We start from the raw sequence: 113,344 nt of genomic DNA, 5'->3' as shown, positions 1-113,344 counted from the left end.
ATGCTCAGGACGGTAGCGTAAAAAACCAATAATACGCTCATCAATGTTGTTTTCATATGCCCATGCCACCCAATCATCCAAGTTAACATCAAGCTCAAAATGTGAAAATCGATTTGCCAAAGGTGCGGGCATGGAATAAGTAACACCTCGATCACCTTGGCGATTACCTGCAGCAAATATCACCCAACCCTCAGGCACAATATAATCACCTAAACGACGGTCAAGAATGAGTTGATAAGCCGCTGCTGATACGGTCGGTGGTGCTGAGGTAATTTCATCAAGAAACAAAATACCTTGCTCGCCATGACGCTTTGAATCGGGCAATAATGAAGGCACTGACCAGTCAACCAAATCTCCATTTTTAAACGGTATACCACGAAGGTCACTAGGCTCCATTTGTGATAAGCGAATATCAATGATGTTGACCCCATTCTTGGTCGCCACTTGAGAGATGATTTGAGACTTGCCAATTCCTGGTGCGCCCCATAACATAACAGGTGTATGATGACCGTGCATCACTGATATTAACTCTTCATTAAGGATTTTACTGACTTGTTCAGGACGCATGAATACTTGAAATTATTAAAACAGATCCTATTTTATAGTAACAAAAGATAAAATCACTTGATATGACTACCACTAATCCCACTTCAGAAACACTGTTTAATTTTCCTTGCGATTACCCTATTAAGATACTTGGCAAAGATTGTAAAGCACTTCAGCACACAATTTGCAGCATTGTTGAGCGCCACATTGATAAATTACACCCCAATCAAATAACAAAAAAGCACAGTTCTAAAGGTAGTTATGTATCTTTTACCATTCGTATTATTGCCAGTAGTAGAGCTCAATTAGATGCCATTAATCAAGATTTACAAGACTGCCACCTAGTGTCTTATGTTTTATAAATTCTTATGCGTATTATCAACTTAGGGCGTCAAGACTATTTAAACATCTGGGAACAGATGAAAATATTTACTAATGCTCGTGATAAAAATACCCAAGATGAGTTGTGGATTGTAGAGCACAGCCCTGTGTTTACGCAAGGTATTTCTAGTAAACCAGAGCATGTTTTATCAAGCAGTAATATTCCCATTATTCAAACCGATCGTGGCGGACAAATTACTTATCATGGCCCTGGTCAAGCGGTTATTTATTGCTTAATTGACCTTAAACGTCTTAACATTGGGGTTAAAAAAATGATTGAAGTCATTGAAAATTCAATCATTGATTTATTAAAAACTTACACCATTAAAGCACATCTAAAATCAGGCGCACCTGGTGTGTATGTTAATAACGCTAAAATTGCAGCGCTGGGCTTAAAGGTTAAACAATCAAGAACTTATCATGGTTTGAGTCTTAATGTGGATATGGATTTGTCTCCATTTATGCAAATTAATCCTTGTGGATATCAAGGCTTGAAAGTAACACAGCTTTGTGATTTAACGGATAATAGCGATACCTTAAATATCGTTGCTGAGAAGCTTAGCCAAATACTTATTAATCATGTTACAAGAAATAGACATTAAAAGCCTAAAAGGCAAATCCAAAGTGGCGCGCTTAAAAATTAAGCCCGATACTGACAGATTACCCATTAGAAAACCAAGTTGGATCCGCATTAAACACATTGCTGGCTCAAAAGTTGATGAATTAAAAAACACACTTCGATCACAAAGGTTATTTACAGTTTGTGAAGAAGCACAATGTCCAAATTTAAGCGAGTGTTTTAATCATGGTACTGCCACTTTTATGATTATGGGGCAAATTTGCACACGTCGTTGCCCATTTTGCGATGTGGCTCATGGCAAGCCAAAGGCGCTTGATGTAGATGAACCTAAACATTTGGCTGATACCATTAAAAAAATGCAACTTAAATATGTGGTAATCACGTCAGTAGATAGGGATGATTTACGTGATGGCGGCGCTCAACATTTTAAAATGTGCATTGATAATATCAGGCTAAGCACACCCAAAGTAAAGATTGAAATTTTAACACCAGATTTCAGAGGTAGGATTGATAAAGCACTTGAAGTCTTTAAATCTTGCTCGCCTGATGTCTTTAACCATAATCTAGAAACAGTGCCAAGCTTATATCCAAAAGTTCGACCTGGTGCAAATTACGAGTATTCATTAAGACTGCTTAAAGAATTTAAACAACAACACCCATTTGTCATTACCAAATCAGGATTAATGCTAGGGGTGAGTGAAAGTGAAAAACAAGTTATTGATGTATTAAAAGACTTACGCACGCACAATGTAGACATGCTTACCCTAGGTCAGTATTTACAGCCAAGTAAACATCATTTAGCTGTTGAGGCGTATATTCATCCGAATCAATTTGATAAATACAAAAAAATTGCACTTAAGCTAGGTTTTGTCCAAGTTACTAGTGGACCTATGGTACGCTCTTCTTACCATGCTGATTTACAAGTCAAGGGCGAGTTAATGAGTTAAAAAGTTAGTAGGAATGAAGATGGAAATATACACCGGATAGTAAGACACAATCGGTGTGGGAATATATACAGGCAAATAAACAATATGATTTATAGCGCCCTTCCCCGATGTCATTCTTTCCTTATTAATAATCTTTCTCTTTTGTGCAACAAAGGGCGCGAGTGTATTATCACCGTCTATAAATTGAGCAGTAGAGTACTTAACAAGCTCTGAAGGCCAAAAGGCGTTAGCAGACTTAAACAAAAACAATAATAGCGATAATGACTATTATTGTTTTAATGTTTCGAATCATAAATCACTCTTATCTTCTTTCTTCAATAGTCCGTTGGTGTCTATTTTTTCACCACTAGCCTCTTTAGTTTGGTCCTTTCTGCCCAGTACCATTTTTATCCACTCTTTAGGGTCTTTGCTTGTCTTTTCAGATTTTGATTTTTTAGCTTTGACTGGCTTTGCAACATTGTATTTTGCATCTGCATCTGCATCATCAGGAAGAAGTCCCATGTTAACTGCAATATTCCTGCAAGCAGCCTCACCAGCAGACAAAGTGCCTAATGGAATTACAATTAGAGTAAGTACGGTAGAAATCAGTACGCCAAATAACAACGAAATTGCCATGCCTTGAAAGATAGGGTCTGACAAAATAACACTAGAGCCCCCAACCAATGCAAATGCAGTAATCATAATAGGTCGTGTGCGTGAAGAGCATGAATTAATCACTGCATCAAAAAATGGCATGCCTTTGGCATATTCTTGAACCGTAAAGTCAACTAATAAAATAGAGTTTCGTACAATAATACCTGCCAATGCAATCCAGCCAATCATTGAAGTGGCTGTAAATTCTGCACCTAACAACCAATGACCTGGAACAATGCCTAATAGTGTTAATGGAATTGGCGCCATAATAACAGCTGGAATAATAAAATTACCAAACTGCCATACAACCAGCATATAAATCACTACCAATGCCACAGCAAATGCACTACCCATGTCACGGAAAGTCTCATAAGTAACCGTCCATTCTCCTGTCCATTCAAAACTTGGAACAGTTTGATCTTTTGGCGGTCCTAGATATTCACCTCGTAATTGCTTGCCATCAATCGTTTGATACTTAAGCAGCAAGTCATCCACACCCATCATTGCATAAATGGGCGCACTTAAGCGACCCTTAGGCTCGCCCAATACATATTCAACATCTGCTAAATCTTTGTGGAAAATTAAGTCATCTTGCTTTTTATAACTAAACGAGCCTAGCTCCGAAATTGGAATCATACCGCCATGTTGTGAAGGTACGGGCAATTGAGTTAAATAAGACAATTGAGAGCGTTTAGATAACGGTATTTGTAGACAAATACGTGAAGGCTCAAGTGCGTTTTTTAATCGAATTGTACCTACATTAAAACTACTCATAGCCATAGAAAGTGTTTCTTTAATGGTCATCACACTAACACCAAATCGAGAGGCTTTTGCTGTATCCACTTGAAAATCAATAACGGGATATTTGTCACGCATTAGATTATCAACATCTGTCATTGTGCCAGATTCTTTAAATAATTCTGTCAAGTCGTTTGCAAGTTTGCGGCGTGTTTCTTTATCTGGACCATACACTTCAGCAACTACAGGGCGCAACACTGGAGGACCTGGCGGCATTTCAACAACAGCGTAATTAGCACCTGCATCTTCCACAATTTGTTTAACCAGAGTTCTTGCCTCTAAAGCAATCTCATGACTAGAGCGATCACGCTCTGACTTTCCAATTAACTGAATTTGTAATTCACCTTCTGAAGGGGTTTGTCTTAAATAATAATGTCTTACCAATCCGTTAAAATCAAAAGGCTTGGCAGTGCCTGAATAAGATTGAATGGCAACCACTTCTGGCATGTTACGCAACACTTGTGCCATTTTATGCAAGGTTGAAGCGGTATTTGCTAGTGCTGTACCATCAGGCATATCTAATACCACGCCAAATTCAGACTTATTATCCAGTGGCAACATTTTCACAGGAACCGAAGTAGTATAGAACATTGACATTGATATAAAAAAAGCAACGACCAATCCAATTAAGAAACTCCAGCCATATATTTTTGTATTGAACAACTTAGAAATGGTTGAATGAAAAAAGGCAAACATAATCTTTGCTTTTTTTTCTTCTTTTTTGTGCATTTTGTGCAATACATTTAAAGGTGGCACAAACACCATAATAAAATAAGGCGTAAAAACGAATGCTGCAAATAATGAAAACATCATTGCAACCGATCCTAATACAGGAATCGGCGCCATGTATGGACCCATCATGCCACTAACTGCTGCCATGGGCATTAAAGCTGCCACCACAGTAAAAGTTGCTAAAATTGTTGGGTTACCCACTTCACGCACTGCGTCAATTGCAGTACCAATGGTGATTTTATTATCAATCAACCACCGCCTATAAATATTCTCGGTAACAACAATTGCATCATCCACTAAAATACCAATTGAGAAAATTAGGGCAAATAAACTCACCCTATCAATGGTCATACCCAGCATCCATGCAGAAAAAATGGTCATCAATAATACAACTGGAATAACCAGTGTGACAACAATAGCTGGACGAATGCCCAAAGCAAACCAAACAAGCACAGTTACCGCACCTGTGGCAATAAATAATTTTTTAATCAAAGCGTTTACTTTATTTTTTGCAGATTCTCCGTAATTTCTAGTGACGCTAACTTCTACATTATCAGGAATTAATCTGCCCTTTAATTCTTCAACTTTAGCGAGAATATTTTCAGCTACTTCTACACCATTAGTACCATATTTCTTTGCAATGGCAATGGTTACAGCTTGTTCACCAGTAGCTTTTTTGCCTGTTTTGTTTGCTTTTCCCGTGTAATAAGTAACCATGTGCTCAGCATCTTCTGGGGCATAATATACATCAGCCACATCACGTATATAAATTGGCTTACCATCGCTAACTATAATGACTAAGTTTTCAATATCTTCAACTTTACTAAAAAAATCACCTGAATAGACTTCCATCTTAAAGCCATTTAGCTCAATATTACCTGTATGCCCCCTGACGTTAGCATTCCCAACTGTGTTAGCAATTTGTTGAATGGAGATACCATGTCCAGCTAAACGACCTGGATAAGCATCAATATGGAAAATTTCCTTACGTCCGCCAACAATAAAACCGTTGTTAGTATCTTTAACCTTGGCGAGTTGTTGTAACAACTCCAAGCCCAATGAACGCAACTGCCCATCATCAAGTGATTTTGACCAAAGTGTTAAATTAATAATTGGCACGTCATCAATCTCTTTAGGCTTAATGAGTGGCTGCCTAACACCTGGCGGCATAAAATCAAGATTTGCTAACATTTTGTCACGCACTTTGATAATAGAGGCGTTCATTTCCTGACCCACATCAAACTCAACAGTAATAATGCCTTGGCTTTTATCACTAACAGAATAAACATGCTTAACGCCTAAAATATTTGACATTAAACGCTCTAAAGGCTTAACAATAATATTTGACACTTCCTCAGAAGAAGCGCCTGGATATTCAACAAATAAGTCAATAAGTGGCACAGAAATTTGAGGGTCTTCTTGTCTTGGGGTTGAAATTAAACCAATAATACCCGCACCCAACATAGCGAAGAATATGATAATAGATAATGGTGAAATAATGAAAGCCTTGGTAAGCTTCCCAGCAATACCTAACTCAAATTCTTTATAGGTCCCGTCAATCTTTTCAAACTCTTTGTACGCCTCATCAATTTTTGCCTGATCAACGTGATTTTTATTTGCCATAATTAAATTAAATACTCATGCCTGAAACCATTAAGATGTTCGGATTGGCAACAATTCTTTCGCCAATTTTCAAACCTGATAGAACGCTTTTCTTATCCTTGCCAACTTGTTCGCCTAAACGTATGAATCTTAACTCTGTTTTATTGGTTGATGAGTTAATAACAAACACACTTGGCAGTGAAGAACGCCACATAATAGCCACCTCAGGAATAATAGGTGTTAGTACGCCAGAATCTGTTTCAAAAATTTCTACCTCTGCATATGCGCCTGACAATACTGGCACATTAGCTGGCAAATCAAACTTAACTTTAACACTGTGTTTGGCATTATCTGCAATGGGATAAATTTGTGAAAGTTTGGCATCAACCACAATATTAGCAATGTCCAATTTAATGCGGTATGTTTTGTTAAGTTTAAGGCTTCTGACTAGTCTTGAAGGCACATTTACTTCGACTTGAAGATTTTTAATATTGGCAAATTTTATTAAAATTTGACCAGGTTGGACAACATCACCCTTATTAATACTTTTAGCCACAATCACACCATCAAATGGCGCACTAATATTGGCATCTTTTAAGCGTGATTCAACTTGCTTTAAATGCAATTCAGCTTGCTTGAGCTTATTCTTAGCCTGCTGATAGTTTGTGTATCTAGAGGTTCTATTGGCAAACTTATCAAAATCTGGATTACCTTGTCCTGATATCTTTAACATAGGATCAGTAAACATTGAAAACATACCTGGTACGCTACCAAACATGCCACCTGAGTTTGGCGATACGATTGATTGTGAATATTGAACACCTGCATTTCTAAGCGCCTCATTGGCTGAGGCAATTTCTGCATAAGCCGAATCCCTTTGTGCTTGAATGGATTCTTGCTCTAATGTGACTAAAATTGAACCCTTTTTAAACATATCACCCTCTTGACCGCCAATGCTTAACACGTCGCCAGAAACTTGAGCAAGTAAATTAACCTGAGAAGAAGAAATGACTGAGCCGCCCAAAAGTGCTCTTTTATCAAGTGACATGCCACTCACCACTTGGACGTTATAAATAGATTCAAAATTATTAACACTTTGATTTGTGCCTTTCAAAGGCGAGCCAAATGATGTAATTTGTGCCTGAGAAGACAGCGAAAACATTAATAAAATTGATGTGAATAATAAGACTGATAAGTCCATAGTTGACCTGTTTTTTAAAGTGAAAAAAATAAACTTTAGCGAGAATTTTATATGATTAAAATACACCATGTCTATTATTTTCTTTAAATACGGGCAACCCACTTTTATCCTATTGATATAAGTGCTTGTTTTTAAATAATTTTATTTACTTTCATGGATAAATTTCGATTGTATAAAAACCTCACAATGTTTACCTAATGACCATTGCTTTCACTGTTGGAGAACCATCAGGCATCGGACCTGATTTGGCTGTCATTTACGCTCAAAAAAAATTAAATAAAAATCTTTTGTTGTTTGCAGATCCAGATGTTTTATTAAATCGTGCAAAACAACTTAATTTAAACATAAAAATTGTTGAATCTGAGCAAGTCAGTTCAGCTTGTGAGCTGTCTGTCTATCCAATTAAAATTAACACCCCTGTAGAATGCGGCATTTTAAATAAAGACAATGCACAATATGTATTAAATACACTTGATTATGCAACTAAGTGCTGTCTTAACTCACAATGCGATGCTTTGGTTACTGGCCCAGTACATAAAGGTGTTATTAACCAAGCAGGAGTTAGTTTTACGGGGCATACTGAATATTTAGCCAACTTGTCTAATACTGATAAAACAGTCATGATGTTGGCAACAAATGATTTAAAGGTTGCGCTAGCAACCACGCATATGCCGCTTTCAGAAGTGCCTCAAAGTATTACCACGCAATCTTTGCAAAAAACCATTAGTATTATTCATCAATTCTTATTAAATGACGGTATTGACACGCCTAAGATTGTTGTATGTGGCTTAAATCCACATGCAGGCGAAGATGGCTATTTAGGCATGGAAGAGGTTGAAATTATCAACCCTTTAATCAAAAAACTAAACAACCAAGGGTACAATCTTGTTGGCAGTGTGCCTGCTGATACAGCCTTTACACCTGATGCGCTGACTGGTGTTGATTGTGTGCTTACCATGTATCACGACCAAGGCTTGCCAGTGTTAAAAACATTGGGATTTAAAAAAGCGGTTAATATTACATTGGGTTTGCCATTTATCCGAACCTCAGTCGATCATGGTAGTGCACTTAGTCTTGCAGGTACTGGAAATATTAGCCTTGGTAGCTTAAATACTGCACTGAATTATGCACAAATGCTAGTAGCCAATCGTAAAAAACGTCAACCTTCACAAGGCGCATCATTTTATGCATAAAGCTCGCAAGCGTTTTGGGCAAAATTTTCTTATTGATAATAGAATTATTGACCGTATTGTTGCCACCATTGCTCCAAAGTGTGATGATAGTTTACTAGAAATTGGCCCTGGGCAAGGCGCCATAACACTGCCCTTATTAGATTATGTTGACCAATTGAACGTCATTGAAATTGATCGAAATTTAATTTCAATGCTAGAATCACTGAAACATCCTAATTTAATCATTCATCAAGGCGATGTGCTTAAATTCGATTTAAATACCCTACCTACACCAATTAGGGTGGTTGGAAATTTGCCTTACAATATTTCTTCCCCTGTTCTTTTTCATTTGCTTGAAAATTTAGACAAAATAAAAGACATGACCTTCATGCTACAAAAAGAAGTTGTAGAAAGAATGGTAGCAAACAATGGTTCTAAAATATATGGACGTTTAAGTGTCATGATGCAAGCGTTTTTTGATGTTCAGATGATTTTTATCGTACCACCAGAATCATTTAGCCCTGCACCAAGAGTAGAGTCTGCTATTGTACATTTAAAACCCTTAACACAAGCTAAAACCAAAGACATTAAAGCACTTGAAAAAGTTGTAAAATTAGCATTTTCACAACGCAGAAAAACACTTAGGAATTGCTTAAAATCAATACTCACTCAAGAGCAAACTGCTATTGATTTATTTCAGCGCGCTGAAATGCTAACAATTGATAATTTTATTACCTTAACACAAGACCATGAAAAACAACATTGAAATAAAGGTCAAAGTGGCTTATTTAAAGCATCAATCGGATGTTTATGCGAGTCAATATGCCTATACTTATACCATTACAATCACCAACAAAGGCAATGCTGGCGTGCAACTTTTAACGCGTCATTGGCGCATTCAAGATGAAACTGGACATACTGAAGATGTTATTGGCGAAGGTGTAATTGGTCAACAGCCTCATTTGGTATCAGGAGAATCTTTTCAGTACACCTCAGGTGCCATTATCAAAACCCTAACTGGCTCCATGAAAGGCTCCTATGGTATGGTTGATGACTATGGCGAGCGTTTTAATGTACAAATTCCTGAATTTGTGCTTAGCAAGCCTTATACGCTACATTAATGTCGGATTATTTAATTGGTGATATTCAAGGTTGCTTTGACGCCTTGCAAGCCTTGTTAAAAACAATTAAATTCTCAAGCGACAAAGACCAGCTATTTTTTTTAGGTGATGTGGTTAATAGGGGGAAGAAATCTCTAGCCACATTGCGCTTTATTAAAGATTTAAAAGGCAATGCTTCAATAGTATTAGGCAACCATGATTTTCACTTACTGGCTTGTTCACTGGGTAGCAAAAAGCCTAATAAGAAAGACACGTTTATGGATATTATCAATGCCAATGATGCAGATTCACTACTGGGCTTTCTGCGCAACCAGCCTTTGATGATTAAGCATAAAAATGTTCTCATGATTCATGCTGGTGTGCCACCAAATTGGGATGCTGATAGACTTCTTCAACAATCTAAGCAAGTGCAAAAACATCTGCAAGGTACTAATATTTCACAGTTTTTAGACAATATGTATGACAATAAGCCTAATATTTGGTCTACAGGTTTGACCGAACTAGAACAATGTCGATACACTATTAATGCCCTAATGCGACTACGCTTTTGCAAAGCTAATGGCGAGTTAGAATTTAGTCATAAAATGAATTACACATATCCGCCAAAAGGCTTTCAAGCTTGGTTTATGCACAAAAATAGATTGTTAAAAAATACCGATATATTCTTTGGTCATTGGTCTAGTTTGTCAGGCGTTAATCAAACACACATTTATCCCATGGATCGCGGCTGTATTTGGCATGGACGATTAAGCGCTATCAGATTAAAAGACAAAAAAGTCTTTTCTGTCAGTTGTTAAATTTCCACTTGTCCTTCAAACACAAATTGTGCAGGACCTGATAAAAATACATGTCCACCCTGTGTGTATTCAATCAAAGCATCGCCACCATTCAAGTGAGCAACCACATTTTCTTTTAACAAGCCTTGTTCAACACCATAAACCACCGCTGCACAAGCGCCAGAGCCACAAGCCAAAGTTTCACCAGAGCCGCGCTCATAAACACGTAAGTTAATTTCATGAGTATTCAAAATTTGCATAAAGCCAATGTTGGCTTGATTTGGTAGCAATTTACTTTGTTGAACTTTGGGTGCAATGCTACTAACATCAACAGTATTAACATCCTCAACCAGCATGACACAATGAGGATTGCCAATTGAGACAACACCTAAATCAAACCCTTCAATTTGATAATGTACGCTTTGTTGTGGCACGAGGAGTGGGATATCAACTGGATTAAGACTAGGCTTCCCCATATCAACACGCGCTGCGTTGTCAGCATTCAGATGCAAACTAATAATACCAGAGCGAGTTTCGACAACAATTGGATTTTTATTACTTAAGCCTTTTTCACTAACAAAACGCGCAAAACAACGCGCGCCATTGCCACATTGTTCCACCTCTAAACCATCAGCATTATAGATAACATAACGAAAATCAACATCTTTTGTGCTGCTAGTTTCAACCACCAATAGTTGGTCAAAGCCAATGCCAAAATGTCGATTGGATAAATTTGCTATTTGTTCAGTATTAAAAATAATATCACCAGCAAGATTGTCAACCACCATAAAGTCGTTACCAAGTCCGTGCATTTTTATAAAATTAATCAACATATTTTATGTATTATCCACTCATAACTCTCAAGGTTAAGAATAATTGAATTCTGATAAAATACGGCTTAATTTTCACATCAAGGCAAATCAATGCAAACACCAACTAATATTACCCTAAACAAAGAAAAAACCTTATTAACCATCTCCTTTGACAAGATTGATTATCCACTTAGCGCTGAATATTTAAGGGTTTACTCACCTTCAGCTGAAGTGGTTGGTCATGGCAAGGGGCAAGAAACTTTGCAACTTAATAAAGAAAACGTAACCATCTTACGCATTCAGCCAACAGGTAATTATGCCGTTATTTTATTTTTTAGCGATGATCATGACAGTGGCATTTACTCTTGGTCGCATTTACACAAACTTGCTTTGAATCATGATAAGCTTTGGCATGAATATTTGCAAAAGCTCAAAGACGCGGGACATACCCATCCACAAGTATAAATCCTAATGGCGTTTATTTCCTCACTAGGATTTTTCTTAATTACCATTGGTATTTTAGTAACTATCCATGAGCTAGGTCATTTTTTAGTTGCCAAAAAACTCAACGTCAAGGTATTGCGTTTTTCTATTGGGTTTGGCAAGATTTTAAAATCATTCAAGTATGGTGAAACACAATACACATTGTGTGCACTTCCTTTAGGCGGCTTTGTTAAAATGCTTGATGAAAACGAAGCGCCAGTTGAGACGTCAGAAAAACACCGTGCTTTTAATCAGCAAAGCGTTTATAAGCGCATCATGATTGTTGCAGCCGGACCGCTTGCTAATTTTCTTTTAGCCATTGTCCTCTATACTGTTGTTTTTGTTATCGGTGTTAATGGCCTTAAGCCTGTTGTAGGTGTGCTTGAGAGTCCTAGCATTGCCCAGCAAGCAGGCATTCAAACAGGTGATCAACTATTAGGTATTAATGGTGTTTTAACACCAACCATTAGCGAATTTTCAATTAATTTTATTCAATCATTGGATGAAAACCCTCTTTATATTAACGTTATTTCCAGTACTTCAAATTTTAAAAAATTAGAACTTAACTTATCTGGTGATTTCTTATCTAACCCAGAACAAGGTATTGAGCACTACTTAGGGTTTAAATTTGCCATGCCTAAACTTGAGGCAATTATTAACCAAGTTGTGCCTAATTCACCCGCATCAATAGCGGACTTGCAAACAAATGATAAAATTCTAAGTGCAAATCATACTGATATCAATTCATGGAATGATTTTGTTAATGTCATTCAAAACAACCCAAACAAAGAAATTAATCTACAAGTTAAACGCAATGGTAATATTTTAAATACGATACTAACACCAAAAATTGAGAACGGTTTAGCTAAAGCAGGTGTTAGTGTCTTAGTGCCCACTGGTTATTTAGATAAATGGCTTGTGCTAGTTAAAAAAGATATGTTTGATGCCTTTATAGCAGCCAATGATAAAGTCTATCAACTCATCCTACTTAACCTAAAAATGATTAAAAAGATGATTATGGGTGACACATCACTTGATCAAATTAGTGGCCCTATTAGCATTGCTAACTATGCTGGCAAAAGCGCCCAAGTGGGTTTTGTTCCATTTTTATCTTTTTTAGCACTCATTAGCATTGGCTTAGGTTTGCTTAATTTATTGCCTATTCCACTATTGGACGGCGGGCATTTATTTTTCTATTTAATAGAGCTTATTAAAGGTTCGGCTGTTAGCCAATCATTTCAACAAATTTTAACGAAATTTGGCTTGTTTGTTATTATCTCACTAACGGTTGTTGCTCTGTATAATGATTTGTCGCGTTTATTATAATTTATGAAAAAAATATGAAAAAAATTATCACCTTATTTGTCTTATCAGCAAACGTTTTAGCTTGTTCAGTTACATTGGCAGCACCTATTAAAAATATTGAAATTCTAGGTCTTAATGTTATTTCTAGAGGTACGGTTTTAAGCTATCTTCCAGTTGAAGCAGGTGATGATTACAACAATCAAGTGTCAGGACAAATTATTCGCGCCCTATATAAAACTAATTTTTTTAAAGACATTGAAGTTTCTCAAGAGGCTCAAATTTTAAAAATTAAGTTAACAGAAAACCCGTACATTAAATATATTGATGTGACTAATTATTCAAACAAAGTAATTGAAGAAAAGTCATTAAATCAAATTTTGAAAACCATGGGGCTTTCTCAAGGCAAAATTTTCAATAAAAGACAACTTGATAAATTAATTGCCCAACTAAAAGCTGTCTATGCATCAAAAGGTTATTATAGCATTAATATCGCCAAAACTATTAAGATTGACACACAAAATAGAGTAGGTATTGAGCTTAATATTAGCGAAGGCAAGGTGGCAAAAATTAGTTCAATGAAAATTACTGGCAATCATGTTTTTGATGAAAGCGAGTTGTTAACTTTATTTGAAATTGGGCAAGCCGACTTTTTTATTATCAATTATTTCACTGAAAAAGATCATCACTCTAAAGTGGCATTAGATGCTGGTATTGAATCTATGAAGTCGTTCTATATTAACGCCGGTTATCTTGATTTTAAAGTTAATAAAGTCAAAACAGATTTATCAGAAAATAAACAAAGTATTAGTATTAACATTCAGATTAGCGAAGGCGCTGAATACAAAATTGGCACCATTCAATTTACGGGTGACTTGCTTAGTCATTCCATTGAAGATCTTAGAAAATTATTGAGTTTTAAAAAAGGTGACGTGTTTGAACGTAAAAAAATGATGCAGGGTTTGCAGTCCATTAATGACGTATTCGCTAATCAGGGTTATGCTTTTTCTGATGTCAAAGTTGCAACATTAGAAAACGCAAATGCACATACGATTGATTTAAATATTGACATAACGCCCAATAAAAAAGTTTACATTAACCGCATCACTATTGTTGGCAACACTCGCACTCAGGATGAGGTTATTCGTCGTGAAATTGACATTCATGAGAATGGCTTATACTCTAATACTGAACTTAATAAATCTATCGAAAAAATCAAACGCTTGGGCTTTTTCTCCGATGTAAAAATGCAAGTTTCAAAACTTGAAGGCTTTAAAGATAAAATTAACTTGCATTTTAGTGTTGAAGAAACCCAAACTGGTACTTTTTCAATTGGCTTGTCACACTCTAATAGCACAGGTGCATCACTTAACCTAGGCGTACAAGAAAGAAATTTCTTAGGTACGGGTAATACACTAAATCTTTCTTTATCTGATTCTAAAGCAGCAAGAAATATTAGTTTTTATTTTTCTGACCCGTATTTCACTCAAAATGGGCACAGCATTAGTTACGGCGTATTTTCAAAAAAATTAGACGCATCTGAACTAGAACTAGATGAATATAAGATTGATGAAAATGGCTTTAGTTTAGGTTATAGCGCACCCATAACAAAAGAAACAAGAATTGGCGCTGACTTAAGGGCTTCAAAACGTGATATTACTTGTGGAACAACCTTTTCTGATAAAGATCACTATCCAACACAATGTGCTAGTGAAGATAAAACTGAACTAAAATTAGGCTTGAATTGGAGTAATAATACACTAAATGACTTTAATTTTCCAACCAAGGGGCAAAAAAATAGTTTAAATTTTAGTCTGGCCTTGCCCGTGGCAGATTTTCGTTATTACAAGTTAGATGCCTCTCATAAAAGTTATTACCCATTGAAAAATGATTTAACTCTCTCCTTGAAGGGTAGTCTAGGTCTTGCTCAAGGTTATGATAATAAAGAACTGCCTTTCTTTAAACGCTATTATGGTGGTGGATCCACGTCAGTACGTGGGTTTAACTTTAACTCCTTAGGTGTAAAATATGTAGGTAGTGACAAAGCCAAAGGTGGAGAGCTTTCTTTCCTAACTAGCGTTTCAGTCATCTCGCCAATCAAATTTATGGATGATAGTAAAAATATGCGCATTAGCGCCTTTGTTGATTTAGGGTCTATTAGTGAAAAAGCTTCTGGATTTGACATAGATGAACTACGCCTTTCAATAGGTGTTGCATTTTCTTGGCTAACACCTATTGGACCATTAGGCTTTTATGCTGCCCAACCTTTAATTGAAAAATCAGGCGACAAAACCAAAACATTTGACTTTACATTAGGCACTAGTTTCTAAATCAAACGTAGATATAATCACCTTTTGGCTTAATCTGAATAATGCACACGTTGGGAGAAATTGCTAAAGCCATTAACGCCAAACTTGTGGGTGATGCTAATATTGAGATTACAGGCATTGCCACGAGCTTGTCCGCTAATCAGGAACAACTAACCTACATCAACGATAACAAATACAAACAAACATTAATAAACTCCAAGGCTGGCGCTGTTATTCTTAATAACGATTTGCTAAAAAACTGCCCTACTAATGCTTTAGTAGTTGATGATGCCTACTTAGCATTTGCAAAAGCCACACACTTATTTAAAAAACAAGTTGTGCCTTATCAAGGTATTCATCCAAACGTTAAAACCAATCATACAAAAATAGCGCCGAACTGTGTTATTGGTAAAAATGTTGTTATTGGCAATCACTGTACCATTGCTTCAAATGTTGTTATTGAAGATAATGTTACTATTGGTAATGACGCTTTGATTCAGCCAAATGTGAGTATTTTGCAAGGTTGTTCAATTGGCAACAATGTTGTTATATCCCCTGGCGTGGTGATTGGTTCAGAAGGATTTGGCAATGCTCAGGATCAACAAAAACGCTGGCATAGCATTGCACACCTTGGTTATGTTGTTATTGGCAATAATGTGAGCATTGGCGCAAACACAACCATTGACCGAGGCACGATTGAAGATACTCAAATTCACAACGGTGTTCAAATTGACAACTTAGTACATATTGCACACAACGTTATTATTGGACAAGACTCTGCCATTGCTGCTACAGTAACTATTGGCGGTAGTTGCACACTGGGAAAAAGATGCATGGTAGGTGGTGGTGCAACCATTGCCAGCCACATTAGTTTGACAGACGACATTATTGTAACAGGTGCCAGCACTGTTGATAAAAACCTATCTGAGCAAGGGCATTACACAGGCTTCACTTCTATTAGCAAGCATCAAAAATGGAAGAAAATACAAGTATGGCTGTTAAATCTTGATAAAATCGCTCATTATTTAAACATTAAACTTAAAAAATTAAAGGAAAAATAACATGGAAATGAACATTCAAGACGTCAAAAACTACCTGCCCCATCGTTATCCTTTTTTGCTCATTGATAGAGTGTTAGAGTTGGAAGTTGGCAAGTCAATTGTGGCATTAAAAAATGTGACCTTTAATGAGCCTCAATTTACTGGACACTTCCCTGATCAGCCAATCATGCCTGGCGTTATGATTGTTGAAGCGTTAGCCCAAGCAACAGGAATTTTGGCTTTTAAATCTGAAGTAGGCAGGCCAATTGATAGACAAATATATATGCTTGTTGGTATTGATAAAGTCAGATTTAAACGTATGGTTGAACCCGGAGACCAATTGCGTTTAGAGGTAGAAGTTATGACCGTTAAACGTGGTATTTGGAAGTTTAAATGCAAAGCAACTGTGGATAATCAAATTGTTACGAGCGCTGAACTAATGTGCACTCAAAAAGCAGCAGATTAATTAAAAAAAATTAAGGAGCGTAAGGTGGTTATAGATCCTAGTGCAATTATCGACCCTAGTGCAAAAATTCATAAAAATGCTGAAATATGCGCTTATGTCATTATTGGTGCTAATGTAGAAATTGATTCTGGCACAATTGTTGAGGCGCACGCTGTTATTCAAGGTCCAACCAAAATTGGAAAGAATAACCATATTTATTCTTTCGCCTTAATAGGTGGAGATCCACAAGATATTACTTATGCAGAAGGTCAAGAATCTAGCTTAATTATTGGCAACGACAATCTCATTCGTGAATTTTGCACCATTAACCGTGGCACCGAAAAAGAAAACTCCATCACCCGAGTAGGCTCAAATAATATGTTAATGGCTTATGTTCATATTGCACATGATTGCCAAGTGGGTAATCACATTATTATGTCCAACAATGCCTCTCTTGCAGGTCATGTTAGAATCCATGATTGGGCAATTTTGGGTGGCTTTACCCTAGTTAAACAATTTTGCATGATTGGCATGCATACCTATGTTGGCATGGGTTGTCAAATCAACAAAGACATTCCTGCTTATATGGTCGCCTCTGGCGTACAAACTCGGGTTAGAAGTATTAACGCCGAAGGCATGAGGCGGCGAGGTTTTAGCCCTAATGCGATTGCTGCTATTAAACGCGCCTTCAAAGCAGTTTATCGTGAATCTGGCTTGTTAGAACAATCTCTTAAAGAATTAGAACAATCAGAATCTGACCATCCAGAAGTGGTGCAATTTGTTAAATGCATTCGTAGTTCTAAAGTTGGTATTATACGCGGTCCAACTGAGGAATGATATTTTAGAGATGTCCTTTGGATAAGTCTTTTTTAAAGTCCAGCAGTATTATCGCTGCCATGACTTTTCTTTCACGCATACTAGGCTTGGTGCGTGATTATTTTATTGCCCGATATTTTGGTGCCAACGGCCTGACTGATGCCTTTTTAATCGCTTTTAGAATCCCCAATTTTTTTAGGCGCCTATTTGGCGAAGGTGCTTTTTCACAAGCTTTGGTGCCTATTTTAGCTGAGGCTAAAGCCAATAATACACAGGTCGAGGTTCAAAATATCATTAACCATATTGGCACAAAATTTCTTTTTGTGTTAATTGTAATCACACTCATTACAGTTATTATTGCGCCCATCATCATTTTTATGTTCGCCTGGGGGTTTTACTTTTCACCCGACCCAATGCAATTTAATCTGGCATCGGATATGCTAAGAATTACATTTCCTTATTTGTTGTTCATTTCTTTAACAGCTTTTTCTGGTGCTATTTTAAATACTTATGATCAGTTTGCAGTGCCTGCATTTACGCCAGTTTTGCTCAATATTTCCATGATTTTGAGTGCTATATATTTATCTGAACAGATGGACCCCCCTATTATAGCACTGGCATGGGGGGTGTTTTTTGGCGGTATTGCACAGCTTTTATTTCAGATACCTTTTTTAATAAAAATAAAAAAACTACCCAAATTAGCACTTGGCGACCATCAAGCAGTTAAAACCTTAAAAAAACGTATGTTGCCTGCTCTATTTGGGGTTTCAGTATCACAAATCAATTTACTAATCGATACCATGATTGCCTCAGTTCTTGTCAGTGGTAGTGTTTCATGGTTATATTATTCAGACAGACTATTAGAGCTGCCTCTAGCACTTATTGGCATTGCTTTAGCCACTGTATCTTTAGCCAAATTAAGTCAGCATTTTGCTGATAAAAATGATGAGAAATTTGTGCAAACAATTAACAATGCTTTAACAATTGGATTGATACTTGGACTACCAGCCTGTGCTGGTTTGGCGTTACTCGCTGAACCTTTAATTATCACCTTGTTCCAATACGATCAATTTGATGCATTTGCTGCATTACAGTCATCATTGAGCCTGATGGCTTATGGCTCAGGGTTAATGGCTTTTATTTTTGTTAAGATTTTAGCCCCTGTTTTTTTATCCAGAGGAAACACTAAAACACCAGTTAAAGTCGGGATCATTGCCATGATATCTAATGTTTTCTTAAACATTATTTTAGGTTTTTATTTTGCTCATGTGGGTCTGGCAATAGCCACCTCTATTTCTGCCCTACTTAATGCCGGCTTGCTCTATTACTATTTAAATAAGCAATCTATCTTCAATATTTCTAGTAACTTATATCAAACTTTTTTAAAAGCCTTGGCTGCAAGCTTTATAATGACTGTCTTTATTTTGATTTTTGGATCAGAGGTTGGGTTTTATTTAAAAGCTGATGTCAGTTCAAGAATAACATTGCTTAGCACAACCATTGTGCTTGCAATTATTATATATTTTACCAGCTTAAAACTGCTAAACATAGGGATGAAAAAACAATGAATACTGTAAAATGCATTAAATTAGACCATCAACTTGAAGCCTTAGATAGAGCGCCCTACCCTGGTGAATTGGGTCAAAGAATACTAAGCAACGTATCCAAGCAAGGCTGGCAACTTTGGCTTGAACATCAAACTATGTTGATCAATGAAAACAACTTAAATCTGATGGATTCAAACGCGCAAAGCTATCTTAAAGAACAAATGGATAAGTTCTTCTTTTCCAAAGAAGGTTCCGATGATATTCAAGGTTACACGCCCAATGAGTAATGGCGTATTGTTTGTTATTTCCGCTCCTTCAGGATGTGGAAAAACCTCATTAGTTAAGGCGCTTATTAAAAAAATTGATCACTTATGTGTTTTAGTTTCACACACCACAAGAGCGCCACGCTTAGGCGAAGTACAGGGCGAAAACTACTTTTTTGTCTCTAAAGATGAATTTAATAAAATAAAAAATAGTAATGGCTTTATTGAGTCAGCACAAGTGTTTGATAATAACTATGGCAGTGCCAAACAATCGGTTCAAGACTTATTAAATAGTGACTCTGACGTTATTTTAGAGATTGATTGGCAGGGTTTTAGGCAGGTTAAAAAAACCTTTAATCACTCAGTTGGTATTTTTATTCTCCCACCTTCTAAGGCGGCATTAAAAAAACGCCTAACCAACAGAGGACAAGATAATCAGGGCATTATTAACAGAAGAATGCATGATGCAGTAAGTGAAATGCAACACTTTAATGAATTTGATTATCTGGTTATTAATGATAATTTTGACGTAGTTCTGAATGATTTATCAACCATTGTGCACGCTGAACGTCTAACATTAGCGCAACAATCAAGCAAGCATCGAGATTTGCTTAAAACATTGATATAACCTATAATGTCAACCCTTACTAATATTTATCGTTAGTTATTTAACAAAATGAGTCAAGAATTTGCATTATCGCCTGCTAAAAAAACCTCAAGTCTAGAGGTTCAAAAATATCCGCCCATCCTAAGTAGTGAACAAGAGCATGAATTAGCCGTTCAATTGTATGAAAATCACGATTTAAGTGCGGCCAGAAAATTGGTTTTGTCGCACATGCGTTTTGTCGCCTTTATTGCCCATGGCTACAAAGGTTACGGTCTTGAACAAGCCGATCTTGTGCAAGAAGGCACCATTGGGTTAATGAAGGCAGTTAAGCGTTTTAACCCAAATAAAAATGTGCGCCTCGCCTCATTCGCAGTATATTGGATTCGTGCTGAAATTCACGAATTTATTTTCAAAAATTGGAAAATTGTTAAGGTTGCCACAACCAAGGCGCAACGTAAATTATTTTTCAAACTCAAGCAAGCTAAAGCACATATTTACAGCTCATTAAACGAGGAACAAGCAGATAAAATTGCCAATGATTTAGGCGTGCGTCGTAAAGATGTACTGGAGATGGAGTCGCGCTTGCAATTTAACGATGTGACGTTTGAAATATCTAATGATGAGGATTCTCATGCACCAGAACAATACTTAACCAATGAAAACGTCCAAACACCTGAGCAGTTGTTACTAATAGACGATTCAAAGCAGAACCAACAGCAACAACTTTACAAAGCCTTGTCGTCGTTAGATGAAAGAAGTTTGGATATTTTACAATCTAGATACTTGAAAGAAGAAAAAACAACCCTACATACTTTAGCAGACAAGTATGGTATCTCAAAAGAAAGAGTGCGCCAACTTGAAACCAAAGCCATGCAAAAGCTTAAATCAAATTTACAAGAGCAAACTCTTTAAAGGCTGATTTTAAGTTCAAGCATTAAGCTTAAAAATTATTTATTTATTAACTAGGAGAAAAAATGAATATTCGCCCCCTTCACGATCGTGTGATCGTCCGTAGAACACAAGAGGAAAAAACCACTGAAAGTGGATTAATTATTCCAGATTCAGCCACAGAAAAACCTTCAAAGGGTGAAATTTTGGCGGTTGGTCACGGCAGAATTAACGACAATGGTGATGTTATTGCATTGGATGTTAAAGTTGGCGACCAAGTATTATTTGGTCAATACGCAGGTAACGAAATTAAAGCAGATGGTGAAACATTGCTAGTTATGCGTGAAGACGATATTGTCGCAGTTATTGAATAAAGGAGATTAAAAATGTCAGTAAAAGATATAAAATTTGGCTCAGAAGCTAGAAACTTAATGTTAGATGGTGTTAATATGCTAGCTAATGCAGTTAAAGTAACACTAGGACCTAAAGGTAGAAATGTTGTGCTAGATAAATCATTTGGCGGTCCAACAATCACCAAAGATGGTGTTACTGTTGCTCAAGAAATCACCTTAAAAGGTAAATTTGAAAACATGGGTGCTCAAATGGTCAAAGAAGTGGCATCAAAAACCAATGACATTGCTGGTGATGGCACCACAACAGCAACTGTGCTTGCACAAGCCCTTGTTATTGAAGGTGTTAAATCAGTGGCAGCAGGTATGAACCCTATGGATCTTAAACGAGGCATTGATAAAGCGACAGAAGCTGCTGTTAATGCGTTGCGTGACATCTCACAACCTTGCAATGACACAAAAGCCATTGCCCAAGTAGGTAATATTTCTGCAAACTCTGATGCTTCTGTGGGTGATATTATTGCCGATGCCATGGAAAAAGTAGGTCAAGCTGGTGTCATTACGGTTGAAGAAGGTTCTGGTTTTGAAAATGAGCTTGATGTGGTCGAGGGTATGCAATTTGATCGTGGCTATTTGTCGCCTTACTTTGTTAACAATCAAGAAGCAATGACTGTTGATCTTGAAACGCCTTTTGTATTATTACATGATGGTAAAATTTCAAATATTCGTGATTTATTACCTGCGCTAGAAGCAGTCCAAAAATCAGGCAAAGCCTTGTTAATCATCGCTGAAGACATTGATGGCGAAGCGCTGGCTACTTTAGTGGTTAACAATATGCGTGGTATTGTTAAAGTTGCAGCAGTTAAAGCACCTGGTTTTGGCGATCGTCGTAAGGCAATTTTGGAAGACATTGCCGTACTAACAGGTGGTGTGGTTATTTCAGAAGAAGTTGGTTTGTCTTTAGAAAAAGTAACTGATGACCATCTTGGTACTGCTAAACGCATTGAAATCGGCAAGGAAAATACTGTCATTGTTGATGGCGCAGGTAAAAAAGCTGATATTGATGGTCGTATTGCACAAATTAAAGCACAAATTGAAACCACAACGAGCGATTACGATAAAGAAAAATTACTTGAACGCTTGGCTAAATTATCAGGCGGTGTTGCTGTGATTAAAGTAGGTGCTGCTACTGAAGTTGAAATGAAAGAAAAGAAAGGCCGTGTTGATGATGCACTACATGCCACTCGCGCTGCTGTTGAAGAAGGTGTCGTTCCTGGTGGCGGTGTTGCTTTGGTTCGTGCTATTAAAGCCTTAGACGGATTAACAGGTGATAATCATGATCAAAACATTGGTATTGACATTGCTAAACGCGCCATGGAAGCGCCACTACGTCAAATTGTAACAAATGGTGGTGGTGAGGCTTCTGTTATTCTTAACGAAGTCGCCAAAGGTAAGGGTAATTATGGCTACAATGCAGCAACAGAAGAATATGGTGATATGCTTAAGATGGGTATTTTAGATCCAACAAAAGTTGTTCGTGCAGCACTACAACATGCTGCCAGCATTTCAGGTCTTATGATTACAACTGAGGCAATGATTACTGATACTCCTCAAGACGACACGCCTGCTGCTGCACCTGATATGGGTGGTATGGGTGGCATGATGTAACCGTTATATTTTTAAGTAAATAAAAAGCCCCATTTTATGGGGCTTTTTATTTGGTATGATACTTGCCAAATTATCATATTCAAACATTGAGACTACTGCATTAACCCAGTACAACCCATGAAACACATAAAACAGTACCTTTTCCGCCAAAAAACTCGTCAAACAACCAACCATTCTCTTTATTTTTGTATGGAAAATGTACTATTTTCCATATATCCCAAGTTGCACTGGGCTAATCAGTGACCTCACCATGAGCAATTACGATTCATCCTCTATTGAGGTTTTAACAGGTCTTGAGCCAGTACGCAAACGTCCAGGGATGTACACTGAAACTGAGCGCCCAAACCACCTTGCCCAAGAAGTTATTGACAATAGTGTTGATGAGGCAATTGCAGGGTATGCTTCTAAAATTAGCGTTGTTTTATACAAGGACGGATCCTTATCTGTTGAAGATAATGGCCGAGGCATGCCTGTGGATATTCACCCTAAGGAGGGTAAATCAGGTGTTGAGGTTATTTTAACCAAACTCCATGCAGGCGGAAAATTTTCAAATGACTCATACCAATTTTCAGGTGGCTTACATGGTGTTGGAATTTCAGTGGTTAACGCTCTTTCCACTTTGGTAGAAATCTGGATTAAAAGAGATGCTAAAGAACATTACATCACTTTTTCAAACGGTTTTAAGCAAACAGAACTTGAAATAACTCGCGCTGTTGGCAAGCGCCACACGGGTACTATCCTTAAATTTAAACCTGATGCACAGTTTTTTGACACTATTAAATTCTCCGCAGCTAAATTATGCCACAACCTACGCTCTAAAGCAATTTTATGCCCAGATTTAGAGGTTTATTTTTATAATGAAATAGATGAAACAACAGACAAGTGGGTTTACAAAGAAGGCTTAAAAGACTATCTATCCATGTCTTTAGATGGCCTAGATTGTCTACCACCTGCCCCTTTTATTGTTGATTATAAAACTGACGAACAACAACTTAATTGTTCGCTCGCATGGACGCAATACAACACTAATGTTGTGGCTGAAAGCTATGTTAATCTTATTCCAACCATTGGTGGTGGCACGCATGTTAACGGGCTAAGATCAGGACTTACTGAAGCCTTAAAAGAGTTTTGCGAATTTAGAAATTTAATCCCTAAAAACATCAAACTCACGCCTGATGATATCTGGCAAAAAATTGCCTATGTGTTATCTATCAAGATATTAGACCCACAATTTTCTGGCCAAACTAAAGAAAGACTATCCTCTAGAGAGTGTGCTAGTTTTGTTGCCAATATCGTTAAAGATGCCTTTAGTCTTTGGCTAAATCAACATACTGGCATTGCAGAAAAAATCGCTCAATTGGCTATTATCAATGCACAAGCAAGACTTAAAACCAACAAAAAAGTCATTCGCAAGAAAATAGTTAGTGGTCCTGCCCTGCCTGGAAAATTATCAGATTGCACCAGTACTAACCTTAATCAAACAGAAGTATTTTTAGTTGAAGGTGACTCCGCAGGTGGCTCTGCCAAACAAGCAAGAGACAAAGAATATCAAGCCATTTTGCCGCTACGCGGCAAAATTTTAAACACTTGGGAGGTTGATTCTGAGCAAGTATTAGCCAGTAACGAAATTCATGACATTAGCATTGCCATTGGTCTTGAGCCTAATAGTGAAGATTTATCAGGCTTGAGGTATGGCAAAATTTGTATTCTTGCTGATGCCGATTCAGATGGCGCGCATATTGCCACGCTCATCTGCACTTTATTCGTGAAACATTTCCCAAAACTTATTAAAGAAGGTCATATATTTGTTGCAATGCCACCTTTATATCGTGTGGACGCAGGAAAACAAGTTCACTACGCCCTTGATGACAATGAACGAGACGCCATTATTAGAAAAATAGAAAGTGAAAACAAGCGTGTTAAAATTCAAGTTCAGCGCTTTAAAGGTTTGGGTGAAATGAACCCTTCTCAATTAAGAGAAACCACCATGCTACCCGATACTAGACGCTTAATTCAACTCACATTAGATGATCCATTGCAAGTTTTTCAAACCATGGACATGTTATTAAATAAAAAACGCGCAGCTGATCGAAAAAAATGGTTGGAAGAAAAAGGCAATTTGGCCAATGTCTGATGCTAAACATAAAACCAAAGCTGTTATTCTTTTATCTGGTGGGCTAGATTCTACGACAACTTTAGCTATTGCCAAAACAAAAGACTTTGAATGTTATAGTCTGAGTTTTGATTATGGACAAAAACAGAAGTCAGAATTAAAATCTGCTGAAAGTATTGCCAAAATTTTTGCCACTACTGAACATAGAGTTATGAAAATATCCTTATCTGATATTGGCGGTTCTGCCTTAACAGATAATAAGATTGACATACCCAAATTTTCTCAAAACGATGATATTCCGATTACTTACGTACCTGCTCGTAATACCATTTTTTTATCCTATGCACTAGCATGGTCAGAGGTGCTAGATTGCCAGCATGTGTTTATTGGCGTTAATGTACTAGACTATTCAGGTTATCCTGATTGTAGAGAGTCTTATATCAAAGCATTTGAAGTGATGGCTAATCTTGCCACTAAACAAGGTATTGAAGGGAAAAAACTAACCATTCACACGCCACTAATTCATTTGAATAAAGCACAAATTATCAAAAAAGGGCTTTCTCTTGGCATTGACTATTCACTAACCATAACGTGCTATCAGGCAGATAAAAATGGAAAAGCTTGTGGCATTTGTGATGCATGTGAATATAGGAAATTAGGCTTTAAAGAAGCGAAAGTAATAGACCCAACCCGATATCAAATCTAGCATTATTTATATAAAACACTTTAATTAAAAATTTTAAATTTAGTCTTGTATAACCTCTTTTTGACGATAAAATAATGATTTTAAAATAGTTAAGGAAATAGACAAATGAGTATTGAGCAAAGAGTAAAAAAAGTTGTAGCTGAACAATTAGACGTAAGCGGTGATATTGATAACAACGCTTCTTTTATTGATGATTTAGGTGCAGATTCTTTGGATACTGTTGAATTGGTCATGTCTTTTGAAGAAGAGTTTGGCTGCGAAATTCCTGACGATCAAGCCGAAAATATTACCACAGTTCAACAAGCAATTGACTACGTTAACAATAATTTGTAATTTCCGTTTATCAACTTAACGCAATAAGGCGCTTCTTTCTTTGAATTAAGCGCCTTTTTATATTAAATTTTAAAACATTATGAGCAAAAGAATAGTTGTTATTACAGGCATGGGTATGGTTTGTCCAGTGGGTCTAAGTGTAGGTGAATCTTGGAATAATATCCTTAAAGGTCATTCTGGCATTGCCTCACTCACCAATATTGATACCAAAGGTCAATCGGTCACGTTTGGTGGCTCAGTTAAAGGTTTTGAAATTACTGACTACTTAAAACCTAAAGAAGCCAAAAAAATGGATGCCTTTATCCATTACGGCATGGCCGCTGGCATTCAAGCTATTGAAGACAGTGGTATTGAGATTACTGAGCAAAATGCTCACCGTATCGGTGTTGCCATCGGTGCTGGCATTGGCGGTCTTGGCACAATTGAAAAAACTGCAGATCTATTCAGAGAAAAAGGCGCAAAACGTATTTCACCTTTTTTCGTTCCTTCGTCAATCATCAATATGATTTCAGGCAATCTTTCTATCAAATATGGCTTAAAAGGTCCTAATTTTTCCATTGTGACTGCTTGCACCACAGGTACTCATAACATTGGTGATGCTTCTCGCTTGATTGAATACGGCGACGCTAATGTGATGATTGCTGGTGGCGCTGAAATGTCAACCACTAATTGTGGGCTAGGTGGTTTTGCTGCAGCACGTGCATTATCCACTCGTAATGATGACCCGACAAGCGCTTCTCGCCCTTGGGATAAAGACAGAGATGGTTTTGTACTTGGCGACGGTGCAGGTGTTGTGGTATTAGAAGAGTTTGAACACGCTAAAGCGCGTGGTGCAAAAATTTATGCACAAGTGTCAGGCTACGGCATGAGTGGGGATGCTTATCACATGACACTACCTTCAAAAGGTGGGGAAGGGGCAGCCAGATGCATGCAAAATGCGCTGAGAAACTCAGGTATTAACGTTGATCAAATTGATTATATTAACGCCCATGGTACCTCTACGCCAGCAGGCGACCAAGCAGAAACAGATGCTGCAAAATTAGCCCTTGGTAAGCATGCTTATAACATTGTCATGAGTTCAACCAAATCTATGACTGGGCACTTATTGGGCGCTGCCGGTGGTATTGAAGCCATTTTTACTGCACTTGCCATTCAAAATCAAATAGCGCCACCTACCATTAATATTATCAATCAAGACCCAAATTGTGATTTAGATTATTGCGCTAACGAGGCACGAGAAATGACAATCAATCATGCCATTTCTAACTCATTTGGGTTTGGCGGTACTAATGGCTCAATTGTATTGAGTAAGATTTAAAAAAATCTTACTCATGAAAATAACTTAGAATATCGGCTATTTTGTTGTTGTTAAATCAACACCTTTAATTTTATCAGCATCAGAAATTAACGCCTCAATAAACTCATAAATTGCAATTGCACCATTTTTAACACTGCTAAACGCAATTTCCTTATTCATAACCAAAGACCAGCTTTCGTCAGTTGCAACAAACTGTACAGCACCGCCAATCAATGCCAAAATAATAATAATACTGAGAATAAATTTAATCATGTTTTTTCCTTAGTTGAATGAATGATGCCGTTTGCTTTTAATAAGGCACTAATTGAGGGCTTTTCACCTCTAAATTTTATATATTGTTGCATAAAATCTAGACTACCACCTATTTGCAAAATATTATACAAGAAATCTTGAGAGGCATCAGAGCCAATACCGCCCTTCTCTTGCACATAGTAATAAGCATCAGCCGCTAAAACTTCTGCCCATTTATAACTAAAATATCCTGCTGCGTAACCCCCTGAAAAAATATGCCCAAAGGTGTTTAAAAATCGACTTTCGTTAATGTTGTCCATCAGTGCTGTCTCTAATCGAACTTGGGTTAATACTTCATAGGTGTCTGCATTTGACATGTGTGTTTTAAGATCCCACAATGAAAACTCGCACTGTCGTAACATGGCCAGTGCTGAGTGGAAATTTTTAGAAGCAATGAACTTATCAAACAAATCATCAGGTAAAGATTGCCCAGTTTTGTAGTGCTTTGAAATCAAGGCGATGACTTGTTTTTCAAACGCATAAAATTCCATATATTGGCTAGGTAGTTCCACACCATCCCATGGCACGCCAGATATGCCTGCAGCACAAGGATATTTAACCTTAGTCAATAAGTGATGCAATGCATGTCCAAATTCATGAAATAGAATAACAATCTCGTCAAACTCAAATAAAGCTGGTTTGTCTTTAGTGGGAGAATTAAGATTACAAACTACAAAAGCAACAGGTTTATGAGGCTCAATTAAAGGCTGATAATCTGCCGTCCATGCGCCAGAACGCTTGTTTTCCCTAACATATAAATCAAGATAAATTCTACCAATGAGTCCATTTTTATCACTAACATTTAAAACCTTAACATCGACGTGATAGCTGTCTTGCTGTACTTGCTCAATTTTAATCTGATATAAATTTTCAATGGTTGAAAACAACCCACTTAACACGCCCTCTACTGGAAAGTATGGGGTTAAATCAGATTTTTTAAATCCAAATTTTTGTTCTTTAAGTTGTTCACTATAAAACCCTAAATCCCACGGTTTTAAATCAATACCTGAAAATTTTTCTAATTCTTCTAGCTCTAATTGCGCCTGAAGCTTTGACTGCGCCACTAAATTAGACAAAAACTGAAGCACTTCATCAACTGTACTAACCATTTTAGATGCAATAGACAACTGCGCATAATGCTCAAAACCTAAGATACTAGCCATCTCAGCACGTAATGATAAAATCTCATCCATAATTGGCTTGTTGTTATAGTTAGTTGAAGTGATGCCTAATTCTGAGGCTCTTGATACATAAGCCTTATACATCTCTTCTCTTAAATCTCGGTTATCTAAATAAGTCATAACATCCATATAAACAGGCATTTGCAAACTTAACTCATAACCCTTATCAGTTTTAATTTTTGCCAGTTCATTATCACTATAGCCTTTTAACTCATCTTTATCTACAATTTTTTTCCACTCATTGGCGGACTTTAAAGCGTTTTTAGAAAACTCATTGCTCAGTAAACTGAGTTTTTCCTTAATGGTTTTAAATCTATTTGCAGTCTTGCCTTCCAAATCCACACCTGAAAGCTCAAACCCTTCTATGGCATTTTTAACGATGTGTTGTTGTTGTTTGTTAAGAGTGGTTTTTTCAAGCGTTTTATAAGCTTGATATAAGGCTTTATTGGTAGATACATCAGAATAAAAATTAGTAATGATTGGCAGCGTTTGTTCATATTGCTGATTAAATTCATCACTAAACATCACTGCATTTAAATGTGAATTAACACTGGTATGCTTTCCCAGCTTAAACTCCATTTGGTCAATAGGTGCAACCACACTATCCCAACTAGTGCCAAGACTTGCCTGTTCTACTACTTTAAGCCCATCTTGGGTTAATTTTTCAATGGTTTTAACAATATTTTTAGGTTGAAAATTTGGTTTCATAAGGTATTAATATGGTGGAAGGAGTGGGATTCGAACCCACGGTACCCAAAGGTACACACACTTTCCAAGTGTACTCATTCGGCCGCTCTGACATCCTTCCGAAAAAAATTATTTTAATCAATAATGGCTAATATTTCAAGGTTAGCTGATTTTCATACCTGGCTTGGCATTAGAATCAACTGACAAAATATGCAACGACTCGCCATCTCCTGCTACAAGCACCATACCTTGTGAAATACCAAAGCGCATTTTCCTAGGCGCTAGGTTTGCAACCATAATGGTGAACCGCCCTTCTAATTCCTCATTTGTATAATGCGCTTTAATACCTGCAAATATATTGCGTGTTTGTTGTTCGCCGACGTCTAGTGTTAATTGTAATAATTTATCAGCACCTTCTACATTTTTGGCTTTGATAATTTTAGCAACCCGTAAATCAATTTTAGTAAAATCATCAATCTGAATCATATTATCATCCTTAGGTTTGTCCTGCATAGTTACTTGCATATTTTGTTTTGAAGCTTCGATAACTTGCTCAATTTTCTCATCTTCAATACGTGACATCAGAGGCTTGAATGCATTAATTTGATGCTTGGTTAAAGGGTGTTTTAAATCCTGCCAATTAAGTGTATCTATATTTAAAAACACCTCAGTTTGTTTTGCCATAACGGGCAATACTGGTTTAAGGTAGGTCATCAGTACCCTAAATAAATTAATAGCAAGTGAAGCCACGTCATGCACTTGTGCTTGCTTGGCATCTTCTTTTACCAGTTGCCACGGCTTATGCCCATCGATATATTGATTGGCTTTATCAGCTAATTTCATAATCTCACGCATGGCTTGATTATAATTACGTGTCTCATAATGTTTTTTAATGACATCACCACAAACAACAAACGCCTGATAAAGCTCAGGTTCAATAGCGTAGGCAGATAAAGTTTTGTTAAATTTCTTAACAATAAACCCTGCACTACGTGAAGCAATATTAACCACTTTTCCCACCAAATCTGAATTTACACGTTGTTTAAAGTCAGTTAAATTAAGGTCGATGTCGTCAATTTTAGCAGACAGTTTATAGGCATAATAATAACGCAAATATTCAGGATTAAGATGATTAAGATAAGTTCTAGCCTGAATAAATGTGCCGCGAGATTTACTCATTTTTTGGCTGTTCACAGTTAAAAACCCATGCGCAAAAATCGCACTTGGTGTGCGATAATTCGCACCCATCAACATAGCCGGCCAAAAAAGCGCATGAAAATAAACAATGTCTTTGCCGATAAAATGATAAAGTTCGGTATTTGAGTCTTTGTTAAAGTACTCATCAAAATCCAACCCTTGCTCGTTGCAAAGCTTTTTAAAACTCGCCATATAACCAATCGGTGCATCTAGCCAAACATAGAAGTATTTACCTTCTACGCCAGGAATTTGGAAGCCAAAATACGGTGCATCACGAGAAATATCCCATTGTTGAAGACCTTGCTCAAACCACTCAGATAATTTATTACTCACTTCATTTTGCAAATGTCCTGCTTTGGTCCACGCTTTAAGTTGCGCTTCAAATTGAGGTAGGTCAAAGAAATAGTGCTCTGAGTCTTTAGTGATTGGGGTTGCGCCTGAAATGGCAGATTTGGCATTTTTCAGCTCTGTTGGCGAATAGGTTGCGCCACAAACTTCACAATTATCACCATATTGGTCATTAGCACCACACTTAGGGCAATCACCTTTAATGAAACGATCGGGTAAAAACATTTGCTTCTCAGGGTCAAATGCCTGAGAGATGGTACGTGTTTTAATAAAACCAGCAGCGTTTAACTTATGATAAATATTGGTAGAAATATCTTTATTTTCCTGACTATGGGTTGAGTGATATTGGCTAAAACCAATGGAGAATTCTTTAAAATCTGCCTGATGACGCTTACTCACACCTTTAATTAACGCCTCAGGCGTAATGCCAAGCTCATCAGCTTTAAGCATAATAGGTGTACCGTGCGCATCATCTGCACAAACATAATGACACTCATTGCCCATCATTTTTTGAAAACGTACCCAAATATCAGTTTGAATGTATTCTAATAAATGCCCCAGATGAATTTCACCATTGGCATAAGGCAGTGCTGAGGTAACGAGAATTTTTCGTGATGTCATAATAGGCTTGTTAATATTAAGGGTGGCTTATATCGTTATACGATAAAATATCGCTATTTTACTTAATTGGGTACATCAAAAGATGATAGATTTAACGAACAAGCAAATTGCAGATATTTTATCCAAGGTTGTTGATATTTATACCAAACAAGATATTGTTTCTTCAAATATCATTAATGATATTAACATTGATGGCGACAAAGTACAAATTAACATTGAATTTAATTACCCTGCCAATAGTTATCACGCTACTTTATCTAGTGCTATTACTGATGCATTAGCAAAAGCCAATATTAACAATGTTAGCGTTGATATTAAAACCAAGATTGTTAAGTATACCACTCAAAAAGGCGTTGATGTCCTACCAGAAGTTAAAAATATCATTGCTATTGCCTCAGGTAAAGGTGGCGTTGGTAAATCAACCACTGCGGTTAATTTAGCATTAGCTTTACAAGCAGAAGGCGCTAAAGTTGCTATTTTAGATGCTGATATTTATGGCCCTTCTCAACCTAGAATGCTAGGCGTTAGCAAAGCAAAGCCAGAATCCACCGCTGAGGGTAAATTATTACCTATTTTAGGCCATGGTATGCAAAGCATGTCAATCGGCTACTTGGTGGATGAAGACAATCCTATGATTTGGCGTGGCCCTATGGTAACTCAAGCTTTAGAGCAAATGCTAAGAGACACCTTGTGGCGTGGTATTGATTATATGATCATTGACTTGCCACCAGGCACAGGCGATACACAACTAACACTGTCACAAAAAATCCCAGTCAGTGGTTCTGTGATTGTAACAACCCCACAAGACATTGCACTAATTGATGCTAAAAAAGGCTTAAAAATGTTTGAAAAAGTTAACATTCCTATTTTGGGTATTGTTGAAAATATGTCGTTACATATTTGCTCTAAGTGTGGACACGAAGAGGCTATTTTTGGCACAGGTGGTGGCGAAACCATGGCTGCTGATACAGGTGTTGAGTTTTTAGGCGCACTCCCTTTAGAAATGGACATTCGAACTGACGGTGACGAAGGCACGCCAACCGTTGCCAAAAATCCAGAAGGCAGAATAGCTGAGATTTATAAAGAAATTGCTAAAAAAGTCAGTGCCAAACTAACCCAACAATCTCGTGCAACCAGTGCTTTCCCAAGTATTACCATTGAATAGCACTAAATAAGCAAACATGGATTATATAGAGCGGCTTAAAGGCAGGTTTATTGACATCATGCAATGGGGGAATGATTGCTACGCACTATTTGACAAGCTTAATAGCAATCCAAACGATTGGTATCTATACGACACCTTAAAAGTCGCGCCATAAGTAGTTACTCATGCCAGTGAATTTATTGACGCATTAAATGACATTAAAAAAGTCATCAAAAACGAACACCAAGAAAGGTATTGTTTATATCAATGATTTAGACAATCCTGACTTTGTCAAAATATTTCACCCAAACAATTTAGGCAAAGTTTGCGGCAGCAGTGAAAATCCGCTAATACCAAGGTGGTTATTGTCTTAAGACAAGTCTATGGAGATAGAAACAGAATTTGAGTCCAAAAAAGCACAAGGGTTTGTTTCTAAATATTTAAAATTCTAACATCTCAAAAACTAGCTTTGCCCATTCTAAGAACAGGCTAGGTTTGTTTCTTTTTGAATAAAAATATTGAGTTAACTCAATATACTTTTAAACATTAAAAATTCATTTTTATATTCACCTCTCGTCCAGTTTATATCTTTACTTCTTCATCATTGTATAAGACCAAGTGAAAGTATCACAGCACATAAAAAAACTCACCTAGTTTCTGCTATTTAAGCGTCATCAGTTATACTTTTATGCTAGTCCTTAGCACAGCTAGACTAAATTATGTATGCCGAAATTATAATATTTATACTATTAAAATGTAACCGTTACCCGAACTGGTAACGTGGAAAGTTCTACACCATCAATATAACCCTGTCACATAATGATAAGGATCTCCATAACCTATCCCTGGTGGTAAGGGAGGAAATTCTTCAGTAAGAGTTGCAGCATAAGTGCCATTATTATTATCAACCACAGTGCTAATACTTGAATCGCTTCCCGAAGTCATTGTAACCTTTGCACCACCTGTGGTTATTTTTTCTCCACCACTGTCTTTGACTTGTATGGTAATGGTTGAAGAGCCTCCTGCAAGTATTGAAACTGGACTAGCAGTCATAGCGGAGCAAAATGCGCTTGGAATTCCGATAAAATTAATAGTTACAGTATCAACCACACTATTACTAACAACACAATTCAACCGAGCGCCGCCAAAACTCATTGTAACTATTAAACCACCTGTGGTTATGTCGTTGCCATGAGCATCTTTGGCTTGAAAGGTAATGGTTGAGGTTGTAAACCCATTTGCATCGGCTTCACTTGGATTGGCAGTAAGGGTGGATTGTGTCACACTTGCAAAACCATCAACAATTGTTTGAATTTTGGTGCTGCTATCTACTTCTGCACTGGTGCGTTTGGCAACTTCAACATTTAAAACACCAAACTTGCCTTCATTATCGCTTCTTGCTGGCTTTTTGTTAAGATCAATTGGAATCACACCAACAAACTTAACACCTGGCATACTAAATTGAGTCGCAATCATTTAGTTTTTAGCCTTAATTTCACTTGTTAAGGAGGGGGCTGATATACTAGGCGTAATAGCAGTGCCGCCTGCTAACTGATAAGCCACTTCTGATAGCGGTGATGCTAAAATTTGAACAACACCTGTGCGTGAATAGATAGCTGCTGCACGAATTGATGGTGCAGGATTAATAACCACACTAGTTGCTTCATCCGTATATTCACCGCCTGTACAAGACAAGGTTACTAACCCTGCTGCTACTCTTGCATTGGTTAAACTGAAACTACCAATATCAGCACCTGTCGTTGCAACTTTAGACAAACCTGTGCTATCTTTAAGCGTACAAGAAGCACCATCGGTTGTTGAATTGTATTCACCTAAGACAACATTGCCAGTACCATTACTAACCTTTTCAATGCGAATCTTGTTGGTACGTTCAACTGAGACAAGTGTGGTTAAATCTATTGTGCTACTGATTTTAAACGCTCGATTGTCAGTGATAAAATTGGTGAACTTTTCATTATCCTTAAAAGGCAATGCAGTGGTTAAGCGGGCATAACTAGTACACTCTGCAGTATTAGAATTCTCAGTGCCAAATTCAAAACGAGTAGAAGGAGAAAATTCAATCTCTACGCCCAAGATATTACCTTTGATGTTGTTACCAACCTAAAAGTAATGGGTGCCTTTGATTTTTTCCCAAGACAGGTATGGCATTTGTCCTGAGAATTTGATATCATAACCTGCTAAGGTCTCTTCAGTAGTATCAGCGATTGTCTTTTTGTCTGAGAGTGGATGATAGACATTTGCACTAATACCAAAGTTTGTGCGTTGGTACTCTAAGCCAAGGCTTAGGCGTTTGTGTGCAGATTTGGTTTCATAGTCAGTGAATAGGTTAATGTCTGCGATTGCCATGTCATCTTGGACTAAGTAACGTTGTCCTACACCTAAGTTAATAGTCTCACGGCGATTGCCTTGGTTGTCACCAGAGAGGTGATTTGATCTTGGAAGAAAGTGAGTTCTTTGCTGTTGTCGTTTAACTCAGATGGTGGTTGAATCGTTTTGATGCTGTAATCTAACTCTTTTGAGTTAACTCCATGAATACTGATTTCAGTACGGCCAAAGCCAAACTGATTAAAAAACTGGTTGGCTTTGTCATTAATTAAACCTTCGGTTTTACTAATGGCTTTATTTTTTTAATTGATTGCTTAATCCTGTGGTAATTTTGTCGCCTAATTGGTTAACATTGTCTGAGTCTGTAGAACCTATGGCGTTACACGGACAGCGCCTGTCACTTCTTTGAGCAAGGTGGTGGCTTGGTTGTCTTTTTTAACAATGGCTGGATTGTTAAGATTGTGGGTGTATTCGGTGTTTAAGTCTATTTATCAAAGGTATTAACGGCTTACGCTTCAACAGCAAGTAAGAAGGTGAATATAGTCAGTGTAAGTGCACTGGGTTTGAAGGTTTTAGAACTTAGAGAGAACTCGGGGGAGGGGTACTTAAAAGCGGTTTAGAAACTAAAGAACTGGGGGTGGAGTATTTTTGAATGTGCTTGTTGCTAGATTTTGTGACATCAAATAGAATTCCATATTATGACAACTTCTTTTTAAAAACATATATTATATATAGTTTATTTAACAATTTAAATAACTTATGTTTATAACATAAATACTAGGCTGAATGTTACTTAGAGGTTAAAAATGTACAATCTAATGGATATAGACTTTGGGTGCTGTCTTAAAAGGTGAAAATTTAGTGGTTTTCAGAGACTTGATTGATGGTGTATTTGGGAATTTCAATCACCAAGTCAGTATCACCCATAATCGTCTGACAAGATAGGCGAGAATCTGAGTCTAAGCCCCAAGCCTTGTCTAATAAATCATCCTCTGTTTCATCTGACTCCTCTACTGAATCAAATCCTTCGCGCAGATAAATATGGCAAGTTGTACAAGCATTTGACATTTCGCAGGCATGTTCGATTTCAACGTCATTGGCAAGTAGTGCATCGCAAACACTAACACCTGATTGAGTTTCAATAACAATGCCTTCTGGACATAATTCATGATGGAGCAATACAATGATTTGTGGCATATAAATTTCCTAAATATTTTTGTTAAAATTCATCAACATTATGACCTTTCATGGCTTTCATAACGGTGTTGTTCATGCGCATTTCAACAAATTTTGAACAAGTGTTCTCAAGATTGTCAATAGCGGTCTTAACGGCTTTTTCATTATCAGAATGAGTAATGTCAAACAGTGTGGTTCTTGCGTTTAAGATCTTGTTAAGCATTTTATCATCAAGCATGTGCTTGTCTTTTTTAAGTGCTGAATCTATAGCTTGAATGGTTCTGTCTGCTTCTACTTGTGTTTCATGAAGCTGTCTGGTTTGAATATCAGTTTTGGCAAATAAAACAGAATCTTTAAGCATCTTTTCCATTTGCACATCTGTTAGCCCATAAGATGGCTTGATGGTGATGTTTGTTTTAACACCTGATGTTTTCTCAACAGCACTCACAGACAACAAGCCATCAGCATCCACTTGAAACTCTATTTGAATGCGAGCACTGCCTGCCACCATAGGTGGGATGCCGTGCAAATCAAATTTAGCCAACGAGCGACAATCTTTAACCAATTCTCTTTCACCTTGTAATACATGAATGCTCATGGCTGTTTGCCCATCTTTAAAGGTGGTAAATTCTTGTGCGCGAATAATAGGAATTGTAGTGTTGCGATGAATGACTTTTTCCACCAATCCGCCCATCGTTTCAAGCCCAAGTGACAACGGTAATACATCTAATAACAACATATCCTCTTGTGATTTATTGCCAGCTAAAATATTAGCTTGTATTGCTGCACCTTTAGCAACAACTTCATCTGGATTAATAGAGCATAAAACGGATTTGTTAAATAAATCACCCACCATAGAGCGAACTAATGGCATGCGTGTAGAACCACCTACCATAATAATATCTTTAATACCTTCAACATCAATTTGCGCATCTCTAATGGCTCGTTTGGTTAACAATAAAGTACGTTTAATAAGGGTTTTAGCTAGCATTTCAAATTTTTCTTTGGTAATGCGATAAGGTTTTTCAATGCAGTCAAATTCTGCAAATTCATGATTGCTCAAGGTTTCTTTAGCGGTGCGTGAAAATTGCTTAATCTTTTGCATTTGGGTGGGTGTAAGTTCACTAATACCCAATTGCTCGATGCAATCATCAACAATCAGTGCATCAAAATCATCACCGCCTAAGGTGGCATCACCGCCTGTTGCTAATACTTTGAACACACCCTTGCTAAAGCTTAAAATTGAAATATCAAACGTACCACCACCTAAGTCATAAATTGCATGCACACCCTCTTCACCCGATTCCAAACCATAAGCAACCGCTGCTGCAGTTGGCTCATTAAGCAAGCGCAAGGTTTTAAGCCCAGCCAAAGTTGCTGCATCTTTAGTTGCTTGACGCTGTGCATCATTAAAATAAGCAGGCACTGTAATTACTGCGCCAAATAGTGCACCGCCCAATGATTTTTCAGCGCGCTGTTTAAGTGAGGCTAAAATACTGGCAGAAATTTCAATCGCAGATAAGTCTCCCGTAGCGGTGTGAAATAATACATTATCACCATTTTCAAGCAATTGGTAAGGACAATTTTTGAATGTACTAACTTCTTTATAGCTCATGCCCATAAAGCGTTTGACTGAAATAATAGTATTGGTCGGATCAGTTTTCGCATAAGGACAAGCATCACAACCAACCGTTAATTTATTGTCCTTACCACAATGCACAACCGAAGGCAAAATTGCCTGATTATTTTCATCCATGAGAACTTTGCTTTGACCACTCATCACGGATGCAACCAATGAATTAGTCGTGCCTAAATCAATACCAATCACTAATTTATGCTGATGTGGTACGGATATTTGACCAGATTCTGATATTTGTAATAAAGCCATTATTGATATTGATTGCTACAACCACTCATCCATTAATTGTTTTGCATGAGCATTTAATTGCTCATAAAATTTTAATTCCCTAACCAAGTCTTTAATCTTATTTAATACCTTTGTATTGGTAAATGAAGCTCTAATATTATCTACATTATGCTTAATTTTTTCATCTACCTTTTCAATAAAATCATCTAAAGCCGTCTCATCTTTGCTAGCTTGAATTGACTCTAAAGTCTCTCTTAGCTCAATTTGAGACATTAAAAAATCAACCGCCATTGTTGTGTCTTTTTCGTCAAATGCGTTAATACCGTTTAGTTCTAATAAATAATTAGCACGATTAAGTGGGGGTTTTAAAGTATCAAATGCTGTGTTAATTAACGAGGTATTTTGTAATGCTAAAGCCCTTTCTTTATCGCTACCAGAGGCAAATTTATCAGGGTGAAATTTTGCAACTTGTTGTTGGTATTCAGTATTAAGCTTAGTGATATTTATATCAAAGTCAACTGCTAATGAAAACAACTCAAAATAGTTTTCCATTTTTTAAAAAACTAAACCGTAAAAGATTCGCCACAGCCACATTCAGCTTTAGCATTCGGGTTGTTAAACTCAAAACCCTCATTTAAACCTTCTTTAACATAATCAACTTGCGTGCCATCTAAATAAATTAAACTCTTTGCATCAACAATAACTTTAACGCCGTTGCCTTCAAATACAGTATCATCGTCATTAGTATTATCAACAAATTCTATGTTGTAACCAAGACCAGAACAACCCGTAGTTTGCACGCTAAGGCGAATGCCTATGCCAGAACCACGATTGGTTAAAAAATCAACAACACGCCCTGCCGCACGGTCAGTTAAAATAATTGCCATTATTAATTAGGCTTTGCTTTTAATGTCATTAATAGCTGCTTTAATAGCATCTTCAGCTAAGACTGAGCAATGTATTTTAACGGGTGGTAAGGACAGCTCTTCTGCAATATCAGAATTTTTAATTTCTGCCGCCTCATCTAGCGTTTTTCCTTTAACCCATTCTGTTAATAATGAACTTGATGCAATAGCAGAGCCACAACCATAAGTTTTAAACTTGGCATCTTCAATCACGCCATTATCATCAACCTGAATTTGCAAACGCATCACATCACCACACGCGGGCGCGCCCACCATACCTGTGCCAACATTTTTAGCGTCCTTATCTAATACGCCTACATTGCGTGGGTTTTCATAATGATCCATTACTTTTTCGCCATATGCCATCTCTTTTCTCCTTTTAAGTGCTTGTTGTTATTCTAGTCTTGTTGTGAGTCGCTAACCCATGTATTTATTACGCTCATTTAATGTGCTGTCCATTCAACTTTACTGATATCGATGCCATCTTTGAACATATCCCAAAGTGGCGATAAATCGCGTAATTTATCAACTTTAGTACGTACTAAACTAATAGCCTTATCAACTTGTGCTTCGGTTGTATAACGTCCAATGGTAAATCTAATTGATGAGTGTGCCAATTCATCATTCAAGCCTAGTGCACGCAAAACATACGATGGTTCAAGACTTGAACTTGTGCAAGCTGAACCTGAAGACACAGCAATATCATTAATAGCCATCATTAGTGATTCACCTTCCACATAGTTAAAACTGATATTTAAATTGCCTGGAATGCGACTTTCCATATCACCATTGACCACAACTTCTTCCATATCAACAAAACCTGCTAATAAGCGATCACGTAATTGTCTAATTTTTGCATTCTCCTCTTTCATCTCAGCTTGTGCAATCGCAAAAGCCTCACCCATACCAACAATTTGATGTGTGGCTAAAGTGCCTGAACGCATACCTCGCTCATGCCCACCACCATGCATTTGTGCTTCAATGCGTACGCGTGGCTTACGACGTACATAAAGTGCACCCATGCCTTTGGGCCCATAAATTTTATGGGCTGAAAAACTCATTAAATCAACGGGTAGTTTTGATAAATCAATCGCTACTTTGCCTGCTGATTGTGCTGCATCAACATGGAAAAAAATCTTATTCTCACGACATAGATTACCAATGGCTTCAATATCTTGAATCACGCCAATTTCGTTATTAACATGCATAATCGACACCAATATGGTATCTTCACGTATCGCATCTTTTAAAACATTCAAATCTAACAAGCCATTTGGCATTGGGTCTAAATAGGTTACCTCAAAGTCTTCACGCTCTAGCTGCCGACAAGTATCCAATACCGCTTTGTGTTCAGTTTTTAATGTAATAATGTGCTTGCCTTTTTTATGATAAAAGTGCGCAATACCTTTGATGGCCAAATTATCAGATTCGGTTGCACCCGAAGTCCAAACAATTTCTTTTGGATCGGCACCTACCAAATCAGCAACTTGCTGTCTGGCTTTTTTAACAGCTTCATCAGCTTGCCAACCATAATAATGAGAATTTGATGCTGGATTACCAAAATCACCATCCATGGTTAAGTGTTGCATCATTTTCTGGGCAACACGCTCGTCAACGGGTGTTGTTGCTGAATAATCCATATAAGTAGGTGTTGACATATTTATATTCCTTTATTTGATGAGTTATGATCGTCAATTACCATTTGCAAGGTTTTGCCGTTCAAAAATGTTCTAATTTGTTCACTAACTTCACACCATAATTGGTGAGAAATACACTGACGCCCATTGTTGCACCCCCTGATACCTTTACAACGACGCAAATCAATATTCTCATCCACTGCCTCAATGATTTGAGTTAAATTAATATCACAAGCTTTAGCGTCGAGCAAGTAGCCACCACCTGGGCCACGCACACTTTTAACCAATTCAACGCGACGCAACTTGGCGAATAATTGCTCCAAGTAAGACAATGAAATATTCTGTCTTTGTGAGATAATATCCAAGGTAATGGGCTTTCCAGTATCGTTAGATGCCAAATCTAACATTGCAGTTACTGCATAACGACCTTTGGTTGTTAATTGCATATCAGTCCTAATTCTAGTTAATAACAAGGGATGATTATACACTTAACCAAGTTATTTAGTCAAGTAAATAACCTTAATATTAGTTGGTTATTTATTTTCAATTTCCAAATCATTCACAGAAGTGTCTTTTTGGTCTTTGATGTTCAATTCTTTTGAAACTTTGTGCAATTGCAAATCCACATCATGTAAATGTACCAAGATAGAATTGATAGCTTTAACAGTAGGATCATCAACATCACCACTCACAGCATAAGAATCAAAATGGTCTGATTTAATTTGGTTGTTTTTCAGAACACGACCAGGCACACCAACAACCGTTTGAGATTCATCAATAGATTTAACCACAACAGAGTTTGAGCCTACTCTAACGTTATCAGCAAGTGTAATCGGACCTAGTATCTTTGCACCAGCGCCAATCACGACATTATTACCCAGAGTGGGATGGCGTTTACCTTTTTGCCAAGTTGTGCCACCAAGTGTCACTCCATGATATAAAGTACAATCATCCCCAATTTTAGCAGTTTCACCAATCACCACACCCATGCCATGGTCAATAAAAAAACGACGACCGATAACAGCACCTGGATGAATTTCAACACCTGTGAACCATCTTGCTAATGATGATATAAATCTTGCCAACCATTTAAATTTTAAACGCCATAATCGATGTGCTAAACGATAAAACAACATGGCTTGCACGCCTGAGTAGCAAGTTATAATTTCAAAGATGTTTCTAGCAGCAGGGTCACGATCAAAAATACTTTGAATATCTTCAATAAATTTCATAGCTAAATTATATCATACAGCGCTAATGTCTTAAATTGCGTTTATACGCAAAAACCCTTAGTAATTAATAACCGATTTAAAACGTTTATAATTCCATAAATATTGCTCTGGCTGGGTTGTAATCAAATCTTCAATGACTTTATTCATCAGCAATGTGTCATCTTCAAGTGTGTTGGCGCTAGACAGCACTTTTACTGGTTTGAGATTAAGCTCGTAACCTTTAGCATTTGGCAAGCGTTTTGCCCATGCTATAACTACTTGAGCATCATTCTTCCTAGCAAGCCTTACCAATAAAGTCATCGTGCGCGTATTTTGTGAAAAAAATGGCACTAGAACACTCCCCACTTCACCCGGATCTTGGTCGGGTAATATGGCAATGAGTTGTTTGTTGTTAATTGCTCTTTGCAATTTGATAACACCTTTTTTATTGGCTGGTGCCATTAGCAAATCTCCCTGTTGTCGTTTTGAGAGTAATAATGCGTTTTGCTGTTTATCTTTTAATGCCTTGTACATAAACACGACTGGCTCAGATAATGATACCATTCTAGCCACCAATTCCCAACAGCCAAAATGAGGCACTAATAAGATAACGGCTTTGTCGCTTTTAAGATGTTCCATGCCTATTGTTTTTGTCACGTATTTGGCATTATTATCAAAATTCCTAAACCAAATAAACCCAGACTCACTTAAACCCTTACCTGATTCTATGAGTGATTTTTTAATCAATATTTGTTGTTGCTCTGGGTTTAATTTTGGAAAACAAAGTTGAATATTTTTACTCACCACGGCTTTGGAGTTAGACTTTATTAAATACAAATATTGGCCAATCAATGTGCCAACAAAATGGTTTAACCTCAGTGGCATGATTGAAAAAATCCAAAGAATAAATCTAACCATCCAAGCCTTCCTTAGTTTCATCTAACATGGGCTTCATGGTGCTTAGTAGGTTTTTATACAAGTTAGGAGTGCGCTTTTCTTCAGTCAACAGCCACTGTTTAAAATGTGCTCGCTCGGTGGGTATTTGATAACAAACTGGGCAGGAATCTTTAATGATGGGCAAACGTGTTGTTTTGGCAAAATCAGCCAGTTGTCTTTCTCGAACGTACACCAGTGGTCGAATAATACGCAAATCTTTTGCATCGTTAATGTAATGTGCTTCCATGGTTTGAATTTTGCCATTATGACACATTGACATCATCAGCAATTCAGCCAAGTCGTCTAAATGCTGCCCCAATGCTAAAACATTGTAACCTTCATACCGTGCCACTTGATACATTAGTCCTCGCTTAATGCGCGCACAAAAAGAGCAATATGAACTGCCCTTCATGCTTTTTTCGGCTTGCTTTATAATTGGAAAGGCTTCAAAAAAATAAGGCGTGTCAAATTTTTTTAAAAAACTTTCCAAAGCTTGTGGCTCAAAACCATCTACCTGAGGGTCAATCGTAACCACGCCAAGTTCAAAATGAATTGGGGCAGAGGCAAGAAAATGGTGCAAAATATGAAACAAACTCAGCGAGTCTTTACCGCCAGGCACTGCCAAAAGTACCTTACCCTCCTCTTTAATCATTTTAAAATCACTCATTGTACGCCTCCGACTGGTTTAACTAATAATTTTGGCAAAACCATTCTAGGTTTAACGGTGTGTGTTTTTTAGGATTGTTTATTTTGCTTGTGCAAACCATTTCTTTGTCTTCCTAGGGTTTCTGTGCTCAAATCATTTTGAATACTTAGTGTACAAAAAGTCTTTTCGCTGTCGGTTATGTTACGGATATCTCAAGTAATAATTCATCTCTTAAAACCCTACTTTGATTATCTCATTAACGACATACTGATTAATGACTACCACCAAACTCTTTCCACTTACTTTTTCACGGTTAATAGTGATGATTTTATCACCTACATACAGCCCAGACTTTTGTGCACAAGTGCCTGAAAATACAGTTGTAATTTGAGCAAATTCTCCATTAACACTAACACTAACACCGAAATTAGACAACTTTTTTTTATTAACGCTAAAGACGCAATCTACACCAACATAGGCAAAGGCTTCTTGTGTAGTGGTAACTCTTTTACGCCATATAAATAATCATTGAAAAAATCAGACAAATCACCTCTAACCAAATCATTGGCAACACGCTGTATGATGTTGTCCTCCAGTCCAAACTCTTGATAATTCTCCCAAGCGAATTTTAAAATATCATCCAACGATGTCTTGTCATTGGTGCGTTGTCTAATATTGATATCAAGCACAAAAGCAAGTAATGCACCTTTGGCGTAATAACTAACAATAGCATTGGGAGCGTTCTCATCTTGTTGGTAAAACTTAGTCCAAGTGTCATAACTAGATTCTACCAAGGATTGTTTTTGCCTACCTTTGAATTGTTGCACTCGCGTTATGGGGGGTTTTGAGCAAAAAAAGTTAAATATTGCTTTGGCGTTAAGATTTGAGTGCGTAATAAAGACAGTTCGTCATAATATGAGGTAAAACCTTCAAAAATCCACAACTGCTGAGTATAGCTCTCTGTGTTCAAATCTAATTGATGAAAGCTAGCAGGCTTAATGGTTTTAGTCCACCAAGCATGGAAATATTCATGAGAGCATAGGGCTAAAAATCTTGTATATTCTGGTATTATGTTATGCTCATTAAGCACTGGCATTTCTTTCCTAGAACAAATAAGACTTGAAGAGTTTTTATGCTCCAATTCACCATAAGCATTTGTTCTAACTAGGGTTAAAAATAAGGACTCATCAAATGGAATAGCGCCGTTAAAAAAATCAATATGGTGAGTGCATATAATCACCAAATCCTTTGCTAGACGTTTAATATCTGCGTTGTGCTTTCCAGTGATTGCCCTTTTGTGGCTAATGCCTCTCGCATCAAACTCTAGCCTAGTAAAATCTGCCATTTCCACAGGGTGGTCAATCAAATTTTGATAATTATGAACGATAAAGTTCATATTACTCAAGGTAGTCAAACCTGTGACACACGACCAGTTGCCTAAAGTTTGATTCTGATTAGTAGACTTTATGTTCAGCTCACATAAATCTGACTCAAATCCTAAAGGCAGTAAAAACAAACTACTACCATTAAAAAAAGCACGCTCGTTATCTAAATAAGCCGACCTAACTGATAAATCAAAGGCATAAACCTCGTATTCAATACTTAGTACATTTTCACAAGGATAGGTAATCCAATGATTTTTATCGAATTTTTTAATCGGTATTTGATGGTGGTGGCTTTTAGCCTTAATACTGATGATATTTTTAGCAAAATCACGAATTAGATAACTACCAGGAATCCAATTGGGTAATGAAAATACTTGTCCTAATGAGTTGGGATTTTTTAGAGTCAATACAACCTTAAAAATATGAGCATGAGTATCTTTAATGGCAACCATGTATTGAATGCTCATAAGGCGTTTTTTGTTCTTTTTAATGCTTTAAAAAATAAAATGCCGATATCGCTCGCATTACCCAAAGTAAAATTTATCATGGCAATAATTGGTCAATAGTTGCCTTAAAATCAAGCACTGATTGTTGATAATTTTTCGCCACTTGAATGTGGTTAAGGTTTGCACTTTGCTCATTGTTTTGCGCTGAAATAACAAAACTTGCTTGAGAATTGGCGTTATTGTATCTTCGTTTTTCCTCTTTGGTGCGTGCCTTAGCAATTTTGATTTGCATTATATTGGATTCAAGTATTTCCACCAAATACTGAATTTTTTGCTTTAATGCGTTCGCCTTGGCGTGGATGTTTAATAATTGCTCTTGCTTTTGTTCTTTAGCCCTAGCAAGTTTTATTTGTGTTTTTTCAATGGTCGATTTGGCTTGCGTACCGCCAATAGGGTAACTAAAATCCAAGCCAATATTCCATGATGGACTCTGGTTAGAAATAGAGTCTGTATAGCGACTATTTTCACCTTCGCTGCTAATACCAAGCTTTAAGTCAAGCTGTATTTTTGAATTACTTTTGTCACTCTTTAGCTGACGTTTTAGCAAATCTTGATTTAAATCAGCTATTTTTAATACTCTAGAATTAGTCAATAAGTATTGTTTAAGATTATCGTCATTGGTTGTATAGCGTTGATATAAATCAAATTCAGCCCTAACATTAGAAAAATCAATATCTAAAATAATGGCCATTTCATGACGCAAAAAATTTAAATCTTGCCGGGTTTGGAGTTGTTGTTGCTTAGCACTTTGATAAGCATCTTCTTGCAGCAAGACATCAGCTTTATCAACCACTGACATGGTAAATTTTTGTTTAACCAAAATCAATTCCTGAGTAGCTAAATCTAGGCGTTGATTACTAATCATTAAGCGCTCTTGAGCGTAAGCCAAATTAATAAATTTCTTCAATTGAGCAAGTGTAAAAACCTTTTGTTGTTCAGCAACCTCAAGCCTAGATATTTGCACGTCAATATTGGATAAATCTGTATTTAGTTGATCATTAATGCCGTTTGCATTTTTCAATAATGGGTGAACATAATCGATAGAAAATTTATTTCTATTGGTATTTTCAGCTTTTTTTTTATTTTTCCAATTGTGCTTGAGAGTAATATCAGCACCTGAGCTTACTATTTTTTTAGTTGCTGAAAAATCAACTGAAGTGGTGTTTAAATTATTATAAGTCGTTATGGATGAAATATCGCTTATATCTTCATTCTTAAAATTAGTTTTTACGCCAACGACCCAATCTTGATTAGCTGTGGTTGCTTGTTGATCAATCTGCTTAATTTGTATAGATAAATCAAGTTGTGTAAAAAAAGGATGTGTATTTTTTAAGCGTTCAATAAACTCATTTTGTGTCATTGCTTGAGCATCAAGACAAATGACAAAAATCAACGCAGTGGTTAGGTTTTTTTTCATACTGGAATGGCTTTTTTAATCTCGTTAATAATAGCGTATAACTTCTTACCTGTAGTGTCAATCATCGCATCTGCCACTTCTTGATATAAAGATTCACGCTTTGATACCAAGTCACGAATGGTTTTCTCTCGATTGCTTGATTGTTCAAGTAGTGGCCTAGATTTAGAATTCATGGTGCGTTTAAGTAACTGTTCAACCGTTGACGATAGATACACTACATAACTATTATGCTTGATCATTTCTCGATTTTCAGCCTTAATAACAACACCGCCACCAGTGGCGATGACAATATTCTTAATCTCGCACAAATCAGCCAACATTTGTGTTTCGCGTTTACGAAAGCCTTGTTCACCCTCCACATCAAAAATATGATCAATGGCCACACCCGTGCGCGCCACTATTTCGAAGTCTAAATCAAAAAAATCACGTTTAAGAACACAGGCCAAACGGCGACCAACCGATGTCTTGCCAGAGCCCATTGGTCCAACTAAAACAACATTTGGTGAGTTACTACTCATCAAGTTTATGCCAATTCGTAACTGGCACTGCAGTACGGACAAGATGCTTTACCATTTTTGTCGAATTTTAAAAATACCTTGGGGTGCATATTCCACTTTTGCACCTCTGGTGGTGGGCAATGAAATGGCAAATCTTTTTCTTCCACAACGCTAAAACTCTCATGCTTTTTTTGAAAATCATCTACGGATAAATTCATTGGCAAAACCCCTTGGCAATCCAGTGTTGGTATTGTTCATTTCTACCATAAACACAATCAAAATATAAAGTTTGTAACTGCTCAGTCACTGGACCGCGTGTACCTAAACCGATTGTACGATTATCAAGTTCACGAATAGGGGTTATCTCTGCCGCTGTACCTGTAAAAAATGCTTCATCTGCAATGCACACTTCATCACGAGTGATGCGTTTTTCAATCACTTTATAACCCAAATCAGTTGCCAATTTAAATACGGTATCACGAGTAATACCTGCTAGTGCTGAGGTTAAATCAGGTGTATAAATAACACCATCTCGCACAATAAAAATATTTTCACCACTACCTTCAGCCACAAAACCATCAACATCTAACATTAATGCCTCATCATAACCATCAGTTAACGCTTCTTGTAAAGCCAGCATTGAATTAATATAATTGCCATTAGCCTTGGCTTTAGTCATGGTAATATTAACATGGTGGCGCGCATAACTTGAAGTGCGAATACGAATGCCATTTTTCATACTATCTTCACCTAAATACGATCCCCATTCCCAAGCAGCAATAATGGTATGCACCTTAAGCCCATCAGCACGCAATCCCATGCCTTCTGAACCATAAAAGCACATGGGGCGAATATAGGCGCTATCAAGATTATTTTTAGCAACTGCGTCTTTTTGGGCTTGGTTAAGTTCATTTTTGGAAAAGCCAATATCCATGTTCATAATCTTGGCAGAATTAAACAACCTGTTGGTGTGTTCTTCAAGGCGAAAAATTGCAGGTCTTTTTTTGGTTTCATACGCACGAACCCCTTCAAACACACCCATGCCATAATGCAGAGTATGAGTCAATACATGGACTTTGGCCTCACGCCAATCTACCCACTCGCCATCAAACCAAATTAAACCATCCCTGTCATCAAATGTATGCATTTTTATTCCTTATCCAATTCAAACACAGCGTGTAATGAACGTACTGCCAATTCTAAATACTTTTCATCAATCACCACTGAAATTTTAATCTCGCTGGTGGAAATCATCTGAATATTAATACCCTCATTATGCAACACCTCAAACATTTGCGCGGCAATACCTGCATGAGAACGCATACCAATACCCACCAATGATACTTTAACCACTTTGTCATCACTTTGGACAGCTGTTGCACCTAATTCTTGACACAAACGGTCTAGGATTTTACTAGCAGTTTTAAAGTCATTCCTATGTACAGTAAAAGCAAAATTAGTCAAGCCTTCACGTGCAGATACGCTTTGCACAATCATATCAACTTCGATATTGGCAGTGCCAATTGGGTTTAAAATTTTAAATGCGATACCAGGTTCATCTGACACACCGATTAAACTTAATTTTGCCTCATCTTTATTATGAGCAATGCCTGAAATAACCGCTTGTTCCACAATATTCTCCTCACTAGTAATTAACGTGCCTACTGGATTGTCAATCAAAGATGACAATACTCTTAATGGCACTTTATATTTTGATGCAAACTCCACTGAGCGAATTTGCAAAACTTTTGAGCCAAGTGATGCCATCTCTAACATCTCTTCATAACTCACAACATTCATTTTTCTGGCATTTGGCTCAATACGTGGGTCAGTTGTAAACACACCATCTACATCAGTATAGATTTGGCATTCATCAGCCTTAAGCGCAGCTGCAAGTGCCACAGCAGTAGTATCAGAACCACCCCGACCTAAAGTGGTAATGTGTCCATCAGCATCCACACCTTGAAATCCTGCCACAACAACAACTTTGCCTTGAGCCAGACTTTGGCGAATACGATGGCCATCAATCGACTTGATGCGTGCTTTGCCGTGCTCAGAATCAGTCATAATGCGCACTTGCGCACCTATATAAGAAATCGCATCACAACCTAGCTGTTGCAATGCCATAGTCAACAAAGCAATCATCATTTGCTCACCAGTCGTTAGTAAAACATCCATCTCTCTTAAAGAAGGTGTATCTTGAATGGTTTGTGCAAGTGCAATCATTCGATTGGTTTCACCACTCATAGCAGATACACTCACCACCAGTTGATCACCTGTCTCTTTAAATGCTTTGATTTTTTGTGCAACCGCCTGAATACGTTCAGCCGAAGCGACTGAAGTACCGCCGTATTTTTGTACAATTAATGCCATTCACATTTGATGAATAAATAATTAATGAATTATACTTTAGTGACTGTGATTTAATCAATAAAAAGGTTTACAATTATTGATTATTCCTTGGCTAGATTTTTAATAAAAATCTTTTTATTACCTAGGTAAAATATCTATTTTTATTTTTTGTTAATAAAGCATGACATTTAATCTATTTACTTTAATTTTTCTAATAGCTGCTTTTAGTTATGTTATTACCTTATTGTGGTTAAACGTCAGACAAAGCAAGGCGATTATTCAATCGTTTGATAAAATACCTAGCGAATTTAGCAAAAAAATTACGCTAAAAGAACACCAAAAAGCAGCTGAATACACACAAGCTAAACTCAAATTAAATCATTTTAAAGTTATATTTTCAACTGCCATATTGCTACTATGGACACTTGGTGGCGGATTGGACTACTTAGACAACACTTGGCAAGCGCAAACTGACAACGCCTTATACATAGGTGTGGGTTTTGTGGTGAGTCTGATGGTGTTAGGTAGTTTGATTGATTTACCATTTGGTGTGTATCAGACTTTTGTATTAGAACAAAAATTTGGGTTTAATCAAACCAGTGTGAAAACCTTTATCATGGATTTACTCAAAGGCACGTTACTTATGCTGATTATTGGTTTGCCACTGATTTATGTCATTCTTTATTTAATGAGTGCCATGGGTGAATATTGGTGGATTTATGTTTGGCTGGTTCTCACTGGATTTTCACTATTGATGTTTTGGCTTTATCCCACTTATATTGCGCCAATTTTTAATCAATTTAAGCCGCTAGATAATGTTAAGTTAAAAACCAAGATTGATCATTTACTTACGCGTACAGGATTTAAAAGTGACGGCGTATTTGTGATGGACGGGTCTAAAAGGTCATCGCATGGCAATGCCTACTTTACAGGCATTGGTAAAAACAAACGCATTGTGTTTTTTGATACACTGCTTAAAGGTATGAATGATGATGAAGTACAAGCAATTCTTGCTCATGAACTGGGGCATTTTCATCACAAACATATTCGCAAACACATGTTCAGTTCGTTTACAATTTCCTTACTTGGTTTGGCGTTGCTTGGCTATTTGATTAATCAGGACTGGTTTTTTCATGGACTTGGTATTAGCCATCCTTCAAATCATACAGCTCTTATTTTATTTACACTAACCGTACCAGTATTTAGTTTTTTTATTGCACCTGTTAATAATTACCTATCACGGAAGCATGAGTTTGAAGCCGATAACTTCGCCGCTAAACATACCAATGCAGATGATTTGGCATCTTCGCTGGTGAAGTTATATAAAGATAATGCTGCAACCCTCACGCCAGATTATTTATACTCTGCTTTTCATGATTCTCATCCAAGTGCGTCAATTCGCATTAATCAGCTTAAGACTTATAAGCGATAAACGGTATACTTAAAACTAACTAGAGGGAAAATTTATGAATCAATTATTACTAACCACAATATTAATTGCATCAAGTACCACATTTGCCAATGAAGAAGGCAAGGAATTACACAAAGAATCTTGTATTGCTTGTCATATTATTGAGCATGATGATGCTTTTTACACGCGAGACAATTCGCGTTTACACAATCACTTTGATTTGAATCGCCAAGTGAGTAATTGTGTCAGCGCATTCAGCATTGATTGGTTTCCTGATGAGGAAAAATCAGTTGTGAATCACTTAAACAATGAATATTATAAGTTCAAAAAATAGTATACGGTTTTGCTTCTAACACGCCGCCAAAAATGGCAACTTGAAAAAATTCAAGCTGAGCGCATTGCTAGAGCAAATAAAGCCTCAGATAATTTTGAAGAATCAACCCTTAACTCTGACAAAGCACAAATAGGCCTGGTGATTACTCGCTATGGACAGCGTTTATTAGTTAAAGCAAAATCAAGCAAGTTATATCAATGCACTGCTAGGCGCAATATTGACTTATCCGTTGCTGGCGATCAAGTCATCTTTCAAATAACACAATCCAATCAAGGTATTGTTACTGCCCTACTTAAACGCAATAATCAACTTCATCGCGCACACAAACTCATTGCTGCTAATATCAACCAACTATGGTTGGTGGTTGCCATTGAGCCATATTACCAGTTTGAATTAATCGATCGTTATTTGGTGGTGGCTGAAAATGCCAAACTACCCATTAATATTATGGTTAATAAGATTGAATTAGCAGGTGACATTGAACACATTAAATCTGATTTTTCTATGTATGAAAATATTGGTTATTCAGTGAACTATTTAAGCGTTAAAGAGCAAATCAATATTGATCAATTCAAAACCCGACTTAATAACAAGACTCATATTTTTCTAGGCCAATCTGGCGTGGGAAAATCCTCGCTCATTAATGAATTAATACCTAATTTAAATTTGCGTATTAATGAAATATCCAAAAAAAGTAAGCTTGGCAAACACGCAACAACCAATACCACACTGTACCACATTCCTTCAGGTGGTAATTTAATTGATTCCCCAGGTGTTCGTGAATTTCAGTTAAATAAGCTCACTAATCAAGAAATTTTGAGTGGATTTAAAGAGTTTAAGCCGCTCATTAACGCTTGTAAATTTAGAAACTGCGCTCATATTAACGAACCAAAATGCGCAATTAAATCGGCAGTCAAATCAGGAGAAATTCAAAAAAAACGCTACCAATCTTACTTAGCTCTAGTTTCAGCATAAATAAGATTAATTATTCAAATTCCATTTGTATTAAAAATACGCTCAGCATTTTGCTTATGCAGTTCACTATAAGTACCCCAATCTTGGTAAGCAGATTGGTCAATATGATAAGCATCAAGTAAACCGCCATCATCATCTAATACCTTTTCAACTTGAGTATGCATATAAACCAAATAATCTTTAGTGAATTTAGTAATAGTCGCTAAATCTGTTGATGCACCATGCCCTGGGATAATAATTTTAGGTTGTAAGGCTTCAAGCTCGTCCCAAGCTTTTAATCCAAGCAGTGAGTATCAGTATGGACAAACACTAGCAACATATGTTCATTAAATGCCATATCGCCACTAATTAACAATTTCAGCTTTAGGGGCAGCAGCCAAAGCTGAATATCATCAGGTGAATGAGAAGCGCCAAGGCGCAATAATTCAATGACGGTATCGCCCATATTTAGAATCATTTTACCTTTTTGTGTTCTCAATGCACGTGCGTAGATATCCTCAGACCAGACCGATGTTGAATTTCTTTATAGGCTTTGGTATGTGCAATTAAAGTTGCTCCTTGTTCTTTCCAATAATTTGAACCCAAAATAGCATGCCCTTGTGAATTTTCTAGCACCACGTATTTAACAGATTGAGAAGTAATTTTTTTAATCTACTCATGCATAGCCCTTGCAATTAAGTAGCTACCACCTGCATTAAACACCAAAACACCATCTATTGTTACAACAAATGATAAATTGTTATTATGGTTTGAGTTCTCATAAGTAGGTGGCTGAGTAGCGCCAATCGCAGAATAAATATTTTTAGCGATTTGAATAGGCTTTCTATATAAAATATTGTCTGTTGCATAATCACTAATTTTGATAGGGTGAGATGCCCCTTTCCATGCAAAATAGCCATCAGCATAATTTTTAACATTAATATAGCCTATATTCTATAAGGTCTTTTCGGCTAGGCGAGCGTATATTTTTGCCACAATAAACAATAATTGGCGTGTCCTTTGACTTGACATAATCACCCACTCGAAACTCTAACCAGTCCCCTAGTAATAATTCACATTCTGACTGCGCTTAATTGTGCCTAATTTGGCCAATTCAGAAGGTGTGCGTACGGTCAAAAATTGGGTTCAGTATCAAGAATGGCTTTTAACTCATCTGTGTTAATATTGACGATTTGCTTATTAACCGATTCTAGCATTTGATTGCCACTAATAATACCAATATCAGCATGAGTGTTAATCAATATAAAAATGCAGCTAATTGCTAAAAAATAACGACACATCACCTAATCCTTGGGTGAAAAAATATTTAACAAAAATGACAGATAAGAACCCAGCATACTGGGATTATCTTTTTTTTAAGATAAAGACCTCTAGATAAGTGTTATTTTAGTTTGGCAAAAACAAAAGCAAGTCTTGCCACGCTTAACCAGCCAAGCATCAATAGCACACCACCTACTGGTGTAACAAAAACAAAACCATGTAGTTTGGTCAAAGTGTATAAATACAAACTACCTGAAAATAGCACAATACCCCCTATAAAAAGCCAAATACTTTGATCGATAGACTTAAACGAAATACGCTGCGAACACGTAGCTAATATTGCAATCATTAAAGTGTGGTACATTTGGTAAGTAGCTGCTGTGTGTATGCGTGTAATATCTTCTGCTTGCATAATATCCTTTAAAACATGTGCTGACATTGCGCCCATTATCACTGCCAAAACACCACTTAATGCTATAAATATCCAAAAAAAATTCATCAGTCACTTTCTTGTTTATAAAAAAAATTATATAATTATACGCTTAAATTAAATAGGTTGACTACTTGATATTTCATTTGAAGAACAAAACAACATCATCACCATAAAACTTAATCCTTGCATCCCATTTATTGGCAAGGTAGTTCATAGTCATTTGGCTAAAAAAGCAGATGTGCGTTGGATCGTCCTTATAATGCCAGTATTCAAAATTAGTATCACTATTTAGCATATTAGTCATGATAGATAAGACACCACCACCATCCAACATAGCAAAAAGTCTATCTAACTCAAATCCAGGCTTGTCAAAATGCTCCGCCACTTCAGTTAAGGTAATAAAATTATAATAATTATTAAAAATTGAAGTGTCATTTGCATAGAATTTATCAAACAAATCTATGTGGTATCCTCGTTCTAAAAACATAACACAGAGTGTAGGACTTGAGCCAGAACCAAAATCAAGCCCAATAGCATTTGGTGAAATATATCTTAATACTGGGTTGAAAACTTTGGATAGAAATTGTCAATAATGTAAATCTTGAGGATTATTCTGATGAAAATCATACCTAGATTTTTCTTGAATACTACTTAAATGATATTCAACAGGCGCGAAAACCAACTCGCATTGGGTACAAATAAAATAATCTGAATCTTTGTTTTTAAAATAGCGTTTTCAATCAGTTGATTGGCATAATGGACAATGACTTTCCATGTGCCAATCTAGAAAAAACGCCTAATGAGAGCAGGAACTAGAATGCACATGACTATATTCCAGCTCGTCCTTACTGGCCTCTCTGATGCTCTTTCAATACTCACATTAAATGCAATGTTTCGCCTGCCAAAGGATGATTAGCATCGACCGTTACTGTTTCCTTATTAATAGTTTTAACACGAACAATAAATGGATTTCCATGCTCATCTTGATGATTGTAATTCCATACCCACTGTCAAATTATCAATATCTTGTAAGGCTTTCATAGGAATGTCTTGAATGGCTTCTGGGTGATGAACGCCATAAGCATCTTCTGGTCTCACTGAGACTTCACAAGAATCGCCCGCTTTCATACCCTCCAATGCACTCTCTAAACTTGGAATGATATTGCCAAAACCCTGAATAAACGGCATGGGCTCTTTCCTTTTGATGAATCAATCACATCACCAGAATCATTTTTTAGCGTGTAACGCATCTTAACCACTTTGCCTTTTTTTACTGTCATTTATTGCCCCCTATGTATATTTAAATTTTTATTAATGCGAAAAAAGGACTCAATAATTTTGAATCCCTTTAATAGTATGGTGGGGCGTGAGCGATTTGAACGCTCGACCAGCGGATTAAAAGTCCGATGCTCTACCAACTGAGCTAACGCCCCTATTTATTTAACGCTCTAAGCATTTTAATACTTCTCGTAAAAAAAAATGAAATTATACATTAATCACACTTTATAAATCAATCAGAAACTAGGCTTTATTAACGATTTCTTTAAGTAATTTACCTGGCTTAAAAAATGGTACAAACTTCTCATCTACTTGTGTCCTTTCGCTAGTTTTAGGGTTAATACCCTGACGAGCCTTACGGTGTTTCTTGTAAAAACCTCCAAAACCTCTTATTTCAACACCTTGACCAGAAATAATGCCTTGCGTTAATTCTTGCAAAATTACCTCAACCGCTATTTTGGCATCAATTTTAGATAAATCAGAACTGTCTGATAAATTTAAAATAAGGTCGGTCTTTTTCATAATAAACAAAAAAACAATCACATATCACTACATGATTGTTTTTTAAGTGTTATTTATTGTCTTTTGCTTCTTTCAGCAAATCGCCCAATGTAGAACCAGTTGCTGCATCAGAAGATTGTTTGTTGTAATCTTTCATTGCTGCTTTTTCTTCCACTAAGTTTTTAGCTTTAATACTGACTGAAATATTACGAGCTCTTCTGTCAATATGCACAATTGCAACTTCTACTTCTTCGCCAGTTTTTAATACCAAGGTTGCATCATCAACACGATCTTCTGAAATTTCCCCTGCTTTCAAATAGCCTGTAATGTCTTCACCCAAACTAATGACTGCACCACGTAGATCAACTTCCATAATGACACCTTTAACAATTGAACCTTTGCTATTAGCAGATACATACTGCATAAAGTCATCTTCTGAAAGCTGCTTAATGCCTAAAGAAATACGCTCTTTTTCAGCATCAATATTCAAAATAACCACTTCCAATTCTTGTCCTTTAGAATAACTAGACACCAATTGATCTGAGGATTGTTTTTCCCGTGAGATATCAGCCAAGTGAATCAAGCCATCAATACCACCTGGAAGACCAACAAACAAGCCAAAGTCAGTGATTGATTTAACACTAACAAGGATTTTGTCATCCTTATTATGTGTTGCCTCAAATGCTTCCCAAGGGTTTTCTTGAGCTTGCTTCATGGATAATGAAATACGATGTTTGGACTCTTGAACATCTAATACAACCACTTCAACTTCTTGATCTAATTTAACAATTTTAGAAGGACGAACATTGGCATTTGTCCAATCCATTTCACTCACGTGAACCAAGCCTTCAACACCCTCTTCAATGCGCACAAATGCGCCATAATCTGTTAAGTTAGAAACCGTACCTGGTACTTTCTTGCCGATAGGTAGGCGGTCTGAAATGTTGTCCCAAGGGCTAGCAGCTAACTGTTTAAGTCCTAATGATACGCGCATTTTTTCTTTATCGTAATTAAGTACTTTAACAGTAATTTTATCGCCAATTGTTAATTTTTCAGATGGATGATTAACACGTTGCCAAGAAATATCTGTAATGTGCAACAAGCCATCAACACCACCAAGATCAACAAACGCACCATAATCTGCAAGGTTTTTAACAATACCTTCAATTTCCTTACCTTCTTCAAGGCCTTCAAGTAGCGCCTCCCTATCAGCAGAGTTAACTTCTTGTAATACAGCTTTTCTAGAAATCACAATATTATTTCTAACTTCATCCATCTTAATAACAATAACCTCAATTTCTTGACCAGTTAGATATGAAAAATCTTTCACAGGACGTATATCCACTAATGAACCGGGTAAGAATGCTTTAACTACACCAATATCAACCGTCAAACCACCTTTAACAGCACCAGTTACAACGCCAGTTACAACTTCCTTAGAGTTCATTGCCAATTCAAGTGATTGCCATAGCTTAATACGCTTAGCATCTGTATGTGACAACAAGGTATTGCCCAAGCCATCATCAATTGATTTAAGTGCAACTTCAACAATGTCGCCCTCTTCAACCTCTAATTCTCCTTGTGGATTTTTAAATTCGTCTAGAGAGATAAAGCCCTCTGATTTAAGTCCAACATTAATAATCGCTTTTTCACGATTAATACTAACAATGGTTCCCATTAAAAGAGCACCAACTTTTACGTTTTGTTGTTCTACGCTATTTTCAAATAGCTCAGCAAATGATTCTGACATATTATTATTTTGATATTGACCGGTAATTCTTAAGCTATTTACGGTATATGCCTAGTACATTATCGGGTTAATTTATTTAAGAGGTTTAACCGCTTAAGCCTCAATTAATGCTACCACCTGAGCGATAACCTCATCAATAGATAACTCAGTGGTATCAATGATAAGTGCATCTTTAGCAGGTTTAAGTGGAGAGTGTTTACGCGAACTATCACGCTCATCTCTCGCTTTCACCTTTGCTAAGATTTGCAAAATTATACCCTTACTGCCTTGCGCTTGCAATTGTTTTAAGCGCCTATTAGCTCGCTCATCAGCACTTGCAGTTAAATATACTTTAAATGGTGCATCAGGAAAAACAATTGTGCCCATATCCCTGCCATCTGCCACCAATCCTGGTAGTTTAGCAAAGTCTTTCTGACGCTTTAAAAGAGCGGTACGAACCACGCCAATAGAGGCAATTTTTGAAGCCATCTCGCCTGTTTTCTCTGTACGTAAAATCGTGGACACGTCTTTACCATCAAGATAAACACTCACAAGTTCATTGCCTAATTGGGTTTTAAATTCTAAATCAAGGGTTTGTGCGATTTTTCCTAAGGCTTTTTCATCAGTAATATCAACCTCTCTAGCATCAACCGCTAAAGAAAAAGCACGATAAATCGCGCCAGAATCTAACAAATACCAGTTTTGTTTTTGTGCCACAATTCTTGCCACAGTGCCTTTTCCAACCCCACTTGGGCCATCAATGGTTAAAACTGGCATTGTATTTTGACTCATTTATCCACACCTCGAAATTCAGACACCCTAATTTTTCCATTAACCATTCTTGATTGACGTTTGTTAAGTTTTTCCATCTTTTTCCAGAAGGCTTGATTAAGGTCAAAACTAGCACTAATCGCCGTACCTATCAATAAAATCAATAAATCTGCTGATTCTTCTGCCAAATCTTCATTAGATTTTCCCTTGGTCACACAAGCAGATATTTCACCCAACTCTTCTGCCATTAATGCCACACGATAAGCCAAATCTTCACCGCCATGATTTTTAAAATCATGCTTATCGTGAAATGATTGCACGATTGCCAACATGGACTGATAAGAATCTTGATTCATTTACTGACGCCAATAAACCTAAACTAGTTGATATTTTTTCATTTTACTTCGGGGCGCATATGTGGAAATAAAAGCACATCACGAATTGATGGTGAATCAGTAAATAGCATCACCAATCTATCAATGCCGATGCCCTCGCCCGCTGTGGGTGGCATACCATATTCTAGGGCGCGAATATAATCAGCATCATAGTGCATAGCTTCATCGTCACCTGTGTCTTTTTCTGTGACTTGTTTTTTAAAACGTTCAGCTTGTTCTTGTGCATCGTTAAGTTCAGAAAAGCCATTGGCAATTTCACGACCACCAATGAACAGTTCGAATCGGTCGGTAATAAATGGATTGTCGTCATTACACCGTGCTAGTGGTGATACTTCAGTTGGATACTGCGTGATGAAAGTGGGCTGAATGAGCTTTTCTTCAACAGTAGCTTCGAAAATTTCAATTTGAATTTTACCTAAACCCCAATTTTCTTTGACTTGAATGCCTAATTCTTCTGCTGTTTTTTTAGCGTTATCCTGATTTAAATCGGCTGCTGTTAACCTTGGGTTGTATTGCAAAATTGAATCAAACACGCTGATACGCTCAAACGGCTTAGAGAAATCAAAATCATCGCCTTGGTAATGAATATTAGCACTATCGCAGACGTCAAGTGCAATACCACGGAATAATCTTTCTGTCAAATTCATCAAATCATGATACGTGGCATAGGCTTGGTAAAACTCAATCATGGTGAATTCTGGGTTGTGCCTTGTGGAAAGTCCTTCGTTTCTAAAATTACGATTAATTTCAAACACTTTATCCATACCACCAACAATTAAACGCTTCAAATAAAGCTCAGGTGCAATACGCAAATACATGGGCATGTCTAATGTATTATGATGCGTCTCAAATGGTTTGGCTATTGCGCCGCCTGGAATGGTTTGCAACATGGGCGTTTCTACTTCGATAAAATTATGATTATTAAAAAAATTGCGAATATAGCCGACAATTTGACTGCGACGCTTAAACGTGTTGCGCGAATTTTCACTCATAATTAAATCAACATAACGCTGACGATAACGAATTTCTTGATTGCTTAATCCATGAAATTTTTCAGGCAGTGGGCGTAATGACTTAGTCAGCAACTTAATATCACTAATACGAATGGATAATTCACCTACATTGGTTTTGAATAAAACACCTATAGCGCCAATAATATCGCCAATATCCCATTTTTTAAACTGCTCATTATAAAAACTTTCAGGCAACTCATCACGAGTGATAAAAAGCTGAATTTGTCCACTAGAATCTTGTACATGTGTAAAACTAGCTTTGCCCATCACACGCTTGAGCATCATCCGCCCTGCTATAGATACTTGCACATTTTTTTGCGCCAACACTTCTTTAGAAAAACCGTCAAATTTTTGAATAATATCTTGCGCTAAATTTTCAGGCTTAAAATTATTAACAAATGGATTGCCAGCTTCTCTTAATAAAGCCAATTTTGATTTTCTTTCAATCATTAATTTATTGTTATCTTGGTCGCTCACCGGACTCCTTAATGTGTTTTTTGTTCTAGTTCTGCTTGTGACCAAAGCCCATTCAAAATAGCCAATAGCCTGTTCAAAAGATTGATTTTCTTGTACCATATAAGCCAAGCAATAATACGCCTATGAACTATTTGGATTGGCTTTAATGGCATTTGACATGCTCTGAATCGCTAACCCTCATCATTACCTTCTAATTGATGTAAATTGCCTAAGTTTAAATGCGTATACTGGCTTTTAAATCTTTATCAGCGAATTGATGATTGAGCAAATTATTCCAAGCTGTAATTGCCTTTAATGATTCACCATTTTTTTGATGTGCATAAGCTTTAATGATTAAATCACTTAGTTCGGTTTTACTACTCACGATAGCGTTATAATCAATTTTCTAGTGTTTTCACCGGCTCGATGTTCGTATAAAAACAACCCTTGAAATTGACCCAAACCCAATTTATTATCAACAATAGGAATGGTTTTAGCCTCACCAGTCAAAATTGTGCGAATATGTCCTGACATGTCAAAATCACCTTTGTTGTTATGTCGATATTTGGGGTTTGCATCCTGCACTGTTTTTTGCAAATAATCTTCAACATCTAATAATATATCTGAATCTTCACTGCCAGTAATCATAAGTGATGCCGAACTGTGAAGTACAAACACGTGGCACAATTCAACTAAATGACCTTGTATAGCAATAACATTATTCACTTGTTGTGTAATTTCAATAGCGCCACGTCGGTGGGTTTTAATAAATAATTGTTGCTGACTCATTTTAATAAATCTTTAGCCTTGGTTGTATCTACAGTGCTTTTAACATTAGGTTTTTTAGTTGATAAAGAGCGTACTAAAAAGAACAGGCCTAAAGCCAAAAACACAAAAGGTGCAAACCATAACAAATAGGTATTTTTGTTAACCGGTGGTTTAAACACGACAAAATCGCCATATCGATCCGTCATAAACTTCCGAATACTATCATCGGTATTTTGCTTTAATATTAATTCTCTGACTTTTTCGCGTAAATCTTTAGCCAATCCCGCATTCGAACTGCCAATGCTTTGACCTTGACAAACTGGACAGCGAATCTCGTTAATTAACGTCTGATAGAGTTGTTGCTGCTGACTATTAACAAAACTTTTAGCTTCAATACTCTCAGCATAAGCAGGATTAATAAGTTCTAATAGTAATAAAAATTGAATAAAATAGCGCACAATAAAATTTTATTTAAAAAAAATAATTTTAACCCATGCCACTTATTACGCTTGACAATATTTCTCTTAGTTTTTCTGACAAACCTATCTTAAACAAGGTAAGTTCAACCATCCATAAAGGCGATAAAATCGCACTCATTGGTAGAAATGGCGAAGGAAAATCTACTTTTATACGCATTCTTGCTGGCACAATTGAGCCAGATGATGGCAAATTAAAAATTAAAAAAGGCACCAAAATTAGCTACTTAGAGCAAACACTGCCACAAAATAATGACAAAAATCTATTTAACATTGTGGCAGAAGGTCTGGGAGAAATGGGCATTATTCTCAAACAGTACCAGCATTTAATTAATGATGGAAAATTAGAGCAGGCTAGCGAGGTACAAGAGAAAATTGATCAGTTAAATGGCTGGCCATATTTACATAAAATTCAAGCTATTCTTAATCGTTTTACGCTCAATGCTGATACAATTTTATCCACACTTTCTGGTGGTTGGAGAAGGCGAGTAATGCTGGCTCAAGCGTTAATCCAAGAGCCGGATGTGTTATTGCTTGATGAGCCAACTAATCACATGGACATTACTGCCATTCTTGACCTTGAGCGTATGCTAAAAGATTATCATAGCACCTTGGTGCTTATTAGTCATGATCGTTCATTTATTAAAGGCATTGTTAATCGCGTGTTTGATCTTGATCGTGGCAATTTATCAGTATTTAATTGTGGTTATGTTGATTACGTCAAACGCAAAGATGAACAACTGCATGCTGAAGAAATTGCCAATGCGCGATTTGACAAAAAACTTGCGCAAGAAGAAACTTGGATTAGGCAAGGCATTAAAGCCAGACGTACTCGCAATGAAGGGCGTGTTCGTGCTTTACAATCTATGCGTGAATCGTTTATAAATCGCCGTGCGAAAAAAGGTCAAGTTAAAATCCACGCACTGGATGATGAAAACCGCGTTTCCAAATTGGTTTTTGAAGTTAAAAAAATTAACTACCAAATTGCTGACATTAAACTGATTGAAAATTTTTCTATGCTGGTTTTAAAAGGTGAAAAAATCGGTATTATTGGTGGCAATGGCACAGGAAAATCTACTTTCATTAAACTCCTGCTTGATGAATTACAACCTGATAGTGGCTCTATTCGCAGGTCAAAAACCATTAAATTAGCCTACTTTGACCAAATGCGTGAATATCTTGATCCTAACATGAAAGCCATGGATTTCGTCTCTGAAGGTCGTGAACGTATTGATATTGGTGGAAAAAGTAAGCATATTATTGGCTACTTGCGTCAATTCTTATTTACTGGAAAGCAAGCCATGGCACCGATTAGAATGTTTTCTGGCGGTGAAAGAAATCGCCTCATGTTGGCTAAAATTTTATCCCAACCTGCCAATTTATTGGTGCTTGATGAGCCAACCAATGACCTTGATGTTGAAACGCTTGAATTGTTAGAAGAAATGCTAGTAGATTATAGCGGCACTTTAATTTTAATCTCACATGATAGGACTTTCTTAAATAATGTTGTTGACTCTACAGTTGTTATGGATGGCGATGGCGTTATCAACCAATATGCTGGTGGTTATGATGATTACTTGATTCAAAAACAAGACAAATTAGACCAGAAAAAAGACAAACCTAAAGTTAAAACAACTAAAAAACCAACAATAAACACTAAAAAATTAAGCTACAAACAACAGCAAACACTTAAAGATTTGCCAAAAAAAATTGAACAAATTGAAATAAAAATCGGTCAAATTCAATTACAATTATCAGACCCTGAGTTTTTTCAACAAGAAAAATCTCAAGATGCCTTAATCACACTTGCCAGATTAGAGGCTGACCTTGAAAGATATTATGAAAAATGGGAGGCTTTAGAATGACACCATTAATCGTTGACTTAGACCATACATTGATTGATACAGATTTATTGTATGAATCTTCAATGGGTGCATTAAAAAAAAATCCATTGCTTATTTTTATTTATCCCTTTTGGTTCTTGCGTGGAAAAGGCTATTTAAAAGAACAATTAACCAAGCGATTTTCCATTGATGTCAGCACCTTGCCTTACAATCAAAACGTCATTGACTATATCAAAAAACGCAAAAAACGAGGCGATAAAATCATTCTTGCCACCGCCTCACATAAACTATATGCTTTTGCTGTTAGTAATTATCTTAAAACAGAAAAAACTCAGGCAAAAAATAATCAACAGGATTTTGATCTTTTTACCCATAATAACCAACAAACAACCATTAAAAAAATTGATTTATTTGATGATATCATGGCAAGCAACAAAAACTTTAATTTATCTTCGCACAATAAAGCAGAAAAACTAATTGAGCGCTTTGGTGATAAAGGCTTCGACTACATGGGTGATCATATGCGTGATTTACCCGTTTGGGAGGTGTCTAATTTATCAATTTTAGTGAATGTATCAAATAAAGTTATCAATAAAACTAAGCATCTTAATGCGTTAGTCTTGTCAAAAAAGAATTAAAAAAATAAGCGTGCTATTTTAAAGAACAACTATTTTTAGTGTGCTGCTATAAGATAGGGCACTGGCTAATAAAAATAATCTATATGGCGTAGCTTTTAAGATTCACTTTTTAAATAAAAGAGTCCAAATTATTACATCGTCAAACCCCTTCAATTAAATAAGACAAACTACCCAAAAGCAAGTATATAACACTAATAACGACAAGTGTGGTAGCAATCACTCTGGCCATTTTTAAATTTTTGCCAAAAAATCGATTGTTAATCCACCATACAAAGTAGCCGATAACAAAAGCAATCACAAGTATTCTAATAAACATATTAACCTTTAAGTTTTTCAACTATTTTAGTCGCTAATGCTAAATTAATACCACTGACTTTTTGAATTTCATGAATCGATGCCTTCTTCACTTCTTGCAAACCGCCAAAATAATTAAGCAGTGCCATTCTGCGTAACTTTCCCACGCCTATAATGGATTCTAGTATTGAAGTTGTACGTTTTGAAGCGCGTTTCTTTCGATGATTTTTAATTGCAAAACGATGTGACTCGTCTCGAATGTGGTTGACCAACATAAGTGCAGGATCATGAGGTGGTAGATTGATTTTATTAACTTTATCATCTTTAACTGTAATTAAAGTCTCAAGCCCTGCTTTTCGCCTCTCTCCTTTGGCAATGCCTACCAATTGTACATCATCCACACCGATTGAATTCATCACCATGATGGCTTGATTGAGCTGCCCCAATCCGCCATCAATAAAAATAATGTCTGGTAAAGGCTTTTTATCCTTTAGTAATTTAGAATAACGCCGGTACACAACTTGATTCATTGCGGCATAATCATCACCAGGGGTAATATTTTTAATGTCAAATTGGCAATATTGGCTCACTTTTGGTACGCCTTTTTCAAATACTACGCACGAGGCAACAGTTGCCTCGCCCATCATATGGCTAATATCAAAGCATTCAATATAATTAGGAAATTTGCCCAATTCCAAAATAACTTGCAAATGCACAAGTGTTGATTTTTTTCTAAATCTTGATAATAAACTTTGATTAAGATTTTCCTTAGCGGTTAAATTAGCAATATTTAGATAATACTTTTTGTCTTTATTTGGTGTATCAATAATGTGCGTATTTAAAACTGAGGCAATTGTTTTTTTATCACTCAACTTATGGCTAATTAATATTTGTTTTGGGGTGTTTTTGCCCAAATAATACAAAGGCAAAAAAGCAGATAAAACTTGTTTAATATCTTGGTTATTTGAGTTTTTAGGCAAAATAAATACTTGCCCAATTTGCTTACCAGAACGTATGAATAACACCTCAATACCACTTACTCCATCTTGCTGGGCGATACTAACCACATCTAAGTCATTACTGGCACTTGAAGTGTGTTGTTCTTGAATGGTGCGCAAATCAATCAATTGATCACGCAAGCGTGCTGCCAATTCAAACTCTAAATTTTGAGAGGCAAATTGCATTTTCTTTGACACCTTTTCCAGGGTTTCCCTACCTTTGCCAGACAAAAACAAAGACATCATCAACACATCTGATTGATAATTTTCATCGCTAATTTTGTTAACGCAAGGTGCGCTACATAGCCCTATTTGATATTCTAAACAAGGTCTGGAGCGTGATCGGTAAGTACTATTAGTACATTGTCTAACTTTAAAGATTTTTTTAAGTAAATTAAGCGAATCCCTAACCACATGAGCCGAAGGGTAGGGGCCAAAATATTGAGCACTCTGATGCTTTTTACCTCGATAAAAACCCACTCTAGGATGCTTGTCATGGCTGATAAAAATATAAGGATAGCTTTTTGAATCTTTCAACAAGATGTTATATCTTGGCATGTACTGCTTAATTAGTTCAGACTCTAACAACAAAGCCTGAGTTTCTGTTGCAGTAACGATTACTTTAAAGTCCTTAATATTTGCAACTAAAACCCTAGTCTTATTCTGCTCATGTGTTTTCACAAAGTAGCTTGATACTCTATTTTTTAGGTTTTTAGCCTTACCTACATAAATCACTTGGTCTTGCTTATCAAACATTTGATAAACACCAGGATTGGTGGTTAAAAATTGTAGCTTTTCTTTAATTGGCATCTATACAAAAAACACTTACAAAGGTAAAATTTGATTTAAGTTGATTTCTCTTTTAAAAAATGTGATTAAAACACTCCTTATTATATTATCTATTTTGCCTATAAATTCTGCTTTAGCAATAGATAAAACGCCAAATACAACTCATCAAGCAATTGTGGATATTATTGACCCGCCTAATTCAGCCGCACTTAATGTTATGGTTAGCGTCCTAAGTTCTTTAAAAGAATTAAAAAAACAAAAAAAAGCCACAAAGCAAAATATCGAAGCTTTAGTTCGACTAAAGCTTCTGCCTAATATCGCCATAGGCGTGTCCACTAAAATTGTATTAAGCAAACATTGGGATGGCTTGAACATCCAACAAAAACAGTTTTTTCAATACTATGTCTCAGAATCTTTAATTCAAGATTATGCAGGTGTTTTATCCAGTTATGGCAAACTTGACAGTGTTCACATCTCAGTAGATCCTGACGTTAAACGCAAGGATGATAAAGCCATTGTAAAATTAATTATTAACGTTAATGATGACCCAAAACCCAGTATTATTTCTCTAAAAATGATACGTCTTAACACTTGGCATGTATATGACATTGTATTTTCTGGCATCAGTATTGTTAAAAATTATCGTGCTCAATTTAACTCATATATTAGACGAAAAGGCATTGACAGCTTGATTCTAAAGTCAAAAAAGAAACTTGAAAAATTGTCTAAATAATGTATAAGCTTATTATTAATGGGGGTATTACTCTAAATGGCCACATTAAAGCCGCGGGGTCAAAAAACTCATCTTTACCCATTTTATTTGCCTCAATATTGGCTAATAGCCCCATTACTTTAACCAACACACCACATTTAAGTGACGTTTCAACCACGCTTAGGTTATTAATGGATATGGGCGCAGAATTTATACTAGAATCAGACAATTCTTTGTTTGTAGATAGCTCAAAGTTAACCAACTTGGTTGCTCAGTACAATTTAGTTAAAACCATGCGTGCTTCAATTTTAGCACTCGGACCAATGCTTGCCAAATATGGTAAAGCAAAAATATCCCTACCTGGTGGCTGTGCAATTGGCTCACGCCCTGTTAATTTACACTTAAAGGCATTAGAAGATTTAGGTGCTTTTATTAAGGTTGAAAACGGCTATATTTACGCTACAGCTAAAAAACTCATTGGCACTGAAATACATTTTGACCAAATTTCAGTGACTGCCACTGAAAACATCATCATGGCAGCAACTTTGGCAACAGGTACAACCACCATTCATAATACCGCACAAGAGCCTGAAATTGTAGATTTGGTTAATTGCTTAATTAAAATGGGTGCGAAAATTTCTGGTGCTGGCACTTCAATTGTCGCCATTGAAGGGGTTGATGAATTATCAGGCGTGACTTATGCAGTTTGTCCTGATCGGATTGAGGTAGGCACTTATCTTGTTGCTGCAGCCATCACAGGTGGCAAAATTACCATTAAAAATGTGCGTTATCAATCAATGCGCGCCATTCTTGCAAAATTATTTGAAACTGGTGCAGACATTAAGACTGAAAAAAATTCAATCACGCTTGATATGAAAGGAAAACGACCCAAGGCTGTTAATATAAAAACCAGTACTTATCCAAATTTCCCCACAGACATGCAAGCACAATTTACAGCACTCAATGCCATTGCTGATGGGCATAGCACCATTACTGAAACTATTTTTGAAAATAGATTTATGCACATTCCTGAATTATCACGCATGGGCGCAAGCCTCGCTTTAGAAGGCAACACCGTTGTTTGCAAAGGGGTAAAATCTTTGACAGGTGCGCATTTAATGGCAACCGACTTAAGGGCTTCAGCATCCTTGGTATTGGCAGGACTAGCAGCAACAGGCACCACAACGATTGAACGTGTTTATCATCTAGATCGTGGTTACGAAACCATTGAGGAAAAATTAAAACTACTAGGCGCTCAAATTGAACGCGTACAGGATTAAAAACTTATGCTAACTATTGCATTATCTAAAGGTAGAATTTTAAAACAAACGCTACCTTTACTTGAAAAAGCGGGTTTAATCATTGCCAAAGAAGAACTAAACTCACGTAAATTAATTCTTGACACCAATCTTGTTGGTGTTCAGGTTATTATCATTCGTGCAACTGACGTGCCTGTATTTGTACAACACGGTGCTGCTGATATGGGTATTTCTGGCAAAGATGTCTTGCTTGAGCATGGCTCTAATAATTTATTCGAAGTACTGGATTTAGGTATTGCTAAATGCAAACTGATGGTGGCTGCCGAATCACAAGACAAACTTAAGCAGAGCACACTTAAAATAGCCACTAAGTATGTCAATTCAGCCAAGCGTTATTTTCAAAAAAAAAGCCAGTCTTGTGAAATAATCAAACTTTATGGTGCAATGGAATTAGCACCTAAGGTTGGCTTAGCGCACTGTATTGTTGACTTGGTTGATACTGGCAACACCTTAAAAGCCAATGGCCTTATTCCACTTGAGCACATTGAAGAGATTAGCTCGCGCTTGGTGGTAAATGCCGCCTCATTTAAAACCAAAAATGCACAAATTAAGTCTTGGATTCACAATATTGAGCACAGCTTGTGATTACTAAATTAACCGCCACACAATCTGATTTTCAAGAAAAACTTGCCTCATTGCTTGCATGGGATAACGTTTCTAACAAAGAGGTCGCCCAAACGGTTGATAATATTATTACCAATGTTCGTAATAGTGGTGATCGCGCTTTAATTGATTACACGAATAAATTTGATGGTGTCAATGCCTCTAGCATGAAAGATTTAACCATTAAGCTGCCTGTACTTAAACAAGCATTTGACACCCTTAATGAAAAACAAAAATCTGCACTAACCATAGCAGCAGACCGCGTACGCCTTTACCACGAAAAGCAAAAACAAAGCACTTGGAGTTATACAGAAGATGATGGCACAATGTTGGGGCAAAAAATCACACCACTTGATCACGTCGGTTTGTATGTTCCTGGTGGTAAAGCAGCTTACCCTTCTTCTGTTTTAATGAACGCCATTCCGGCTAAAGTTGCTGGTGTAGAGTCTTTAATTATGGTTGTGCCAACGCCCAATGGCATCAGCAATCCATTAGTATTAGCAGCAGCATATATTGTAGGCATCACTCAAGTATTTACAGTAGGTGGCGCACAAGCAATCGCAGCCCTTGCCTATGGTACAAAAACCATACCAAAAGTAGATAAAATTGTAGGTCCTGGTAATATTTATGTAGCAACAGCCAAGCGTGCAGTATTTGGCCAAGTTGGCATTGATATGATTGCTGGTCCTAGTGAGATTTTAATTATTTGTGATGGAAAAACCAATCCTGACTGGATTGCTATGGATCTATTTTCTCAAGCAGAACACGATGAAAACGCACAATCAATCCTACTATGCCCAGACGCTGATTTTATTAATCAAGTTGAAAAAAGCATTGCTAAATTATTACCCACCATGGATAGAAAAGCCATCATTAAAACCGCACTTAAAGACCGTGGCGCACTCATTCACACCAAAAATATGAATGAAGCCATTGCTCTATCTAATCAAATTGCACCTGAACATTTAGAGCTGTCTGTTGAAAATCCACAAGCCATGTTGGATGACATTAAACACGCAGGCGCAATTTTTATGGGCCGTCACACTTGTGAATCCTTAGGGGATTATTGCGCAGGGCCAAATCACGTATTACCCACCTCAGGTACAGCGCGTTTTTCATCCCCTTTGGGTGTGTATGATTTTCAAAAAAAATCAAGCTTAATTATGGTATCACACCAAGGCGCAAATACACTGGGTGAAGTAGCTGCTATCTTGGCGGATGGCGAGGGTTTGCAAGCCCATGCTCAATCTGCCAAATATCGAATAAATCACTAATTCATCAACATAAAATATGGCATTAACCATCTATCAAATTGATGCCTTTGCAAACAAACTATTTGAAGGCAATCCTGCAGCAGTTTGCCCACTTGAAAAGTGGCCATCTGATGAACTTATGCAAATCAATAGCAAGTGAACATAATCTTTCTGAAACGGCACTTTCTGTTCCCACTGGATTAACTTATAAAATCAGGTGGTTCATGCCTATTTGTGAGGTTAACTTATGCAGTCATGCCACACTTGCCGCTGCATTTGTATTGTTTAATATTCTTGAATATGAGCAAAATAAAATACAATTTTCATCAAAGAGTGGTACTCTAATTGTCACTAAAAATAAAGAATGGTTAGAAATGGATTTTCCAGCCCAACCTCCAATACCTGAACAAATTTTAAACGCATTTTCAATAACACCCATTGCATGTCTCAAATCCGAAGATTATATTGTCGTTTTTAAAGACGAACAAAACATATTAACTGCAAAACCATACCTATCCTTATTAAGTCAATTGGATTTAAGAAGGGTTGTAATTACAGCAAAGGAGGTGATTTTGATTTTGTTATTCGGTGTTTCGTACCAAAATATGGCATCGATGAAGATCCTGTTACAGGTTCTTCATTCACCCAGCTTGTTCCGTATTGGTCAAAAAACTTGATAAAAACAACCTAATTGCAAAACAACTCTCAAAACGAGGTGGCGAAGTTAAATGTCAACACTTAGGTCAAAGAGTAAAAATCTCTGGCAAAGCCATCAAATACATGACAGGTACTATTGAAATCTAGTAACCCTTAAAAAGGAAACTTATTACCGCCATCCATATTAGGCAATTTCATCTTAGAGAAATCAGGCATACCATCAGCGCCTGCCATTTTAGCCATCATTTTTTGCATCTTCCCACCGCCCATTTTTTTCATTTGTTTTTGCATTTTTTCAAACTGCTTGATGAGTTTGTTAACTGCTTGGACGTTCGTACCAGAGCCATTAGCAATACGCGCCTTGCGCAAACCTTTAATGAGCTTAATGTGGCTACGCTCTTTAGGTGTCATCGAATTAATAATGGCAACCATTTTCTTGGTTTCAGCCCCACCCATGATTTGATTTTTAACATTTTGTGGAATTTGACCCATCATAATACCTGGCAGTTTGTCCATCAATGCTTCCATACCACCCATTTGCTCCATTTGCAAAAGTTGGTCACGCATATCGGATAAATCAAATTGATCTTTAGCCATTTTTTTGACGGACTTTTGCGCTTTTTTATGATCAACCTTACGTGAAATTTCTTCTACCAATGAAAGTACATCGCCCATACCCAAAAGCCTTGAAACCACACGCTCTGGATGGAATAGCTCCAAGGCATCAATTTTCTCACCAATACCTAAAAACTTAATCGGCTTGCCCGTAATATGACGCACAGACAATGCCGCACCACCTCTAGCATCACCATCAGTTTTGGTAAGAATAACCCCTGTTAATGGCAATGCATCAGCAAATGCTTTGGCAGTATGCGCCGCATCCTGACCCGTCATAGAATCAACCACAAACAAAGTTTCAATTGGGTTGACTTTATTCTGTAAGGTTTTAATTTCATCCATCATTTGCTCATCTATATGCAAACGACCTGCGGTATCAACCAATAAAACATCAAAAAATTGTTTTTGTGCGTGCTTTTTAGCACTAGTAACAATATCTGAAGGCTTGTCACCAATTGTTGATGGGAAAAAATCCACCTCAACTTGCTTGGCTAATATTTCTAATTGTTCAATAGCAGCAGGACGATAAACATCAGCACTGACTACTAATACTTTTTTGTTTTCACGCTGTTTTAAATAAAGTGCAAGCTTGGCAATTGAGGTGGTTTTACCCGCACCTTGCAAACCTGCCACCATAATAATAGCTGGCGGCTGGGTTTTTAAATCAAGCAATTCGGTCTCACCACCAATAATCTCAGTTAATTCAGTTTCAACCAGTTTAATAAATGCTTGTGATGGTTTTAGCCCTTGTCCAACTTTAAGCCCTAATACCTTGGTTTGAACTTGGTCTAAAAATACCTTAATCACCTCAAGTGCAACATCAGCCTCAAGTAGTGCACGACGCACTTCACGAATTGCCTCTTTAATATTGGATTCAGATAGTTTGTTTTTTCCTTGTAAGACTTTAAAACTATTTTGTAGACGCTCGGTTAAATTATCAAACATTTTTAAATAAATATAACTAAAGTGTCGTATTATAGTACTTTGTATTAATTCAAAAGTTGATTATGCTTTTATCTTACTTTGCGATAGCTTTGTATTTGGTTGCAGCCCTTTTACTAATGCGTTATTTTGTGAAAAATAAAACCCAGCACCAGCATCAAAAAACCATTTTTTTGTTGGTCAGTTTTGCCATGATTGCACAAGCGCTCACCTTTAGTCACTTTTGGAGTGACAAAGGCATTGTTTTTGGCTTAGCAAATAGTGCCTCATTTGTTGCTTGGTTGATTGCTGTTTTGTTGTTTTTATCCTCATTATCCAAACCTGTGCACGCATTAGGCATATTGGTTTACCCATTAGTGGCATTCACACTAGTCTTTAGTATCACCTTTCCAGACACGATAAACAAAGTCATTCCACTAAATATTGCTTCACACGTATTTTTATCAATCACTGCCTATGCCTTATTGGCTTTAGCAGTGTGCCAATCTGTATTGTTAAAAATCCAAGAAAAGTACTTGCACGCAAGAAAAGTTAATGGCTTTATCAACAAACTGCCAGCACTACAAACCATGGAAGCATTGCTATTTCAAAGCCTTAGAATTGGTTTTTATTTATTAACCTTATCATTACTTTCTGGCTTTATTTTTATACAAGATATATTTGCCCAACACTTGATACATAAAACCACCCTTTCAATTATTGCATGGATTATTTTTGCCATACTTGTTTTTGGCAGAAAAGCCTTTGGCTGGCGTGGAAAGCAAGCCATCACTGCCACACAAATTGGCTTTGGTATTTTGGTTATTGCTTATTTTGGCTCTAAATTCGTCTTAGAAAGGCTTTTGAATTAGAATAATTCGCTGTGGGGCGGGCTATCAATTCTAATAAGTTTAAGCTCAACAAAACTAGTTTGATAAACAAGTAATAAATCAGGCTTAATATGGCATTCTCGAAAATCAATATAATGATCACTGGGACAATGGTCTTTATATTTTTCCTGTAACCTTTGTTGCTTTTCTAAAGCTTGAATCATTTCAAAAACAGCCCTTAAATCAGGCAATGGTAATTTCCTAACTTTTTTTAAATCCTTTTTAAATTGTGTTGAATAAACAATTTCCAACATTACATCTCAACATCAAGCTCTTTAAATAATGCTTTAACTCCGCCAACTTTAATACCATTACCACTTTCTAATTCTTGCATAGCCTTTATAGTTTCTTGGTTGGACTGTTTAGCGATTAATTTAAACGGAATTGAGCCAGAATTAATAACCACCATGACGAATAGTTTAATGGTTTAAGAAGGGTTAAGTCCAATTTGTTTACAAGTTTGATTTTTGTATCATTGTCAATTCTTGCACTGAGTAAAGGCGTCATAACAACACCTATTAGTTACAAACTAATAGCAATTATAATATTATTGTATATCTTTTTGTAAACTGTTGTAAAACAAAACAGCAAGTGATATTGTCAATCGATATGTAAAACTGCTAAAAATGCCTCCTGAGGAATGTCCACTCTACCCATGCTACGCATACGTTTTTTGCCTTTTTTCTGTTTGTCAAGTAGTTTTCGTTTACGCGAAACATCACCACCATAGCATTTAGCAGTCACATTTTTTCTAAGGGCTTTTACGTTTGAGCGTGAAATAATTTTGGAACCAATACAGGCCTGAATAGCAACATCAAACATTTGCCGTGGAATAAGCTCTTTCATCTTTTCAGCCAATTCACGCCCTTTGCGCACAGAATCGTCTCGGTGAATAATAAGTGCTAGCGCATCTACTGGCTCTTGGTTAATCATGATATCTAGGCGAATTAAATCAGATTCTTGATAACGCTCAAAATGATAATCCATGGAGGCAAAACCGCGTGATACAGATTTTAATCGATCAAAAAAATCAAGCACAACCTCATTGAGTGGTAATTCATAAATAAGGGACACTTGCCTGCCCATATAAGTAATATTTTTTTGCACGCCACGTTTTTCAACACATAAGCTAATTACTGCACCCACGTATTCGTCAGTTACTAGAATGTTTGCTGTAATAATTGGCTCTCTAAATTCAGCAATACCTTGATTAGTTGGCATTTTTGAGGGGCTATCTACTCTGTGAATAGTGCCTCTAGTGTCAAGAATTTCATAAATGACAGTCGGTGCAGTGGTAATTAAATCAAGATCGTATTCTCGCTCCAAGCGCTCTTGAACAATTTCCATGTGCAGTAAACCTAAAAACCCAATGCGAAAGCCAAAACCCAATGTATCTGAATTTTCAGGTTCGTATTGCAACGCTGCATCATTTAGACGAAGTTTTGCCAAGGCATCGCGAAACTTCTCGTAATCTTCACCAGAAATGGGGAAAATACCTGCAAATACACGAGGTTGTACAGGTTTAAAACCTTCCAAAGGTTCTGATGCAGAATTTTTAGCACCTGTAATGGTATCTCCCACTGGTGCACCATCAATATTTTTAATACTGGCAATTAAAAACCCAACCTCTCCTGCTTTTAAACTGTCTGTTTTTTTGCGCTTAGGTGTGAACACACCCACCTCATCTACCAAATGTTCTTCACCGTTTGAGAAAATCTTAATTTTTGTTTTGGTTCTAATTTCGCCATCAATCACGCGAATTAAAGACACCACACCCAAGTAATTATCAAACCAAGAATCAATGATTAAAGCTTTAATAGGTGCATCAATATTACCTTTGGGGGCGGGGATTTTTTCTACAATTTGTTCTAAAATATCCTCAATACCAATGCCTAATTTGGCACTGGCATGAACCGCATCATGCGCCTCAACGCCAATCACATCTTCAATTTCATCCACCACCTGCTCAGGGTCTGCTGCTGGTAAGTCAATTTTATTAAGTACAGGCACTACTTCTAAACCTTGGTCTAGTGCCATATAACAATTTGCAACTGTTTGCGCTTCAACTCCTTGTGATGCATCAACAATAAGTAGTGCACCCTCACAAGCAGAAAGTGAGCGAGACACTTCATAAGAAAAATCCACATGACCCGGTGTATCAATAAAATTTAATTGATAAGTTTCACCATTTCTAGCCTGATAATCAAGCGTAACACTTTGAGATTTAATGGTAATGCCTCGTTCTTTTTCAATGTCCATAGAATCTAGTACTTGTGCTGACATTTCCCGATCACTCAAACCACCACAAAACTGAATAAAGCGATCAGCAATGGTTGATTTACCGTGGTCAATATGAGCAATAATTGAAAAATTACGAATGTTTTTCATAGAGACCTTTACATAAATAGGGATGATTGACAAAACACCAGATTTCATCAACTTGGGAATTTTTTAAAAACACCCTTAGCTCTGCTAGGCGTGGATTTAAAAAATTCCCAAGTTGATGAAATCTGGTGTTTTGATGATTGTTCATACTTATGTAAAGGTCTCTCATATGGTAAAATAGATTTTTTTTAAGCGTATCATTATACAGTCATGAATAAAGTTCAACCAATTACCTGCGCCGCTACAAGCGATTTAGAAATAAGCATTCCCGACACTCGAGGACGCAACATCGTGTTGTATTTTTACCCCAAAGACGCCACCCCAGGATGCACCACCGAAGGGCAAGATTTTAGAGACAATCATCAAGCCTTTGTAGATGCCAATACGGTGATTTATGGTGTTTCAAAAGATGATTTAACCAAACATGAAAAATTTAAAGCCAAGCAAAATTTCCCTTTTGAACTGATTGCTGATGTTGATGGCACTTTGTGCGAATTGTTTAACGTTTGGCAGTTAAAAAAGTTTATGGGGCGTGAATATATGGGCATTGTAAGGTCAACTTTCTTGATTGATGCTGATGGCAATATTCTCAAATCTTGGGACAAGGTTAAGGTCAAAGGTCATGCTGAGGCAGTTTTGGCTTATTTGCAAGCACTATGAGCAACGTAGATTTTAACGAAATTGATAAATTCGCCGCCCTAGCATCACGCTGGTGGGATAAAAACTCTGAATTTAAACCCTTACATGATATTAACCCGCTCAGGCTAAATTACATCAAAGAGAAATGTGGTGGCTCACTCAAGGATAAAAAAATCCTTGATGTTGGCTGCGGTGGTGGCATCTTGGCAGAGTCCCTCGCTTTAGAAGGCGCGATTGTGACAGGCATTGACATGGCAGAAGCAGGCTTAGAAGTTGCTAAATTGCACTTGCTTGAATCAGGCTTGGAGGTGGATTATCAAAAAATCCCTGTGGAAGAATTTGCCGAGCAACACCCCGAAAAGTTTGATATTGTGTCCTGTTTAGAAATGTTAGAACACGTGCCCGACCCTAGCTCAATTATCAAAGCTTGTAGCAAATTAGTCAAACCTAGCGGACAAGCCTTCTTTTCAACCATCAACCGCAACGCCAAATCCTATTTATTCGCTATCATCGGTGCAGAATACATCCTCAAACTCCTGCCCCAAGGCACGCACGACTGGGATAAATTCATCCAGCCTAGTGAAATGGACGAATGGGCAAGACACTCAGGTTTAACCCTAAAAGGCATGGTTGGTATGACCTATAACCCCTTTACAAAAGCCTATAAATTTGAAGATGATGTGAGTGTAAATTATTTGTGTTTTTATCAAAAATAACCCAATTCATATCAAAAATTAAAACCCTTGGTTCATATATAAAAGGCAAGACTTTAAAACATCGTCTTCTTTGTTTATTTTTAAATGCTATTCTAGGTATTTTATCTGCTAAATATCTATATCAACCTATATGCGACTGTATTACAAACCACACTTGCAAACCACCAATCAATCCATTATTTTTGGTGCTACTAGCACTACCAACTACTACTTTATTATGGTATTTTCGAACCTGCGATACTCGTGAAAATATTCATCAAAACTATTTTTTCGATGCTTTTAAAAAGCTCACCAATAATAAGGTTGTTCGTCATGAGATTGCCACACAAAGACTAACCAACTTAGTGAAAAAAGTACCAAAGTATAAAGAAGAAATAAAACTTGCTTTTATCAAGGTGTTAAAAAGCTTTCCAAGAAAATCGACTAGCAATTATGAGAGGCGAACTTATGCTACAGTGGCTTACCAATGAATATAAAGCAAGCGAACTTGACTTAGATGGATGTATATTTGACCTGCAAGATTTCACAATTAAAAAAGACACGTCCAACCTTTTTAAACTATTTACAGAAAGACAGTTTAAAAATATTAGCTTTAACAAAGCTGATTTACGCGAAGTTAATTTAGGAAATGCTGATTTAAGAAGTTCTAAATATTCAAGTAGGACAAAATTTCCCGAAGGATTCCAACCAAAAAGTAAAGAAATGAGCAACACTAACTAACAAAAAATTGAACAAAAAATTCTTAACAACCTAATGAAATGAAATGAAAAAAATACTCGCTTTTTTATTACTTGCTATCAGTTTTAACGGATTGGCACTTTCACCCAACGAAATGCTGGCAATTGTTGGTGCGGTAAAGTATTACAATGAAAACTGTGGCGGGTTAAATCCAGCAGGGTCTCAACGAATGAATAAAGGCTTAAAACGCTTTAAAATGCACAAAACGCCTATACCTGTATTAGAACAATATCCTTTAGCTGTATCTAGTTATCAAACCGCAAAAAAATTTGGTTGTATTGGTACTAAGAATGAGGCTTATAAAGCGGGGTTTGGTCAATATATCAATTAGTTTTCTGTTTCTAAAACGACAAATGCTATAGCGTTAAATTTTTCATCTGACAAACTAAGATGCGCCTGCTTAATGTTTTTATTCACAAGGTATAAACGTAATTTTTCGCTAGGAATAAAATACGGCTTGCCGTTTTCATTATTACGTACGGTTAAATCTTGAAAACTAACAATCTTACCAATACCCGTACCCAAAGCCTTTACAAAGGCTTCTTTAGCGGCAAAACGTTTGGCGCAATAAGCAGCACTGTCGCCTTTATTGGCAAATAGGGCTTGTTCATGTTCGGACAATACGCGTTTCACAAAGCCTTGTTTGTTTTTGCTTAATATGTGCTCAATACGTTTGATATTGATAATATCAGTGCCCACGCCATAAATCATAATCTTGCCTCTAGTATTAATGTTTTCATCTCACGAGTGGTGACTTCAAGCCCGACAAACACGGCTCTGGCAATAATTGAATGCCCGATATTAAGCTCAACAATTTCAGGTAATTTAGCAATGGCAGTTGTATTTTCCAAGGTCAGTCCATGACCTGCATTGACTTGCAAGCCAATTGAGTGTGCATAAGTGGTCATAGTTTTGATCTTTTCAAGTTCTACTAGTTGCGCCTCATTAGTTGCATTAGCATAATGCCCAGTATGGAGCTCAATCACAGACGCACCACACTGTTTAGCTGCATCAATTTGATTTTTTTGTGCGTCAATAAACAAAGAAACAATAATATGTGATTCGTTCAAGCGTAGGCAAACGTCTTTCATTCTGGATATTTGCGATGCTACATCAAGCCCACCTTCGGTGGTTAACTCCTCACGATTTTCAGGCACTAGACAACAATCCTGAGGTTTGATTTTGCTAGCAATGGCAATCATTTCATCTGTTGCTGCTATTTCTAGGTTCATTTTTGTGGTGAGTTGGTTACGTAGAATTTCCACATCGGCATCTTGAATGTGGCGTCTGTCTTCACGCAAATGTAGTGTAATACTGTCTGCGCCTGATTTTTCACATAATAAAGCCGCCTCTATTGGTGAGGGGTAGTTTGTACCTCTGGCTTGCCTGATGGTGGCAATATGATCAATATTAATACCTAAATAAATACCCATTGTTTGTTATTGTTTAATAAAAAATAAAGACCGGCTTTTTAAAGGTTTGTCGTCCAAAAGCACACTTAGGCGCTGTCTGTTTAAATCTCGGCAAACTTTTAATTGTTGCGCATCTGGTACATCTTCAACCGCTTCTATGAGTAATTGGTTGATTAATTTTCCTGATATTTTACCCAAAGAATTGGGCATAAATCCTGCTTGGGGTTGATATTCATAATGGCTGTTTTGGTCAATTTCATTACCATTAATATCTTCTGTAAAACACATGCCATAACCCAATTCAGTTAATAAGTTATTTTCAAATATTCTTAAATGCCAATACTTAGCACTTTGCTTTAAATGCCCCATTTGGCTTACAAATTTCTGATACTGTGCAAACAGCTCAGAATATGGGTCTTGCTCATGCAATAGCCTTGATATAAGCTCATTCACATACATACCCAATATCAATTCTTCACCTTTAAAATTCCTAGGCACATCATCAATTTCCCAATAACTTAGTGCTTTTAGCCCACCTCTACCTGCAAATGAAATGCTCAAATTTTGAAACATCTGAATGTTGGTTTTTGACCCTCTAAGTCCTCTACCAACTAGACGAATTTTGCCAAAATCACGGGTAAAAAAATCAAGTAGTAGTGATGAATTTTTAAAAGCCCGACGATGGATTAAAAAAGCAGGGGTTAGCTCAACTTTAGTCATATCCTAACGAGGCCAGCGCGCGCTTATCATCAGACCAACCTTGTTTGACTTTGACCCAAAGCTTTAAGAATACTTTTCTGTCCAAAAAGCCTTCGATACTTTTTCGTGCTTCAGTGCCAATTAGTTTGAGCATATCACCTTTATTGCCAATCACGATATTTTTTTGTGAAGCCTTATCAACAAAAATACGGGCAGAAATTCGTTGCAGGTTGCCATCTTGTTCAAATTGTTCAATTTCAACAGTTAAATCATAAGGCAGCTCATCTTCTAAATAGCGCATGAGTTTTTCTCGAATAAACTCGGCAACAATAAATTTTTCACTTCTATCGGTTATATAGTCAGCATCAAAAATAAGAGCTTGTTTTGGCAGGTATTGCAAAACCAACTCACGTAATACACCAATATCTTTCTTTTTAAATGCTGACAAAGGGAACAAATCTGTTGGCTGGTATTTTTGAGACACTCTGTCCAAAAATGGCAATACCTCTTGCGCAGATTTTAGTTTGTCAATTTTATTAATACATAAAACAACAGGCACTTCTACTCGAGTAATATGCTCCAAAACTCTTGAATCCTCTTTGGTCCATTTGCCCACTTCTGTTAGCCATAAAATAATATCCACATCTGCTATGGTTGAACTGGCCGCTCTGTTCATATAAGAATTAATGGCTTTGGAATTACCCATATGAATGCCCGGTGTATCCACAAATACCATTTGATAATCATCAGTTGTATCAATAGCGTGGATGCGGTGGCGCGTGGTTTGTGGACGATGCGAAGTGATGGATAATTTCTGCCCAATTAATTCATTAATAAGTGTAGATTTACCAACATTAGGCCGCCCCACAACTGCAATAAAACCTGACTTAAAATTTGGCTTGGTGGTTTTATTGCTTGTTGTAAGTTGTTTGGGATTCATAATTTTTTTAGTTTTTTTAATAAGGTTTGTGCACAAGATTGTTCTGCTTTTTTAATACTTTTAGCAGATTCGCTATCTTGTAAGTTTTGGTCCTTTAAAAGACAATTTATTGTAAATATTGCATTATGATCTTTGCCTGTTATATCAGTGAGTTCATATTTTGGCAAAACGTTGCCACGCTTTTGTAAGTATTCTTGTAATTGTGTCTTTGGATCTTTTAGCGAATCATCTGGGCTGATATTGTTTAATAACGTCTCAAAAAGACCTAAGATAACTGTACTCGTGGTTTCAAAATTAGAATCCAACAACACTGCACCGAATATTGCCTCAACAGCATCTGCTTGAATAGATTCACGCCTGTAACCACCGCTTTTTAATTCACCAGAACCTAAAATCAAATTGTTTGACAATTCTAGTGCCACACTCAGTTGCGCCAAAGTTTGCCCTCTAACCAGATGTGATCTTAATCGAGAAAGCTTGCCTTCGTCAATATGAGCAAAGCGCTGATAAAGCTCTTTTGAAATGACCATACCTAAAATACTATCGCCTAAAAATTCTAAACGTTCGTTATTGTTTTTACCCATAGAGCGGTGCGTCAAAGCAAACTTTAATAAAGACAAATCTTTAAATTGATAATTAATTTTTTTTTGTAATTTTTCCATTACTTTGTATTGGGTTTTATAACGATTAATAAGTTTATAATAGGTACCTATTATAACTTAAGCTGATAATTTACTATTTTATGTTTTGGCAAGAAAACGCTAAAAAAGAACATTTTACGCTGCCTGAAACCATACAAGATGCAGTGTTCAATATCCATGCTAGAATTTTACCCATTGATCATGGCTTTCTACTAGCACAAGCACTACTTAAACAATTACCATGGCTTGATGAGGTGGGTGCTGGCATATTTAACATCAGTGTCGCAGATGGTAACGGCTGGATGCAAAACCACGAAGATGGATTTTATTACCCCTCTAAACGCTCAAAACTAACCATTAGAGTGCCAAAAAATAAGCTTAACAAGGTTCGGCAATTACTTGGAAAAACACTAGATTTAGGCGAATATCAAATAGATATTATCAAATCTTTAAAGCCAAAGTTACTTAGTGATATGCCTGTATTGTTTGCAAAAAGTATTGCTTGTGGCAAGGAAATGAGTGAGGAGGATTTTTTACAAGTTGCTTTTGAACGCCTAAAAATACTTGGTATTTCTGTTAAAAAAATGATGGTCGGTCTTGAGAATAACATTAAAACTGACACTAGTACTATCCACACTCGCTCGCTAATGGTGGCTGATTTAAAAAAAGATGAATCGGTATTATTACAAAAAAAAGGTCTTGGTGATTATCGGTTATTAGGTTGTGGCTTGTTTATTCCACACAAAGACATCGCAAGCATTTAACTTGCACTAAAAGCATTTTAGTACTGCTACTAAACCATTAAACAACTTCTAAGGATACATTGTGCGTGCTTTGATACTATTATTTTCTTTACTTGTCTCATTTTCATCTGGTTGCAATTAGGCCTTCGAAAGAAAATGAATTTTTGGATGCCAAGGTCGTTGACGAGGTGCCTAATTGGTTTAAAGCGTCTTTTATGGATTTTTCTGAAGACTTGGAAGAGGCAGCAAACAATAACAAACATGTGATGACTTACTTTCATCAAAATAGCTGTCCTTATTGCTCTAAATTAGTTGAAGATAATTTTCATAATGCCTCTTTAGTCGCCAAACTACAAAAAGATTTTGACGTTATTGAAACGAATATGTAGGGCGATAGAGATTTGACTGACTGGCAAGGCAGGCAGGCAGAGAATTGACAGAAAAATAATTTTCAGCTTTAATGAAAGTGCAATTCACCCCTACCCTTGTCTTCTTAAACTCAAAAGGTGATAGCGTACTTAGGCTTAATGGCTATCAATCGGTTGAAAAAATACACAAAGTACTTGATTATGTTTCTGCTAAAAAATATTTAAACCAAAGTTTTTCTAGTTATAGCAATAACCTTAAAAAAGACAAAACAGGTAGTCTTAACCAAAACCCATTATTTGAAACGCCGCCACACATGCTATCTCGTAATAAAGCCTTACCAGCGCAAAATTATTTGGCTGTTTTTTAAAGAACCTAATTGTCAAGAATGTAACACCTTTCATCAAACACCCATGCGGCTAGAACAAAAACCGAAGCCTTATTAAAAACTATGCAAGTAATACAGCTTAACGCCCTATCAGACACCAAAATTATTACCCCATCAGGTAAACGAACTACCGCTAAAAAATGGTATGAGGATTTAAAACTTACTTACAAGCCAGCCATTGTTTAGAAGATAAGTCAGATAAGCTTCGTGCTCAAGACATTACAGTGGATATTTGGAAATAATTTAAATGGCGACTGGTGCTTTAATGGGTGCGTCAAATACGTAATTTATAAACTCAAAATCCTCAAAACTATAATCAAAAATACTCTCAGGTTTGCGCTTTATTTTAAGGGTTGCTAGTGCTTTTGGGCTACGGGATAATTGTGTTTCTACTTGCTCGGCATGATTGGAATAAATATGACAATCACCACCACTCCAAATAAAATCACCCACTTCCAAATCACACTGTTGCGCCATCATATGCGTTAATAATGCATATGATGCAATATTAAATGGCACACCAAGAAAAATATCTGCACTTCTTTGGTACAACTGGCAAGATAGTTTTCCATCAGCCACGTAAAACTGAAAAAATACATGACAAGGCGGTAATACCATATTTTCTAATTCACCAACATTCCAAGCTGAAACAATAATTCTACGAGAACCTGGTGTGCTTTTGATTTGTGCCACCACTTGCATGATTTGATCAATACTTTCACCTCTAGCATTTTTCCAATTACGCCACTGTGCGCCGTAAACTGGACCTAAATCCCCATTCTCATCCGCCCATTCATTCCAAATTCGCACGCCATTTTCTTGTAAATATTTAATGTTAGTATTGCCACTAAGAAACCACAGCAATTCGTGCACAACCGAAAGCAAATGTACACGCTTGGTAGTGACAAGTGGAAAACCCTTAGATAAATCAAAACGCATTTGGTGTCCAAACAAGCTGGTTGTTCCTGTGCCTGTTCTGTCAGTTTTGTTGATGCCAGTATTTTTAACCAGTCTTAAAAAATCTAAGTATTGTTTCACATTACCTCCTTTTTAAGATATGCTTTTCGCAATAGCATAATACCAAACGCTATCATTGGTAGACTTAGCAATTGTCCCATAGTAAGCCAACCAAAAGTCAAATAACCCAGCTGCACATCTGGCACTCGAACAAATTCAATTATAAATCTAAACAAGCCATAGAAAATCAAAAATAATGCTGAAATTGATATGGACGGGCGCAACTTGTTGCTAAACACCCAAAGAATAATAAATAAAATTAAACCTTCTAAAAACGCTTCAAACAATTGTGATGGATATCGACTTACCCCTTGCTGTTCAATGTACATACCAAATGGGCTGGTGGTTATTTTGCCCCAAAGTTCACTGTTGATAAAATTACCCAATCTGCCAAAACCCAATCCTAATGGCACAAGTGGTGCAACAAAATCCATTGTGGTAAAAAAAGTTTTGTTATATTTTCGATTAAACAAAACCATCGCCAACAACACACCTAAAAAACCACCGTGAAAAGACATGCCACCTTCTTGAATGGCAAAAATTAACAAAGGATCGGATAAAAAATTTGGCAAATTGTAAAACAACATATAGCCCAAACGACCACCAGCAACCACACCAATTGCACCATAAAAAATTAAATCTTCAATTTGTTGCGTATGCCAGTTATTGAGTTGCTTGGCGCGATAATTCGCCAATAAATAAGCAGCTAAAAAAGCCATCAAATACATCAACCCATACCAATAGATTTGTACAAAACCTAAATCTAGTGCAATTGGATTAATGATTGGATAAGTCATACTTAATATTCCTAACTGGTGCGCTCGAGGTGATTCGAACACCCGACATTTAGCTTCGGAGGCTAACACTCTATCCAGCTGAGCTACGAGCGCATAGACAAAAGTTGTTAAAATTAACCTTATTCACAACAGAACACTGCTTGTATATTAGACACCAGTTTTAGAACCTTTGCGTCTTTAACTTTGCATAGTATTTTATTGCCATCACGCCGAGATTCGACAATATTTTTGGTTCTAAGGATGTCAATATGTTGTGAAATATTAGATTGTGAAGAGCCCACTTTTTTTACAATTTCTAATACGGGTAATTCGTCATTTTTTAGTGCGCATAAAATCTTTAAACGTAGCGGGTGTGCCATTGCTTTTAAAGCTCTTGTTGCTTTTTCAATATCTTCTTCTTTTTCTAATAAAGCTATTTCGCTCATAATTAATCCTCTATATTCTTTAAAATTAATTAAAGTCTACCCAACATGCCATAAATGCCATATCGCCTAACTTTGATTAATACCATCTTTTGATAATAGTTAATCAGGCTGTCATTATTAAGCACAATATCAAAAACTTGCCATTGTTTATCCTCGTTTTGATGAAATAACAAATCAAGATAAATACCGCCAAATGAAATATACCCATTGACTTTAAGTTGTACTGCAATTGAGCTGTCCATCATTGGCCGAGCAGATATAAATTGAAACGAGGTAGAGTTTACTTGAGACAATCTTGCTAATAGAGTGCTCATCATATTGTTTTTCAACCTGTTGACAAAAAACTTGGTCTCTTCTTCGCCCAAGCGATTATTGGTCACTAGCAAAACTTCACTGGCAATGTGGTTAAAGTCAAACAATGGTGCAATTTCTTTTTCGACGAAAAAATTAAGCATTTTTGGCGAATATACCATGGTTGTTAACTGATTAAGCTTTACAATCGCTGTTTGTATTGCCTGAACTGGGCCATTGTCTTGTGTTACTCTTTCCGCAAAAGCGCTTAATGAGGTAAACATCATTAAAGCTAACAAAATTACATTTAATCTTCTCATTTTTTTCTCCATTTTTTTTAAAAAAACCAAGTAAAATTCAAAATAATAATATTGGTTTAATAGTATTATATTTAAACTTTCTATAAGCAAATGATTATATTATGACTTTCTTGAACTTTTTTAAATATTCACTATTTTTAACGCTTTTTTATACACTTTTTGGCATTTATACACCCGCATTAGCGAAAAGCGATGCTGAAAAACAAAAAATAGAAGCTTTTTTCAAAGACCTTGAAATGTTCACAGCTGTTTTTAGCAATATTAAACAGCTGTACGTTGATGATGTTGACAATAAAAAACTATTTAATCATGCTATAAAAGGTATGGTCAGTGGGTTAGACCCGCATTCAGGCTATCTTGAACCTAAAGAACAAAAAAACCTACTCGAAAGCGCCTCGGGAAAATTTGGCGGTCTTGGTATTGTTATTGGCATGAAAGACGAGGCCATTCAAGTGATTTCTCCTATTGACGATACACCTGCCTATAGAGCCGGTATTCAAGCAGGCGATTTAATTGTGAAAATTGGTGATAAGCCAGTACGTGGCATGGCTTTAGAGGATGGTGTTGAGTTAATGCGTGGCAAAGCGGGTACTGACATCCAAATTACCATTGTACGTAAAAATAAGAAACCATTTATTGTTAACATTACTAGAGAAATTATTACCATTATCTCGGTTAAAGGCTATTTACTGGAAAAAAATATTGGCTATATACGTATCTCTAGCTTTCAAAATCCAACAGCAAAACTACTCAAACAGACTTTTAATGATTTGGTTGAAGAAAACAATGCCCAACTTAGCTCATTAATTCTTGATTTGAGAAACAATCCAGGCGGTGTTTTGAATGGCGCAGTTGATGTATCAAATTTATTTCTTGACAAGAAAGGACTGGTGGTTTACACCAAAGGCAGGATTCCAAGCTCAAATCTTAAATTCAAAACAAAATCAAATGACATCATGCAAGGATTACCTATTGTTGTACTAATCAATGAAGGCTCAGCTTCTGCATCAGAAATTGTTGCAGGTGCATTGCAAGACCATAAACGTGCCATTATTATGGGCAGTACTTCGTTTGGAAAAGGCTCGGTGCAAACTATTCTTGAGCTTCAAAAAGGCTATGGACTTAAACTTACAACTGCCAGATATTACACACCAAATGGGCGCTCTATTCAAGCCAAAGGTATTGTTCCTGATATTGAACTAAAAAACATTAGTTTAGAAAATGAAGCAGAAAAATCAGTGATTGAGACTAAGGAAAAAGACCTTGATGGTCACTTAGAAATTGAGGATCCTTCTAAACTGTCTTCTAAAGAAATACTAAGCGCCCAAGAAAAAAACAAAACAAAACAAAATAAAACAACCATTGAAAAATTAAAAAAAGATTATTTTGTGCACGAAGCCACAAATCTATTAAAAGCTTTAACAGTTTTAAACAGCCAATAATGGCAATTACACTTTCTGTTGCAAATCAAAAAGGTGGCGTTGGCAAGACAACAACAGTGATCAATCTAAGTATATATGGCATTAAAAGCCATTAAAAAGCGCGTATTACTTGTTGATATTGATCCTCAAGGCAATGCAACGATGGGTTGTGGCGTAGATAAATACAACCTTAATTATTCTATTTTCGAGTTGTTATTAGATGAATGTAGTATTGACAAAGCCATTATTCATGTTGATGAATCTGGTATAGATGTGTTGGGTTCAAACACCGACCTTGTCGCCGCTGAAGTTACTTTGTTACGTAAAGATAATTCTGAATATAAACTCAAAAAAGCAATTGCTAAAATTAGTGCTGAGTACGACTATATTATTATTGACTGCCCACCCTCGCTTAATATGCTAACCATTAATGCTTTTACCGCATCAGATGGTATTATCATCCCAATGCAGTGTGAGTACTACGCATTAGAAGGCTTGAGTGCATTAATACAAACAATTGATAAAATTAGATCAACCACCAATCCTAACTTGGAGATTACAGGTTTAATACGCACAATGTTTGATATAAGGAACAACCTATCCAATGAAGTATCTATTCAGCTGCTTCAATATTTTTCACACAAAGTCTTTAAAACAATCATCCTTAGAAATGTAAAATTAGCAGAAGCGCCGAGTTTTGGACAAGATGTGATTAGCTATGCAAGATTATCCAAAGGGGGCAATTTCTTATATCTCTTTAGCCAGTGAAGTGCTAAGGAAAACGTTAATCAATTAATATGGCAAAAATTTCAAAACTAGGGCGTGGGTTGGACATATTATTAGGGCAAGTCCCTTCTACAAGTGATCAAGCTAATTCCGAAAATAACTTAAAAATGTTAAATATTGCTTGGTTGCAACGAGGAAAATTCCAACCTAGAGACGACATTGACCCCGACACGCTAAATGAATTGGCCAGTTCTATTACTTCACAAGGTGTCATTCAGCCATTAGTTGTACGTAAAGTAGGCTATGATAAATATGAAATTATTGCTGGTGAGCGGCGTTGGCGAGCGGCAAAAATTGCCGGTTTAAATGAAGTACCCGTTATCATTCGTAAAATTGATGATCAAGTAGCACTTGCCATTGGTCTGATTGAAAACATTCAACGCGAATCTTTAACGCCGCTTGAAGAAGCAAAAGCGCTACAACAACTTATTGAAGATTTCAAAATGACCCATGAAAAAGTTTCCAGTGTCGTTGGCCGCTCTCGCTCTACAGTAAGTAATTTAATTCGCCTATTACAACTTAACGATGCTGTTAAACAACTGCTTAGCAGTGGTGATATAGAAATGGGTCATGCGCGAGCTCTTTTGTCACTGACAAAAGAGCAGCAACTTGATGTGGCCAATCAGGTTATTAAAAAATCTTTATCTGTTCGTCAAACTGAAGAATTGGTCAAAAAAGCGCTTAACCCAATCCCTAAAAAATCAACCTCAATTGAGCCGCGTATTTTAGAGCTGATGCAAACTTTAAGTAAAAAGCTAGCCTCAAAAACTGAAATTAAACCAAATGGCAATCAATGGATGAGTTAAATAATATTCTAAATCACATTAACTAATCAAAGCCACCAATTCTATCAAGCTTTAAAGACTTATCCCAGTGCATCCAGATGCCAAATGCTTTGCCAATAATATATGATTCTGGCACAAAACCCCAAAAACGAGAATCACTACTACGAGCACGATTATCACCCATCACAAAGTAATGCTCTTCTGGTACGGTTAGTTTTACACTTTTGGAGTGTTGATTTGGATCTAGCAAAATATTATGCGGGTTATTGTCTAATAATTCACGCTTATGCTTAAAGCCTGTCATGGTTGAGCCCGACTCAACGCCTTGATACGCACCAATATTTTTATTGTTAATTTTTACACCATTCACATACAAGCTATCCGCACGGTAAATTATCTTATCGCCCGGAATACCAATGACACGCTTAATAAAATCAGCGCCCTGATATTTTGATTTTTTTTCATAATTAGGATACCTAAATACAACAACATCGCCTCTTTCAGGCTTTGAAAACTCGATTATTTTTTTATTTAAAATTGGAATACTAACGCCATAATCAAACTTTGATACCAAAATAAAATCGCCTGTTAATAAAGTTGGCATCATTGAATTTGAAGGAATTCTAAACGGTTCAATAACAAAACCTCGAAGTGCAAACACTAATAACAATACTGGGAAAAATTCAGCTGACCACTGTACTATTTTAGGACGATTTAAATATTTTTCAGATTTATTAAAACGCAAAAATAAAGAAAAGTAAATAAACCTCCCCAGAATTGGTTTTTGCTCTTTATCTGTAACTGGCATTTGCGTGTGATTAAAAAATAATTGATCAATAACCACAATAATAAAAGCCAATGCTAGAAATAAAGCCAAAAATGAAGAAACATCCCATGCAAAAAAAGGTGAAGCGTTTTCAATTGTCATAATAAAAATAAGCGAATTTAAAAAGTAATTATTATATAATAATTACTTTTTAATTGATGGAGAAAGAAATGGCGCTAGCTGATTTAGAAAGAGATGATCACGGGTACCTAAAAGATCTTAATGAATGGAATGAAGACGTTGCTCGTGAGTTAGCAGAAGAAGAAGGTGTCAACTTAACAGATGACAGCTTTAAATTGATTAATTTTTTACGTGGTGAATATATCAATAACAACGCCAACCAGCCTAACGAGCGCAATATGGTCAAAGGCTTAAAGGATGACTGGAAAGGTAAATTAAGTACTAAAGAGTTATACGCATTATTTCCAAAAGGCCCTGCCAAGCAAGCGGGTAAAATTGCTGGACTGCCTGAAACTAAACGCAAAGGCGGTTATTAACCCTTAAGGGAAATCTGGCGTTGATGCTTTTTGGTATTACCTGCGCCAGCTTATCTATTTTACAAATTTATTAGGGTGTTACAATACCAAAATTAGACAAAATACTCAGTATTTTTGACTCATCTTTGATGTCTTTTCAAAAATACATCCCAACTAATTTTTATAGAGTTTTAATTGGTTAAATTATTGTTCTATGATTTCCACTCCCTTGCAAAATCATCACATTTTTTGATTTCAAAAAGTCAATTTCCTCTTTAGATAACTCCCCCTACTTGCTCATCTCTTTTGCCATATTTTGACCTTCAACAAATCCACTTCCTCCCATTCCTGCTTGTTTGGCATCAAATTTAATGACTTTAGAATTGCCATTTTTATCGTATTCAAAACCAACATAAGATCCTTTGGAAAACTGAGTCCAGACTTCTTTTGGCATATCTAACCCGCCAGCTATAATTAAATATTTATCAGCAATATTACCATAAGTTGCTATTAAATCTTGGGCGACAAATGCACCAAAAGAAACGCCAATGATATAAACTTTTTTGTCTTTATTTTTATAAAATTTGATTAAATCAGCCACATATTTGACCGTAATTTTGTCATATTCTTTAGCTTGTTTGAAAGTAATTGACTCTTTAAACTCCCAAGGTCTTGGTGTCTGTTCTTGATGAACATGTATAAATTGTGCTTTTTTCAAATCAAGTTTTGCTTGATTAACCAGAATATGATAAGTCTCATTTATTATAAATTCAGTAACAGGGGCGCCCTGTAAGCTAATAATAATAGTATCAGACTCGGCATTGTCAAAAATAATATTCTCTGTTTTAGACGCTAAAATACCAGGCAATATATCTGACGCGATTAAATTTTTTGTAATGATTGGTTGTGTTAAAAGCTTATATTTAACAATATTTACTTCGCTCATCTCTTCAACACCATCAGCAGGTGCTGCGTAAATCGTATACCAATATGCACCCCTCGCTCCATCGTCCTTTCAACGCCTACTAAAAATAAATCAACTGCACCTGAATTAATGTTAGAAAATGATAAAAGCTTGGTGTTTAAACCTTGCTTACGCACATAATAAGCCAATTTAATCATTGTATCATCTCAAAAATTGAACCCTTCATATTACCTTCAACTATCGTGGTAATTTGAGGGTTCTTTTCAATGATTTCTACAAATTGATCATAGGTTTGCATATTGATTAGGGCCATCCATATAAACCTCTTCACCGCGCACTTCAAACTGTGTTACTATTTTAGCGTTCATATACAAAATCTTACTAATTTCTTCAAACGTTTGATTAAAGGTATAAAAGCCTAAAAAAATTAAAACAATACCGGCAACAATACCAAAAAACCATTTTAAAAAATTTCTCATTTAATTTAAGCTGTGAACTAGAAATAAAAATATTATTTTAGCTTATAATAAAAGGAATCAAGTGGTAAAAAATCAATCATGAAATTAATAATAACCGCCTTGTCTATACTTTTAGCTTCAAATCTAAACGCTGAAATTGGCTATCAATACGTTGTACCTGATAGTGATTTTGGACGATTGTGCGTTAATCAATGCAAGCAACTTGAGCAGTTAAAAAAAGAAAATTAGACTTTTCGACAAAAACAAGATGGCATGGCTTGTGGCGGCAAAACTCAATACAATACAATCAAAATTGTATGGCTAAATACGCCAATAACAAGAAAAAACAAAAAGATGAATGTTAAGAGACTCCTAAGGATGCACTAATAGGCATGGGTATTGGCATGTTATTTGAGTCCTTTATGGATAAATAACGATAAAAACCTAAAAAGCCTCGCAACATCTGTAAAGAAAGATTCTTAGATTGTTTTAAAAGCTGTGGCGGAGAAATTAAAACAATTAATTTTGATGCATATTGATAGCACTTTATGAATTAACTAAATTAATATTCATTCCTATTTGATTTGCAAGTTCAACAAAATTAGGAAATGAAGTTTTAACATTATCCACACCTTCAATTTCAATAGCGTACTGACATCTTAGAGAGGCAACGGCAAATGACATAGAAATTCGGTGGTCGTGGTGAGATTTAATCGCAATGCTGGGTTTTGAAAAAACACCACCTTGAATTTTAATGCCATCCTCAAGCACTTCATTTTCAATACCAAGAATGCTCAAACCATCTGCCATCACTTGAATACGATCAGATTCCTTGACTCTTAGTTCTTTGGCACCAGTCAGTATGGTTTCACCCTTAGCACAGCTGGCTGCAATAAAAATAACAGGAAGTTCATCAATGGCTAGTGGTACTAAATTTTCAGGGATGCGGGTACCTTTTAGTCGCGCTGATTGAATGCGAATATCGGCTAACAGCTCTCCACCAATCTCACGCTCATTTGACAAGCTTAAATTGGCGCCCATTAACTTCAAAATATCAATAACACCTGTTCGTGTTGGGTTAATATTAACACCAATAAGGGTTATATCTGCTTTTGGTGCAATTGATGCAGCTACCATAAAAAATGCAGCTGATGATATATCACTTGGCACTTGTATTGCAAAAGTGCTTAACTGAGCACCACCTGTTAAACATATTTTATTTTTATTAACACTCACCTTGTAATCCAAGCCTTTTAACATGCGCTCAGTATGATCTCGTGTGGGTGCTGACTCTTTAATGCAAGTTTCACCTTGTGCATATAAACCCGCTAAAAGCACACAAGACTTTACTTGCGCTGAAGCCACTGGCAAATCATAATGAATGCCTTTTAGCACTTGCCCACCTTTAATTTTAAGGGGTAATTTACCATCATTACTTTCAATCACCGCACCCATTTTGGTTAAAGGATTAATAACCCTACTCATCGGACGCTTTGAAAGTGACTCATCGCCACATAATTCACTATCAAATGTTTGCGCTGCTAATATACCAGATATTAAACGAATGGAGGTGCCAGAATTGCCTAAATCAAGTGGCGCTAAAGGTTTTTTTAGCCCATTAAGACCCACGCCATAAATAGTAACCTTATCACCATTACGCTCAATTTTAACCCCCATGGCTTGAAAGGCTTTTAACGTTGATAGCGCATCCTCTCCTTCTAAAAAACCACTGATTTTAGTAATGCCATTAGCCAAGGAGCCTAGCATAATACTTCGATGGGAAATTGATTTATCGCCAGGAATTTTTAAACGACCAGACAATGAATTGGTTGGCTTTGCAACAAATTTACTCATATTTTTTTAACCATCCAACCAATTGTCTCGTGCAGATTTAGCCTCTTGAAAAAGATTTTCAAGTGCTTGTGCTTGATTATTTTTAATTAAGTTTGATATTTTTTCTAATGTTTGTTGATAGCCCTCAATGTGCTTCACAATTTCCTTAGGGTTATTAATGCAAATATCGCGCCACATAAGCGCATCTGATGAGGCAATGCGTGAAAAATCCTTAAATCCACCCGCTGCATAACGACAAGCATCTGGGTTGTTGCTGATTAAATAATCCATCAATCCATACACTAACATATGTGGCAAATGAGAGGTCATGGCTAGTAAATCATCGTGATTTTTATCACTCATAATCTCTACTTTAGCGCCAAGTGAACGCCACAGACTACTTAATATATCCACCGCTTGAGCATCTGCATTTTTTTCTGGCGTTAAAATAACACGCTTATGGTTAAACAATTGAGCATCAACCGCCTCAATGCCACTTTTTTCCTTGCCAGCAATTGGATGGGCTGGAATAAACCTTACTGGCATTTGACCAAATACCAATTTGGCAATTTTTATCACACTACCCTTGGTACTACCCACATCAGAAATAATAACCGATTCATCAATATGGGGCTTAATCAATTCTAAAATGGTTTGAAAGCTATTTACTGGCGTTGCAATAATAACCATTTGCACTTGTTTTAAAGCCTGAGCAATATCTAAACTATACGCATCAATAACACCCATTTCTTGTGCCTTTTTAAGATGCGACTCCTGTCTAGAAAAACCAACAATAGTTTTCACTTGACCCGCCTGCTTTAATCCAACTGCAAAGGAGCCGCCAATTAACCCAACCCCAATAATACAAATTTTATCTATCATAAGACTGATTTTAACGCCTCTAAGAAGTCATTGTTTTCTTTTAATGTGCCAATAGACACTCTTAAATAATTCTCCATCTCCACTGGTCGTACAATAAAACCCTTTGTCAATAATTTTTGATAAATATCGGCTGCATCATCAACCTTTAGTGCAATAAAATTTGCAAAAGACTTGATATAAGAAAGTTGTAATTCATCCAATCCTTTTGATAACTGAATTAAGCCATTTTTATTAGCAAGTATTGACCTTGTTAAAAAAGAATCATCAGCCAATGCTGATATGGCGGCTATTTGCGCAATGTGATTGACATTAAATGGCTGACGAATACGGTTTAAATAATCAGCTATCTTAGCACTTGATACGCTATAGCCTACCCTTAATCCTGCTAAAGCATAAGCTTTAGAAAAAGTGCGAGTAATGATTAAATTATCAAATTCTTTTAGCCATTCAATGGCCCTATCTTCAACATCTAAATATTCAAAATAAGCCTGGTCTAATACCACAACAACTGATTTTTGCACTTGCTTTAAAAACTGAAAAATAGCTTTATTACTTAAAAGTGTACCTGTTGGATTGTTTGGATTGGCAATGAAAACAAGTTTGGTTTTGTCACTGATTGCCGCAAACATTGCATCCAAATCATATCCAAAATTCTTAGATTTTGTCACCACTGCCTTTGCACCAAGCGCTTGAGTCACTAAAGGGTAAACCACAAATGCATACTCTGAAAACACCACTTCATCATCAACGTGGCAAACATAAGCCCTAGCCACTAGTTCTAAAATATCATTTGAGCCGTTACCCAATGTAACACAACTAATGTCAACGTTCAAATGCTCACCAATTGCTTGTTTTAGTTCAAAGCCATTACCATCAGGATATCTGTTAATCTCAGTAATGGCTTGTTGCACGGCTTTTTGAACTCTAGGCCCAACACCCAAAGGGTTTTCATTACTGGCAAGCTTAACAATATGTTCTAGCTCTAGTTCACGATATAATTCAGAAACGGGTTTGCCACCTTGGTAAGGTTTTAAAGACTTTATCGCTGGACAAACACTCATAATGAAAATTTTCCAAACAAGCAAGAGTTTTGCAAATGTGCAAAAGAGAAAATCACCCTCTTAAAAATTAATATTATCATAACGATCAATCACCTTATAAAACAGCAACAGGATACGAGCCAAGTACATTAACTTTAAGCACTCTACTAGCCACTTCTGCTAATGCTAAATTTACTTTTTTATCGTCTTTATGTCCCTCAATATCAATTAAAAATAGATACTCCCACTTAACACCAGGTATAGGATGTTTTACCAGTTGTATCATGTTAATATTTTGCTGTTTAAATGGCTCTAACAAATCAAACAGTGCACCAGACTCGTGCTTGGTCACGACTAAAAGTGAGGTTTTATCTTCACCAGAAGCAGAAACATCCTCTTTACCAAGAATTAAAAAACGAGTGACATTGCCAGCCTTGTCTTCAATATTTTTGGCAATTCTTTCTAAGCCATATAAACTTAGTGCCACCTCTGAAGCAATGGCCGCAGCGCCCGCTTCATCTTTAACAATACGAGCAGCTAATGCATTTGATGCCACTGATTTTAACTCGGTGTTTGGGTAGTGATTACTTAGCCAACGTTGGCATTGATCCAATGCTTGAGAGTGAGCATAAATAACTTTAATTTCTTGTGACTGATTTGCACTCATTAGCTGATGCTGAATTGAAATTTCCGCCTCGCCACAAATTTTTAAATTTTGAGAATAAAGCATATCAACCGTAGCACCAATCACGCCATTAGATGAATTCTCAATAGGCACAACGCCATAATGCGCATTACCTTTCTCAACTTGATGAAAAATTTCATCAATACTCGCACAATCAAGTGTGGATACGCTGTGTCCAAAATGTTTGAGTGTTGCCTCTTGTGTAAAGGTGCCCTCAGGACCTAAGTAAGCAATACTTAAAGGTTGCTCAAGCGCAAGACAGGCTGACATAATTTGGCGAAAAATATACGCCATGTCTTTGTCTTTTAATAAACTGTCGTTTCTTTTAATAATTGAACGTAACACTTCCGCCTCACGCTCAGGTCGATAAAAAACACTATTATCATCTGAGGCTTTTTTCACTTGCGCAACTTCAGCAGCTAATTGCGCACGATCACCAATTAATAATTGGATTTTTTTATCTAATATATCAATCCCATTACGCAGTTCTAATAGTGTTTTTTTGCTCATACTTTGTCTCTTTAAAGGCCTCTAACAGTCAATATACCTTTGACTTGTTTTAAATTATTAATAACCGAAGATGGAATTTCATGCTCTAAATCAACCAGAGTGTAAGCAACACTATCTCTTGATTTGTTAAGCATATCAACAATATTAGCACCAGAATCTGCAATGGTTGTTGAGATTTGACCCACCATATTAGGAATATTTTTATGGATGACAGCCAGTCGTTCCTTGCCTGCTCTTGCCATTGACACTTCTGGAAAATTCACCGAGTTGGTAATATTGCCATTTTCTAAATAATCTCTTACTTGGTTTATGACCATAATCGCACAGTTGTCTTCAGCCTCTACTGTTGACGCGCCTAAATGCGGTAAGGCAATCACTCTGCCATGATTTTTTTTATCATCAATTGGAAAATCAGTCACGTAATACTTAACTTTACCGCTATCAAGAGCAACTATTAAAGCCTCTTCATCAACAATACCGTCGCGAGCAAAATTAAGAATGGTTGCATCTTTGGGTAATAAAGCGATACGCTCTTTATTTAATAAGTTTTTAGTACCTTTAAGTAATGGCACGTGGAATGAAACAAAATCACTGCATGAAAATAACTCATCAACACTTAACACTTGCTCTACACCTGCTGATAACTTCCAAGCGCTTTTAATGGTTATGCTAGGGTCAAAGCCAATAACATTCATGCCTAAAGCATGTGCCGCATTAGCAATTTGTACGCCAATCGCACCCAAGCCAACAATGCCTAGCGTTTTACCTGGCAATTCAGAACCAACATAATTTTTCTTACCTTCTTCAATGGCGGTTTTTAAATTATCAAGCGGCAGATTATTAACATAATGCCAAGCTTGGCAAATGTTACGACTTGCCAACAACATAGAACTAATGACCAGTTCTTTCACTGCATTAGCATTCGCGCCTGGTGCATTAAAAACCACCACGCCCTTGTCACTCATTTTATCCAGTGGAATGTTATTAACGCCTGCACCAGCACGGCCAACAGCTTTAAGATTGTCATTAATTTCCATATCATGCATTTTTACACTACGCACTAAAATTGCATCAGGATTACTCATTTTTGAGGCAATTTCATAATCTTTCCTTGATAATTTTTCCAAGCCAATCGGTGAGATGTTATTAAGCGTGAGAACCTTAATCATTAGGCATTTTCCTTTTCAAACGCTTTCATAAAATTCACCAATTCATTAATGCCCTCTTGTGGCATGGCATTATAAATACTAGCACGCATACCGCCCACACTACGATGGCCTTTTAAGGTGATTAAATTATTAGCGGCTGCTTTTTCCAAAAACAAACCATTGAGGCTTTCATCACTCAATAAAAATGGCACATTCATCCGAGAGCGATATTTTATTGCCACTGGATTTGAATAAAAATCAGAACCATCAATAGCATCATAAAGTGTTTTTGCTTTGGTTTGATTAATCTTAGCCATAGCACTTAATCCGCCTTGTCGTTTAAGCCATTCAAACACACGAGATGCCACGTACCAAGGATAAGTTGATGGCGTGTTATACATCGAATCATTATTCGCTTGCGTTGTATAGTCAAACAATACAGGTTGATTAACTACCACATTACCCATCAAATCCTCTCTAACAATCACAATGGTAAGCCCTGCAATGCCAATATTTTTTTGCGCGCCCGCATAAATAACACCATACTTTGACACATCAATCTCACGCGACAAAATACTTGATGACATATCAGCCACAAGCAGCATACCCACCTCTGGCACATAGTCAAATTCTAAGCCTGCAATGGTTTCATTAGGCGTGTAATGTAAATAAGCTCCATCAGAGTCAATGTTCCAATTTTCAAAGGCATCAATATCGGTATATTTATTGTCTGAGCTGTCGGTGCAAATGTTTACTTCGCAATAACGCTTACCTTCAGCAATTGCCTTTTTGGACCAATGACCTGTGTGTACATAATTAGCCTTAGTTTTTCCCTGAAGTAAGTTAATCGGCACCATTGAAAATTGAGCTGATGCCCCTCCTTGCAAAAACAAAACTTTATAGTGATTGGGAACGCCCATCAAGTCTCTTAAATCTTGTTCTAATTTTTGCGCCATTGCCATAAAATCAGCGCCACGATGCGAAATTTCCATCACTGATGCATGTGCATTGCCATATTCTAACAACTCATCTTGCATTTGTTTTAGTACTTGTGTTGGCAGCATAGCAGGACCAGCACTAAAGTTATAAACTTGGCTCATTTTTACGAACTCCTTGTTTAATAAAATTAAAAGTTAGACGATTTTATCAGAACTCAGATATTTAAGCCTATTTAATGTTTAAAGCCTATTACAATCTGCACTTAATTTTAGTTATGGAAGTAGGTGAAAATCCTACACTGTCCTCGCAACGGTATTTTTCGACATTTGAAATCAGTCCGATACATCACTGAATTTTTTTTAACTTCACGAAGGGCGATATCATGCAAAAAATCTTACCCATAGTAACACTTATCGCCAGTCTTAATGCCAATTCAACCTTAGGACCTATTCCCATTTATCTCAACACTGAATATCGTACTGACAGTCCGGTTATTGGTTCGATTGCCTCAACACTTAGCTTTAATGCAAGTGATATTAAGGCAACAGGTGCTAATACTTTTCTAGATTTTCTAGCAACTGTGCCAAGCGTTGGCTTACATCAAGGCAGTGTGCCTGCTATCTTTATGCGCGGAGGTCATTCAAACCATACTTTAGTTTTGGTTGATGGCGTGAGTATCAACAGCACTGCTTCAATAAATGGTGCAGTGGAATACGGATTAACAAGTATTGCGCTTAACGATATTAAAAAAATTGAAATCATCAAAGGTTCAGGTTCTGTTTTATATGGCTCTGGTGCTATTGCAGGCGTAATTAGTATTACCACTAAAAAAGGTGCTGATGGTAAAAGTGCCGCAGTAAGTACTAAATTTGGCACGCACAACTCTAAAACTTACGCACTATCAGCAAGTAGTGGCAACAAGAATGGCTTTGTAAGATTTACCCACAATAAGTACACAACTGATGGTATTGATACGCGCGATAGTGATACAACTAATGACAAAGACGGTATTAGTAATCGCACTACAAAAATCAAACTTGGTAATGAGCACTTTGATGTCAGTTATTTAGAAAGTAGAAATAGAACTGAATATGATAGATGTTGGAATGACACTGCTACTGTTGATGACTGTTCAGGAAACAGGGAGTCAAATAAAATAATGATCAATACAAATAAAAAAATAAGCAATATTTGGCATGCCAAATTATCCCTTGCACAAACAAAAAGCAATAGAGATACTCAGCATGGCACTATATTCACTAGTGGTGACAAATATAAAAGCACGACTATAACCATACTTAATGGTATTAAAGTTGATGACGCTTTATTTAATGTTGGCTTGTCGCAAGTTAATGATGAAAACACCACAGACAGCAAAAAACTATCGAGCAAAGATTTATTTATAAATTGGCAAAAGAACATCAATGACATAAATATCAATATAGGCGCTCGCCACACCAAGCATAATAAGTTTGGTAGCCATACTATTTACAACACTGGCACTGGCATTGGCATTGGTAAGTATTTAGACAGTGGTTTTAAATTAACAGCAAATTATAGTACCGCCTTTCAAGCACCAACGCTTTTCCAGTTGTTTAACCAGCCTGAACCTTCTTTTGGTGCTTATTATGGAAATGGAAACCCAAATCTAAAACCAGAAACCTCAAAAAATATAGAATTAGGCATAGAAAAACAACAAGACTGGGGATTGATTGGCATTAAAGTTTATAACAATAAAGTTAACAATGCAATTGCTTATGACACTAGTGGCGGCACTAGTAGTGCTAATATTCCTCATTATTTCAACAGGGATAAATTAAGCACTAAGGGAATTGAGCTATCCATTAATGCCAATATTGCCACTTACAACATTAACTTTAGTCACAATTACAATAAAAGTAAGGAAAATGACAGCAACACACAAAGCATTAGAAGACCAAAAAATACAACCAATTTAACCATTAACAAACAACATGGTAAATTCAACTCAAGAATACAAGTCATTAGAAAATCTTTCAGTATTGATGATAACAAAATGCTTGATGGCTATACCTTGGTTAACTTATCAAGTAATTACAGCCTTAATGATCAAGTCAAAATATCACTAAATATAAAGAATGCTCTTGATAAAAACTACATAACTGCCACAGATTTTAATGGTGCTTACAACCAACTTGGTAGAACAATTGAGATGGGTCTAGATTATCAATTCTAAGCACACTTTACTATCATGGAGCAGCGACAAAAACAGTGCTTATGCTCTGTATTTACTTAAACAAAACCCAAGTGTTAATCTTGTAGGGCTTTTTACCACGGTTAATAAACAATTTGGGCGCGTGGCAATGCATGGCAATCATATTGAATTATTAAAACAACAATCCAAACAAATTGGCTTGCCACTTGATCTTATTGAAATGCTTTTTCCTTGCTAGGGAATTCAAACCAAAGAACTCTCTAATACCCTGATTGATATTGGCATTAAAGCCAAGATCACTTGTATTGACCACCCTAAGCAACTATCCAGTGATTTTGCAGGGCATGATTTTAATAAAACACTATTAAACACATTGCCAATCAAGGCTGATCCTTGTGGAGAAAATGGTGAGTTTCGCACCTTTGTATACGGACTCACCAGACTTTGACAAACCCATCAACCTCAAACAAGGTGAAACCATAGAACGCGATAGTTTTGTCTTTACCGATTGGCTATAATAAAAAACATTCATTAGGAGTAAACACATGACAAACCAAACCCACAAAACAAAGGCTATCTTTGCTGTTTTTATTATGGTTATTTTAATGATTGCCACTCGTGGTCATACCAACTGGCTATCATCAATTATTCATCTGCCAGACTTTACCATTCCTGCCTTGTTTATTGCAGGTGTTTATTTACGTACATTTTGGGTAGCAATAGTGATTATTGCCAGTGCCTTTGCTATTGATAATTATGCAATCATTCACGAAGGCGTGAGTGTAAATTGTATTACGCCTGCTTACAGCGTTTTACCATTGACTTATTATGGTATTTTTTGGGTGGGTAAATACCTAACAATACTTAAAATTGACCATAATATTATTAAAAACACATTAATCATCATCATGGCTTGTGCCACTCAATGGTTTATTGCCACCGCTAGCTACTTTGCATTTACCACATCACCTTGGGGCAAATTTGGCTCATACATCGTTCATTGGTCAATTATTGAGATTCCATTAGTGCTGTATTGGATGGTTGCTATTTTTATCACTTTTACACTTAATCATCGCTACTTATTAATGCCCTATTTCTCAGCACAAAAAGATTAAATATTTGTGCCAGAAAATCAATACAAAGCGCGTATGCAACGCAAAAAATCCTATATTGATACTCGCATAGAAAAAGCCAATATTGATAAAGGTGTTATTATCCTACTTACAGGCAACGGCAAAGGCAAATCATCATCTGCACTGGGTATGATTTGTCGTGCATTAGGTTATGACATGAAAATAGGCATTGCCAAGTTTTTAAAAGGCGTGCAAGACACAGGTGAAGATATGTTCTTAGCCAAGCAACCTAATGTACAAACTGCATATATGAAAACAGGTTTTACTTGGGACACGCAAGACAAGGCCTTTGATACAACTATAGTACAAGAAACTTGGAGTAAAGCCAAACAATACTTAAACGATGATTCAATTAATCTGGTTGTACTTGACGAACTCACTTATATGATTAGTTACAAATATCTTGATGAAACACAAATCATCAACGCTTTAAACAACCGCCCTAAAGACCAACATGTAGTGATTACTGGCAGAGCTGCCTCTAAAAATTTAATCGAACTTGCTGATACAGTGGGTGAAATTAAAGATATTAAACATGCTTTTAGAGCAAATATTAAAGCCCAAAAAGGCATCGACCTTTAATCAAAAAACTTTGTTTCAATTAAAATCTTAGGTGTTTTCAATCATAAATTGCAAAGCTAAACATGCTTTTAGAGCAAATATTAAAGCCCAAAAAGGCATCGACCTTTAATCAAAAAACTTTGTTTCAATTAAAATCTTAGGTGTTTTCAATCATAAATTGCAAAGCTTGGTGTAAATACTCTACTGACACAATTTTTAACCCTTTAAGTACTTTTTTTGGCGTATTTCCCCTGGGTATAATGGCCACTTTAAAACCATGTTTTTGCGCTTCTGACAAACGCTCAATGCCGTTATAAACTGGACGCACTTCGCCCGTTAAACCCACCTCGCCAAAAGCAACCCAATCTTTGGGAATAACCTTATCCCGCAAGCTGGACATAATTGCCAGCATGACCACCAAATCTGAGGCTGTCTCATTCATCTTAATACCGCCAACCACATTGACAAACACATCTTGATCGTGGGTTGCAATGCCACCATGCTTATGTAGTACAGCAAGTTGTAAAACCAAACGATTTTGCTCCAAACCAACACACACACGCTTAGGATTACCACTGGCAATATCTACCAATGCCTGTATTTCAATCATCAGTGGTCGAGTTGCCTCACGCGTTACCATTACCATAGAGCCTGGTGAAGGCTTGGCTGAATTTGATAAAAATATTGCTGATGGGTTCTCAACCTGTTGCAAACCCACCCCACTCATCACAAAAATGCTAATTTCATTCACCGCACCAAAGCGATTTTTTACCGCGCGGATAATGCGATAACGCCCGCCCGCATCCCCTTCAAAATAAAGCACCGTGTCTACCATGTGCTCAAGAATTCTTGGACCTGCTAATGCACCATCTTTAGTAACATGGCCAATCATTAAAAGAATGGTATTGGTTTGCTTGGCGAATTGAGTTAGTTGTGCAGCGCAATCACGCACTTGTGTTACCGATCCTGGTACCGAAGTAGAACCATCTGTTACCATAGTTTGAATAGAGTCAATCACAATAACCTTAGGTTGCACTGCTTTGGCAAGTGTGATGATTTTTTCCAAATGAGTTTCACTCAGCAAAAGAATATCTTCTTTAATACCAAGACGCAACGCCCTATCGCTGATTTGGTCAACCGACTCCTCGCCACTCACATACAAAGTTGTATGCTTTTGATTAATTTTAGCAACCGCTTGCAAAATCAAAGTTGATTTACCAATGCCAGGGTCACCACCAATCAACACCACCGAGCCATCGACCAAGCCACCACCCAAAGTACGGTCAAGCTCACTTAGCCCTGTTGAAAGCCTAATTCTATTTTCTGATTTGATATCAGATAGATTTTGAACTTTAGAGGCAGGAAGGTCTTGCAAAATTGTAGGTTTTAATGGCACGGTTTGCAACAACACAACCTCTTCTAGTGTGTTCCAAGATTTACAATCTAAGCACTGCCCTACCCATTGATGATGCGAAGAGCCGCATTCACGACAGACGAATTCAACTTTTGTTTTTGCCATTATTCTAACGCGCCCTTGTCAAGCAATAACTGATAAATTTTCTGCGCCATTAACTCATAGTCTAATTGATTAAAACGAATCAAATCTGACTTATATTTTTGATCAGACAATAAATCTTTAATTAAGTCTTTTGCAAAAACCAATTGGTATTCATCAGCCAATTGCTGATAAAAATCAGCTGTTCTTAGAAACACACCTTTCTTAGGCACGCCCAAAAGCACAACCTGAACACCTTTAGAATTCGCCAACTCAATCATTTGAGATAAATTATGCTTGGTTTGGTTTAAATTAGCACTTCTTAATATGTCGTTGCCCCCTTCTAGCAAAATCATTAATGAAGGTTGATGCTTTGCCAAAACGCCTTAACCCTCCTTGCGTTGTTTCGCCAGATATGCCTGCATTAATAACTTTATGACGGGTTAATTTTGATAAAACCGAAGGATAGCTGTTATTTTTACTAACGCCTTTACCAAAAGTCAAACTATCTCCAAATACCAAAATAACGCCTTGAGATGGTATTAAGCTTAAAGGCTTTTCACCACAAGCGCTTAATAATAAAAAAACACAGACTTAAAAAATAACGCATAAATTATCTCATTAATCTATCAATCTCTTTTTTAAACGCCTCAATATCTTGAAACTGACGATAAACCGACGCAAAACGAATATATGCCACTTCATCCAATACTTTAAGTTCTTCCATCACCCATTCACCAATCTTAGCACAAGGCACTTCACGATCAGCTTGGGTCATTAATTTGCGCTCAATACGTGCAATGGAGGTTTCAATTTGCGAGGTTTTAACGGGACGTTTTTCTAAAGCTTTTAACAAGCCAGAACGTAGTTTGGCCTCATTAAAGGCCTCTCTGGAGTCATCACTTTTAATCAAACGTGGCAGATTAAGATCAACCGTCTCACGCGTTGAATAACGTTCACCACAAAACGTACACTCACGACGACGACGTACTTGAGAGCCATCGTCAATTAAACGCGTGTCTAATACTTTAGTATCATCAGATTGGCAAAATGGACAACGCATATAGGCTTAATCTAGTTATAAACTGGGTATTTAGCACAAAAATTGGTGACTTTTTCTCTAACCTTGTTAATCACAGCCTCATTCTCTAAATCATCACAAATATCACACATCCACGTGGCTAAATCGGCACAATCAGCTTCATTAAAACCACGCGTTGTCACCGCTGGCGTACCCACGCGGATACCACTGGTTACAAAAGGAGACTGCGGGTCATTCGGCACCACATTCATATTAACCGTAATATGTGCACTACCTAAGGCAGCATCTACTGCTTTACCTGTTAACCCTTGGTCAATAAAACTTACTAAAAATAAATGGTCATCCGTACCACCTGACACCACATCAAACCCGCGTTCAATAAATATATTGGCCATCACTTGTGCATTAATCTTTACTTGCTTTTGATAAACCTTATACTCATCACTCATTGCCTCTTTAAAACTCACCGCCTTAGCAGCAATAATATGCATCAGTGGCCCGCCTTGAATACCAGGGAAAATGGCAGAATTAAGTTTCTTCTCAATTGCCTCATTGGCCTTAGCCAAAATTAAACCACCACGAGGGCCGCGAAGTGTTTTATGCGTGGTTGTTGTAGTTACATCTGCAATTGCCACTGGCGATGGATACTCACCCGTTGCTATCAAACCTGCAACATGCGCCATATCAACCATTAAATAAGCACTAACAGCATCTGCAATTTCTCTAAAACGTTGCCAATCAACCACACGTGAATACGCCGAAAAACCAGCAATAATCATTTTAGGCTTATACTCTTTTGCTAAAACCTCAACTTGCTCATAATCAATTTCACCCGTTTTTTCATTCAAGCCATACTGAATGGCATTAAAGTTTTTACCCGAAAACGAAGGCGCAGCACCATGCGTTAAATGCCCACCATGTGCCAAACTCATACCTAAAATTGTATCTCCCGGCACTAACAATGCCTGAAAAACCGCAGCATTTGCCTGAGAGCCAGAATGCGGCTGCACATTCGCATAATCTGCACCAAATAATGCTTTAGCACGGTCAATCGCTAATTGCTCAACTGTATCAACATGCTCGCATCCACCATAATAGCGCTTACGCGGATAGCCCTCAGCATACTTATTCGTCAATTGTGAACCTTGCGCCTCCATCACTGCAGGTGAGGTATAGTTTTCACTGGCAATTAACTCAATATGTACCTCTTGGCGAGCCTCTTCTAGTGCAATTGCCTGATGAATTTCAGTATCTACTTTAGCTAACGTTTGAGATTTATCGAACATAGTTTTCCTCGTCATATAATGTTTAAAATTTTAACGCACAAATAAAGAATAAATTATCATTCTTAAATTCAGATTTTAAGTGCAATTTTTTGTTAGTTAATAATACCTAATTTAAGCATCGCTTCTGGTATTTGATAATTAAGGATAAACGCTCAACAACAAAACCCAGCTGGCACATTAGTAACTGAAGTAAATACTAAGTATTTGCCGTTAATGGAAAGTCTTTAGGACGTTCAATCATTTTTTCAGTTAAATCCACGTCAATATCTTCCCAATAAAAATACCCCCTCAGAAAGTTCTTCTACATTCATAATTGCGTTAACGGTTTGATTTTTAAACCAAGGGAAATCTTCATAAGACATGAATAACTCTTTACGACGAGTTAAAATCCATACACTAAAATTTGATATATGACTAACTTCAACCGCTAAAGTGTCTTTTCTATTCGCTGATAAATTCATCATCATGCTAACAATTTTACCATTTTTTTATCAAAAGTATTTTTATAAACTAGAAGCTTAATGTCATATTTCAAGTGTTTACTTTCACTATATTGAGGGGTGTTTTTACATTTAGCCAAACGATTTAATCTTTTCTTTACAAAGGCTATTCGGTTAGGGTTTGCAAGTAAGCAAGTTACTCTTTCACCTAAATAGTTTAATTCTTCTTCTGTGATTTTATAATGCCTAGAATAGCGTGCTTTAACATAGGCTTGTTTGAGTAGTTGAAAGCAGCGGCGTTTAAGCCTATACTGTCTTGTGGAAAAATATCAATTAATGACTCATCTTGATGAACGGCCATTGAGCCAAGTTGTTGTAAGTTATGGGTATAAGGTTTGTATTGGGTCAGTACTAAAGGAAAGACAAGAATAATAGTGTTCAGTTGCTTGGTAAAGTATAAAGACTGCTTTTTTGTAATACTGTTTATCATTTTTATAAAACACAACTCCTTGGTTTTATAATATCAGTAAAGAAGTATTGCTCTTCTTTAAGTGCGCTATTTACCTCATCTGAAGTATGCACAATTAAATTGCACTCTAGCTTAAAAGCGGTGGCAAAAAAAATTCTAACCTTATCCTCAATCGTATCCCACAAATCATACTTTGTGCCTAAGTCAAATTGATTAACAATCACTAAAAATATCATAATCACTAATATAACCAGTATGTGGCTTATTTACCCGTTGCCGTGTGAGCCGTAAAGAATAACCTTAACTAACTTACCTATTTTTCTCTTGCCTGAAGTGTGCTTCACAACCCCATCAAACTCCTCACGAATCACTTGGACAATTTACCTTACGTGGGTTGCTTGTTGCTGGGTAAATGGCTTAAAGAGTCTTTCATTTGGTTTGCTTGAAAATGCTCGTTGATAGGTGTTGGTATGGATTATACAGACACAACGATAAGCACAAGGCAAGAGGATAAGCCTAATGCTTAAATTCAACCAACACATCAGAAATTAGCTGAATGACTCATTAGATATTATTGTTTAGTATGTTTTTTAATAAAATTGTAGCTATTACCATTAACTTCTATGAGACATACCCATCAATATTTCCAAATATTTTTAACGGGCGAACTCTTTGTAGCATAAAGGGGTCAGTGTTAATTATATTTGCTTTTCCCGCTATCTTTTTATCTCCTAGTATGATTATATGATAACAAAACAAAGAAGTTTTTTATTTAATTAGCACCAGCTTTTTTATATTTTATTTTTAGCCTTGGTTGATTAAAGGCTAAATTCTATTAAAATAAATCTTAGTCACCAAACATTTTACTAAAATCAAAGGTAGTAAAATCTACGCTCTTAGGCTTAATCATTTGCCATTTTGTTTGTTGCTTTTTAGCAATTTCAAAGCTAAAAATTGGCATGGTTGTTGTGCCCATGTGTATATCACTTAAAATTAGCTTGTCATTTTATTCATCTAAACGATAAAATCCATGGGAAAACTCCTTGTGCTTTTGAATCATACTATCGTCTGTTAAATTAAATTTATGTTGTTGGTGAGTGGTTTTAATCCACGAACCAGCACCTTTATAAAGGTGATAAAAATTATCATACACCGTATCTTTGTCTATCGCCACAACTCGCCACAATACTAAATTAAAAGGGGTTGGCATCACAAAAGTATTGGTTACCTCGGCTTTATGAATGGGTAATTTAACAACATCTAAAACATATGATTGTAATATCAATGAAAGTGCTAAGTACAATGTACTAATAACTAACACCCAAGTATTTAGTAAATATCCAGCAACAGTTGGCGAGCGCTTTTTTATCATTAAAACAACAAAACCAAACAATAGTGGTGCGATACACAAATAAATCCACAATAAACATTGAGCCAATCATAACACTGGGTACTTCTAAAGGCCAAAAAATGGTTAATAAATCCAACATAGGGTGCGTTAATAAAACGCCTAAGAAAAATACTAGCCAACGTCAATAAGGCATTGTGGCAAGTATGCCAGCTATGATGACGATTTTGGGTGATTTCTTTGGGCTAATCGCCAGCCCAACACTTACGCCTAAAACAAAGTGACTCACTGAATCCATATTTATTCACACCGTTTTTAATTGGTCGGGACGACAGGATTTAAACCTGTGACCACCACACCCCCAGTGTGGTGCGCTACCAGACTGCGCTACGCCCCGTGCGCACAGATTTTACAAGACTCATCTTTGTTTATTTTAATTTTTCTAAAAGAAAGGTCTAGCGCATCAATTAGCATTAATTTTCCCACTAATTGCTCGCCCAAATTTAAAAGGACTTTGATGGCTTGCAAAGCTTGCAACGAGCCCATTATGCCTGCAACAGGTGATAGTATGCCATTGCTGGTACAATTTTCATCAGAATTTCCTTCAACTGAATGCAAGCATTGGTAGCAAGGCTGTGTTTGCTCGTAACCTTTAAATACGGATAATTGCCCCTCAAAGCGAATGACTGCTGCTGATACTAAGGGTGTTTTTTGTATAACACAAGCTTTGTTAACTTTAAAGCGGATGTCAAAATTATCTGTACCATCTAAAACGACATCAGCTTTAGCTACCCAACCATTAAGATTGTCTTGATTTAGTTTTTCAATCGTAGTGACTTTTATGTTAGGATTAATAGCAAGCATTTTATCTTTGGCAGAATTGACTTTTTTTCTACCAATATCGTCTGTAAAGTGGATGATTTGCCGTTGCAAATTTGACAATTCAACTTCATCAAAATCAGCAATGATTAAATGTCCAATACCAGCAGCAGCTAAATATAGAGCACTGGGCGAGCCCAAGCCACCCATGCCAATTAACAATAAAGTGGAATCTTTAAGGGCTTGTTGCCCTTCAATGCTGATTTGGGGTAGTAGTATTTGGCGAGAATATCTAAGCAGCTCTTGCTCGTTCATTGGTTAAAGTATTTGGCTAGTTTGGGTGCGATTAGCATTTGGCAATAAGGTTGTAATGAATTGTCATTAAAATAATTTTGGTGATAATTTTCAGCGGGATAAAACACATCCAGTTTTGTAACTTGCGTTACAATCTTATCACTCATTTGATTAATCATATTAATTGCTTGGGATTGTTGCTCGTCATTGGTATAAAAAATGGCAGAACGATACTGCGTGCCACGATCATTGCCTTGTTGGTTTGGTGTGGTCGGGTCGTGCGTTTCAAAAAAAACGTTTAGTAATGTCTTGAAGGATGCTTTTGACTCATCAAACTCAATTTTAACTACCTCAGCATGCCCAGTTGTGCCTGTACAAATATCTTGATAGGTGGGGTCAATAGTGTTGCCATTGCAATAACCAGAGGTGAGCTTAGTAACCCCTTCAATGCGTTGAAAAATTGCCTCAACACACCAAAAACATCCACCAGCAAAGTAGGCTATTTGCATGTATGATTGTCCACTTATAAATTAAAGTATTAGTATAACTGATGAGTAGTGATAAGATTATCTCTCAACTAAAATCTTTTGCAACTGAGCAAAGACGACAAACCAATGAGTGGTTTTTTAAAACTGGTAAGGGGGAGTATTCTGAGTTTGACCAATTTATGGGTGTGCGTATGCCTCAAATTAGGCAAGTTGCTAAGCAGTATTTTAAGGGTATTGCTGATGATGAAATAGACAAGCTTATTCATCATCCCATTCATGAAGTGCGCCACTGTGGTTTGATTATGTTGGTGAATAAATATCAATCGGGTGATGGGGTCTCTGTTTTTAAGCATTATCTTAAAAACATCAACTCAGTTAATAATTGGGATTTGGTTGATACCACCACGCCTCATATTGTGGGGGATTATATTTACCATCATCAAGACCAACTGCCATTGTTATTTGAGTTTTCAAAATCTAATGATTTATGGGAAAAACGTATTGCCATTGTCGCTACCTTTGCCTTTATTAAGCAAAGTGAATTTGAGCCCGCTTTAAAAATTGCCAAAGCCTTATTGGCTGATACTCACGATTTAATTCACAAAGCCATTGGCTGGCTGCTTAGGGAAGTGTACAAAAAAGACCATCAAGCAACTCAGCTATTTTTGCAAGAAAATTACAAGCAACTACCCAGAACCACTTTAAGATATGCCATAGAACGCATGGCTGAAAACCAAAGACTACTTTATTTAAAAGGTAAATTTTAATGTTTCAAATCAGTTTTTATGTCCCTGAAATAAAACTAGAACTTGTAAAAAATGCCAACCCTACAATTGAGCACTTGGACAAACTTGAAACTATTAAAGAATACAAAGTGGAGATGATATGTGCAAGCAATCATCTTAGCTCAGTTATTAGTGCCATGAAATCCGCACACCCTTAAAAACAAGTGGCTACACCGTTATTAAAATGGAAAACCAATGAATGCTAATACACAAAAACCTTTTGAGCATGGATTTATGCTGAACTTATTACTCTTGGCTATTGGCGGATTAATTTGGCTATTTACCCCTTTTATCTCGGCCTTGTTTTTATCACTGATGATTGCCATTGCAACTTTTTCAAAGTATGAGCAATTACAAAATAAATTCTCATCCAACAGCTCAGCATTACTAACCACACTATTCGTAACGATTGTTTTAATTTTACCACTGGGTTATATTTTATTAATAAGCACGCTGGAAATTTCTACTTTGATACAAGCCATCAATCATGATTTTGACTTTGATAAAATCACTCAAATTTTTAATCAAACCGTTGCCAAACTCCCCTTATCAGACGCCATTAAAAGTACTTTAAGCACTGCATTAAATAACAATTTAGAGGCCTTGCTCGTTGGTGTTAAAGATTTCTCCATTGTCATACTTAAAAGTATTGTATCGCTATCATCACATTTTGTATTGTTTTTAATCATTGTTATTTTTACACTTTATTACTTTTATATCGACGGTAAAAAAATTGTAAAGCGCATCAAAAGCTTATCGCTACTGGCGGTGCATTTAAACGATATTTTACTCAATCAGTTTAAAAATTTATCTATTGCACTGGTGGGTAGTGTGTTTTTGATTGCACTATTACAAGGCGTGATATTCTCAATCACGATTATGATCATTGGATTACCTGCCCTATATTTTGGTATTGCGATGGCGTTGGTTAGTTTTATACTTTTATTAGGTGGTTTAATTATTTGGCTACCATTGAGTTTGTATTTATACGCCCAAGGTCAAACTACTGATGCGTTGATTGTTGCGATCTCTGGTGCTGTTGTGATTGGTTTTATTGTTGATAATTTGGCTCGACCTAGCATCATCAAGCTCTTATCTAAAAAATCCAGTGGTGCAAATACACTAGACCACACGCTAATCACGGTACTATCTACCTTGGCCGGCATTATACAATTTAGCATTTTAGGCTTGTTTATTGGCCCTATTATTGCTGCGATGGCCATTAGTATTTTTGATATTTATAACATTAGATATAATAAAGATAGATTTGACTCATAAGCACGCTTACCAAGAATAGCTCATTATATTTGACTATAATATCAGGTTTTAACCAAGCGTCATAACCATGCTCAAAAGACTTGTTGAATTTTTAAAAAACAATTATCCTAATGCCAATATTAATGAATATTTAGATGCAAAGTATATCCAACTTAACAACTCTCAGCTTAAGCAAATTGCCAATGCACTTCAAAGTGGCGAATTAAACACAACGCCTGTATCAAATTGCAGTGCAAGTCACTTTATTTTTCATTTTGGCTCAACCCTTGTTTTGCTACAAAAAGACACAACAAATTCAGATGCTGTCTATCAAGCAGAACTCGCTTGGGAAACTGACTTTCTATCAGTTAGGTCTGTTAGAGATAAAGCCAAGGGTTTTTATTTTATTAATTTTGAATTTGATGATGATTACAACACAACCTTACAAGAGACAAAAAAAACCATCGAAGGTCATGTGAATAACGTGGCTAAAAATCAAGAAATTATTGACAAGGTAATGCCAGTATTAAAAGGTTTTATGTCAGCTATTACGGATTAACAACCAATTCTAAATAGTCTTTAATAATATTGATAAACTTCTAGCACCGCCACTCGTGCCCTTGGGTGTGTCAGCTATTACAGATTAACAAGCAGTTCTAATAATATTGGTGGAATTTTAGCGCTGTAACTTGCACTCTTTAAGATATGCTTACGATTATTCGCCTTTTTGAGTGGCTGATTTAAGCTTTGGTCCTGATTTAAATACCACCACCTTTCTGGCTGAAATTTCAACCACTTCACCAGTTTTAGGGTTTCTACCTGGCCTAGCAGACTTCTTTCTAATCACAAAGCTACCAAAGCTAGACAGCTTTACCAACTCTCCAGAGGCTAGCGTTTGTTTGATTTGGTCAAAAAAATCATGTGTAATTGTTAATGCCTGAACATGGGTTATGTCCATGTTTTTTGCCAATGCACTGGCAATGTCTTTTTTAGTAATTGACATTATCTAAGTGTGGCTGAATATTGAGCTTGCATTAACACCAATACTTCATCAACTTTAGCATTAAGCTGAGCCTCTGTTAATGTGCCTTCTAGTGATTGATAAGTTAAACTAAGTGCAACACTTTTCTTACCTAACTCAACCCCCTCTCCTATGTAAACATCAAATAAGTTAACATCAACAAAATATTGCTGCTGCATGGTCTTAACGCTTTGAATTAACTCAGCCACAGGCACAGCCTCATCAAGCACTAAGGCAATATCACGCCCAGATTGTTGGTACACTGAAAGTGCTTTATATTGAGCAATATTGCGCGATTTTATACTG

139 protein-coding genes, 4 tRNA genes, 2 pseudogenes and 1 riboswitch (2 of these 146 only partly in view) are annotated in these 113,344 nt (G+C 36.6%); of the genes and pseudogenes, 60 read left to right on the top strand and 85 right to left on the bottom strand.

The window, feature by feature from the left end; all coding sequences use genetic code 11:
• A protein-coding gene (locus CVPH_RS04385; protein WP_201342288.1) for an AAA family ATPase crosses the window boundary here: on the bottom strand, positions 1-567 show its 5' portion. The gene continues 474 nt to the left of window position 1, outside the view; only the first 567 of its 1,041 coding nucleotides appear in the window; its start codon is at positions 565-567; the stop codon falls past the left edge of the window.
• A 62-nt stretch (positions 568-629) separates the two neighbouring features.
• On the opposite strand from CVPH_RS04385, the gene CVPH_RS04380 reads away from it, so the two are divergent.
• The 3 genes from CVPH_RS04380 to lipA are packed head-to-tail and all read left to right on the top strand — an operon-like array spanning position 630 to position 2,454.
• Complete coding sequence (locus CVPH_RS04380) at positions 630-908, top strand: YbeD family protein (protein ID WP_201342287.1); 279 nt, start codon at positions 630-632, stop codon at positions 906-908.
• A 6-nt stretch (positions 909-914) separates the two neighbouring features.
• The gene (lipB, locus tag CVPH_RS04375) at positions 915-1,529 is read left to right on the top strand and encodes a lipoyl(octanoyl) transferase LipB (protein ID WP_201342286.1); all 615 of its coding nucleotides are present in this window, start codon (positions 915-917) and stop codon (positions 1,527-1,529) included.
• The gene (gene lipA / locus CVPH_RS04370) at positions 1,507-2,454 is read left to right on the top strand and encodes a lipoyl synthase (RefSeq protein WP_201342285.1); all 948 of its coding nucleotides are present in this window, start codon (positions 1,507-1,509) and stop codon (positions 2,452-2,454) included. The genes lipB and lipA overlap by 23 nt, the downstream gene beginning before the upstream one ends.
• A gap of 288 nt (positions 2,455-2,742) precedes the next feature.
• Here the strand turns inward: lipA and CVPH_RS04365 are convergent, their stop codons facing one another.
• On the bottom strand, positions 2,743-6,240 hold the full coding sequence (locus CVPH_RS04365; protein WP_201342284.1) for an efflux RND transporter permease subunit: 3,498 nt from the start codon (positions 6,238-6,240) through the stop codon (positions 2,743-2,745).
• A 7-nt stretch (positions 6,241-6,247) separates the two neighbouring features.
• Positions 6,248-7,420, bottom strand: coding sequence for an efflux RND transporter periplasmic adaptor subunit (locus CVPH_RS04360; protein ID WP_201342283.1), 1,173 nt, complete (start codon positions 7,418-7,420; stop codon positions 6,248-6,250).
• Between the two features lie 197 nt (positions 7,421-7,617).
• On the opposite strand from CVPH_RS04360, the gene pdxA reads away from it, so the two are divergent.
• Genes pdxA through CVPH_RS04340 form a run of 4 tightly spaced genes read left to right on the top strand, consistent with a single transcriptional unit; the run spans position 7,618 to position 10,510 of the window.
• Complete coding sequence (gene pdxA, locus CVPH_RS04355) at positions 7,618-8,613, top strand: 4-hydroxythreonine-4-phosphate dehydrogenase PdxA (protein ID WP_201342282.1); 996 nt, start codon at positions 7,618-7,620, stop codon at positions 8,611-8,613.
• A complete protein-coding gene (gene rsmA / locus CVPH_RS04350; RefSeq protein WP_201342281.1) occupies positions 8,606-9,358 on the top strand; it encodes a 16S rRNA (adenine(1518)-N(6)/adenine(1519)-N(6))-dimethyltransferase RsmA in 753 nt (250 codons plus the stop codon). The genes pdxA and rsmA overlap by 8 nt, the downstream gene beginning before the upstream one ends.
• Complete coding sequence (gene apaG / locus CVPH_RS04345; RefSeq protein WP_201342280.1) at positions 9,342-9,713, top strand: Co2+/Mg2+ efflux facilitator ApaG/CorD; 372 nt, start codon at positions 9,342-9,344, stop codon at positions 9,711-9,713. The genes rsmA and apaG overlap by 17 nt, the downstream gene beginning before the upstream one ends.
• Complete coding sequence (locus CVPH_RS04340; RefSeq protein ID WP_201342279.1) at positions 9,713-10,510, top strand: symmetrical bis(5'-nucleosyl)-tetraphosphatase; 798 nt, start codon at positions 9,713-9,715, stop codon at positions 10,508-10,510. Before apaG ends, CVPH_RS04340 begins: the two co-directional genes overlap by 1 nt.
• On the opposite strand, the gene dapF is transcribed toward CVPH_RS04340, so the two are convergent.
• The gene (gene dapF / locus CVPH_RS04335) at positions 10,507-11,322 is read right to left on the bottom strand and encodes a diaminopimelate epimerase (RefSeq protein WP_201342278.1); all 816 of its coding nucleotides are present in this window, start codon (positions 11,320-11,322) and stop codon (positions 10,507-10,509) included. The two genes, CVPH_RS04340 and dapF, sit on opposite strands and share 4 nt — an antisense overlap.
• A gap of 90 nt (positions 11,323-11,412) precedes the next feature.
• Between dapF and CVPH_RS04330 the strand changes: the two genes are divergently transcribed.
• The 16 genes from CVPH_RS04330 (at position 11,413) to fabF (ending at position 27,489) form a co-directional block, all read left to right on the top strand.
• Complete coding sequence (locus CVPH_RS04330) at positions 11,413-11,766, top strand: gamma-butyrobetaine hydroxylase family protein (protein ID WP_201342277.1); 354 nt, start codon at positions 11,413-11,415, stop codon at positions 11,764-11,766.
• Between the two features lie 6 nt (positions 11,767-11,772).
• Positions 11,773-13,110, top strand: coding sequence for an RIP metalloprotease RseP (gene rseP / locus CVPH_RS04325; RefSeq protein ID WP_201342276.1), 1,338 nt, complete (start codon positions 11,773-11,775; stop codon positions 13,108-13,110).
• A gap of 14 nt (positions 13,111-13,124) precedes the next feature.
• On the top strand, positions 13,125-15,416 hold the full coding sequence (gene bamA / locus CVPH_RS04320; protein ID WP_201342275.1) for an outer membrane protein assembly factor BamA: 2,292 nt from the start codon (positions 13,125-13,127) through the stop codon (positions 15,414-15,416).
• A 41-nt stretch (positions 15,417-15,457) separates the two neighbouring features.
• On the top strand, positions 15,458-16,456 hold the full coding sequence (lpxD, locus tag CVPH_RS04315) for a UDP-3-O-(3-hydroxymyristoyl)glucosamine N-acyltransferase (protein ID WP_201342274.1): 999 nt from the start codon (positions 15,458-15,460) through the stop codon (positions 16,454-16,456).
• Position 16,457: 1 nt separating this feature from the next.
• On the top strand, positions 16,458-16,901 hold the full coding sequence (gene fabZ, locus CVPH_RS04310) for a 3-hydroxyacyl-ACP dehydratase FabZ (RefSeq protein WP_201342273.1): 444 nt from the start codon (positions 16,458-16,460) through the stop codon (positions 16,899-16,901).
• A 24-nt stretch (positions 16,902-16,925) separates the two neighbouring features.
• Positions 16,926-17,717, top strand: a complete 792-nt coding sequence (lpxA, locus tag CVPH_RS04305; RefSeq protein ID WP_201342272.1) for an acyl-ACP--UDP-N-acetylglucosamine O-acyltransferase — start codon at positions 16,926-16,928, stop codon at positions 17,715-17,717.
• Between the two features lie 17 nt (positions 17,718-17,734).
• Positions 17,735-19,264 (top strand): murein biosynthesis integral membrane protein MurJ, encoded by a 1,530-nt coding sequence (gene murJ, locus CVPH_RS04300; protein WP_201342271.1) that lies wholly within the window; start codon positions 17,735-17,737, stop codon positions 19,262-19,264.
• Complete coding sequence (locus CVPH_RS04295; protein WP_201342270.1) at positions 19,261-19,530, top strand: oxidative damage protection protein; 270 nt, start codon at positions 19,261-19,263, stop codon at positions 19,528-19,530. The genes murJ and CVPH_RS04295 overlap by 4 nt, the downstream gene beginning before the upstream one ends.
• On the top strand, positions 19,523-20,134 hold the full coding sequence (gene gmk, locus CVPH_RS04290) for a guanylate kinase (RefSeq protein ID WP_201342425.1): 612 nt from the start codon (positions 19,523-19,525) through the stop codon (positions 20,132-20,134). The genes CVPH_RS04295 and gmk overlap by 8 nt, the downstream gene beginning before the upstream one ends.
• A 48-nt stretch (positions 20,135-20,182) precedes the next feature.
• Complete coding sequence (gene rpoH / locus CVPH_RS04285) at positions 20,183-21,025, top strand: RNA polymerase sigma factor RpoH (RefSeq protein WP_201342269.1); 843 nt, start codon at positions 20,183-20,185, stop codon at positions 21,023-21,025.
• Positions 21,026-21,087: 62 nt separating this feature from the next.
• Positions 21,088-21,375, top strand: coding sequence for a co-chaperone GroES (locus CVPH_RS04280; protein ID WP_201342268.1), 288 nt, complete (start codon positions 21,088-21,090; stop codon positions 21,373-21,375).
• Positions 21,376-21,387: 12 nt separating this feature from the next.
• Positions 21,388-23,019 carry a chaperonin GroEL gene (gene groL, locus CVPH_RS04275; RefSeq protein ID WP_201342267.1) on the top strand — a complete coding sequence of 544 codons (1,632 nt, stop codon included), beginning with the start codon at positions 21,388-21,390 and terminating at the stop codon, positions 23,017-23,019.
• A 250-nt stretch (positions 23,020-23,269) separates the two neighbouring features.
• Positions 23,270-25,153 carry a DNA topoisomerase IV subunit B gene (parE, locus tag CVPH_RS04270; RefSeq protein WP_201342266.1) on the top strand — a complete coding sequence of 628 codons (1,884 nt, stop codon included), beginning with the start codon at positions 23,270-23,272 and terminating at the stop codon, positions 25,151-25,153.
• Positions 25,146-25,838 carry a 7-cyano-7-deazaguanine synthase QueC gene (gene queC / locus CVPH_RS04265; protein ID WP_201342265.1) on the top strand — a complete coding sequence of 231 codons (693 nt, stop codon included), beginning with the start codon at positions 25,146-25,148 and terminating at the stop codon, positions 25,836-25,838. The genes parE and queC overlap by 8 nt, the downstream gene beginning before the upstream one ends.
• Positions 25,839-25,943: 105 nt before the next feature.
• Positions 25,944-26,171 (top strand): acyl carrier protein, encoded by a 228-nt coding sequence (gene acpP, locus CVPH_RS04260; protein WP_201342264.1) that lies wholly within the window; start codon positions 25,944-25,946, stop codon positions 26,169-26,171.
• A 79-nt stretch (positions 26,172-26,250) separates the two neighbouring features.
• Positions 26,251-27,489, top strand: coding sequence for a beta-ketoacyl-ACP synthase II (gene fabF, locus CVPH_RS04255; protein ID WP_201342263.1), 1,239 nt, complete (start codon positions 26,251-26,253; stop codon positions 27,487-27,489).
• Between the two features lie 36 nt (positions 27,490-27,525).
• On the opposite strand, the gene CVPH_RS04250 is transcribed toward fabF, so the two are convergent.
• The 4 genes from CVPH_RS04250 to metG all read right to left on the bottom strand — a co-directional run bounded on the left by CVPH_RS04250 (position 27,526) and on the right by metG (position 31,814).
• Positions 27,526-27,741, bottom strand: a complete 216-nt coding sequence (locus tag CVPH_RS04250) for a hypothetical protein (protein ID WP_201342262.1) — start codon at positions 27,739-27,741, stop codon at positions 27,526-27,528.
• Complete coding sequence (locus CVPH_RS04245) at positions 27,738-29,669, bottom strand: M3 family metallopeptidase (RefSeq protein WP_201342261.1); 1,932 nt, start codon at positions 29,667-29,669, stop codon at positions 27,738-27,740. Before CVPH_RS04245 ends, CVPH_RS04250 begins: the two co-directional genes overlap by 4 nt.
• Before the next feature lie 12 nt (positions 29,670-29,681).
• A tRNA-Ser gene (locus CVPH_RS04240) sits at positions 29,682-29,769 on the bottom strand.
• Positions 29,770-29,810: 41 nt separating this feature from the next.
• Positions 29,811-31,814 carry a methionine--tRNA ligase gene (gene metG, locus CVPH_RS04235; RefSeq protein WP_201342260.1) on the bottom strand — a complete coding sequence of 668 codons (2,004 nt, stop codon included), beginning with the start codon at positions 31,812-31,814 and terminating at the stop codon, positions 29,811-29,813.
• A gap of 82 nt (positions 31,815-31,896) precedes the next feature.
• Here metG and apbC point away from each other — a divergent pair, with 82 nt between their 5' ends.
• Both apbC and CVPH_RS04225 read left to right on the top strand, forming a co-directional pair.
• On the top strand, positions 31,897-32,979 hold the full coding sequence (gene apbC, locus CVPH_RS04230) for an iron-sulfur cluster carrier protein ApbC (RefSeq protein WP_201342259.1): 1,083 nt from the start codon (positions 31,897-31,899) through the stop codon (positions 32,977-32,979).
• 16 nt (positions 32,980-32,995) lie between these two features.
• Positions 32,996-33,133 carry a hypothetical protein gene (locus CVPH_RS04225; RefSeq protein WP_201342258.1) on the top strand — a complete coding sequence of 46 codons (138 nt, stop codon included), beginning with the start codon at positions 32,996-32,998 and terminating at the stop codon, positions 33,131-33,133.
• Between the two features lie 623 nt (positions 33,134-33,756).
• Here CVPH_RS04225 and CVPH_RS04220 read toward each other — a convergent pair.
• The 21 genes and pseudogenes from CVPH_RS04220 to CVPH_RS04120 all read right to left on the bottom strand — a co-directional run bounded on the left by CVPH_RS04220 (position 33,757) and on the right by CVPH_RS04120 (position 49,860).
• Positions 33,757-34,434, bottom strand: coding sequence for an Ig-like domain-containing protein (locus tag CVPH_RS04220; RefSeq protein ID WP_201342257.1), 678 nt, complete (start codon positions 34,432-34,434; stop codon positions 33,757-33,759).
• Positions 34,435-35,052, bottom strand: a complete 618-nt coding sequence (locus CVPH_RS04215; RefSeq protein WP_201342256.1) for a hypothetical protein — start codon at positions 35,050-35,052, stop codon at positions 34,435-34,437.
• Between the two features lie 27 nt (positions 35,053-35,079).
• Positions 35,080-35,379, bottom strand: a pseudogene (locus CVPH_RS04210) (inverse autotransporter beta domain-containing protein); the annotation flags it as partial.
• Positions 35,380-36,162: 783 nt separating this feature from the next.
• On the bottom strand, positions 36,163-36,501 hold the full coding sequence (gene fdx / locus CVPH_RS04205) for an ISC system 2Fe-2S type ferredoxin (protein WP_201342255.1): 339 nt from the start codon (positions 36,499-36,501) through the stop codon (positions 36,163-36,165).
• Positions 36,502-36,523: 22 nt separating this feature from the next.
• A complete protein-coding gene (gene hscA / locus CVPH_RS04200; protein WP_201342254.1) occupies positions 36,524-38,368 on the bottom strand; it encodes a Fe-S protein assembly chaperone HscA in 1,845 nt (614 codons plus the stop codon).
• Positions 38,369-38,383: 15 nt separating this feature from the next.
• Entirely contained in the window at positions 38,384-38,899 is a 516-nt protein-coding gene (hscB, locus tag CVPH_RS04195) for a Fe-S protein assembly co-chaperone HscB (protein WP_201342253.1), read from the bottom strand.
• Between the two features lie 11 nt (positions 38,900-38,910).
• Entirely contained in the window at positions 38,911-39,234 is a 324-nt protein-coding gene (gene iscA, locus CVPH_RS04190; protein WP_201342252.1) for an iron-sulfur cluster assembly protein IscA, read from the bottom strand.
• Between the two features lie 6 nt (positions 39,235-39,240).
• On the bottom strand, positions 39,241-39,618 hold the full coding sequence (iscU, locus tag CVPH_RS04185) for a Fe-S cluster assembly scaffold IscU (RefSeq protein WP_201342251.1): 378 nt from the start codon (positions 39,616-39,618) through the stop codon (positions 39,241-39,243).
• A 77-nt stretch (positions 39,619-39,695) separates the two neighbouring features.
• Positions 39,696-40,910, bottom strand: coding sequence for an IscS subfamily cysteine desulfurase (locus tag CVPH_RS04180; protein ID WP_201342250.1), 1,215 nt, complete (start codon positions 40,908-40,910; stop codon positions 39,696-39,698).
• Between the two features lie 2 nt (positions 40,911-40,912).
• Positions 40,913-41,335, bottom strand: a complete 423-nt coding sequence (locus CVPH_RS04175) for an Rrf2 family transcriptional regulator (protein ID WP_201342249.1) — start codon at positions 41,333-41,335, stop codon at positions 40,913-40,915.
• Positions 41,336-41,422: 87 nt separating this feature from the next.
• Positions 41,423-42,121 carry a serine O-acetyltransferase gene (gene cysE / locus CVPH_RS04170; protein WP_201342248.1) on the bottom strand — a complete coding sequence of 233 codons (699 nt, stop codon included), beginning with the start codon at positions 42,119-42,121 and terminating at the stop codon, positions 41,423-41,425.
• 57 nt (positions 42,122-42,178) lie between these two features.
• Complete coding sequence (locus CVPH_RS04165; RefSeq protein ID WP_225879805.1) at positions 42,179-43,018, bottom strand: lysophospholipid acyltransferase family protein; 840 nt, start codon at positions 43,016-43,018, stop codon at positions 42,179-42,181.
• Positions 43,011-43,703 (bottom strand): tRNA 2-thiocytidine biosynthesis TtcA family protein, encoded by a 693-nt coding sequence (locus tag CVPH_RS04160; RefSeq protein ID WP_225879804.1) that lies wholly within the window; start codon positions 43,701-43,703, stop codon positions 43,011-43,013. The genes CVPH_RS04165 and CVPH_RS04160 overlap by 8 nt, the downstream gene beginning before the upstream one ends.
• A gap of 210 nt (positions 43,704-43,913) precedes the next feature.
• Positions 43,914-44,201 (bottom strand): PDZ domain-containing protein, encoded by a 288-nt coding sequence (locus CVPH_RS04155; RefSeq protein ID WP_281064675.1) that lies wholly within the window; start codon positions 44,199-44,201, stop codon positions 43,914-43,916.
• Positions 44,147-44,509: a M61 family metallopeptidase gene (locus tag CVPH_RS10735; protein ID WP_201342245.1), complete on the bottom strand. Its 363-nt coding sequence runs from the start codon at positions 44,507-44,509 to the stop codon at positions 44,147-44,149. Before CVPH_RS10735 ends, CVPH_RS04155 begins: the two co-directional genes overlap by 55 nt.
• A gap of 5 nt (positions 44,510-44,514) precedes the next feature.
• Positions 44,515-45,534 (bottom strand): M61 family metallopeptidase, encoded by a 1,020-nt coding sequence (locus CVPH_RS04145; RefSeq protein ID WP_201342244.1) that lies wholly within the window; start codon positions 45,532-45,534, stop codon positions 44,515-44,517.
• 76 nt (positions 45,535-45,610) lie between these two features.
• On the bottom strand, positions 45,611-46,990 hold the full coding sequence (locus tag CVPH_RS04140) for a TolC family protein (protein WP_201342243.1): 1,380 nt from the start codon (positions 46,988-46,990) through the stop codon (positions 45,611-45,613).
• Complete coding sequence (locus CVPH_RS04135) at positions 46,987-47,508, bottom strand: shikimate kinase (protein WP_201342242.1); 522 nt, start codon at positions 47,506-47,508, stop codon at positions 46,987-46,989. Before CVPH_RS04135 ends, CVPH_RS04140 begins: the two co-directional genes overlap by 4 nt.
• A gap of 5 nt (positions 47,509-47,513) precedes the next feature.
• Complete coding sequence (locus CVPH_RS04130) at positions 47,514-47,705, bottom strand: zinc-finger domain-containing protein (RefSeq protein ID WP_201342241.1); 192 nt, start codon at positions 47,703-47,705, stop codon at positions 47,514-47,516.
• The gene (locus tag CVPH_RS04125; RefSeq protein ID WP_201342240.1) at positions 47,702-48,634 is read right to left on the bottom strand and encodes a branched-chain amino acid transaminase; all 933 of its coding nucleotides are present in this window, start codon (positions 48,632-48,634) and stop codon (positions 47,702-47,704) included. The genes CVPH_RS04130 and CVPH_RS04125 overlap by 4 nt, the downstream gene beginning before the upstream one ends.
• Before the next feature lie 2 nt (positions 48,635-48,636).
• On the bottom strand, positions 48,637-49,860 hold the full coding sequence (locus tag CVPH_RS04120; protein ID WP_201342239.1) for an aspartate kinase: 1,224 nt from the start codon (positions 49,858-49,860) through the stop codon (positions 48,637-48,639).
• Positions 49,861-50,020: 160 nt separating this feature from the next.
• On the opposite strand from CVPH_RS04120, the gene CVPH_RS04115 reads away from it, so the two are divergent.
• Genes CVPH_RS04115 through rsgA form a run of 3 tightly spaced genes read left to right on the top strand, consistent with a single transcriptional unit; the run spans position 50,021 to position 52,559 of the window.
• A complete protein-coding gene (locus CVPH_RS04115; protein ID WP_201342238.1) occupies positions 50,021-51,271 on the top strand; it encodes a M48 family metallopeptidase in 1,251 nt (416 codons plus the stop codon).
• A 34-nt stretch (positions 51,272-51,305) separates the two neighbouring features.
• Positions 51,306-51,584, top strand: a complete 279-nt coding sequence (locus tag CVPH_RS04110) for a hypothetical protein (protein WP_201342237.1) — start codon at positions 51,306-51,308, stop codon at positions 51,582-51,584.
• A 9-nt stretch (positions 51,585-51,593) separates the two neighbouring features.
• The gene (gene rsgA / locus CVPH_RS04105) at positions 51,594-52,559 is read left to right on the top strand and encodes a ribosome small subunit-dependent GTPase A (RefSeq protein ID WP_201342236.1); all 966 of its coding nucleotides are present in this window, start codon (positions 51,594-51,596) and stop codon (positions 52,557-52,559) included.
• 14 nt (positions 52,560-52,573) lie between these two features.
• On the opposite strand, the gene CVPH_RS04100 is transcribed toward rsgA, so the two are convergent.
• The 15 genes from CVPH_RS04100 to CVPH_RS04030 form a co-directional block, all read right to left on the bottom strand.
• The gene (locus CVPH_RS04100) at positions 52,574-52,723 is read right to left on the bottom strand and encodes a hypothetical protein (RefSeq protein ID WP_201342235.1); all 150 of its coding nucleotides are present in this window, start codon (positions 52,721-52,723) and stop codon (positions 52,574-52,576) included.
• Positions 52,724-52,833: 110 nt separating this feature from the next.
• Positions 52,834-53,037 carry a hypothetical protein gene (locus CVPH_RS04095; protein WP_201342234.1) on the bottom strand — a complete coding sequence of 68 codons (204 nt, stop codon included), beginning with the start codon at positions 53,035-53,037 and terminating at the stop codon, positions 52,834-52,836.
• A 634-nt stretch (positions 53,038-53,671) separates the two neighbouring features.
• On the bottom strand, positions 53,672-53,839 hold the full coding sequence (locus CVPH_RS04090) for a hypothetical protein (protein WP_201342233.1): 168 nt from the start codon (positions 53,837-53,839) through the stop codon (positions 53,672-53,674).
• A 101-nt stretch (positions 53,840-53,940) separates the two neighbouring features.
• Entirely contained in the window at positions 53,941-54,318 is a 378-nt protein-coding gene (locus CVPH_RS04085) for a DUF423 domain-containing protein (protein WP_201342232.1), read from the bottom strand.
• A 73-nt stretch (positions 54,319-54,391) separates the two neighbouring features.
• Positions 54,392-54,799: a methyltransferase domain-containing protein gene (locus CVPH_RS04080; protein WP_201342423.1), complete on the bottom strand. Its 408-nt coding sequence runs from the start codon at positions 54,797-54,799 to the stop codon at positions 54,392-54,394.
• Positions 54,800-55,230: 431 nt separating this feature from the next.
• A complete protein-coding gene (locus tag CVPH_RS10115) occupies positions 55,231-55,440 on the bottom strand; it encodes an FKBP-type peptidyl-prolyl cis-trans isomerase (RefSeq protein ID WP_225879803.1) in 210 nt (69 codons plus the stop codon).
• Between the two features lie 169 nt (positions 55,441-55,609).
• Positions 55,610-55,685 (bottom strand) — tRNA-Lys (locus CVPH_RS04070).
• An 88-nt stretch (positions 55,686-55,773) separates the two neighbouring features.
• Entirely contained in the window at positions 55,774-56,052 is a 279-nt protein-coding gene (locus CVPH_RS04065; protein ID WP_201342422.1) for an HU family DNA-binding protein, read from the bottom strand.
• A gap of 49 nt (positions 56,053-56,101) precedes the next feature.
• The gene (rpsA, locus tag CVPH_RS04060) at positions 56,102-57,808 is read right to left on the bottom strand and encodes a 30S ribosomal protein S1 (RefSeq protein WP_281064674.1); all 1,707 of its coding nucleotides are present in this window, start codon (positions 57,806-57,808) and stop codon (positions 56,102-56,104) included.
• Between the two features lie 66 nt (positions 57,809-57,874).
• On the bottom strand, positions 57,875-58,552 hold the full coding sequence (cmk, locus tag CVPH_RS04055) for a (d)CMP kinase (protein ID WP_201342230.1): 678 nt from the start codon (positions 58,550-58,552) through the stop codon (positions 57,875-57,877).
• Positions 58,549-58,887, bottom strand: a complete 339-nt coding sequence (locus CVPH_RS04050) for a MazG nucleotide pyrophosphohydrolase domain-containing protein (protein ID WP_201342229.1) — start codon at positions 58,885-58,887, stop codon at positions 58,549-58,551. The genes cmk and CVPH_RS04050 overlap by 4 nt, the downstream gene beginning before the upstream one ends.
• Positions 58,888-58,925: 38 nt before the next feature.
• Positions 58,926-60,416 (bottom strand): lysine--tRNA ligase, encoded by a 1,491-nt coding sequence (gene lysS / locus CVPH_RS04045; RefSeq protein WP_201342228.1) that lies wholly within the window; start codon positions 60,414-60,416, stop codon positions 58,926-58,928.
• Positions 60,417-60,630: 214 nt separating this feature from the next.
• Positions 60,631-60,780 carry a hypothetical protein gene (locus CVPH_RS04040; RefSeq protein WP_201342227.1) on the bottom strand — a complete coding sequence of 50 codons (150 nt, stop codon included), beginning with the start codon at positions 60,778-60,780 and terminating at the stop codon, positions 60,631-60,633.
• The gene (locus tag CVPH_RS04035) at positions 60,777-61,184 is read right to left on the bottom strand and encodes a secondary thiamine-phosphate synthase enzyme YjbQ (RefSeq protein WP_201342226.1); all 408 of its coding nucleotides are present in this window, start codon (positions 61,182-61,184) and stop codon (positions 60,777-60,779) included. The genes CVPH_RS04040 and CVPH_RS04035 overlap by 4 nt, the downstream gene beginning before the upstream one ends.
• Positions 61,181-61,621: a cytochrome c-type biogenesis protein gene (locus CVPH_RS04030; RefSeq protein ID WP_201342225.1), complete on the bottom strand. Its 441-nt coding sequence runs from the start codon at positions 61,619-61,621 to the stop codon at positions 61,181-61,183. The genes CVPH_RS04035 and CVPH_RS04030 overlap by 4 nt, the downstream gene beginning before the upstream one ends.
• A 35-nt stretch (positions 61,622-61,656) precedes the next feature.
• Here CVPH_RS04030 and CVPH_RS04025 point away from each other — a divergent pair, with 35 nt between their 5' ends.
• Both CVPH_RS04025 and CVPH_RS04020 read left to right on the top strand, forming a co-directional pair.
• Positions 61,657-63,504 carry an ATP-binding cassette domain-containing protein gene (locus tag CVPH_RS04025; RefSeq protein WP_201342224.1) on the top strand — a complete coding sequence of 616 codons (1,848 nt, stop codon included), beginning with the start codon at positions 61,657-61,659 and terminating at the stop codon, positions 63,502-63,504.
• Entirely contained in the window at positions 63,501-64,121 is a 621-nt protein-coding gene (locus CVPH_RS04020) for a hypothetical protein (protein ID WP_201342223.1), read from the top strand. Before CVPH_RS04025 ends, CVPH_RS04020 begins: the two co-directional genes overlap by 4 nt.
• Before the next feature lie 139 nt (positions 64,122-64,260).
• On the opposite strand, the gene CVPH_RS04015 is transcribed toward CVPH_RS04020, so the two are convergent.
• Both CVPH_RS04015 and uvrC read right to left on the bottom strand, forming a co-directional pair.
• Positions 64,261-64,437 (bottom strand): hypothetical protein, encoded by a 177-nt coding sequence (locus CVPH_RS04015; RefSeq protein WP_201342222.1) that lies wholly within the window; start codon positions 64,435-64,437, stop codon positions 64,261-64,263.
• 1 nt (position 64,438) lies between these two features.
• Complete coding sequence (gene uvrC / locus CVPH_RS04010; RefSeq protein WP_201342221.1) at positions 64,439-66,223, bottom strand: excinuclease ABC subunit UvrC; 1,785 nt, start codon at positions 66,221-66,223, stop codon at positions 64,439-64,441.
• 61 nt (positions 66,224-66,284) lie between these two features.
• Here uvrC and CVPH_RS04005 point away from each other — a divergent pair, with 61 nt between their 5' ends.
• From CVPH_RS04005 to CVPH_RS10990, 7 genes and pseudogenes are all read left to right on the top strand, one after another.
• Positions 66,285-66,935, top strand: coding sequence for an MlaC/ttg2D family ABC transporter substrate-binding protein (locus tag CVPH_RS04005; RefSeq protein ID WP_201342220.1), 651 nt, complete (start codon positions 66,285-66,287; stop codon positions 66,933-66,935).
• Entirely contained in the window at positions 66,935-68,194 is a 1,260-nt protein-coding gene (gene murA, locus CVPH_RS04000; RefSeq protein ID WP_201342219.1) for a UDP-N-acetylglucosamine 1-carboxyvinyltransferase, read from the top strand. Before CVPH_RS04005 ends, murA begins: the two co-directional genes overlap by 1 nt.
• Before the next feature lie 6 nt (positions 68,195-68,200).
• The gene (gene hisG / locus CVPH_RS03995) at positions 68,201-68,818 is read left to right on the top strand and encodes an ATP phosphoribosyltransferase (RefSeq protein ID WP_201342218.1); all 618 of its coding nucleotides are present in this window, start codon (positions 68,201-68,203) and stop codon (positions 68,816-68,818) included.
• Positions 68,815-70,110: a histidinol dehydrogenase gene (gene hisD, locus CVPH_RS03990; protein WP_201342217.1), complete on the top strand. Its 1,296-nt coding sequence runs from the start codon at positions 68,815-68,817 to the stop codon at positions 70,108-70,110. Before hisG ends, hisD begins: the two co-directional genes overlap by 4 nt.
• 41 nt (positions 70,111-70,151) lie before the next feature.
• A pseudogene (locus CVPH_RS11000) lies at positions 70,152-70,427 on the top strand (PhzF family phenazine biosynthesis protein); the annotation flags it as partial.
• Positions 70,428-70,582: 155 nt separating this feature from the next.
• Positions 70,583-70,780, top strand: coding sequence for a PhzF family phenazine biosynthesis protein (locus CVPH_RS10995; RefSeq protein WP_342590474.1), 198 nt, complete (start codon positions 70,583-70,585; stop codon positions 70,778-70,780).
• Positions 70,750-70,893, top strand: a complete 144-nt coding sequence (locus CVPH_RS10990) for a hypothetical protein (protein WP_342590468.1) — start codon at positions 70,750-70,752, stop codon at positions 70,891-70,893. The genes CVPH_RS10995 and CVPH_RS10990 overlap by 31 nt, the downstream gene beginning before the upstream one ends.
• Positions 70,894-70,899: 6 nt before the next feature.
• Here the strand turns inward: CVPH_RS10990 and ffh are convergent, their stop codons facing one another.
• Positions 70,900-72,309 (bottom strand): signal recognition particle protein, encoded by a 1,410-nt coding sequence (gene ffh, locus CVPH_RS03980; RefSeq protein ID WP_201342216.1) that lies wholly within the window; start codon positions 72,307-72,309, stop codon positions 70,900-70,902.
• Between the two features lie 128 nt (positions 72,310-72,437).
• On the opposite strand from ffh, the gene CVPH_RS03975 reads away from it, so the two are divergent.
• Positions 72,438-73,157 (top strand): cytochrome C assembly family protein, encoded by a 720-nt coding sequence (locus CVPH_RS03975; RefSeq protein ID WP_342590467.1) that lies wholly within the window; start codon positions 72,438-72,440, stop codon positions 73,155-73,157.
• On the opposite strand, the gene CVPH_RS03970 is transcribed toward CVPH_RS03975, so the two are convergent.
• The 3 genes from CVPH_RS03970 to lepA all read right to left on the bottom strand — a co-directional run bounded on the left by CVPH_RS03970 (position 73,154) and on the right by lepA (position 75,563).
• The gene (locus tag CVPH_RS03970) at positions 73,154-73,429 is read right to left on the bottom strand and encodes a type II toxin-antitoxin system RelE/ParE family toxin (RefSeq protein ID WP_201342214.1); all 276 of its coding nucleotides are present in this window, start codon (positions 73,427-73,429) and stop codon (positions 73,154-73,156) included. The genes CVPH_RS03975 and CVPH_RS03970 overlap by 4 nt on opposite strands.
• Positions 73,429-73,599, bottom strand: a complete 171-nt coding sequence (locus tag CVPH_RS03965) for a type II toxin-antitoxin system RelB/DinJ family antitoxin (protein ID WP_425353128.1) — start codon at positions 73,597-73,599, stop codon at positions 73,429-73,431. The genes CVPH_RS03970 and CVPH_RS03965 overlap by 1 nt, the downstream gene beginning before the upstream one ends.
• 176 nt (positions 73,600-73,775) lie before the next feature.
• Entirely contained in the window at positions 73,776-75,563 is a 1,788-nt protein-coding gene (gene lepA / locus CVPH_RS03960) for a translation elongation factor 4 (protein WP_201342421.1), read from the bottom strand.
• 207 nt (positions 75,564-75,770) lie between these two features.
• Here lepA and CVPH_RS03955 point away from each other — a divergent pair, with 207 nt between their 5' ends.
• The 5 genes from CVPH_RS03955 to CVPH_RS03935 all read left to right on the top strand — a co-directional run bounded on the left by CVPH_RS03955 (position 75,771) and on the right by CVPH_RS03935 (position 77,984).
• Positions 75,771-76,220, top strand: coding sequence for a peroxiredoxin (locus CVPH_RS03955; protein WP_201342212.1), 450 nt, complete (start codon positions 75,771-75,773; stop codon positions 76,218-76,220).
• A complete protein-coding gene (gene ubiG / locus CVPH_RS03950; protein WP_201342211.1) occupies positions 76,217-76,915 on the top strand; it encodes a bifunctional 2-polyprenyl-6-hydroxyphenol methylase/3-demethylubiquinol 3-O-methyltransferase UbiG in 699 nt (232 codons plus the stop codon). Before CVPH_RS03955 ends, ubiG begins: the two co-directional genes overlap by 4 nt.
• A gap of 185 nt (positions 76,916-77,100) precedes the next feature.
• The gene (locus CVPH_RS03945) at positions 77,101-77,385 is read left to right on the top strand and encodes a hypothetical protein (RefSeq protein ID WP_225879802.1); all 285 of its coding nucleotides are present in this window, start codon (positions 77,101-77,103) and stop codon (positions 77,383-77,385) included.
• Positions 77,363-77,635 carry a pentapeptide repeat-containing protein gene (locus CVPH_RS03940; protein WP_201342209.1) on the top strand — a complete coding sequence of 91 codons (273 nt, stop codon included), beginning with the start codon at positions 77,363-77,365 and terminating at the stop codon, positions 77,633-77,635. The genes CVPH_RS03945 and CVPH_RS03940 overlap by 23 nt, the downstream gene beginning before the upstream one ends.
• Before the next feature lie 43 nt (positions 77,636-77,678).
• Positions 77,679-77,984: a hypothetical protein gene (locus CVPH_RS03935; protein WP_201342208.1), complete on the top strand. Its 306-nt coding sequence runs from the start codon at positions 77,679-77,681 to the stop codon at positions 77,982-77,984.
• Here CVPH_RS03935 and acpS read toward each other — a convergent pair.
• The 5 genes from acpS to rnc are packed head-to-tail and all read right to left on the bottom strand — an operon-like array spanning position 77,981 to position 81,366.
• Positions 77,981-78,364, bottom strand: coding sequence for a holo-ACP synthase (gene acpS, locus CVPH_RS03930; protein WP_201342207.1), 384 nt, complete (start codon positions 78,362-78,364; stop codon positions 77,981-77,983). The genes CVPH_RS03935 and acpS overlap by 4 nt on opposite strands.
• Positions 78,361-79,086 (bottom strand): pyridoxine 5'-phosphate synthase, encoded by a 726-nt coding sequence (pdxJ, locus tag CVPH_RS03925; RefSeq protein ID WP_201342206.1) that lies wholly within the window; start codon positions 79,084-79,086, stop codon positions 78,361-78,363. Before pdxJ ends, acpS begins: the two co-directional genes overlap by 4 nt.
• A gap of 6 nt (positions 79,087-79,092) precedes the next feature.
• Entirely contained in the window at positions 79,093-79,785 is a 693-nt protein-coding gene (gene recO / locus CVPH_RS03920) for a DNA repair protein RecO (protein WP_201342205.1), read from the bottom strand.
• Positions 79,778-80,704: a GTPase Era gene (gene era, locus CVPH_RS03915; protein WP_201342204.1), complete on the bottom strand. Its 927-nt coding sequence runs from the start codon at positions 80,702-80,704 to the stop codon at positions 79,778-79,780. Before era ends, recO begins: the two co-directional genes overlap by 8 nt.
• Positions 80,701-81,366, bottom strand: coding sequence for a ribonuclease III (rnc, locus tag CVPH_RS03910; protein ID WP_201342203.1), 666 nt, complete (start codon positions 81,364-81,366; stop codon positions 80,701-80,703). Before rnc ends, era begins: the two co-directional genes overlap by 4 nt.
• Before the next feature lie 80 nt (positions 81,367-81,446).
• On the opposite strand from rnc, the gene cas6 reads away from it, so the two are divergent.
• The 4 genes from cas6 (at position 81,447) to CVPH_RS10730 (ending at position 83,028) form a co-directional block, all read left to right on the top strand.
• Complete coding sequence (cas6, locus tag CVPH_RS03905) at positions 81,447-82,109, top strand: type I-MYXAN CRISPR-associated protein Cas6/Cmx6 (protein ID WP_201342202.1); 663 nt, start codon at positions 81,447-81,449, stop codon at positions 82,107-82,109.
• Between the two features lie 143 nt (positions 82,110-82,252).
• Positions 82,253-82,477, top strand: coding sequence for a thioredoxin fold domain-containing protein (locus tag CVPH_RS03900; protein WP_201342201.1), 225 nt, complete (start codon positions 82,253-82,255; stop codon positions 82,475-82,477).
• A 71-nt stretch (positions 82,478-82,548) separates the two neighbouring features.
• Positions 82,549-82,824, top strand: a complete 276-nt coding sequence (locus tag CVPH_RS03895) for a thioredoxin fold domain-containing protein (protein WP_201342200.1) — start codon at positions 82,549-82,551, stop codon at positions 82,822-82,824.
• A gap of 81 nt (positions 82,825-82,905) precedes the next feature.
• Complete coding sequence (locus CVPH_RS10730; RefSeq protein ID WP_281064670.1) at positions 82,906-83,028, top strand: hypothetical protein; 123 nt, start codon at positions 82,906-82,908, stop codon at positions 83,026-83,028.
• Positions 83,029-83,085: 57 nt separating this feature from the next.
• On the opposite strand, the gene CVPH_RS03890 is transcribed toward CVPH_RS10730, so the two are convergent.
• The 5 genes from CVPH_RS03890 to CVPH_RS03870 form a co-directional block, all read right to left on the bottom strand.
• Positions 83,086-83,880: a thymidylate synthase gene (locus CVPH_RS03890; RefSeq protein ID WP_201342199.1), complete on the bottom strand. Its 795-nt coding sequence runs from the start codon at positions 83,878-83,880 to the stop codon at positions 83,086-83,088.
• The gene (gene lgt, locus CVPH_RS03885; protein WP_201342198.1) at positions 83,877-84,656 is read right to left on the bottom strand and encodes a prolipoprotein diacylglyceryl transferase; all 780 of its coding nucleotides are present in this window, start codon (positions 84,654-84,656) and stop codon (positions 83,877-83,879) included. The genes CVPH_RS03890 and lgt overlap by 4 nt, the downstream gene beginning before the upstream one ends.
• 16 nt (positions 84,657-84,672) lie before the next feature.
• Positions 84,673-84,749, bottom strand: a tRNA-Arg gene (locus CVPH_RS03880).
• A gap of 26 nt (positions 84,750-84,775) precedes the next feature.
• Positions 84,776-85,081, bottom strand: a complete 306-nt coding sequence (locus CVPH_RS03875) for an ArsR/SmtB family transcription factor (RefSeq protein ID WP_201342197.1) — start codon at positions 85,079-85,081, stop codon at positions 84,776-84,778.
• Positions 85,082-85,110: 29 nt separating this feature from the next.
• Positions 85,111-85,692: an ABC transporter substrate-binding protein gene (locus CVPH_RS03870; protein ID WP_201342196.1), complete on the bottom strand. Its 582-nt coding sequence runs from the start codon at positions 85,690-85,692 to the stop codon at positions 85,111-85,113.
• Positions 85,693-85,793: 101 nt separating this feature from the next.
• Here CVPH_RS03870 and CVPH_RS03865 point away from each other — a divergent pair, with 101 nt between their 5' ends.
• From CVPH_RS03865 to CVPH_RS03855, 4 genes are read left to right on the top strand one after another with little or no spacing between them, the layout of a single operon-like run.
• Positions 85,794-87,134, top strand: a complete 1,341-nt coding sequence (locus tag CVPH_RS03865; RefSeq protein ID WP_201342195.1) for a S41 family peptidase — start codon at positions 85,794-85,796, stop codon at positions 87,132-87,134.
• Positions 87,134-87,229 (top strand): ParA family protein, encoded by a 96-nt coding sequence (locus tag CVPH_RS10985; protein WP_342590466.1) that lies wholly within the window; start codon positions 87,134-87,136, stop codon positions 87,227-87,229. The genes CVPH_RS03865 and CVPH_RS10985 overlap by 1 nt, the downstream gene beginning before the upstream one ends.
• Complete coding sequence (locus CVPH_RS03860) at positions 87,210-87,881, top strand: ParA family protein (protein ID WP_342590465.1); 672 nt, start codon at positions 87,210-87,212, stop codon at positions 87,879-87,881. Before CVPH_RS10985 ends, CVPH_RS03860 begins: the two co-directional genes overlap by 20 nt.
• Before the next feature lie 29 nt (positions 87,882-87,910).
• Positions 87,911-88,705, top strand: coding sequence for a ParB/RepB/Spo0J family partition protein (locus tag CVPH_RS03855; RefSeq protein ID WP_201342194.1), 795 nt, complete (start codon positions 87,911-87,913; stop codon positions 88,703-88,705).
• Positions 88,706-88,727: 22 nt separating this feature from the next.
• On the opposite strand, the gene lepB is transcribed toward CVPH_RS03855, so the two are convergent.
• On the bottom strand, positions 88,728-89,612 hold the full coding sequence (lepB, locus tag CVPH_RS03850) for a signal peptidase I (RefSeq protein WP_201342193.1): 885 nt from the start codon (positions 89,610-89,612) through the stop codon (positions 88,728-88,730).
• A 68-nt stretch (positions 89,613-89,680) separates the two neighbouring features.
• Between lepB and CVPH_RS03845 the strand changes: the two genes are divergently transcribed.
• Positions 89,681-90,007 (top strand): TusE/DsrC/DsvC family sulfur relay protein, encoded by a 327-nt coding sequence (locus CVPH_RS03845; RefSeq protein ID WP_201342192.1) that lies wholly within the window; start codon positions 89,681-89,683, stop codon positions 90,005-90,007.
• Positions 90,008-90,275: 268 nt separating this feature from the next.
• Here the strand turns inward: CVPH_RS03845 and CVPH_RS03840 are convergent, their stop codons facing one another.
• The 3 genes from CVPH_RS03840 to CVPH_RS03830 all read right to left on the bottom strand — a co-directional run bounded on the left by CVPH_RS03840 (position 90,276) and on the right by CVPH_RS03830 (position 91,390).
• A complete protein-coding gene (locus CVPH_RS03840) occupies positions 90,276-90,932 on the bottom strand; it encodes an alpha/beta hydrolase family protein (RefSeq protein ID WP_201342191.1) in 657 nt (218 codons plus the stop codon).
• Complete coding sequence (locus CVPH_RS03835; protein WP_201342190.1) at positions 90,929-91,108, bottom strand: hypothetical protein; 180 nt, start codon at positions 91,106-91,108, stop codon at positions 90,929-90,931. Before CVPH_RS03835 ends, CVPH_RS03840 begins: the two co-directional genes overlap by 4 nt.
• Before the next feature lie 87 nt (positions 91,109-91,195).
• On the bottom strand, positions 91,196-91,390 hold the full coding sequence (locus tag CVPH_RS03830) for a hypothetical protein (protein ID WP_201342189.1): 195 nt from the start codon (positions 91,388-91,390) through the stop codon (positions 91,196-91,198).
• Positions 91,391-91,468: 78 nt separating this feature from the next.
• On the opposite strand from CVPH_RS03830, the gene CVPH_RS03825 reads away from it, so the two are divergent.
• Positions 91,469-91,618, top strand: coding sequence for a hypothetical protein (locus CVPH_RS03825; RefSeq protein ID WP_201342188.1), 150 nt, complete (start codon positions 91,469-91,471; stop codon positions 91,616-91,618).
• Positions 91,619-91,915: 297 nt separating this feature from the next.
• Here CVPH_RS03825 and aroA read toward each other — a convergent pair whose 3' ends face one another.
• The 6 genes from aroA to serC form a co-directional block, all read right to left on the bottom strand.
• The gene (aroA, locus tag CVPH_RS03820; RefSeq protein WP_201342187.1) at positions 91,916-93,223 is read right to left on the bottom strand and encodes a 3-phosphoshikimate 1-carboxyvinyltransferase; all 1,308 of its coding nucleotides are present in this window, start codon (positions 93,221-93,223) and stop codon (positions 91,916-91,918) included.
• Positions 93,224-93,229: 6 nt separating this feature from the next.
• Entirely contained in the window at positions 93,230-94,084 is an 855-nt protein-coding gene (locus tag CVPH_RS03815; RefSeq protein WP_201342186.1) for a prephenate dehydrogenase, read from the bottom strand.
• Positions 94,081-95,145, bottom strand: coding sequence for a histidinol-phosphate transaminase (hisC, locus tag CVPH_RS03810; RefSeq protein ID WP_201342185.1), 1,065 nt, complete (start codon positions 95,143-95,145; stop codon positions 94,081-94,083). The genes CVPH_RS03815 and hisC overlap by 4 nt, the downstream gene beginning before the upstream one ends.
• 94 nt (positions 95,146-95,239) lie before the next feature.
• Entirely contained in the window at positions 95,240-96,319 is a 1,080-nt protein-coding gene (pheA, locus tag CVPH_RS03805) for a prephenate dehydratase (protein WP_201342184.1), read from the bottom strand.
• An 11-nt stretch (positions 96,320-96,330) separates the two neighbouring features.
• Complete coding sequence (locus CVPH_RS03800; RefSeq protein WP_201342183.1) at positions 96,331-97,488, bottom strand: phosphoglycerate dehydrogenase; 1,158 nt, start codon at positions 97,486-97,488, stop codon at positions 96,331-96,333.
• Positions 97,488-98,567, bottom strand: a complete 1,080-nt coding sequence (gene serC / locus CVPH_RS03795) for a 3-phosphoserine/phosphohydroxythreonine transaminase (RefSeq protein WP_201342182.1) — start codon at positions 98,565-98,567, stop codon at positions 97,488-97,490. The genes CVPH_RS03800 and serC overlap by 1 nt, the downstream gene beginning before the upstream one ends.
• A gap of 79 nt (positions 98,568-98,646) precedes the next feature.
• Positions 98,647-98,772, top strand: a riboswitch (cobalamin riboswitch).
• Positions 98,773-98,788: 16 nt separating this feature from the next.
• Here serC and CVPH_RS03790 point away from each other — a divergent pair.
• The 3 genes from CVPH_RS03790 to cobO all read left to right on the top strand — a co-directional run bounded on the left by CVPH_RS03790 (position 98,789) and on the right by cobO (position 102,315).
• A complete protein-coding gene (locus tag CVPH_RS03790; RefSeq protein ID WP_201342181.1) occupies positions 98,789-100,621 on the top strand; it encodes a TonB-dependent receptor plug domain-containing protein in 1,833 nt (610 codons plus the stop codon).
• A 524-nt stretch (positions 100,622-101,145) separates the two neighbouring features.
• Positions 101,146-101,715 (top strand): hypothetical protein, encoded by a 570-nt coding sequence (locus CVPH_RS03780; RefSeq protein WP_201342180.1) that lies wholly within the window; start codon positions 101,146-101,148, stop codon positions 101,713-101,715.
• Positions 101,716-101,721: 6 nt separating this feature from the next.
• Complete coding sequence (cobO, locus tag CVPH_RS03775) at positions 101,722-102,315, top strand: cob(I)yrinic acid a,c-diamide adenosyltransferase (protein ID WP_201342179.1); 594 nt, start codon at positions 101,722-101,724, stop codon at positions 102,313-102,315.
• 136 nt (positions 102,316-102,451) lie between these two features.
• Here cobO and radA read toward each other — a convergent pair whose 3' ends face one another.
• The 13 genes from radA to msrA form a co-directional block, all read right to left on the bottom strand.
• Positions 102,452-103,813, bottom strand: a complete 1,362-nt coding sequence (gene radA, locus CVPH_RS03770; protein ID WP_201342178.1) for a DNA repair protein RadA — start codon at positions 103,811-103,813, stop codon at positions 102,452-102,454.
• A complete protein-coding gene (locus CVPH_RS03765; RefSeq protein WP_225879801.1) occupies positions 103,813-104,145 on the bottom strand; it encodes an SGNH/GDSL hydrolase family protein in 333 nt (110 codons plus the stop codon). The genes radA and CVPH_RS03765 overlap by 1 nt, the downstream gene beginning before the upstream one ends.
• Positions 104,102-104,311, bottom strand: a complete 210-nt coding sequence (locus tag CVPH_RS03760; protein WP_201342176.1) for a GDSL-type esterase/lipase family protein — start codon at positions 104,309-104,311, stop codon at positions 104,102-104,104. Before CVPH_RS03760 ends, CVPH_RS03765 begins: the two co-directional genes overlap by 44 nt.
• A 91-nt stretch (positions 104,312-104,402) precedes the next feature.
• Positions 104,403-104,852: a transcriptional regulator NrdR gene (gene nrdR, locus CVPH_RS03755; RefSeq protein ID WP_201342175.1), complete on the bottom strand. Its 450-nt coding sequence runs from the start codon at positions 104,850-104,852 to the stop codon at positions 104,403-104,405.
• A gap of 11 nt (positions 104,853-104,863) precedes the next feature.
• Positions 104,864-106,117, bottom strand: a complete 1,254-nt coding sequence (gene glyA / locus CVPH_RS03750) for a serine hydroxymethyltransferase (RefSeq protein ID WP_201342174.1) — start codon at positions 106,115-106,117, stop codon at positions 104,864-104,866.
• A 260-nt stretch (positions 106,118-106,377) separates the two neighbouring features.
• Positions 106,378-106,584, bottom strand: coding sequence for a DUF2442 domain-containing protein (locus CVPH_RS03745; protein WP_201342480.1), 207 nt, complete (start codon positions 106,582-106,584; stop codon positions 106,378-106,380).
• Positions 106,585-106,774: 190 nt separating this feature from the next.
• Positions 106,775-107,047 carry a hypothetical protein gene (locus tag CVPH_RS03740; RefSeq protein ID WP_201341627.1) on the bottom strand — a complete coding sequence of 91 codons (273 nt, stop codon included), beginning with the start codon at positions 107,045-107,047 and terminating at the stop codon, positions 106,775-106,777.
• A 2-nt stretch (positions 107,048-107,049) separates the two neighbouring features.
• Positions 107,050-107,268: a hypothetical protein gene (locus tag CVPH_RS03735; RefSeq protein WP_225879733.1), complete on the bottom strand. Its 219-nt coding sequence runs from the start codon at positions 107,266-107,268 to the stop codon at positions 107,050-107,052.
• A 605-nt stretch (positions 107,269-107,873) separates the two neighbouring features.
• The gene (locus CVPH_RS10725; protein ID WP_281064669.1) at positions 107,874-108,002 is read right to left on the bottom strand and encodes a hypothetical protein; all 129 of its coding nucleotides are present in this window, start codon (positions 108,000-108,002) and stop codon (positions 107,874-107,876) included.
• Positions 108,003-108,032: 30 nt separating this feature from the next.
• On the bottom strand, positions 108,033-108,398 hold the full coding sequence (locus tag CVPH_RS03730; protein WP_225879800.1) for a hypothetical protein: 366 nt from the start codon (positions 108,396-108,398) through the stop codon (positions 108,033-108,035).
• Between the two features lie 296 nt (positions 108,399-108,694).
• Positions 108,695-108,771 (bottom strand) — tRNA-Pro (locus CVPH_RS03725).
• Positions 108,762-109,508, bottom strand: coding sequence for a HesA/MoeB/ThiF family protein (locus CVPH_RS03720; RefSeq protein ID WP_201342172.1), 747 nt, complete (start codon positions 109,506-109,508; stop codon positions 108,762-108,764). The genes CVPH_RS03725 and CVPH_RS03720 overlap by 10 nt, the downstream gene beginning before the upstream one ends.
• Positions 109,505-109,996: a peptide-methionine (S)-S-oxide reductase MsrA gene (msrA, locus tag CVPH_RS03715; protein WP_201342171.1), complete on the bottom strand. Its 492-nt coding sequence runs from the start codon at positions 109,994-109,996 to the stop codon at positions 109,505-109,507. Before msrA ends, CVPH_RS03720 begins: the two co-directional genes overlap by 4 nt.
• A gap of 41 nt (positions 109,997-110,037) precedes the next feature.
• On the opposite strand from msrA, the gene CVPH_RS03710 reads away from it, so the two are divergent.
• The 4 genes from CVPH_RS03710 (at position 110,038) to CVPH_RS03695 (ending at position 112,576) form a co-directional block, all read left to right on the top strand.
• Entirely contained in the window at positions 110,038-110,742 is a 705-nt protein-coding gene (locus CVPH_RS03710) for a DNA alkylation repair protein (protein WP_201342170.1), read from the top strand.
• Positions 110,742-110,918, top strand: a complete 177-nt coding sequence (locus tag CVPH_RS03705) for a hypothetical protein (protein WP_201342169.1) — start codon at positions 110,742-110,744, stop codon at positions 110,916-110,918. The genes CVPH_RS03710 and CVPH_RS03705 overlap by 1 nt, the downstream gene beginning before the upstream one ends.
• Before the next feature lie 37 nt (positions 110,919-110,955).
• Entirely contained in the window at positions 110,956-112,038 is a 1,083-nt protein-coding gene (locus CVPH_RS03700) for an AI-2E family transporter (RefSeq protein ID WP_201342168.1), read from the top strand.
• Between the two features lie 67 nt (positions 112,039-112,105).
• Complete coding sequence (locus CVPH_RS03695) at positions 112,106-112,576, top strand: hypothetical protein (RefSeq protein ID WP_201342167.1); 471 nt, start codon at positions 112,106-112,108, stop codon at positions 112,574-112,576.
• 156 nt (positions 112,577-112,732) lie between these two features.
• On the opposite strand, the gene CVPH_RS03690 is transcribed toward CVPH_RS03695, so the two are convergent.
• The gene (locus CVPH_RS03690; RefSeq protein WP_201342166.1) at positions 112,733-113,020 is read right to left on the bottom strand and encodes an integration host factor subunit alpha; all 288 of its coding nucleotides are present in this window, start codon (positions 113,018-113,020) and stop codon (positions 112,733-112,735) included.
• A protein-coding gene (gene pheT, locus CVPH_RS03685) for a phenylalanine--tRNA ligase subunit beta (RefSeq protein ID WP_201342165.1) crosses the window boundary here: on the bottom strand, positions 113,020-113,344 show its 3' end. 2,039 nt of this gene lie beyond the right edge of the window; 325 of the gene's 2,364 nt are visible here — the last part of the coding sequence; its start codon lies off the right edge, out of view; the stop codon is at positions 113,020-113,022. Before pheT ends, CVPH_RS03690 begins: the two co-directional genes overlap by 1 nt.

The sequence above is a fragment of the Abyssogena phaseoliformis symbiont OG214 genome (assembly GCF_016592595.1).
Classification (GTDB): Bacteria; Pseudomonadota; Gammaproteobacteria; order PS1; family Pseudothioglobaceae; genus Ruthia.
This window is presented reverse-complemented; position numbering and strand designations above follow the sequence as displayed.

Bases quoted from the DNA above. Each gene is read 5' to 3' on its own strand.
- CVPH_RS04380 (WP_201342287.1), top strand. From the start codon at position 630: ATGACTACCACTAATCCCACTTCAGAAACACTGTTTAATTTTCCTTGC.
- lipB (WP_201342286.1), top strand. From the start codon at position 915: ATGCGTATTATCAACTTAGGGCGTCAAGACTATTTAAACATCTGGGAA.
- lipA (WP_201342285.1), top strand. From the start codon at position 1,507: ATGTTACAAGAAATAGACATTAAAAGCCTAAAAGGCAAATCCAAAGTG.
- CVPH_RS04365 (WP_201342284.1), bottom strand. From the start codon at position 6,240: ATGGCAAATAAAAATCACGTTGATCAGGCAAAAATTGATGAGGCGTAC.
- CVPH_RS04360 (WP_201342283.1), bottom strand. From the start codon at position 7,420: ATGGACTTATCAGTCTTATTATTCACATCAATTTTATTAATGTTTTCG.
- pdxA (WP_201342282.1), top strand. From the start codon at position 7,618: ATGACCATTGCTTTCACTGTTGGAGAACCATCAGGCATCGGACCTGAT.
- rsmA (WP_201342281.1), top strand. From the start codon at position 8,606: ATGCATAAAGCTCGCAAGCGTTTTGGGCAAAATTTTCTTATTGATAAT.
- apaG (WP_201342280.1), top strand. From the start codon at position 9,342: ATGAAAAACAACATTGAAATAAAGGTCAAAGTGGCTTATTTAAAGCAT.
- CVPH_RS04340 (WP_201342279.1), top strand. From the start codon at position 9,713: ATGTCGGATTATTTAATTGGTGATATTCAAGGTTGCTTTGACGCCTTG.
- dapF (WP_201342278.1), bottom strand. From the start codon at position 11,322: ATGTTGATTAATTTTATAAAAATGCACGGACTTGGTAACGACTTTATG.
- CVPH_RS04330 (WP_201342277.1), top strand. From the start codon at position 11,413: ATGCAAACACCAACTAATATTACCCTAAACAAAGAAAAAACCTTATTA.
- rseP (WP_201342276.1), top strand. From the start codon at position 11,773: ATGGCGTTTATTTCCTCACTAGGATTTTTCTTAATTACCATTGGTATT.
- bamA (WP_201342275.1), top strand. From the start codon at position 13,125: ATGAAAAAAATTATCACCTTATTTGTCTTATCAGCAAACGTTTTAGCT.
- lpxD (WP_201342274.1), top strand. From the start codon at position 15,458: ATGCACACGTTGGGAGAAATTGCTAAAGCCATTAACGCCAAACTTGTG.
- fabZ (WP_201342273.1), top strand. From the start codon at position 16,458: ATGGAAATGAACATTCAAGACGTCAAAAACTACCTGCCCCATCGTTAT.
- CVPH_RS04295 (WP_201342270.1), top strand. From the start codon at position 19,261: ATGAATACTGTAAAATGCATTAAATTAGACCATCAACTTGAAGCCTTA.
- gmk (WP_201342425.1), top strand. From the start codon at position 19,523: ATGAGTAATGGCGTATTGTTTGTTATTTCCGCTCCTTCAGGATGTGGA.
- rpoH (WP_201342269.1), top strand. From the start codon at position 20,183: ATGAGTCAAGAATTTGCATTATCGCCTGCTAAAAAAACCTCAAGTCTA.
- CVPH_RS04280 (WP_201342268.1), top strand. From the start codon at position 21,088: ATGAATATTCGCCCCCTTCACGATCGTGTGATCGTCCGTAGAACACAA.
- groL (WP_201342267.1), top strand. From the start codon at position 21,388: ATGTCAGTAAAAGATATAAAATTTGGCTCAGAAGCTAGAAACTTAATG.
- parE (WP_201342266.1), top strand. From the start codon at position 23,270: ATGAGCAATTACGATTCATCCTCTATTGAGGTTTTAACAGGTCTTGAG.
- queC (WP_201342265.1), top strand. From the start codon at position 25,146: ATGTCTGATGCTAAACATAAAACCAAAGCTGTTATTCTTTTATCTGGT.
- acpP (WP_201342264.1), top strand. From the start codon at position 25,944: ATGAGTATTGAGCAAAGAGTAAAAAAAGTTGTAGCTGAACAATTAGAC.
- fabF (WP_201342263.1), top strand. From the start codon at position 26,251: ATGAGCAAAAGAATAGTTGTTATTACAGGCATGGGTATGGTTTGTCCA.
- CVPH_RS04250 (WP_201342262.1), bottom strand. From the start codon at position 27,741: ATGATTAAATTTATTCTCAGTATTATTATTATTTTGGCATTGATTGGC.
- CVPH_RS04245 (WP_201342261.1), bottom strand. From the start codon at position 29,669: ATGAAACCAAATTTTCAACCTAAAAATATTGTTAAAACCATTGAAAAA.
- metG (WP_201342260.1), bottom strand. From the start codon at position 31,814: ATGACATCACGAAAAATTCTCGTTACCTCAGCACTGCCTTATGCCAAT.
- apbC (WP_201342259.1), top strand. From the start codon at position 31,897: ATGATAGATTTAACGAACAAGCAAATTGCAGATATTTTATCCAAGGTT.
- CVPH_RS04225 (WP_201342258.1), top strand. From the start codon at position 32,996: ATGGATTATATAGAGCGGCTTAAAGGCAGGTTTATTGACATCATGCAA.
- CVPH_RS04220 (WP_201342257.1), bottom strand. From the start codon at position 34,434: ATGATTGCGACTCAATTTAGTATGCCAGGTGTTAAGTTTGTTGGTGTG.
- fdx (WP_201342255.1), bottom strand. From the start codon at position 36,501: ATGCCACAAATCATTGTATTGCTCCATCATGAATTATGTCCAGAAGGC.
- hscA (WP_201342254.1), bottom strand. From the start codon at position 38,368: ATGGCTTTATTACAAATATCAGAATCTGGTCAAATATCCGTACCACAT.
- hscB (WP_201342253.1), bottom strand. From the start codon at position 38,899: ATGGAAAACTATTTTGAGTTGTTTTCATTAGCAGTTGACTTTGATATA.
- iscA (WP_201342252.1), bottom strand. From the start codon at position 39,234: ATGGCAATTATTTTAACTGACCGTGCGGCAGGGCGTGTTGTTGATTTT.
- iscU (WP_201342251.1), bottom strand. From the start codon at position 39,618: ATGGCATATGGCGAAAAAGTAATGGATCATTATGAAAACCCACGCAAT.
- CVPH_RS04180 (WP_201342250.1), bottom strand. From the start codon at position 40,910: ATGTCAACACCTACTTATATGGATTATTCAGCAACAACACCCGTTGAC.
- CVPH_RS04175 (WP_201342249.1), bottom strand. From the start codon at position 41,335: ATGCAATTAACAACCAAAGGTCGTTATGCAGTAACTGCAATGTTAGAT.
- cysE (WP_201342248.1), bottom strand. From the start codon at position 42,121: ATGAAATTTATTGAAGATATTCAAAGTATTTTTGATCGTGACCCTGCT.
- CVPH_RS04165 (WP_225879805.1), bottom strand. From the start codon at position 43,018: ATGGTTAGATTTATTCTTTGGATTTTTTCAATCATGCCACTGAGGTTA.
- CVPH_RS04160 (WP_225879804.1), bottom strand. From the start codon at position 43,703: ATGAGTGATTTTAAAATGATTAAAGAGGAGGGTAAGGTACTTTTGGCA.
- CVPH_RS04145 (WP_201342244.1), bottom strand. From the start codon at position 45,534: ATGAGCATTCAATACATGGTTGCCATTAAAGATACTCATGCTCATATT.
- CVPH_RS04140 (WP_201342243.1), bottom strand. From the start codon at position 46,990: ATGAAAAAAAACCTAACCACTGCGTTGATTTTTGTCATTTGTCTTGAT.
- CVPH_RS04135 (WP_201342242.1), bottom strand. From the start codon at position 47,508: ATGAGTAGTAACTCACCAAATGTTGTTTTAGTTGGACCAATGGGCTCT.
- CVPH_RS04130 (WP_201342241.1), bottom strand. From the start codon at position 47,705: ATGAATTTATCCGTAGATGATTTTCAAAAAAAGCATGAGAGTTTTAGC.
- CVPH_RS04125 (WP_201342240.1), bottom strand. From the start codon at position 48,634: ATGCATACATTTGATGACAGGGATGGTTTAATTTGGTTTGATGGCGAG.
- CVPH_RS04120 (WP_201342239.1), bottom strand. From the start codon at position 49,860: ATGGCATTAATTGTACAAAAATACGGCGGTACTTCAGTCGCTTCGGCT.
- CVPH_RS04115 (WP_201342238.1), top strand. From the start codon at position 50,021: ATGACATTTAATCTATTTACTTTAATTTTTCTAATAGCTGCTTTTAGT.
- CVPH_RS04110 (WP_201342237.1), top strand. From the start codon at position 51,306: ATGAATCAATTATTACTAACCACAATATTAATTGCATCAAGTACCACA.
- CVPH_RS04100 (WP_201342235.1), bottom strand. From the start codon at position 52,723: ATGCATACTCAAGTTGAAAAGGTATTAGATGATGATGGCGGTTTACTT.
- CVPH_RS04090 (WP_201342233.1), bottom strand. From the start codon at position 53,839: ATGTGTCGTTATTTTTTAGCAATTAGCTGCATTTTTATATTGATTAAC.
- CVPH_RS04085 (WP_201342232.1), bottom strand. From the start codon at position 54,318: ATGAATTTTTTTTGGATATTTATAGCATTAAGTGGTGTTTTGGCAGTG.
- CVPH_RS10115 (WP_225879803.1), bottom strand. From the start codon at position 55,440: ATGCCGTTTATTCAGGGTTTTGGCAATATCATTCCAAGTTTAGAGAGT.
- CVPH_RS04065 (WP_201342422.1), bottom strand. From the start codon at position 56,052: ATGAAAAAGACCGACCTTATTTTAAATTTATCAGACAGTTCTGATTTA.
- cmk (WP_201342230.1), bottom strand. From the start codon at position 58,552: ATGAGTCAAAATACAATGCCAGTTTTAACCATTGATGGCCCAAGTGGG.
- CVPH_RS04050 (WP_201342229.1), bottom strand. From the start codon at position 58,887: ATGAATCAAGATTCTTATCAGTCCATGTTGGCAATCGTGCAATCATTT.
- CVPH_RS04035 (WP_201342226.1), bottom strand. From the start codon at position 61,184: ATGAGTCAGCAACAATTATTTATTAAAACCCACCGACGTGGCGCTATT.
- CVPH_RS04025 (WP_201342224.1), top strand. From the start codon at position 61,657: ATGCCACTTATTACGCTTGACAATATTTCTCTTAGTTTTTCTGACAAA.
- CVPH_RS04020 (WP_201342223.1), top strand. From the start codon at position 63,501: ATGACACCATTAATCGTTGACTTAGACCATACATTGATTGATACAGAT.
- CVPH_RS04015 (WP_201342222.1), bottom strand. From the start codon at position 64,437: ATGTTTATTAGAATACTTGTGATTGCTTTTGTTATCGGCTACTTTGTA.
- uvrC (WP_201342221.1), bottom strand. From the start codon at position 66,223: ATGCCAATTAAAGAAAAGCTACAATTTTTAACCACCAATCCTGGTGTT.
- murA (WP_201342219.1), top strand. From the start codon at position 66,935: ATGTATAAGCTTATTATTAATGGGGGTATTACTCTAAATGGCCACATT.
- hisG (WP_201342218.1), top strand. From the start codon at position 68,201: ATGCTAACTATTGCATTATCTAAAGGTAGAATTTTAAAACAAACGCTA.
- ffh (WP_201342216.1), bottom strand. From the start codon at position 72,309: ATGTTTGATAATTTAACCGAGCGTCTACAAAATAGTTTTAAAGTCTTA.
- CVPH_RS03970 (WP_201342214.1), bottom strand. From the start codon at position 73,429: ATGTTGGAAATTGTTTATTCAACACAATTTAAAAAGGATTTAAAAAAA.
- lepA (WP_201342421.1), bottom strand. From the start codon at position 75,563: ATGAAAAACATTCGTAATTTTTCAATTATTGCTCATATTGACCACGGT.
- CVPH_RS03955 (WP_201342212.1), top strand. From the start codon at position 75,771: ATGAATAAAGTTCAACCAATTACCTGCGCCGCTACAAGCGATTTAGAA.
- ubiG (WP_201342211.1), top strand. From the start codon at position 76,217: ATGAGCAACGTAGATTTTAACGAAATTGATAAATTCGCCGCCCTAGCA.
- CVPH_RS03940 (WP_201342209.1), top strand. From the start codon at position 77,363: ATGCTACAGTGGCTTACCAATGAATATAAAGCAAGCGAACTTGACTTA.
- CVPH_RS03935 (WP_201342208.1), top strand. From the start codon at position 77,679: ATGAAAAAAATACTCGCTTTTTTATTACTTGCTATCAGTTTTAACGGA.
- acpS (WP_201342207.1), bottom strand. From the start codon at position 78,364: ATGATTTATGGCGTGGGCACTGATATTATCAATATCAAACGTATTGAG.
- pdxJ (WP_201342206.1), bottom strand. From the start codon at position 79,086: ATGGGTATTTATTTAGGTATTAATATTGATCATATTGCCACCATCAGG.
- recO (WP_201342205.1), bottom strand. From the start codon at position 79,785: ATGACTAAAGTTGAGCTAACCCCTGCTTTTTTAATCCATCGTCGGGCT.
- era (WP_201342204.1), bottom strand. From the start codon at position 80,704: ATGAATCCCAAACAACTTACAACAAGCAATAAAACCACCAAGCCAAAT.
- rnc (WP_201342203.1), bottom strand. From the start codon at position 81,366: ATGGAAAAATTACAAAAAAAAATTAATTATCAATTTAAAGATTTGTCT.
- cas6 (WP_201342202.1), top strand. From the start codon at position 81,447: ATGTTTTGGCAAGAAAACGCTAAAAAAGAACATTTTACGCTGCCTGAA.
- CVPH_RS03895 (WP_201342200.1), top strand. From the start codon at position 82,549: ATGAAAGTGCAATTCACCCCTACCCTTGTCTTCTTAAACTCAAAAGGT.
- CVPH_RS10730 (WP_281064670.1), top strand. From the start codon at position 82,906: ATGCAAGTAATACAGCTTAACGCCCTATCAGACACCAAAATTATTACC.
- lgt (WP_201342198.1), bottom strand. From the start codon at position 84,656: ATGACTTATCCAATCATTAATCCAATTGCACTAGATTTAGGTTTTGTA.
- CVPH_RS03875 (WP_201342197.1), bottom strand. From the start codon at position 85,081: ATGAGCGAAATAGCTTTATTAGAAAAAGAAGAAGATATTGAAAAAGCA.
- CVPH_RS03870 (WP_201342196.1), bottom strand. From the start codon at position 85,692: ATGAGAAGATTAAATGTAATTTTGTTAGCTTTAATGATGTTTACCTCA.
- CVPH_RS03865 (WP_201342195.1), top strand. From the start codon at position 85,794: ATGACTTTCTTGAACTTTTTTAAATATTCACTATTTTTAACGCTTTTT.
- CVPH_RS10985 (WP_342590466.1), top strand. From the start codon at position 87,134: ATGGCAATTACACTTTCTGTTGCAAATCAAAAAGGTGGCGTTGGCAAG.
- CVPH_RS03860 (WP_342590465.1), top strand. From the start codon at position 87,210: ATGGCATTAAAAGCCATTAAAAAGCGCGTATTACTTGTTGATATTGAT.
- CVPH_RS03855 (WP_201342194.1), top strand. From the start codon at position 87,911: ATGGCAAAAATTTCAAAACTAGGGCGTGGGTTGGACATATTATTAGGG.
- lepB (WP_201342193.1), bottom strand. From the start codon at position 89,612: ATGACAATTGAAAACGCTTCACCTTTTTTTGCATGGGATGTTTCTTCA.
- CVPH_RS03845 (WP_201342192.1), top strand. From the start codon at position 89,681: ATGGCGCTAGCTGATTTAGAAAGAGATGATCACGGGTACCTAAAAGAT.
- CVPH_RS03840 (WP_201342191.1), bottom strand. From the start codon at position 90,932: ATGAGCGAAGTAAATATTGTTAAATATAAGCTTTTAACACAACCAATC.
- CVPH_RS03835 (WP_201342190.1), bottom strand. From the start codon at position 91,108: ATGATTAAATTGGCTTATTATGTGCGTAAGCAAGGTTTAAACACCAAG.
- CVPH_RS03830 (WP_201342189.1), bottom strand. From the start codon at position 91,390: ATGAGAAATTTTTTAAAATGGTTTTTTGGTATTGTTGCCGGTATTGTT.
- CVPH_RS03825 (WP_201342188.1), top strand. From the start codon at position 91,469: ATGAAATTAATAATAACCGCCTTGTCTATACTTTTAGCTTCAAATCTA.
- aroA (WP_201342187.1), bottom strand. From the start codon at position 93,223: ATGAGTAAATTTGTTGCAAAGCCAACCAATTCATTGTCTGGTCGTTTA.
- CVPH_RS03815 (WP_201342186.1), bottom strand. From the start codon at position 94,084: ATGATAGATAAAATTTGTATTATTGGGGTTGGGTTAATTGGCGGCTCC.
- hisC (WP_201342185.1), bottom strand. From the start codon at position 95,145: ATGAGTGTTTGTCCAGCGATAAAGTCTTTAAAACCTTACCAAGGTGGC.
- pheA (WP_201342184.1), bottom strand. From the start codon at position 96,319: ATGAGCAAAAAAACACTATTAGAACTGCGTAATGGGATTGATATATTA.
- CVPH_RS03800 (WP_201342183.1), bottom strand. From the start codon at position 97,488: ATGATTAAGGTTCTCACGCTTAATAACATCTCACCGATTGGCTTGGAA.
- serC (WP_201342182.1), bottom strand. From the start codon at position 98,567: ATGAGCCAAGTTTATAACTTTAGTGCTGGTCCTGCTATGCTGCCAACA.
- CVPH_RS03790 (WP_201342181.1), top strand. From the start codon at position 98,789: ATGCAAAAAATCTTACCCATAGTAACACTTATCGCCAGTCTTAATGCC.
- CVPH_RS03780 (WP_201342180.1), top strand. From the start codon at position 101,146: ATGACAAACCAAACCCACAAAACAAAGGCTATCTTTGCTGTTTTTATT.
- radA (WP_201342178.1), bottom strand. From the start codon at position 103,813: ATGGCAAAAACAAAAGTTGAATTCGTCTGTCGTGAATGCGGCTCTTCG.
- CVPH_RS03765 (WP_225879801.1), bottom strand. From the start codon at position 104,145: ATGATTTTGCTAGAAGGGGGCAACGACATATTAAGAAGTGCTAATTTA.
- nrdR (WP_201342175.1), bottom strand. From the start codon at position 104,852: ATGCGTTGTCCATTTTGCCAATCTGATGATACTAAAGTATTAGACACG.
- glyA (WP_201342174.1), bottom strand. From the start codon at position 106,117: ATGTTCGATAAATCTCAAACGTTAGCTAAAGTAGATACTGAAATTCAT.
- CVPH_RS03745 (WP_201342480.1), bottom strand. From the start codon at position 106,584: ATGATGATGAATTTATCAGCGAATAGAAAAGACACTTTAGCGGTTGAA.
- CVPH_RS03740 (WP_201341627.1), bottom strand. From the start codon at position 107,047: ATGATAAACAGTATTACAAAAAAGCAGTCTTTATACTTTACCAAGCAA.
- CVPH_RS10725 (WP_281064669.1), bottom strand. From the start codon at position 108,002: ATGGGCACAACAACCATGCCAATTTTTAGCTTTGAAATTGCTAAAAAG.
- CVPH_RS03730 (WP_225879800.1), bottom strand. From the start codon at position 108,398: ATGATAAAAAAGCGCTCGCCAACTGTTGCTGGATATTTACTAAATACT.
- CVPH_RS03720 (WP_201342172.1), bottom strand. From the start codon at position 109,508: ATGAACGAGCAAGAGCTGCTTAGATATTCTCGCCAAATACTACTACCC.
- msrA (WP_201342171.1), bottom strand. From the start codon at position 109,996: ATGCAAATAGCCTACTTTGCTGGTGGATGTTTTTGGTGTGTTGAGGCA.
- CVPH_RS03710 (WP_201342170.1), top strand. From the start codon at position 110,038: ATGAGTAGTGATAAGATTATCTCTCAACTAAAATCTTTTGCAACTGAG.
- CVPH_RS03705 (WP_201342169.1), top strand. From the start codon at position 110,742: ATGTTTCAAATCAGTTTTTATGTCCCTGAAATAAAACTAGAACTTGTA.
- CVPH_RS03700 (WP_201342168.1), top strand. From the start codon at position 110,956: ATGAATGCTAATACACAAAAACCTTTTGAGCATGGATTTATGCTGAAC.
- CVPH_RS03695 (WP_201342167.1), top strand. From the start codon at position 112,106: ATGCTCAAAAGACTTGTTGAATTTTTAAAAAACAATTATCCTAATGCC.
- CVPH_RS03690 (WP_201342166.1), bottom strand. From the start codon at position 113,020: ATGTCAATTACTAAAAAAGACATTGCCAGTGCATTGGCAAAAAACATG.